At 38.6% G+C, this 102,519-nt stretch carries 106 protein-coding genes and 2 riboswitches (1 of these 108 cut by a window edge); of the genes, 82 read left to right on the top strand and 24 right to left on the bottom strand.

Annotation, left to right across the window (positions count from 1 at the left end; all coding sequences use genetic code 11):
* The 3 genes from IRY55_RS11380 to IRY55_RS11370 form a co-directional block, all read left to right on the top strand.
* The coding region (locus IRY55_RS11380; RefSeq protein ID WP_194563444.1) for a hypothetical protein at positions 1-373 on the top strand (373 nt) is incomplete at its 5' end.
* Positions 374-851: 478 nt separating this feature from the next.
* Positions 852-4,130, top strand: coding sequence for an NACHT domain-containing protein (locus tag IRY55_RS11375; RefSeq protein WP_194563443.1), 3,279 nt, complete (start codon positions 852-854; stop codon positions 4,128-4,130).
* A gap of 307 nt (positions 4,131-4,437) precedes the next feature.
* Positions 4,438-5,598 (top strand): AlbA family DNA-binding domain-containing protein, encoded by a 1,161-nt coding sequence (locus tag IRY55_RS11370; RefSeq protein WP_194563442.1) that lies wholly within the window; start codon positions 4,438-4,440, stop codon positions 5,596-5,598.
* Between the two features lie 712 nt (positions 5,599-6,310).
* Here the strand turns inward: IRY55_RS11370 and IRY55_RS11365 are convergent.
* From IRY55_RS11365 to IRY55_RS11350, 4 genes are all read right to left on the bottom strand, one after another.
* Positions 6,311-6,952: a hypothetical protein gene (locus IRY55_RS11365; RefSeq protein ID WP_194563441.1), complete on the bottom strand. Its 642-nt coding sequence runs from the start codon at positions 6,950-6,952 to the stop codon at positions 6,311-6,313.
* 61 nt (positions 6,953-7,013) lie between these two features.
* Positions 7,014-7,520, bottom strand: coding sequence for a PadR family transcriptional regulator (locus IRY55_RS11360; RefSeq protein WP_194563440.1), 507 nt, complete (start codon positions 7,518-7,520; stop codon positions 7,014-7,016).
* 6 nt (positions 7,521-7,526) lie between these two features.
* Positions 7,527-9,989: an ABC transporter permease gene (locus IRY55_RS11355; protein ID WP_194563439.1), complete on the bottom strand. Its 2,463-nt coding sequence runs from the start codon at positions 9,987-9,989 to the stop codon at positions 7,527-7,529.
* Positions 9,958-10,677: an ABC transporter ATP-binding protein gene (locus IRY55_RS11350; RefSeq protein WP_194563438.1), complete on the bottom strand. Its 720-nt coding sequence runs from the start codon at positions 10,675-10,677 to the stop codon at positions 9,958-9,960. Before IRY55_RS11350 ends, IRY55_RS11355 begins: the two co-directional genes overlap by 32 nt.
* Positions 10,678-10,999: 322 nt before the next feature.
* On the opposite strand from IRY55_RS11350, the gene IRY55_RS11345 reads away from it, so the two are divergent.
* The 8 genes from IRY55_RS11345 (at position 11,000) to IRY55_RS11310 (ending at position 16,801) form a co-directional block, all read left to right on the top strand.
* A complete protein-coding gene (locus IRY55_RS11345; protein WP_194563455.1) occupies positions 11,000-11,338 on the top strand; it encodes a PadR family transcriptional regulator in 339 nt (112 codons plus the stop codon).
* Positions 11,328-12,086, top strand: coding sequence for an HAAS domain-containing protein (locus IRY55_RS11340; protein WP_194563437.1), 759 nt, complete (start codon positions 11,328-11,330; stop codon positions 12,084-12,086). Before IRY55_RS11345 ends, IRY55_RS11340 begins: the two co-directional genes overlap by 11 nt.
* Positions 12,087-12,494: 408 nt before the next feature.
* Positions 12,495-12,599, top strand: a riboswitch (SAM riboswitch).
* Positions 12,600-12,694: 95 nt separating this feature from the next.
* A complete protein-coding gene (locus tag IRY55_RS11335) occupies positions 12,695-12,838 on the top strand; it encodes a YezD family protein (protein WP_194563436.1) in 144 nt (47 codons plus the stop codon).
* Between the two features lie 105 nt (positions 12,839-12,943).
* Complete coding sequence (locus tag IRY55_RS11330) at positions 12,944-13,774, top strand: MetQ/NlpA family ABC transporter substrate-binding protein (RefSeq protein WP_194563435.1); 831 nt, start codon at positions 12,944-12,946, stop codon at positions 13,772-13,774.
* Entirely contained in the window at positions 13,771-14,772 is a 1,002-nt protein-coding gene (locus IRY55_RS11325; protein WP_194563434.1) for a methionine ABC transporter ATP-binding protein, read from the top strand. Before IRY55_RS11330 ends, IRY55_RS11325 begins: the two co-directional genes overlap by 4 nt.
* On the top strand, positions 14,762-15,424 hold the full coding sequence (locus IRY55_RS11320; protein WP_213086707.1) for a methionine ABC transporter permease: 663 nt from the start codon (positions 14,762-14,764) through the stop codon (positions 15,422-15,424). Before IRY55_RS11325 ends, IRY55_RS11320 begins: the two co-directional genes overlap by 11 nt.
* A 147-nt stretch (positions 15,425-15,571) precedes the next feature.
* Positions 15,572-15,769, top strand: a complete 198-nt coding sequence (locus IRY55_RS11315) for a hypothetical protein (protein WP_194563433.1) — start codon at positions 15,572-15,574, stop codon at positions 15,767-15,769.
* 153 nt (positions 15,770-15,922) lie between these two features.
* Complete coding sequence (locus tag IRY55_RS11310; protein ID WP_194563432.1) at positions 15,923-16,801, top strand: SDR family oxidoreductase; 879 nt, start codon at positions 15,923-15,925, stop codon at positions 16,799-16,801.
* Between the two features lie 86 nt (positions 16,802-16,887).
* On the opposite strand, the gene IRY55_RS11305 is transcribed toward IRY55_RS11310, so the two are convergent.
* Positions 16,888-17,064: a hypothetical protein gene (locus tag IRY55_RS11305; protein WP_194563431.1), complete on the bottom strand. Its 177-nt coding sequence runs from the start codon at positions 17,062-17,064 to the stop codon at positions 16,888-16,890.
* Positions 17,065-17,219: 155 nt separating this feature from the next.
* Between IRY55_RS11305 and IRY55_RS11300 the strand changes: the two genes are divergently transcribed.
* Complete coding sequence (locus tag IRY55_RS11300; RefSeq protein ID WP_194563430.1) at positions 17,220-18,230, top strand: NADP-dependent oxidoreductase; 1,011 nt, start codon at positions 17,220-17,222, stop codon at positions 18,228-18,230.
* 84 nt (positions 18,231-18,314) lie between these two features.
* Here IRY55_RS11300 and IRY55_RS11295 read toward each other — a convergent pair whose 3' ends face one another.
* Positions 18,315-18,602: a GNAT family N-acetyltransferase gene (locus IRY55_RS11295; RefSeq protein ID WP_194563429.1), complete on the bottom strand. Its 288-nt coding sequence runs from the start codon at positions 18,600-18,602 to the stop codon at positions 18,315-18,317.
* A 226-nt stretch (positions 18,603-18,828) separates the two neighbouring features.
* Positions 18,829-18,984 (bottom strand): hypothetical protein, encoded by a 156-nt coding sequence (locus IRY55_RS11290; RefSeq protein WP_194563428.1) that lies wholly within the window; start codon positions 18,982-18,984, stop codon positions 18,829-18,831.
* Between the two features lie 371 nt (positions 18,985-19,355).
* On the opposite strand from IRY55_RS11290, the gene IRY55_RS11285 reads away from it, so the two are divergent.
* Genes IRY55_RS11285 through IRY55_RS11275 form a run of 3 tightly spaced genes read left to right on the top strand, consistent with a single transcriptional unit; the run spans position 19,356 to position 22,641 of the window.
* Positions 19,356-21,269 carry a DUF2075 domain-containing protein gene (locus IRY55_RS11285; protein WP_194563427.1) on the top strand — a complete coding sequence of 638 codons (1,914 nt, stop codon included), beginning with the start codon at positions 19,356-19,358 and terminating at the stop codon, positions 21,267-21,269.
* Positions 21,270-21,301: 32 nt separating this feature from the next.
* Positions 21,302-22,063, top strand: a complete 762-nt coding sequence (locus IRY55_RS11280; protein WP_235961131.1) for an HNH endonuclease — start codon at positions 21,302-21,304, stop codon at positions 22,061-22,063.
* Positions 22,064-22,107: 44 nt separating this feature from the next.
* Positions 22,108-22,641 (top strand): hypothetical protein, encoded by a 534-nt coding sequence (locus tag IRY55_RS11275; protein ID WP_194563426.1) that lies wholly within the window; start codon positions 22,108-22,110, stop codon positions 22,639-22,641.
* Positions 22,642-22,667: 26 nt separating this feature from the next.
* On the opposite strand, the gene IRY55_RS11270 is transcribed toward IRY55_RS11275, so the two are convergent.
* Positions 22,668-23,618 carry an Rpn family recombination-promoting nuclease/putative transposase gene (locus tag IRY55_RS11270; protein ID WP_194563425.1) on the bottom strand — a complete coding sequence of 317 codons (951 nt, stop codon included), beginning with the start codon at positions 23,616-23,618 and terminating at the stop codon, positions 22,668-22,670.
* Between the two features lie 274 nt (positions 23,619-23,892).
* Here IRY55_RS11270 and IRY55_RS11265 point away from each other — a divergent pair, with 274 nt between their 5' ends.
* Entirely contained in the window at positions 23,893-24,315 is a 423-nt protein-coding gene (locus IRY55_RS11265; RefSeq protein WP_194563424.1) for an NEAT domain-containing protein, read from the top strand.
* Positions 24,316-24,334: 19 nt separating this feature from the next.
* Here IRY55_RS11265 and IRY55_RS11260 read toward each other — a convergent pair whose 3' ends face one another.
* Together IRY55_RS11260 and IRY55_RS13560 are read right to left on the bottom strand one after the other, a co-directional pair.
* Positions 24,335-24,733, bottom strand: a complete 399-nt coding sequence (locus tag IRY55_RS11260) for a PH domain-containing protein (RefSeq protein WP_194563423.1) — start codon at positions 24,731-24,733, stop codon at positions 24,335-24,337.
* Between the two features lie 25 nt (positions 24,734-24,758).
* Positions 24,759-24,890, bottom strand: coding sequence for a hypothetical protein (locus IRY55_RS13560; RefSeq protein WP_268920788.1), 132 nt, complete (start codon positions 24,888-24,890; stop codon positions 24,759-24,761).
* A 159-nt stretch (positions 24,891-25,049) separates the two neighbouring features.
* Positions 25,050-25,150, top strand: a riboswitch (TPP riboswitch).
* Between the two features lie 150 nt (positions 25,151-25,300).
* Here IRY55_RS13560 and IRY55_RS11255 point away from each other — a divergent pair.
* From IRY55_RS11255 to IRY55_RS11225, 7 genes are all read left to right on the top strand, one after another.
* The gene (locus IRY55_RS11255) at positions 25,301-26,053 is read left to right on the top strand and encodes a 3-oxoacyl-ACP reductase (protein WP_194563422.1); all 753 of its coding nucleotides are present in this window, start codon (positions 25,301-25,303) and stop codon (positions 26,051-26,053) included.
* Positions 26,054-26,104: 51 nt separating this feature from the next.
* Positions 26,105-27,412 (top strand): LLM class flavin-dependent oxidoreductase, encoded by a 1,308-nt coding sequence (locus IRY55_RS11250; RefSeq protein ID WP_194563421.1) that lies wholly within the window; start codon positions 26,105-26,107, stop codon positions 27,410-27,412.
* Positions 27,413-27,628: 216 nt separating this feature from the next.
* Positions 27,629-28,669, top strand: a complete 1,041-nt coding sequence (locus IRY55_RS11245; protein ID WP_194563420.1) for an iron-siderophore ABC transporter substrate-binding protein — start codon at positions 27,629-27,631, stop codon at positions 28,667-28,669.
* A gap of 43 nt (positions 28,670-28,712) precedes the next feature.
* Complete coding sequence (locus tag IRY55_RS11240) at positions 28,713-29,705, top strand: FecCD family ABC transporter permease (RefSeq protein WP_235961130.1); 993 nt, start codon at positions 28,713-28,715, stop codon at positions 29,703-29,705.
* A gap of 35 nt (positions 29,706-29,740) precedes the next feature.
* Positions 29,741-30,733, top strand: coding sequence for a FecCD family ABC transporter permease (locus tag IRY55_RS11235; protein WP_408015172.1), 993 nt, complete (start codon positions 29,741-29,743; stop codon positions 30,731-30,733).
* Positions 30,733-31,545, top strand: coding sequence for an ABC transporter ATP-binding protein (locus IRY55_RS11230; protein WP_194563417.1), 813 nt, complete (start codon positions 30,733-30,735; stop codon positions 31,543-31,545). Before IRY55_RS11235 ends, IRY55_RS11230 begins: the two co-directional genes overlap by 1 nt.
* A 73-nt stretch (positions 31,546-31,618) precedes the next feature.
* Positions 31,619-32,644 carry an NAD(P)/FAD-dependent oxidoreductase gene (locus IRY55_RS11225; RefSeq protein WP_194563416.1) on the top strand — a complete coding sequence of 342 codons (1,026 nt, stop codon included), beginning with the start codon at positions 31,619-31,621 and terminating at the stop codon, positions 32,642-32,644.
* Between the two features lie 93 nt (positions 32,645-32,737).
* Here the strand turns inward: IRY55_RS11225 and IRY55_RS11220 are convergent, their stop codons facing one another.
* Together IRY55_RS11220 and IRY55_RS11215 are read right to left on the bottom strand one after the other, a co-directional pair.
* Entirely contained in the window at positions 32,738-33,625 is an 888-nt protein-coding gene (locus IRY55_RS11220) for an ABC transporter ATP-binding protein (RefSeq protein WP_194563415.1), read from the bottom strand.
* Complete coding sequence (locus IRY55_RS11215) at positions 33,625-34,302, bottom strand: ABC transporter permease (RefSeq protein ID WP_194563414.1); 678 nt, start codon at positions 34,300-34,302, stop codon at positions 33,625-33,627. Before IRY55_RS11215 ends, IRY55_RS11220 begins: the two co-directional genes overlap by 1 nt.
* Positions 34,303-34,654: 352 nt before the next feature.
* On the opposite strand from IRY55_RS11215, the gene IRY55_RS11210 reads away from it, so the two are divergent.
* The 9 genes from IRY55_RS11210 (at position 34,655) to IRY55_RS11170 (ending at position 41,536) form a co-directional block, all read left to right on the top strand.
* Positions 34,655-35,752, top strand: a complete 1,098-nt coding sequence (locus IRY55_RS11210) for an ABC transporter substrate-binding protein (RefSeq protein WP_194563413.1) — start codon at positions 34,655-34,657, stop codon at positions 35,750-35,752.
* Positions 35,742-36,590, top strand: a complete 849-nt coding sequence (locus tag IRY55_RS11205) for an alkaline phosphatase family protein (RefSeq protein WP_194563412.1) — start codon at positions 35,742-35,744, stop codon at positions 36,588-36,590. The genes IRY55_RS11210 and IRY55_RS11205 overlap by 11 nt, the downstream gene beginning before the upstream one ends.
* Entirely contained in the window at positions 36,574-37,404 is an 831-nt protein-coding gene (locus tag IRY55_RS11200; protein WP_194563411.1) for an ABC transporter permease, read from the top strand. The genes IRY55_RS11205 and IRY55_RS11200 overlap by 17 nt, the downstream gene beginning before the upstream one ends.
* Complete coding sequence (locus IRY55_RS11195) at positions 37,401-38,180, top strand: ABC transporter permease (RefSeq protein ID WP_194563410.1); 780 nt, start codon at positions 37,401-37,403, stop codon at positions 38,178-38,180. The genes IRY55_RS11200 and IRY55_RS11195 overlap by 4 nt, the downstream gene beginning before the upstream one ends.
* On the top strand, positions 38,181-39,191 hold the full coding sequence (locus IRY55_RS11190) for an ABC transporter ATP-binding protein (RefSeq protein ID WP_194563409.1): 1,011 nt from the start codon (positions 38,181-38,183) through the stop codon (positions 39,189-39,191).
* Complete coding sequence (locus tag IRY55_RS11185) at positions 39,188-39,961, top strand: DeoR/GlpR family DNA-binding transcription regulator (RefSeq protein WP_194563408.1); 774 nt, start codon at positions 39,188-39,190, stop codon at positions 39,959-39,961. The genes IRY55_RS11190 and IRY55_RS11185 overlap by 4 nt, the downstream gene beginning before the upstream one ends.
* A 1-nt stretch (position 39,962) precedes the next feature.
* Positions 39,963-40,940: a histidinol-phosphatase HisJ family protein gene (locus IRY55_RS11180; protein ID WP_194563407.1), complete on the top strand. Its 978-nt coding sequence runs from the start codon at positions 39,963-39,965 to the stop codon at positions 40,938-40,940.
* Between the two features lie 74 nt (positions 40,941-41,014).
* Entirely contained in the window at positions 41,015-41,233 is a 219-nt protein-coding gene (locus IRY55_RS11175; RefSeq protein ID WP_213086706.1) for a (4Fe-4S)-binding protein, read from the top strand.
* Between the two features lie 30 nt (positions 41,234-41,263).
* A complete protein-coding gene (locus IRY55_RS11170) occupies positions 41,264-41,536 on the top strand; it encodes a GNAT family N-acetyltransferase (RefSeq protein WP_194563405.1) in 273 nt (90 codons plus the stop codon).
* A gap of 122 nt (positions 41,537-41,658) precedes the next feature.
* On the opposite strand, the gene IRY55_RS11165 is transcribed toward IRY55_RS11170, so the two are convergent.
* The 5 genes from IRY55_RS11165 to IRY55_RS11145 form a co-directional block, all read right to left on the bottom strand.
* Entirely contained in the window at positions 41,659-42,060 is a 402-nt protein-coding gene (locus tag IRY55_RS11165; protein WP_194563404.1) for a DDE-type integrase/transposase/recombinase, read from the bottom strand.
* A 271-nt stretch (positions 42,061-42,331) separates the two neighbouring features.
* The gene (locus tag IRY55_RS11160; RefSeq protein WP_194563403.1) at positions 42,332-42,763 is read right to left on the bottom strand and encodes a GNAT family N-acetyltransferase; all 432 of its coding nucleotides are present in this window, start codon (positions 42,761-42,763) and stop codon (positions 42,332-42,334) included.
* A complete protein-coding gene (locus IRY55_RS11155) occupies positions 42,760-44,022 on the bottom strand; it encodes an MFS transporter (protein WP_194563402.1) in 1,263 nt (420 codons plus the stop codon). Before IRY55_RS11155 ends, IRY55_RS11160 begins: the two co-directional genes overlap by 4 nt.
* A 142-nt stretch (positions 44,023-44,164) precedes the next feature.
* Entirely contained in the window at positions 44,165-44,596 is a 432-nt protein-coding gene (locus tag IRY55_RS11150) for an ArsR/SmtB family transcription factor (protein ID WP_194563401.1), read from the bottom strand.
* 718 nt (positions 44,597-45,314) lie between these two features.
* Entirely contained in the window at positions 45,315-46,067 is a 753-nt protein-coding gene (locus IRY55_RS11145; RefSeq protein ID WP_194563400.1) for an epoxyqueuosine reductase QueH, read from the bottom strand.
* A gap of 105 nt (positions 46,068-46,172) precedes the next feature.
* Between IRY55_RS11145 and IRY55_RS11140 the strand changes: the two genes are divergently transcribed.
* From IRY55_RS11140 to IRY55_RS11115, 6 genes are all read left to right on the top strand, one after another.
* Complete coding sequence (locus tag IRY55_RS11140; RefSeq protein WP_194563399.1) at positions 46,173-46,433, top strand: hypothetical protein; 261 nt, start codon at positions 46,173-46,175, stop codon at positions 46,431-46,433.
* A 71-nt stretch (positions 46,434-46,504) separates the two neighbouring features.
* The gene (locus IRY55_RS11135; protein WP_194563398.1) at positions 46,505-47,389 is read left to right on the top strand and encodes a 5'-3' exonuclease; all 885 of its coding nucleotides are present in this window, start codon (positions 46,505-46,507) and stop codon (positions 47,387-47,389) included.
* A 275-nt stretch (positions 47,390-47,664) separates the two neighbouring features.
* Complete coding sequence (locus IRY55_RS11130) at positions 47,665-48,684, top strand: siderophore ABC transporter substrate-binding protein (RefSeq protein ID WP_194563397.1); 1,020 nt, start codon at positions 47,665-47,667, stop codon at positions 48,682-48,684.
* Between the two features lie 35 nt (positions 48,685-48,719).
* Positions 48,720-49,721, top strand: a complete 1,002-nt coding sequence (locus tag IRY55_RS11125; protein WP_408015171.1) for an ABC transporter permease — start codon at positions 48,720-48,722, stop codon at positions 49,719-49,721.
* Positions 49,722-49,726: 5 nt separating this feature from the next.
* Positions 49,727-50,785 carry an iron chelate uptake ABC transporter family permease subunit gene (locus IRY55_RS11120; protein WP_408015170.1) on the top strand — a complete coding sequence of 353 codons (1,059 nt, stop codon included), beginning with the start codon at positions 49,727-49,729 and terminating at the stop codon, positions 50,783-50,785.
* Complete coding sequence (locus tag IRY55_RS11115; RefSeq protein WP_194563394.1) at positions 50,782-51,534, top strand: iron ABC transporter ATP-binding protein; 753 nt, start codon at positions 50,782-50,784, stop codon at positions 51,532-51,534. Before IRY55_RS11120 ends, IRY55_RS11115 begins: the two co-directional genes overlap by 4 nt.
* 56 nt (positions 51,535-51,590) lie before the next feature.
* On the opposite strand, the gene IRY55_RS11110 is transcribed toward IRY55_RS11115, so the two are convergent.
* Both IRY55_RS11110 and IRY55_RS11105 read right to left on the bottom strand, forming a co-directional pair.
* Positions 51,591-51,950, bottom strand: a complete 360-nt coding sequence (locus IRY55_RS11110) for a hypothetical protein (RefSeq protein ID WP_194563393.1) — start codon at positions 51,948-51,950, stop codon at positions 51,591-51,593.
* Positions 51,947-52,264 carry a thioredoxin family protein gene (locus tag IRY55_RS11105; protein ID WP_194563392.1) on the bottom strand — a complete coding sequence of 106 codons (318 nt, stop codon included), beginning with the start codon at positions 52,262-52,264 and terminating at the stop codon, positions 51,947-51,949. Before IRY55_RS11105 ends, IRY55_RS11110 begins: the two co-directional genes overlap by 4 nt.
* Positions 52,265-52,464: 200 nt before the next feature.
* Between IRY55_RS11105 and IRY55_RS11100 the strand changes: the two genes are divergently transcribed.
* The 12 genes from IRY55_RS11100 to sufB all read left to right on the top strand — a co-directional run bounded on the left by IRY55_RS11100 (position 52,465) and on the right by sufB (position 64,847).
* Complete coding sequence (locus IRY55_RS11100) at positions 52,465-54,846, top strand: 3-hydroxyacyl-CoA dehydrogenase/enoyl-CoA hydratase family protein (protein ID WP_194563391.1); 2,382 nt, start codon at positions 52,465-52,467, stop codon at positions 54,844-54,846.
* 16 nt (positions 54,847-54,862) lie between these two features.
* Positions 54,863-56,038 (top strand): acetyl-CoA C-acetyltransferase, encoded by a 1,176-nt coding sequence (locus IRY55_RS11095; RefSeq protein WP_194563390.1) that lies wholly within the window; start codon positions 54,863-54,865, stop codon positions 56,036-56,038.
* A 16-nt stretch (positions 56,039-56,054) separates the two neighbouring features.
* Positions 56,055-57,827: an acyl-CoA dehydrogenase family protein gene (locus tag IRY55_RS11090; protein WP_194563389.1), complete on the top strand. Its 1,773-nt coding sequence runs from the start codon at positions 56,055-56,057 to the stop codon at positions 57,825-57,827.
* Between the two features lie 102 nt (positions 57,828-57,929).
* Entirely contained in the window at positions 57,930-58,289 is a 360-nt protein-coding gene (locus tag IRY55_RS11085) for an arsenate reductase family protein (RefSeq protein ID WP_194563388.1), read from the top strand.
* 74 nt (positions 58,290-58,363) lie between these two features.
* Entirely contained in the window at positions 58,364-58,747 is a 384-nt protein-coding gene (gene gcvH, locus IRY55_RS11080) for a glycine cleavage system protein GcvH (protein WP_194563387.1), read from the top strand.
* A 56-nt stretch (positions 58,748-58,803) separates the two neighbouring features.
* Positions 58,804-59,130, top strand: a complete 327-nt coding sequence (locus IRY55_RS11075; protein WP_194563386.1) for a toprim domain-containing protein — start codon at positions 58,804-58,806, stop codon at positions 59,128-59,130.
* Entirely contained in the window at positions 59,131-59,433 is a 303-nt protein-coding gene (locus IRY55_RS11070) for a thioredoxin family protein (protein WP_194563385.1), read from the top strand. It abuts the gene before it with no gap.
* A 243-nt stretch (positions 59,434-59,676) separates the two neighbouring features.
* A complete protein-coding gene (gene sufC, locus IRY55_RS11065; protein ID WP_194563384.1) occupies positions 59,677-60,456 on the top strand; it encodes a Fe-S cluster assembly ATPase SufC in 780 nt (259 codons plus the stop codon).
* Positions 60,457-60,474: 18 nt separating this feature from the next.
* The gene (gene sufD / locus IRY55_RS11060) at positions 60,475-61,782 is read left to right on the top strand and encodes a Fe-S cluster assembly protein SufD (protein WP_194563383.1); all 1,308 of its coding nucleotides are present in this window, start codon (positions 60,475-60,477) and stop codon (positions 61,780-61,782) included.
* Complete coding sequence (locus IRY55_RS11055; protein WP_194563382.1) at positions 61,782-63,002, top strand: cysteine desulfurase; 1,221 nt, start codon at positions 61,782-61,784, stop codon at positions 63,000-63,002. The genes sufD and IRY55_RS11055 overlap by 1 nt, the downstream gene beginning before the upstream one ends.
* Complete coding sequence (sufU, locus tag IRY55_RS11050) at positions 62,999-63,433, top strand: Fe-S cluster assembly sulfur transfer protein SufU (protein WP_194563381.1); 435 nt, start codon at positions 62,999-63,001, stop codon at positions 63,431-63,433. Before IRY55_RS11055 ends, sufU begins: the two co-directional genes overlap by 4 nt.
* Before the next feature lie 16 nt (positions 63,434-63,449).
* Positions 63,450-64,847, top strand: a complete 1,398-nt coding sequence (gene sufB / locus IRY55_RS11045) for a Fe-S cluster assembly protein SufB (protein WP_194563380.1) — start codon at positions 63,450-63,452, stop codon at positions 64,845-64,847.
* A gap of 100 nt (positions 64,848-64,947) precedes the next feature.
* On the opposite strand, the gene IRY55_RS11040 is transcribed toward sufB, so the two are convergent.
* Complete coding sequence (locus IRY55_RS11040) at positions 64,948-66,297, bottom strand: tyrosine-type recombinase/integrase (protein ID WP_194563379.1); 1,350 nt, start codon at positions 66,295-66,297, stop codon at positions 64,948-64,950.
* Positions 66,298-66,482: 185 nt separating this feature from the next.
* Here IRY55_RS11040 and IRY55_RS11035 point away from each other — a divergent pair, with 185 nt between their 5' ends.
* From IRY55_RS11035 to IRY55_RS11010, 6 genes are all read left to right on the top strand, one after another.
* Positions 66,483-66,911 carry a hypothetical protein gene (locus IRY55_RS11035; protein WP_194563378.1) on the top strand — a complete coding sequence of 143 codons (429 nt, stop codon included), beginning with the start codon at positions 66,483-66,485 and terminating at the stop codon, positions 66,909-66,911.
* Positions 66,908-67,687, top strand: coding sequence for a polymorphic toxin type 44 domain-containing protein (locus IRY55_RS11030; RefSeq protein WP_194563377.1), 780 nt, complete (start codon positions 66,908-66,910; stop codon positions 67,685-67,687). Before IRY55_RS11035 ends, IRY55_RS11030 begins: the two co-directional genes overlap by 4 nt.
* Before the next feature lie 681 nt (positions 67,688-68,368).
* A complete protein-coding gene (locus IRY55_RS11025; protein ID WP_194563376.1) occupies positions 68,369-68,872 on the top strand; it encodes a DUF3221 domain-containing protein in 504 nt (167 codons plus the stop codon).
* A gap of 224 nt (positions 68,873-69,096) precedes the next feature.
* Positions 69,097-69,801, top strand: a complete 705-nt coding sequence (locus IRY55_RS11020; protein ID WP_194563375.1) for an amino acid kinase family protein — start codon at positions 69,097-69,099, stop codon at positions 69,799-69,801.
* 496 nt (positions 69,802-70,297) lie between these two features.
* Positions 70,298-70,540, top strand: a complete 243-nt coding sequence (locus tag IRY55_RS11015; protein ID WP_194563374.1) for a hypothetical protein — start codon at positions 70,298-70,300, stop codon at positions 70,538-70,540.
* Between the two features lie 356 nt (positions 70,541-70,896).
* Entirely contained in the window at positions 70,897-72,444 is a 1,548-nt protein-coding gene (locus IRY55_RS11010; protein ID WP_194563373.1) for an L-lactate permease, read from the top strand.
* A 73-nt stretch (positions 72,445-72,517) separates the two neighbouring features.
* Here the strand turns inward: IRY55_RS11010 and IRY55_RS11005 are convergent, their stop codons facing one another.
* On the bottom strand, positions 72,518-73,165 hold the full coding sequence (locus tag IRY55_RS11005; RefSeq protein ID WP_194563372.1) for a LytTR family DNA-binding domain-containing protein: 648 nt from the start codon (positions 73,163-73,165) through the stop codon (positions 72,518-72,520).
* Positions 73,166-73,362: 197 nt separating this feature from the next.
* Between IRY55_RS11005 and aceA the strand changes: the two genes are divergently transcribed.
* The 26 genes from aceA (at position 73,363) to IRY55_RS10875 (ending at position 100,063) form a co-directional block, all read left to right on the top strand.
* Positions 73,363-74,643, top strand: a complete 1,281-nt coding sequence (gene aceA / locus IRY55_RS11000; RefSeq protein WP_194563371.1) for an isocitrate lyase — start codon at positions 73,363-73,365, stop codon at positions 74,641-74,643.
* Positions 74,644-74,713: 70 nt separating this feature from the next.
* The gene (locus IRY55_RS10995) at positions 74,714-74,836 is read left to right on the top strand and encodes a YhfH family protein (RefSeq protein ID WP_235961129.1); all 123 of its coding nucleotides are present in this window, start codon (positions 74,714-74,716) and stop codon (positions 74,834-74,836) included.
* A gap of 90 nt (positions 74,837-74,926) precedes the next feature.
* Entirely contained in the window at positions 74,927-77,104 is a 2,178-nt protein-coding gene (locus tag IRY55_RS10990) for a malate synthase G (protein WP_194563370.1), read from the top strand.
* A gap of 285 nt (positions 77,105-77,389) precedes the next feature.
* Positions 77,390-78,583 carry a multidrug effflux MFS transporter gene (locus IRY55_RS10985; RefSeq protein ID WP_194563369.1) on the top strand — a complete coding sequence of 398 codons (1,194 nt, stop codon included), beginning with the start codon at positions 77,390-77,392 and terminating at the stop codon, positions 78,581-78,583.
* Positions 78,584-78,761: 178 nt separating this feature from the next.
* The gene (locus tag IRY55_RS10980) at positions 78,762-79,346 is read left to right on the top strand and encodes a hypothetical protein (protein WP_194563368.1); all 585 of its coding nucleotides are present in this window, start codon (positions 78,762-78,764) and stop codon (positions 79,344-79,346) included.
* A gap of 43 nt (positions 79,347-79,389) precedes the next feature.
* Positions 79,390-79,935 carry an HD domain-containing protein gene (locus IRY55_RS10975; protein WP_194563367.1) on the top strand — a complete coding sequence of 182 codons (546 nt, stop codon included), beginning with the start codon at positions 79,390-79,392 and terminating at the stop codon, positions 79,933-79,935.
* 14 nt (positions 79,936-79,949) lie between these two features.
* Positions 79,950-80,393 carry a hypothetical protein gene (locus tag IRY55_RS10970; protein ID WP_194563366.1) on the top strand — a complete coding sequence of 148 codons (444 nt, stop codon included), beginning with the start codon at positions 79,950-79,952 and terminating at the stop codon, positions 80,391-80,393.
* 38 nt (positions 80,394-80,431) lie between these two features.
* Complete coding sequence (locus IRY55_RS10965) at positions 80,432-81,529, top strand: helix-turn-helix transcriptional regulator (protein WP_194563365.1); 1,098 nt, start codon at positions 80,432-80,434, stop codon at positions 81,527-81,529.
* 27 nt (positions 81,530-81,556) lie between these two features.
* On the top strand, positions 81,557-81,874 hold the full coding sequence (locus IRY55_RS10960) for a hypothetical protein (RefSeq protein ID WP_194563364.1): 318 nt from the start codon (positions 81,557-81,559) through the stop codon (positions 81,872-81,874).
* A gap of 166 nt (positions 81,875-82,040) precedes the next feature.
* The gene (locus IRY55_RS10955) at positions 82,041-84,194 is read left to right on the top strand and encodes a helix-turn-helix domain-containing protein (protein ID WP_194563363.1); all 2,154 of its coding nucleotides are present in this window, start codon (positions 82,041-82,043) and stop codon (positions 84,192-84,194) included.
* 179 nt (positions 84,195-84,373) lie between these two features.
* Positions 84,374-85,246 carry a branched-chain amino acid ABC transporter permease gene (locus IRY55_RS10950; RefSeq protein ID WP_194563362.1) on the top strand — a complete coding sequence of 291 codons (873 nt, stop codon included), beginning with the start codon at positions 84,374-84,376 and terminating at the stop codon, positions 85,244-85,246.
* A 21-nt stretch (positions 85,247-85,267) separates the two neighbouring features.
* Positions 85,268-86,305, top strand: a complete 1,038-nt coding sequence (locus tag IRY55_RS10945; protein ID WP_194563361.1) for a branched-chain amino acid ABC transporter permease — start codon at positions 85,268-85,270, stop codon at positions 86,303-86,305.
* Complete coding sequence (locus IRY55_RS10940; RefSeq protein WP_194563360.1) at positions 86,306-87,091, top strand: ABC transporter ATP-binding protein; 786 nt, start codon at positions 86,306-86,308, stop codon at positions 87,089-87,091.
* Positions 87,075-87,797 carry an ABC transporter ATP-binding protein gene (locus IRY55_RS10935; protein ID WP_194563359.1) on the top strand — a complete coding sequence of 241 codons (723 nt, stop codon included), beginning with the start codon at positions 87,075-87,077 and terminating at the stop codon, positions 87,795-87,797. The genes IRY55_RS10940 and IRY55_RS10935 overlap by 17 nt, the downstream gene beginning before the upstream one ends.
* Positions 87,798-87,809: 12 nt before the next feature.
* Positions 87,810-88,979 (top strand): ABC transporter substrate-binding protein, encoded by a 1,170-nt coding sequence (locus IRY55_RS10930; RefSeq protein WP_194563358.1) that lies wholly within the window; start codon positions 87,810-87,812, stop codon positions 88,977-88,979.
* A gap of 4 nt (positions 88,980-88,983) precedes the next feature.
* On the top strand, positions 88,984-89,397 hold the full coding sequence (locus IRY55_RS10925; RefSeq protein WP_194563357.1) for an acyl-CoA thioesterase: 414 nt from the start codon (positions 88,984-88,986) through the stop codon (positions 89,395-89,397).
* Positions 89,397-90,620, top strand: a complete 1,224-nt coding sequence (locus tag IRY55_RS10920; RefSeq protein WP_408015169.1) for an FAD-dependent oxidoreductase — start codon at positions 89,397-89,399, stop codon at positions 90,618-90,620. The genes IRY55_RS10925 and IRY55_RS10920 overlap by 1 nt, the downstream gene beginning before the upstream one ends.
* A gap of 14 nt (positions 90,621-90,634) precedes the next feature.
* The gene (locus IRY55_RS10915; protein ID WP_194563355.1) at positions 90,635-91,162 is read left to right on the top strand and encodes a hypothetical protein; all 528 of its coding nucleotides are present in this window, start codon (positions 90,635-90,637) and stop codon (positions 91,160-91,162) included.
* Between the two features lie 197 nt (positions 91,163-91,359).
* Positions 91,360-92,226, top strand: a complete 867-nt coding sequence (locus IRY55_RS10910) for a 3-hydroxyacyl-CoA dehydrogenase family protein (RefSeq protein WP_194563354.1) — start codon at positions 91,360-91,362, stop codon at positions 92,224-92,226.
* A 1-nt stretch (position 92,227) separates the two neighbouring features.
* Positions 92,228-93,004, top strand: coding sequence for an enoyl-CoA hydratase/isomerase family protein (locus tag IRY55_RS10905; protein WP_194563353.1), 777 nt, complete (start codon positions 92,228-92,230; stop codon positions 93,002-93,004).
* A gap of 55 nt (positions 93,005-93,059) precedes the next feature.
* Complete coding sequence (locus tag IRY55_RS10900) at positions 93,060-94,718, top strand: acyl-CoA dehydrogenase family protein (RefSeq protein WP_194563352.1); 1,659 nt, start codon at positions 93,060-93,062, stop codon at positions 94,716-94,718.
* A gap of 13 nt (positions 94,719-94,731) precedes the next feature.
* The gene (locus IRY55_RS10895; protein WP_194563351.1) at positions 94,732-95,910 is read left to right on the top strand and encodes an acetyl-CoA C-acetyltransferase; all 1,179 of its coding nucleotides are present in this window, start codon (positions 94,732-94,734) and stop codon (positions 95,908-95,910) included.
* 23 nt (positions 95,911-95,933) lie between these two features.
* Positions 95,934-97,475 (top strand): class I adenylate-forming enzyme family protein, encoded by a 1,542-nt coding sequence (locus IRY55_RS10890; RefSeq protein ID WP_194563350.1) that lies wholly within the window; start codon positions 95,934-95,936, stop codon positions 97,473-97,475.
* An 11-nt stretch (positions 97,476-97,486) separates the two neighbouring features.
* Positions 97,487-97,978: a DinB family protein gene (locus IRY55_RS10885; protein ID WP_194563349.1), complete on the top strand. Its 492-nt coding sequence runs from the start codon at positions 97,487-97,489 to the stop codon at positions 97,976-97,978.
* A gap of 20 nt (positions 97,979-97,998) precedes the next feature.
* The gene (locus tag IRY55_RS10880; RefSeq protein WP_194563348.1) at positions 97,999-98,928 is read left to right on the top strand and encodes a fumarylacetoacetate hydrolase family protein; all 930 of its coding nucleotides are present in this window, start codon (positions 97,999-98,001) and stop codon (positions 98,926-98,928) included.
* A gap of 13 nt (positions 98,929-98,941) precedes the next feature.
* The gene (locus tag IRY55_RS10875) at positions 98,942-100,063 is read left to right on the top strand and encodes a cupin domain-containing protein (RefSeq protein WP_194563347.1); all 1,122 of its coding nucleotides are present in this window, start codon (positions 98,942-98,944) and stop codon (positions 100,061-100,063) included.
* An 85-nt stretch (positions 100,064-100,148) separates the two neighbouring features.
* Here the strand turns inward: IRY55_RS10875 and IRY55_RS10870 are convergent, their stop codons facing one another.
* The 3 genes from IRY55_RS10870 to IRY55_RS10860 all read right to left on the bottom strand — a co-directional run.
* Positions 100,149-100,325, bottom strand: a complete 177-nt coding sequence (locus IRY55_RS10870; protein ID WP_194563346.1) for a hypothetical protein — start codon at positions 100,323-100,325, stop codon at positions 100,149-100,151.
* Positions 100,318-102,327 carry a catalase gene (locus IRY55_RS10865; RefSeq protein ID WP_194563345.1) on the bottom strand — a complete coding sequence of 670 codons (2,010 nt, stop codon included), beginning with the start codon at positions 102,325-102,327 and terminating at the stop codon, positions 100,318-100,320. Before IRY55_RS10865 ends, IRY55_RS10870 begins: the two co-directional genes overlap by 8 nt.
* Positions 102,328-102,443: 116 nt before the next feature.
* Positions 102,444-102,519, bottom strand: partial view of a pentapeptide repeat-containing protein gene (locus IRY55_RS10860; protein WP_194563344.1) — the 3' end only. 560 nt of this gene lie beyond the right edge of the window; the window shows 76 of its 636 coding nt (coding positions 561-636); the start codon falls outside the window, past its right edge; it ends in the stop codon at positions 102,444-102,446.

The raw sequence follows: 102,519 nt of genomic DNA, 5'->3' as shown, positions 1-102,519 counted from the left end.
AGAAGCTAGGACAAATTCCGATTTTTGGGAACAGTCGTTAGAAGACGTTGCTAAAATTGGGCAGCAATATATGAAACGAATTAATGTCATGCTAGAAGATAAAATAAACACTGTTTACAAAGAGTTTCAGAAATTCATGAAGAGTATCCGTCACAACATTAATGAATTGATATCTGAACAACAAGCAATTGAAATGCTGTTACAGCATTTAATAACACAGCCAGTGTTTGAGGCATTCTTTGAAACTTATAGTTTCGTAAATAAAACCCCTGTTTCTCAAGTGATGAAATCTATTTTAGATTTAAAGGAACAAGAGCAATTCGAAGATTTCTATTATAGCGTGAGAGTGCGTGCAAAAGTATTGACAAGCTAAAGGCGAAACAAGATATCATCATTCAACTATACGATAAATTCTTTAAAGTTGGCTTTAAAGAAACCACTGAACGATTAGGAATTGAATTTTAAACTAACAGATGTAGTAGACTTCATTATTCATTCAGTTGATGATATTCTTAAAAGGTAATTTGGTAAATCACTGGAAAGTGAAGGCGTCCATGTGCTAGATTCATTTACTAGGTCTCGTGTCGTAATTATGACAACAGCAGAAAGTAATGGTTGACATTGGGTTTTAAGTCATCTCTAGAGAAGCAAAATATGAATTGGCCTGAGTTTCTGGAAAAATCATTGAATTATTTAAAATGTAAATAACAAAGAGAAAGAAGAATTTAGATTAAATAAAAATAGTAAGAGTGACTTGTATTTAAAGTGATAATATTAAAGTGAAAAAATACAAAATATTACAATTTAAACATAACTATAAAAATTTATTTTCCATGTAAGGGGGTAGAAAAGTGATGGGAAAAGTTGCTCAGAACGCATTAAAAGGATATACATACCAACACTATATATTTACGTTATTTCTAGCGAAAATGGATTCTGAGAGGGTTATTAAGAGGATTGAAGCAGAAGCGATAACGGAAGGAAATTTTGATGATTTATATATAATAGCAAATGAGAATTATAGAGTTCAGGTAAAAAACTACGCTAATACTAAATTAGAAGATATTTTGATAACTAATGAAAGTGTACAAATCAAAGGAAATTCAAATAACTATAATAAAGAAGAGAATAATATTCTAATAATTAATACAGATCAAATTCAAACAAATTCAGAATTCATGGGGTTTCCATCAATAGTAATAAATGAAATTGTGATAATACCTCTTACTCCTAATACAGTACAGGATTTACTTGATGAGATGTTTAGCTCTGAAAGCAGAGAGGTTCAGATAATTCAATTCGCATTTTCGCTTATAACTTCCTCTTGTTTTGAAATTAATCAAGCGGAACTACCTAAGGTAATTAGAATGTCATTTGATTTAAACGAAAAAACAATTTTGATTAGAGAACCACTAGATATTATTGAAAAGGGGATTCTATGGATAATCGGTAAACCAGGAGTAGGAAAAAGTCACTATGTTGATGAGCTGATTCAAAAGTATAAAGATGCTATAGTGTATAGGTTTTGGACTGGCTCCCAGGACGAAATGCTAATCAAACGATTACAATTTAATGTGTTTTTAGACGATCTTGCCCTTGCAGTTTTTAAATCTCCAAAGAATTATACCCAAGAAGAGCTAATTCAAGAGATTCTATCTCAAGAAAAGATAATAATTATAGATGGATTAGATCATGTTGAGAATTATAATCAAAAAGAACTTCATATGTTCATTGACTTTATTGATTTATTGAAAAAAACTCATACGGTTGTTTTATCTAGACCACTTAAAGTTGAAATTGGATGGAAAAATATAGAATTGCCAAATTGGAATTTTGAAGAAACAGCATTGTATTTGTCTATGGGTCACAACATCTATGATTATAAAGTAATTGAGAAGATATTTGAGGTTACAGATGGTTATCCGATAATAACTTATTTCATTGTAGAACATTATCTTATATATAAAGAATTTGATAATACTCTAAAAGTTGAAAGCTTATTCCATTATTATGATACATTACTTAATAATACTAGCGTTAAATCATTATTAGCAATATTTGCAACAAATAATAGTTTCTTTTTAGAGTCCGAATTAACATCAATTCTTGGAGAATCGTTTATGATAGATGCCATAATGGATTTTATTAGAGATTATCCTTACTTATTTGAAATAAAATTAAATAGGGTTTCTTTAATTCATGATAGTTTCAATACATACCTCAGACATGAAATTGATAATTATCCAAAGTTGGAAGAGAAAGTTAATAGTTTTGTACAGGAAAGTTTATTAAATGGAAATGTAAATTTCATGTCTAGATTATCTTCATTTGAGTTAAGTGAAGATTTTTATAGAAAAGTATTAATAAGGTATAGTAAATTTGATAATTTTTCAGCTTTACTAAAAAAAACATTAGATTTTAATTCAATAACTTCCTTCTATAGTCAACTTCAAATGTTACTGGAACAACGAGAAGGAGTATTAGATATATATCAATATTATTCGTTTTCTTTGATTTATCAAATGGCTAATCGTAATGATTTGATTGGATATGACGGATTAGTTTATCAGATACTCGTATATATGAATAACCACTTTATTATTGAGGAAGAACTGTTTAGTTCTGGAGTTATGTGGAGAACTTATATTCTTTTGAAAGGGGAAGACAAGGCATCTTATCAGAAGTATTTAATGGATAATATGTATAGTTCTAACAATTTATATAATTTATATGAGACGGTATTTGAGGAAGAAAATTTCTTCAAAAAAAGAGAAGAGTTTCCAAATTTAGAGGGAAAGTTAGAAAAAATGGAAAACGAGTGTCAATTTGAGAAACAGGATATTCTAATTAATCATATGGTTAGAGTATGGGTAAATCATGATCAAGATGATAATTACTATGAAATCTTAGATAATTATTTCAAGAAAGACAAGGAACTAGCTGTATGTCAATTGAGAAAGATTGTTGAAAAATATAACATTGAAGGGAAATGGTCGAACAAAATATTATTATCAGTTAATTATCAACTCTTAGAATTAGGAAAACTAAAAGAGGAGAATATATTTTGCAAAAAGTCTCTAGAGGAATTAATAAAGGAAAGATCTTTTAATGGTTCTTTTGATGTAGTAGAGTATGCAAAATCATTTATAAGATTAGCAAATTATGAAAATAAGGAGATTGATATCTTTTCAGTTAATAGAGTTTGGACTATGTACTATAACCGAAAAGATTACAGCGTATACACACTAGACGTGGCATTGAAAGTCTTTGAGAAATTTGGTTATTTGGATGAATTCGAGTCAATTAATATCATTAGAAAAGTTATGAACCAAAGCGAGAAAGGAATCAGACATCTGCTCACAAATTATATTGATATTGCGGATGAATCCTTAATATATAAACTAGAGAAAAATCGGGCATTTCACGATGAGGATTTTCCAGTTAATATATTTAATTTGATGCCTGAAAAAATTGATTGCATAAATGTTGAACATATTGATAGAGAAATATACGAAACTCTATCATATCATAGCTATAGTAAGTCAATTGAATATAAAGATATTATAAAACCTTTAAGAAGTAAGTATTGTAGTAGGATTCTCGACGCTATAGCATATTATGATTATAGAATAATTGGGTGGATTTCAGATAGCGACATCGAAGAAATGATAACTGAAAAAGGAATTGAGTTGGTTAAAGATGAGCCAAAAGTAAATACCGAGTATGTTCCATTTGAGAATGGTTGCATTCATGAGCGGGATATGGATTATATCAAGGATAATAAAATTGGATACCTAGAAATTTCAATATATACAGATGGCTGGTATTCATGTCTTCCTTTTGTAGATATATATTCAATTTATGATATAAATGAAATTCAGAAAAACTACCTAAAAATTATTCATAGTTCAATTTTTGCAAGAGTATTAAAGAAGGAATATATTGGAGAATGGCACTTTTTAATTGGAAATATACCTGATTTTATAGACAAATATAATATAGAAATCAACTGGGATATGATGTATAAAATTCTAAAATGGTTCTTAAAAGAATCTCTGATTTGCGATTTAGATGATAAAAAAACAACTAACTATACTTGGAAGGAGGAAAATGCTCATGAAGTGTTTTAAATGCTTACTTGATCATAATTATTGTAATATTAAATGGGTGGCATGATGTAAAAAATCGCAGAAAAACCTTGTTATTACTCTTTATAGGTATAATTTTTTATAATCACTTTTTAAATTGTTGACGGACTTAGTGAACAGATTGGGATAAAATATATGTAGTGGAGGAAATTATTAATTATTTCCTCCTGTTTTATTAATTAGGAAGAGATATACTTTACATTGATTTTTCGACTTGCAAAATACTATTATTACTGGTTCAAGTTCACCCTTTCCAAACAGACTTATTCATTACATAGAGGTGAGAAATTTGGTATCGTTGAAAGAGAAAATTAATGAATTAATAAGCAAGAAATATGAAGGGGCTTATTGGGATTATAAGCAACAATATCATGAAAATAGGGCAGATTTGTTACACGATATTATCTGCTTGGCCAATAACACCGAGAACCGAGATGCGTATCTTATTTTTGGAATAACCGATGATGGAAGAATCGTGGGTGTAGAAAATGATCCAAATAGAAAAAACCAAGAAAATTTCATTTCTTTTTTAAGAGAGAAGGATTTTGAAGGTGGATATAGACCTGTTGTTGAATATAATAGTTTGGAGTTAGGCAACGACTGCATTGATGTTTTAATTATCAAGCAAAGTAATCGAACACCATATTTTTTAACAAAAGACTACAGTGACGGTAAGAAGAAAGTGAGAGCATACCATATTTATTCGAGGATTATGGATACAAATACACCTAAAGACAAATCTGCTGATGAAAAAGTTGTAGAGAACTTATGGAAAAGAAGATTCGGACTTCTTCCATTGCCAATAGACAGATTAAAGCATTCCTTATCGGAAAAGAAAAAATGGACCATAAACGATTCTATTAGTTATTATAACCCATCCCCTGAATTTACTATTGAACAAATATATGATTATGAAGATCGGTTTGATAATACAAATCGAGAGTTCTATTCTTATTATCAAACGAATTCTTCAACTTCATATGGAACACTTCAATGCAAATATTATATGACGGTTTTATTTGAGTGTCAGTCTGTTGTACTTGATAGTGGGAGGTATGTTGCACCAGTTCCTAGCTGGGGGTTTATTCCATCAGCTAAGAATCAAAAAGAGAAACTATCATATAAATATTATGTTAAAGGTTCGCTTAAATATCAATTAAATATTTTTTTATTTGATGAAAATAGTGAAGATGCAAGATATTCGAGGAATAATTTTATGGAGTTAGTCCTCTTATACAATTCAGAAGAGGAAAGAAAGTTATTTGAGTCGCATATTGAGAAAAAAATTACTGATATTGTAAGAGAGTTAAATGAAATAGAAAAGCATAATTTGGTTTTTGAAGGTGTCAATGAACGTGTTAGAGCTTTTGAGAATAAAAGAATTCATACGGGGATATTGCTTAATAAGGAATTACTGAAATTCAGAAGAGAGTATTCGTATCACTTATAATAATGGCTAAAAATTGGGAATGATCTAAGAAAGTAGAATTGAAATCTTCTAATTTTTTTAACTTTTAAATATCTACTGTGAATTTCATCAAAAGTAAAGTTGAAATATAAAGCGATTTAACAATTGAGGATTTGAATAAAAAAGAGCTTTGCTTTTTGTTTATCATACTAAACAATATCTAAAATTTTTATCGAAGTGTCAGACTACTTTCTAATAGGACTGTAAATATTTCTACTATTTTATATTGGAAATCAACTTATGTTTTAATTACTTGGACAGTCAAGATTTTTATCAAACGTAGTCATTAACGTAGTCAAATTTATGTCGAGGTACTGAAAAACAATGTAAGCATCATATGTATAATGATATTGCTAATGGTAGATTCGACTCCCGCCGTCTCCATATGTGAATTTCATATGGTTTTACCTAGTGTCAGAAACCTTGATAGATCAGGTTTCTGACACTTTTTCTTTTTCATGAAATATTATACTCGTTGCTAATTCCGTGGCTAGCAACGAGGTTTTTTTGAGTATATCGAATTCTGAATGAGAATAATCCATTTATGTGTCTTAGTTGGTTGTATAGGCTCACTCTCTGCATGATTGAATAGTTATTGCGGTTAACCCTCTTAAGTACGAAATTAAGCGCTTTAAAAGCATATGCTTTAACCATTCGATAGTACTTCAACTTATCAGCCCATTTGTATCTTGAGTTATGATTTTCTAGAAAACAATATGTAACACCAAGAATATACAAAATCAACTATAAACACAATTCCCCAGATCACTCCTATACCTAAAGTGAGATTATTTGGATAAGGAGATAATTTAGAATCTCCACTTTCAACCCATGAAAAGTCACTTAAATACATCTTCATCTCTGAAAAACTTGTTGTACCTAAAGTCCATAAAAAAATTTGAACAGTCAAAAAAACAATTAAATGTATAACAGAAGTTCTACGATATTTCCTCGAAATATATTTTGCATCGTTCTTTTTGTTGATAATTTCATAGTCCTTTTTAGTTAACAATTCAATACCACGTAATGTCCCGATTTTTTGGCGCATCCAGCGATCCAGATTAATAAAATCTAATATTCCAAATGTACAAGCATAAAGAATAAATATAGTGATGACAATTTGAATTGTAGATATTTCGCCTGTTTGGATATAAATATAAAAAGCAAGAGCTCCTTCAATGATTAACAAAAATAAGAAAAACGATATGAAGAAAAGACTTAATTTTGTTTTATCAAAGAAATATCTAGCGACTCCAAATAAAATTAGTGCTAATAGTGATAGTACCTCTATAAAAATAAATATTCCCCAGCTATATTGAATGATTATATTTAGCAAAGAGCATCCTTCTCTTTCTCCATATATTTCAACTACCTAAACAAACTGTTATCAAAACCTTTTACTTATATCTTCTATTCTCAATCTGATGTATCCAATTTAAATCAGCTTCTAGATGTAAAAGTGCACCACTAATTAATAAGTATTTATCTTCTTCGTTATTTAATAAACACTCTGTTTTTAATTTAGTCAATTCCATTACATCTTGCATGATAACGAGCTTTTGTTGATTGAGCATTTTTTCTTCGTGATCAAATTTTATTTTTCGAGCACAGCTCCACTTAAAATGAAAGCTATCTCTAGTAGATACATAGGGTACAGGTTCTAATAACCACTTCGTTAATTCGATTACTCCCTTAGGTTCTATCGTATAAATTTTCCTCTCTTGATCGTCTTCACCGACTAATCGGACAAGCTCATCTCGAATTAAGCGATCAAGAGTTGTGTATATCTGCCCAGCATTAATTTTTACGTTTGCTCCCAACAGGGACTCTAATTCTATCTTCAAATCATATCCGTGATTTTGATGAATAGATAATAGTGTTAGTATTCCATATTTAACTGACATTTAGACTCAACCTTCTTTAAGTGATGACATGATATTTATTCTACTTGTTAATATACTAGAAATCCAAGCTGCTATCACACTTAATACAATGGACGAGATTAAGGCTAATATCAAACTGAAAATCGGTACTTGAAATGAAATGAAATTTTCTAAAGCCGTTGATTTGCTCATCATATAGAGTAATGTAATAGTCGCAATAGCACCTCCAATAAACCCAGATAAACCTATTAATAGACCTTCACTTATAATCATTCTGTTCACTTGTTGTCGTGTAAATCCTATTGCTCTCATTGTTCCTATTTCAGCTCTACGTTCTAATGTATTCATTAAGAGAGTATTTGCAGTTCCTATGCTTGCTAAACCGATAATTAAAACTAGCATAACTAATATTAAATTTTTTGTACCAGAAAGAGCTGCTGTTTTAGAATTAATTTCATTATTTACAGTTCTAATTTTGGATAAATGAAGATTAAAATCTTCAAATAATTGATTTGCTATTTGTTTTTCCTGAGATTCATCATTTAAAGTTAGTAATAAATCAAAACTATTTTTCCAACCAAATTCAGTATTTAATGTTTCTTGATTCATAAAGCCCACATAACCTGAATAATGTGATGTATCAACAACATCGATAACTTTGAATTTTTGTTTTCCTAAGGGAGTATTTATATACATATCATTTCCAATCTTACCTCCCCATTCATCATATGCTCGTTGTCCAAGTATTATAGAGGGCTCACTATTTATGACTTTTTCAACATACTTTTCATTGAATTCAGTAAATAGAATAGGTTTCTCTTTATTTATTGCAAAAATAGAAAACTGTCGTAGCTCTCCCTTTATAGTATTCCATGTAATTGGTGTTGCTTCTGTTAAAGGTGTGACATTCAATATAGAATCATATTTTTGCAAAGTTGTAATGTCACTATTCGACCATGGTACTTCCGAAGTTATTCTAATGTCACCACCAAATGTATTTCTTATTTCTTCTGCATAACTTTCAGGAGCAGACTCAATTACTGAACTTAACATTAATATTATAGCTATCCCTATTCCGAGAACAGCAGACGTATTAGAGTTTCGATTTAGTTGGTTTAAAAGACTTTGGATTGCCATAACTCCAGCATAACCGAAAAACATTTTAAATAATGATTTAAATATTTTACTAATTCCAATTAGTAAGAATGGGAATAATAAAAACAGACTTAATAAAATCGCTATATAAGAAATAGAATGATCAATAAAAATAAATACAAGTAATCCCAAACCAGATATTCCTCTTAATAAAAGTTGCTTTTTTAAATCTGGTGTTTCATCATTTCTTTTTAAAGTTAAAAGAACTGAAGTTTTTCCGGCATTATATATAGGAAACAAAGAGGATATCACTGGGAATCCAATTCCTAATATAGCAGAAATAATTATAGGTAATTTCCAATTCAATGTATACACCATATCGAATTCAAAGACATTTAGAAGTGTTTTCATGAATAAATCACCTAAGAAAATACCTAATGGAAGACCTAAGATAGTACCGATTGTCGACATTAAAATAACTTCATATAAAACTAATTTTGAAATAGAGGATTTTAAATATCCAAGACTTTTCATAATTGCAAATTCTTTTTTTCTTTCCATGACACTTGTATAAATCATATTAAACACGATGAAACCACTAATAAGCATGGATAGTCCTGCAATTAGATAAAAGAAAGTATACAATCCATCAATATCATTACTCTGTCTGTCATCAGCTACAACAGGTTGCACATATATATTTGAATTTATGAGGTTTTGCTGCAGCTCTTGATATATTTTGTCCCCATTATTAACAGCTTTAACTCTGACATAGGATACTTCACCATCTAGACCGGTCCATTCCCTTAATAAACTTAGCGGAGCTATTATTCGAAAACTTGCCGATTCTGCCGATTCCCAGTTACTTGGACTCGCAAGAAGTTGATTATATTCAACGATAGCAGATATTTTAGACTCCCCTAAACCGCTGAATCTAATTGTATCTCCTACTTTTTTATTTAAGAGATTGGCGAGTACATGCGGTATAACCAAACCTTCGTTATCCAAATCTCCACTAATAACAGGTAGCTTCAATAAAAGACTATTTTGATCATCTACACCTGTTATTCTTACAGAGCGTTGAGACAATGTTTTATCACTAATTTCAATAAATGCTTGTTTATCTAGTACAAGTAACGATTCAGAAAACATGGAATCGTCTATTTTAGATAAAAGATCATCTTCTGAAAAACTATATTCATCACTTAAAAACCAATAATCTGCATCTGCCACATACATTTGCTCATAATATTCAAAAACATCTTTAGTTGTTTTATCAGCGATAAACATAGAAGTAATAAAAGAAACCCCAATGATTATTCCTAATAATGAAAGAAAGAATCTTTTCTTATTTCTAGTTATATTACGCCATGAAATTAGCCATGTATTTAGCATAGTTTTCTTCCTTTCTAGAAATCGATTGATCAACTTCACCGTCTTTAAATAATAGAATTCTATCAGCGAATCCTGCTGAGAAAATATCATGCGTAACCATAATGATTGTTTGATTGTATTGATGATTAAACTTTGTCATCAGATTCAGCGTATCTTCGGCTGTATTTCTGTCTAAATTACCTGTTGGTTCATCAGCTAATAAAACAGATGGATTATTTACTAATGCACGTGCTATTGCTACACGTTGTTGCTGTCCACCACTTAGTAAATTAGGCTTTGTATTTTCGAAATCTGATAATCCTACTGATTCAAGTAATTCAGTAATGACATACATTTTATCTTTCGATGATTTTCCATCTGCATGAAGTGGAAATGCAATATTTTCTTCTACAGTCAAATTAGGAAGTAACTGATAGTTTTGGAATACTAAACCTATATTTCTTCTGCGAAAAATGGTTCTTTCTCTTTCAGACATTTCATGCAAATAATTGTTGTTAATAATGATTTCACCCTCAGTAGGAACATCTAGACCTGCTAAAAGTTGAAGCAACGTACTTTTTCCAGCACCACTTGGTCCCATTATTGCTACAAACTCTCCTTCTTGAATCTCTAAATCCACATTCTTTAAAACTTGAATATTGCTTTTACCTTGTTTGAACTCTTTTTTTAAATTATTAATTTGAATCATTTCATCCCACCTCCTGAATATGATAGATTATATACTTAGTATGTATGAAATTACAAGTTTTTCGTTAAAATAAACCTAAATATAATTTTTTTACCTATTAAATCAATAATTATGGATACTTAGTATATAATTCGATCTCACTTTATTTACAGCTAGCGAATTGTAACTTGCATTACAAGAGTAATGATGCTATCTTTTATACATACCATGTAATGCAAGACACCTCATAGGCATAACTCTTGTATTACATGGTACCTTGTAAGTATAACACTTGTATTACAAGATAATAAGAAAAGGGGGGAGAAATTTGTCGACAACACAAATGCTAAAGGGCATTATTGATGGCTGCTTACTGGCAATCATTAAGGAGAAGGAAGTATATGGTTACGAAATGGCAGAAAAACTTGAAAGTTATGGTTTTCACTCTTTTAGCGAGGGAACAATTTATCCATTGCTAATGCGGATGCAAAGAGAGGGATTCGTTACATCTACTTTAAAAAAGTCTACAGCAGGACCGAGAAGAAAATACTACTCACTCACACCAAAAGGTGAATTAGAATTAAAAAATTTTATAGAACGTTGGCAAAATTTACAGAGCAATGTCAACGGGGTAATCCAACAACATACCATTACAAATGGAGGGAACCAAGATGAAACATAATTTACAGCTCTCTAAAAAGAGTCAAAACTTCATTGAAAACTTACGCGTCTATTTATTTTCAAGTGGAAAACAATCGGATGAAATTGAGCAAATTGTGAATGAATTAGAGATCCATTTGTCCGAAGCAGAAAAAAGTGGGAAATCGATTGAAAAAATTATTGGCGAATCTCCAAAGGAATACATGAAGATGATTTCTGATGAGATGACCACTGATTATCAAACATGGTTTAAATACATTTGTCTGATCATTTTCGGATCTTTTTCTTTTAAAATTTTCTCTGATTTATTAGCAGGAAACCTTTCATATTCTCTATTGGAATTGGGTGGGTATATAATCATTACTGCTATATTCATTGCGGCTGTTTCTAAAGGGATTAAATACATTTCAACAATCAATCAATCTAATGTTAAACAAAGTGTATTGATTGTTGGTATTGCATTACTCCCCCTGGTTTTATTTTTAGGGTTAACCTTTCTTGATAGAGTGATTTGGACTCCTACCGTGCATTTTGACAATATCGGGACTTTAATTATTGGTGGAATTACTTTACTAATTGTAATCGGTATTTCTATTTGGGCTAAAACGTGGATTTTAATCATTGTAACGACATTGTTAATATTACCTGATTATTTCCTTAACCTAACACCACTAAAACATGAAACACAACTGATCCTAAGTATGATTATAAGTTTTGGTGGAATAGCAATTTATCTTTGGATCTTGTCTAAATTAGAAAGAAGCAAGTGAAAATTGACGATTACAAAGATCGTACGAAAGAGACTTTACCTGCATGAAGTGCTCGCTCGTTATATTTGAATGGTTAGTGTAGTTGGAGCATTGCTCGTCGTGTTGTTTATTGGTTTAAGCATCCGGATGTTGTCTGTGAAGTGGGCGATGGATGAAGAGTTCCGCTAGTGATTTATTGTTAAAGGGAAAGCATCCGTTTCTGAAAACGAAATTGGTGTTTTTCTCGTTTAAGTTTAGCTTTTTCATTATTTTAGACATTTCGTGTCGATGGGATTAGGGAAGGAAGAACTATTTTTATTCTGCTCTAAACACTCTACTTTCTTTATTTTCTAAAAATTTAAATAAAATCTGTTGACATTGTTAAAAAGACAGGATATGATAACAACTAATTTAATAAATTAACGATAACTCTTATATCGAGAAGCGGAGGGACTGGCCCTGTGAAGCTTCGGCAACCATTGATTTTTATCAAACGGTGCCAATTCCAGCAAGGGAAACCTTGGAAGATGAGAGGAGCAGTGCATATTTCGTATGACGCGACCTCTTTTTATATAGGGGTCGCTTTTTATTTTTAATGCACGTTCTACACAAAAGAAGGAGGGGTGTTTATGGGAAAAGAAAAGGATGAAGTGCTTGCAATTATTGAACAAGCCTTGCAAGAATTGCAGTTTGGAGAAGTTCATATTACCATTCATGAAGGACAAGTTGTGCAAGTTCATCGCACAGAAAAATTTAGAATATCCACGTCGTAAGAAGCTGACTAGACAACTAGAGGCCTTTTCGATTGAAGAAGTGTGTTTGTAATCACATATTCTTCATCGAAGAGGCTTTTTCTATGAAGAAAAGGAGAATGCATAATGAAACAACTATTCACATGGTTTCTCATATTGAGTACTGCTTTGATACTTACCGGATGTGACGGAGAAGCAAAGGGTGAAACAAATCAAACCATTACGATTGGAGCTACAGCAGGTCCATATAGTGATCAATTAAAAGAAGGAATCGCACCGATTTTAAAAGAGAAAGGAATCAAATTAAACATTATTGAATTTCATGATTATATTCAGCCGAATAATGCATTAGAAGAAGGGGATATCGATGCGAATTTATTCCAAAACCGTTTATATTTATCGAATTTTAACGAGCATCAAGGGACGAAGCTTACTGCGCTTTTTGCTGTCCCGACTGCCCCCATTGCGATGTATTCAAAACGACATCAATCGCTCGACGATCTTGAGCCAGGAATGACGATTTCATTACCGAACGATACGGTGAACTTAGCTCGTTCGCTCAATATGTTAGAGAGCTACGGGTGGTTAACAGTTGATCCAAATGTTAACCCGATTACAGCCTCTGAAAAAGATGTTATCGATAATCCGTATCATCTAAAGTTGAATCCGTTAGAAGCGGCAGCGACCCCTCGTTCTCTTGAGGATGCTGATTTTGCTTTCGTCAATGGAAATTATGCGATTGCTTCTGGATTGAAGTTGACAGAAGCGGTGGATGTTGAACAAACATCGGAAGATTTTTTAATTTATTTAACGGTTCGTGAAGGAGAGGAAGATGAGCCGTTCGTTCAAGCATTAAAAGAAGCGTATGAATCGGAAGAATTTTATACTTATACACTAGAACATTCCCAAGGGTACGTCTTACCTCCATATCAACAAGAACAGGAGGCGAAAAAATGATTGAAGTACGCCAAGTAACGAAACGATACGGTAATGTGCTCGCATTGGATGATGTATCGGTAACGATTGAACGCGGTGATATTTTTGGCATGATTGGCTACAGTGGAGCAGGGAAAAGTACATTGCTTCGTTGTTTGAATGGATTAGAGCAACCGACTTCAGGTGAAGTTATTATTGATGGCATCGACATTACAAAAGTATCTAAACGTGCATTGCGTCAAATACGACAAAAAATTGGAATGATTTTTCAACATTTTCATCTCATTCAAACAAAAACCGTATACCAAAATGTAGCTTTTTCTATGAAGGTGGCTGGAAAATCAACGGCTGAAATTGCCGAACGTGTGCCAGAACTGTTGCATCTTGTCGGACTGTCAGATCGAGCGAATCATTACCCTGCTCAACTTTCAGGAGGACAGAAGCAACGAGTGGGAATCGCGCGAGCGTTAGCAAATAATCCCGATATTTTATTATGCGATGAAGCGACATCCGCTCTCGATCCGACAACTACAGCATCTATTTTGCAGCTTTTAAAGAAAATTAATGAAGAACTCGATATTACGATTATTCTCATTACACATGAAATGGAAGTCGTTCAAACGATTTGCCATCGCGTTGCGGTAATGGAAGACGGAAAAATTGTAGAGGAAGGGGATGTGTATCATATTTTTGCCTCTCCTGAACAACCATTGACGAAGCAGTTTGTTGATACCGTTCATTCATTAACATTGCCTCCTCGTTTGTTAGAGGAGCGGACAGGAGACATTTTACAATTAACGTTTCGAGGAGATGATGCCGAGCAAGCAATCATTTCAAAGGCGGCAACTCGTTTTGCAGTTGATCTCAATATTTTACACGGACAAATTACGTACATTCAAGATCGAGCGCTCGGAACGTTGATTGTCGAGTTGTTAGGTGAACCGAAAGAACGAAAACGGGCGTCGGCTTGGTTAACGGAACGAACGAATCGATTGGAGGTGCTCGGTTATGCTAGTTAATATGGCGGATGAATTTGTTCAAGCATTCATTGAAACAGGCTGGATGCTTGGAATCGCGACATTCTTTTCGATTGCGGTCGGTGTACCATTAGGTGTCTTTTTATTTGTAACGAGTGAAGGGATGTTTTGGCAAAACCGAATCGTTCAATCGATTGCTGGCACGACGATTAATATTATTCGGTCGCTCCCGTACATTATTTTACTTGTTTTGCTCATTCCATTAGCGAAAGCATTATTAGGGACATCGACAGGACCGACGGCGGCAAGTGTTTCACTCGTGTTCGCAGGTATTCCATTTTATGCGAGACTCGTTGAAAGCGCGCTTCGAGAAGTGGACCGCGGTGTCATTGAAGCAGCCGAATCATGCGGGGCTTCCCCATGGCGTATCATTTGGGATGTTTTATTACCCGAAGCGAAGTCTGGCATGATTGCGGGTCTTACGGTGACGGTTATTAGTTTGCTCGGTTACTCTGCAATGGCCGGCATGATAGGTGGCGGTGGTATCGGGGACTTAGCCATTCGGTACGGATATCACCGCTTCCAACAAGAAGTGATGATTGCGACAGTTATCATTTTAATTATCGTCGTTCAATTGATTCAATCGGTAGGGGATCGACTATCCAAAAAAGCGAATAAAATGAATGTAACGTGAAAAAGTGACCATTATCCTGGTATATATTTAGATATTCCACTTAAATAATTTCAGTTTTCCGGTGTGACAGCAGTAGCGCTAAGGTGTAAGATGAAGAGTAATATGCCTGATTGATGCATGTTGTTGATCATCGGAAGGAGAATTTTCATGAATGAAGTGCTCGCTCGTTATATTCGAATCGTTAGTGTCGTCGGGGCATTGCTCATCGTGCTCATTCCTTTTTTATTTCGCACACCGACACCTGTCGCGTTAAAAATTATATTCGGTTTGCTCGTCGTGTTGTTTATCGTTTTAAGCATTCGGATGTTGTCTGTGAAGCGTGCGATGGATGATGCGCCGCGTTAGTTTACTGCTTATAAGGAAAGCATCGATTTCTGAAAAGAGATCGGTGCTTTTTTTGTATGCATTTGCAGAACAGAAGGAGGTATTTTTGAAAAATGTTTAATGTTATGTGAGGAGGGCATCGGTAGAGTAATCATTCAAAAAGGAGAGATGGCAATGACGAAAGAACATTATGAGGAAGTCGATGAAGCTGTTGGTCGTCAACAGCAACAACAGCAACCTGGGATTGAACGCGACATGGAACCAGCTCCGATTTTTGACAATGGAACAAAAGGCGCTGGTCGCTTACGTGGCAAGAAAGCATTAATTACAGGAGGGGATAGCGGAATCGGGCGAGCTATCGCATTAGCGTTTGCGAAAGAAGGGGCGGACCTTGCAATCGTCTACTTAGATGAAAGAGAACGTAAAGATGCGGAAGAAACGTTGCGTGCGGTGGAACCGTACGGGGTTCAAACGTATATGGAACAGTTGGACGTGAGTCGCGAAGAAAATAGTGCACCGCTCATTCAGCGTGTGCGTCAACAGCTAGGCGGGTTAAATATTTTAGTTAATAATGCGGGAAAACAATTTCCACAATCGACAATCGCAGACATTTCAAGTGACCAACTGCATGAAACATTTGAAACGAACTTTTTTGGCTTGTTTTATGTAACGAAGGCAGCGGTTGCGGAGATGAAGGAAGGCGATGTCATATTGAATACGACATCGATTACTGCTTATAACGGTTCACCTGAACTGATGGATTATGCGGCGACGAAAGGAGCGATTACCGCTTTTACGCGTTCGCTCGCTTTAAATCTCGTCGATCGAGGCATTCGTGTAAATGCCGTGGCGCCAGGACCGATTTGGACACCTTTAATCCCTGCGACATTCGATTCGGAAAAAGTCGAACATCACGGGGAAGATACCCCGATGGAGCGACGAGGACAACCGGCGGAAGTTGCAGGAGCATATGTCTTTTTAGCATCCGATGAAGCAAGTTATATGACGGGGCAAACGATTCATGTGAATGGCGGAGATTATACGAGTTCTTAAATCGCGTGAATGATGTATTCCTGTTGGATCGATGAATAACAAATGAACCGTTTGAATCTCTAGTTTTGATTCAAACGGTTCATTCGTTATTCAAGCTCTTTCGGGATGTGAATAATCGTTTCGTTGGATAGTTTGTCCACTGCGTCCCATCGTTCCGCTGTCGTTTGTTTATCGAGTTCTGTTGAAAGGATAATCGAAGCGGAATAGGCGTTAAACGTTAAAGCGAAAGCGCCGACGAGAATTAATGGTTTTAAATGTGGCATCATGATATCTCCTTTCATTTCCTTTTTCTTCAATATACGTGGAATGGCTTGTGGAATCAAGAGAAGGGAGTCGTTCGCTTCATTATTTTTGACATCTCGTGTCAATGGCGTATCGTATAAAGGGAAAGCTTAATTTTGAGAACGGAGGAATGAAAATGAATGTAACAAATGAACAAATTCAACTCGCACGACGCCCTGTCGGCACACCGGTGATGGAAGATTTTGCGTTTGTCGAAGCGCCGGTTGCGTCACCTGAAGACGGCGAATTGCTTGTGCGTACGGTGTACGTGTCGGTCGATCCGTATTTGCGTGGCCGTATGCAAGATGCGAAGTCGTACATCCCGCCTTTCCAGTTAGGTGAAGTCATTTCAAGCGGTGTCATTGCGCAAGTTGTCGAGTCAAAATCGGACCAATTCGCAAAAGGAGACCTCGTCCTCGGCGCATTAGGGTGGCAACGTTATACGGTCACACGTGCGGAAGCAGTGCGCAAAATTGATGCGTCAATCGAGCCCGTCACGCTTCACTTAAGCATGCTCGGGATGACGGGATTAACGGCTTATTTCGGATTGCTCGATATCGGACAACCGAAAGAAGGCGAAACGGTCGTCGTCTCTGGAGCAGCTGGAGCGGTCGGTTCGACGGTCGGTCAAATCGCTAAAATTCACGGCGCGCGTGTTGTCGGCATCGCAGGAACAGCAGAAAAATGCGACTACTTAACCGAACAACTCGGTTTCGATGTGGCGATTAATTATAAAGAAGAAGTGAAAGCTGCATTACGTGAAGCATGTCCAGACGGCATCGACGTATACTTCGATAACGTCGGGGGTACTATTTCGGATGCGGTATTCCCACTCCTCAACAAATTCGCTCGCATCCCCGTATGTGGCGCGATTTCGTCATACAATAACACGGAAGTCGAAATGGGCCCACGTGTCCAAACGGCACTCATTAAAACGAGCGCACTGATGAAAGGCTTCACAGTCGGCGACTACAGCGATCGCTACGGCGAAGGCTTAACAGCATTGACGACATGGTATAAAGAAGGCAAATTAAAATACGAAGAAACAATCACAGAAGGATTCGACCACATCATCGACGCCTTCCTCGACCTCTTCAAAGGCGCCAACCTCGGCAAATCCATCGTCAAAGTCGCAGAAATCGAATAAATAAACAAAATCGGCACCCTCAAATATGAGATGCCGATTTTTTAATTAATATTTCTTTTTGACTATTTAATAACAGAGAGAACATTATTCATCAAAATAAAGATCCACTAATTTCTCATCATATAAATCTGCCATCATAAACACAAGTCCATGTTGATTTGATTGAATCGCTTCCTCTTCAATTAATGGAATAAAATTCCTTTTTGAATACCAATGATAGTGTTCAATCAGTGCTTCGAGAGTGATATATCTTTCATTTACAGTATGAGCGACTTCGAATATTTTCTCAATCATAGCCGTTCCATAACCTTTGCTTTGAACAGCTTCTGATGTCGCGATACGAGCAATATCTAAGCAAGGAAAATTAAGCAACTTACCTTTGCTTTCAACTTACCTTTGCTTTCAACTTGCAATGTGGATTTTCTTAAACTAAAAAACCCTACTAATTCAGTTTGATTGAACACAAGAGTTGTGCTGCATTTTTGGGTGATGGTTAAGTAGTAAGCTTCTTGTTTAAGGAAATTCTCAATACTGGTATTTCCACATTTGAAATGTTGGATTTTTGGAAAATCATTGATAGTAATTAATAGTAATTAATTTATTTTGCAGCTTCACGTTGCTGCTCACTCCATTTTTTTATTGCATTTTCTTTTCGTTTTTCAATATTTTTTTTATTTTGTTCTGCTCTTTTCAAAAAAACTTCTGCATCTTTGCCCTTAATCACAGGGCGTTTACGCATTTCTACAGTCATCATAAATACCCCCTTTTCCTTATTATATGCAGGAAAAGGATTGTTAGCAAATAGTAGAGTCACTAAAAAATTAGTAACTTTTGAATTTTATCATCGAATTTCTCTTAGATGTTGCTGGTCGAATGAAAGATGAATATTGAAACATCATTATATTTTTATGGATGAATACAAAAGGTTTAATATGATAATCATAATCAATCTTAAGAACTGCTATTTTTTATTTCTTCCTATTAATTGAAAATAAGTAATGCTAATAGTACGATAGTAATAATTTATACCTAAATAAGAAAGAACGATATTTTGATTCTTTGAAGATGATTGGTAGATAACTGTTCTATCGTAAAAAATTTCGCAATCATAGGAAGGTGGAAAAGATGATTATTTATCAAACGACTGCTGAGCAGTTTGTACATGATATTACAGAAGAAGTTTTGGTTGATCGCTTGTACGAAGCTTACCAAGAAAAGATTGGTAGGACGAGTAAAAGTGAAATTCGTTCTTGGGAAAACTCTTTATCACGTATGTCTAACGTATTGACGGATCCAGAAATCCCTTCAGATGTTGATGTCGCAATCGAATTTAATATTCCAAGTACTTCAAAGCGAGTCGATTTTATGATTGCAGGGAATGATGGTGCACAAGATCATGTCGTCATCGTCGAGTTAAAGCAATGGGAGTTCGCCAATAAAGTAGAAGGAAAAGAAGCGATTGTTGAAACGGCATTAGGCGGAGGGATTCGCGAGACCGTTCATCCTTCTTATCAAGCACATACATATGCTGCACTCATTGAAGATTTCAATGAAGATGTTCGAGAAGAAAATATTTCACTCGTTCCATGTGCATATTTACATAATTATTTCGTTTCAGAAGACGATGCATTACTGGATCCCATTTATGATGATTATACGAGTAAAGCTCCTATTTTTCGAAAGGGAGAAATGCGGAAATTACGTGATTTCATCAAGAAATATATTAAAGGGAAAGATACAAAAAATGCAATTGTGCGTATTGATCAAGGGAAAATTAGACCTTCCAAATCACTTCAAGATGCCCTAGCGAACATGTTAGAAGGCAATGAAGAGTTTAAAATGATTGATGAACAAAAAGTAGTGTATGAACAAGCTTTATCTTATTTTACAAAATGTATGGAAGACGGAAAAAAACGAGTACTTATTGTAGAAGGAGGCCCCGGTACAGGAAAGTCTGTATTAGCAATCAATTTACTCGTTGAAGTTTTAAATCGTGATCGTTTGGCGATGTACGTGACGAAAAATGCGGCTCCACGAGAAGTGTATGCAGCGAAACTTCAAAAGACGATGAAAAAAACACATATTAATAATTTATTTAAAGGGTCTGGAAGTTTTACAAAAGTTGAAGAAAATGAATTTGACGTATTAATCGTTGATGAAGCACATCGATTAAATCGAAAATCAGGTATGTTTCAAAATATGGGTGAAAACCAAACGATGGAAATTATTAAAGGGTCAAAATTAGCTATTTTCTTCATTGATGAAAATCAAAAAGTAACGTTTGCAGATGCAGGAAGCATTGATGAGATTAAAAAGTATGCTAAACAGTTTCAGGCGGAAGTGACACAACTTGAACTTGTTTCTCAATTTCGCTGTGATGGTTCAGATGGATATATCGCTTGGTTAGATGATGTATTACAAATACGTGAAACTGCGAATCGTAATGTTATCGGAATGGATTATGATTTTAGAGTATTCGATTCCCCACATGACGTGATGGAAATGTTGAAAGAACGTAATGAAAAGGCGAATAAATCGCGTATGATGGCTGGGTACTGTTGGGAATGGCCAAAAGAAGGACGTCGTGATGTGAATTATCCTGATATTGTAATCGATGATTTTGAAATGAGTTGGAATTTAAATACGACGTGGGCGATTGATGAAGCTTCTATCGCGGAAGCGGGATGTATTCATACCGCACAAGGACTTGAATTTGATTACGTCGGTGTCATTATCGGGGATGATTTGCGCATGGAGGAAGGAAACATTATGACAGATCCTTCGAAACGAGCGAAAACGGATCAATCTTTACGTGGGCTTAAAAAATATGCGAAAGAACATCCAGAAGAGGCTGCTCAAATCGCAGATCGCATTATAAAAAATACGTATCGCACATTAATGACACGAGGACAAAAAGGATGCTATGTATATTGCACCGACGCTACCCTCGCTTCTTATTTAAAAGAACGTCTACAATACGTAAAAAAAGAAGAACAATACTTACAACAAGTAGCTGAACGTCCAGCTTTATATGAGTGATTGTATTTTTTAATAAAGAAAGGATGTTTCTATTGAATATAGTATTTGTTAAAAACATTAGAGAAGTTAAACATAATATCGAAAGATTCAATGAAGAAATAGATCAATCATCTCCCTTAAATAAAAAGCTCAAAACATTTCAGCAATGGTACTACGTTAAAGAACTCAATTTATTTGCACCTAGTAAGTATATCGGGTATCAAAATATGAATGCGCATTTATATGAAAAAGTTTTACCTTTTTTAGATGGTCGAGAAACGGTTGAAATACTAAAAAAATATTTTCAACAGATTGATTGTCCAAATTTAGAGCAACAATTAAGAGAACATTTTGAAGGGCGAATTAGAAGGAAAATAAAGTTGAATGTTTTGAAGAGCGAACACGCATTAATAGAGGAAGAGTGTTTAAAAGTAAATGATAATGGAAATAATCAACAGAGTAATGTAGAAGATGATGGCAACACAGAAGGAATGCAAAGAGTTCGGGACACTACTTATTATGAAAGAGATAGTGCAAATCGGAGAAGAGCAATCGAAATTCATGGATTACAATGTAAAGCGTGTGGATTTGATTTTGAGAAAACATATGGAGAGAGAGGTAGAGGATTTATTGAAGTTCATCATATAGAACCTCTGAGTACATTAAATAAAACAATGAAGATAAATCCTAAGACAGATTTGATTCCTCTATGTGCAAATTGCCATCGTATGATACATCGCAAACACGATGAGGTACTGAGTATAGAACAGTTACGTAATTTAATAGAGTTACAAAAATCATTTAATGAAGAATAATTATTTAAACATGATTAAACGACCTGTTAAAAGGAGTGTTTTTTATGAGTGTATGTGCGCGTGATTTGCCGTTTACGATGGACCTTGAGCGTTTGTATTGGGTGGATGAGTGTGAGGACAATGTCGATGATCTTTGTTTGCATGGGGATGTGGTCATTCGGATTAGGGATGTTGTGGTGAAGGAGACGACGACGGTGAGTGCAGCGGGATTGCGGTTGTTGCGGTCGTTGTTTCACGATCATGTGGCGGGTGTGGGAGAGCAGTTGTTTCCGTGTTGTGGTCATACGATGTTGGCGGATCCGCAAGGGGAGACGGTTGAGATTCTCGGTTGTGAGGAAGGGCTCGATTGGTCGGTGCATCATGACGGAGAGAGTGTGACGATTACGACGGATGAAGGGGTTCGTGTGACGTGTGCATATGCGGATTATGAGGCGGAAGTGCTTCGTTTCGCAAATGCGGTCGAGGCCTTTTATGCGGAAGCGAAAGAGCGCGTTCTGCCCGACGATCCGGTTGAACGAGCGGGGTATGAGGCATTTTGGAAAGAGTGGCGGTCTTGCAAAAGAGAGTGTGTTAAGTAAGCACACTCTCTTTTTGTACGGTGAAGTTAGGACGGTTCTTTTTCTATTAGTTTTTGAATTGTTTCCACTGGTAAGTTTAATAGTTTAGATACTTCTTGCATTGAGTAGCCTTGGTCTAAGATGCTTTGAGCCGCTTGGCGTAATCCGTCTTCAAATCCTGTGTCTTTCCCTTGTTCAAACCCTTTCATTTCAGCGTATTCGATTCTCGCTTCTTCATCTAAGATTGCTTTTAGTCGTGCGTCGTATGCCAGGATGGATTCAGGGATTTGGCTCAATTCTTCCCATTTTTGAAAAGCTTGTTCTAAACGTGAATCTGTCATCGTTAACTCCTCCAATTCTTTATAAATGTCGTCATAAACTTTTGATTTTCGACCATCTACCATACTTAACAAGAGTAACCAACGGACGAGAAGATCATCGAAAGGATTTAATTGATGCTCATACCAAAGCTTAATAAATTTTTTCATCTCAATGAAGTGAATTTCAAAGATATGGTTATTTTGGAAAAGAGGATGTTTCGTATCGTGTTCGCATAGATAGTATGAGCTGTGATAATTAGGTGTAGGAAGCAAGTCAAAGTCGCAAATATTAATCGTAATGGTCGGGTGTAAAAGGTGATATCCTTTACTGCGTTTCAGTTGTGATGCATATAATCGAGACCAGTAGTACAAAGTTCGCTGAATCATGTCGTTTTGATTCGCTAATTGCATCTCGATATTAATCAATTCATTCGCTTCATTGCGAACGACAATGTCCAAACGTGACTGTTTGTCTTCTTTGTATTCGCCACCAACTTCTTGAGCGATAAAAATAACATCTTCAATAGGTGAGCGTCGCGTTTTTCTTAAAATAGCATTTAGAAATACAATCGTCAGTTGTTTATTTTTTTCTGTACCGAATAATTGTTTGAAGGCATAATCAATTTTCAAGTCCATTAACTCATGCAACTGAATATTTCGTAATATTTTTTTGCTCATTCATTACCCCTCGTTGTTTACATATTATAACATATTTTAAGGTGACTCACTATTTAGAAGCGAGTATGATATTCATCAAATGAGAATGTTTGTTCTCATTCTAAGAAAGGTAGACTGAAAATTCAATATAAAAATGTACATTTTAAAAGATTGTTTTTAAAATTGAAAATTAGTATTTAAAATGAGAGGATTTACTTAAAATATTGGATTGGCATTTGGAAGCAAAAAGCTGTTGTTTCGTTATTGTTCCCTTTACACTGGAGAAAATGATGAAATGAAAGTGGGAATTGAGATGAAAGATTCGTATATTACAAGTGATCTTCCGAAGTTTGCGATTGATGTTCAACCGTTGAAGGAGACGACGGATGAGCCGTCTATTATGTTGCAATATTTGTCGCAAGTCGCGATGGTCGAGCGTTATGAAGAGGGGATTGGCTTGTCGTTATTGTTGCAAAGCCAAGACGTCATTACAGGGTTTCAAGTGCAAAATGAAGCGGGAGAATGGATTGAGGCGATTGATCGTCACGTTAATGAAGAGATGAATCGCCGTGTGGAGTTGTTCCATTTAACAAGACTCCCTCACACGTTACACGTGCGTGTACAATATGAAGTGCCGCATGAAGGAAGTACGTTTAAAGGAGACGAACCGCTCCGCCTCGTGTTCGACGAAACGTCGATTCAAACGCTCGAAGTTTAAAAAGTAATACTCCCAATCGCTAGTTTGCGGTAGGGAGTGTTTTTACGTTGTGTAATGTTTCTAAAAAGCGCTCCATTTCTTTCGGCGTGAGGACGAGCGTATCGTACGTTCCACAGTGTATCGTTAGCTTCTCCTCATCTGCCGTCCAATCGGTCAGCGCATCGAGCGGAATTTTTTGTTTCATGAGTCCGCGGTGAATCGTGAGCGTCTCGTCTGTTAACGTATAGCCAGAACGTAGTAAAAGCGAGAGTAAAAAGATGACGCTCAATATGCTGAATAAAATGCCGAGTGGATGCGTAGCGGGAATGAATTGATTGCCCATCGGTTCTTTGCCGAATGTGTAGGCAGTGATGAGCAATGCGACATATCCCCATATGAAGAAGGTGAGAAGTTTTGATTGTTTCATTGAAAAGTACATCGGTTGCCCTCCTTTCTTTTGATCATTATTGTATCGGCCCTAGTTTGGATGGGGTGAAAAATGTGCTAGTTGAGATAATCCATAACATGACGAGGAGAATGAGGATGGAACAGATGAGAAGTGTCATTCGTCCTCGTTTTGGTGATTTATTATTCATTTTATAATAACTCCTTTAACGTATCATATTTCTAGTGTTTCATACAAAGGTTCGAGAGTGCGAGCAAATCGCTTTAAAATATAAGGTATGAAATGATTGGAATGATATGAATCGCTTGACAATAATTGTTTTAAACTATAAATTGAATGTAACTTAAATAGTATTCACTAGGGGTGTCGTTGCACTGAGATGAGTTTTTACTCGAACCCTTTGAACCTGAACTAGTTAACACTAGCGTAGGAAAGTGTCGAATTTTATACATCCGCATGCGTGCGATGAGGCGTCAAGACGTCTTGTTTCGTGATGCATCGTTTATGTGTACGCAACTTTCCATTCGGGAGGTTGCGTATTTTTTTCGTCCCCTACTCAATTATTTAAGGATCATCATAAAAATTTAGGAGGAATGGAAGATGGCAAGAACAGTATTAGTAACAGGAAGTAGTCAAGGTTTAGGAGCGACCATTGCGAAAACATTAGCGGCACAAGGAGCGAATGTGATCGTTAACTATTATAAAAGTAAAGATGCAGCAGAAGCACTCGTAGAAGAAATCGGCAAAGAGAAAGCGATTGCACTTTACGCAGACGTAACGAAACGTGATGAAGTAGAAGAGATGGTGAAACAAGGGACAGAACATTTCGGTCAAATCGACGTTGTCGTGAACAACGCATTAGTCGGTTTCAAATTTGACCCTGTTAAACAAAAGTCTTTCGCGGATTTAGATTGGGAAGATTACCAACAGCAAATTGACGGTACGTTAAAAGCAGCATTTAACGTTGCGCAAAGTGTTGTGCCACAGTTTATCGAGCGTAAAAAAGGAAGCATCATTAGCATCGGAACGAACTTATACCAAAACCCTGTCGTACCATATCACGAGTATACGACGGCGAAAGCTGGTTTGATCGGATTCACACGTAATATCGCTGCAGAATTAGGACAGCATGGCATTACGGCGAACGTCGTATCGGGCGGATTGTTGAAGACGACAAACGCAAGTGCTGTGACGACACCAGAAGTGTTCGACTTAATCGCACAGTCAACGCCAATTCGCAAAGTGACAACACCACAAGATGTGGCGAACATGGTCGCTTACTTAGCTTCAGAACAAGCGGACGGCGTAACAGGACAAAACATTACAGTCGACGGCGGACTGACGATGAACTAATTTGGCCAAACGGATTTTTTCCATAAATCAATGTACATTGAGGTGTCAAGTATGACAGAGAAGAAAGAGAAGCAACTCCATATCGGGATTTTATTGTACGGGTGCGGTCATCACCAAGCAGCTTGGATGATGCCGGATTCGAGCGTTGAACGTGTTGGAGATGTGACGTATTATCAAGAACTCGCTCAAACGTCGGAGCGTGGCTATTTCGATGCGGTCTTTTTCGCAGATAGTCAGGCATTTGCGGGGGAACAGCCGAGTGAGATGCCGGCATTTTGGTTAGACCCGATCGTCAATTTAACAGCGATTTCGCAAGTGACGAAGCGTGTCGGACTCGTTTCGACGATTTCGAGTACGTTTTCGAACCCATTCACCGCAGCGCGTCAGTTGTTAAGTTTGGACCATATGACGAACGGTCGCGTCGGGTGGAATCTCGTGACGTCGATGACGGATTGGGAAGCTCAAAACCATAGTATGGAAGGATTGCCGGAACATGCGAAGCGCTACGAGAAGGCGGATGAATTTGCGACGGTAATGAATCAATTATTCGATTCATGGGACGAGAAGGCGTTCATTCACGACCGTAAAACGGGAGAGATTATCGACCCTTCTCAAATCGAACCATTCCATCACGAAGGGAAGTACTTCCAAGTGAAAGGACCATCTACCGCACCGCGCAGTCCACAAGGACGTCCTGTCGCTATGCAGGCAGGCGCATCGGCACCAGGTGTCGCGCTCGCTGCGAAATATGCGGAGGCCGTATATTCGGTTTCTTGGAATATTGGCCAAGCGCGAAAGTTCCGCAACCGATTGGATGAAGCGATTGCGAAAAGTGAGCGTCCGAACCGTCACATTAAAGTGTTGCCAGGACTCGTCACATATGTAGGTAAGACGCGAGAAGAAGCGTACGAGAAAAAGCGCAAACTCGATGAAATGTTGCCGATCGATAACGCGTTAGCGCAATTGAGCTTTTTTGTTCAACAAGATTGTTCGGATTGGGCATTGGATGAGAAAGTACCTGAACTTCCTCCCGTCGAACAATTTACAGGACCGGTCGGACGCTATGAAACGGTGCTCGAAATCATTCGAGATAAAGACCCGACCGTCCGTGAGTTACTCGGTTATTTAAGCGCAGGTGGCGGTCATTTAACATTGATCGGCACAGCGGAAGAGATTGTAGATGAGATGGAGAAATGGATGAACGAAGGGGTAGCGGATGGCTTTAACTTAATGCCACCTGTTTTACCGAACAGTTTAGACGACTTTGTTGATCTAATCGTTCCTGAAATGCAAAAGCGTGGCATTTATCGTCAAGATTACGAAGGCCATACATTCCGTGAACATTTAGGTTTACAATAAAATAAGAATAATATTTTTCTTTGAAAAAGCTATGACAGGATGGATGTCATAGCTTTTTTGTCGTTCAATATGCTGGATTTAGAAAGGGCTTCGAAGTGTGAAGTTGATCAAAAAAGACATAAAAAACGATATTGACATTTGGAAAAACGATAGTATGATTAATGTTAGTAATTGAGAACGCTTATCATTATCAATAAGAGTAACGGAGGAAATCGAATGAAAACAATGAAAAAGTCCATGGCATCACTCATCTTTTTATTAGTGGCCATCTCAGTATTAACAGCTTGTTCTACTTCTACGAATAAAGAAATAAAGAAAGATTCTACAACTAGCTCTGCAGACGAAAAAGCACCGATTGTTATTCAACATGCACTTGGTGAAACAGTATTAAAACAAAAACCTGAAAGAATTGTAACGATTGCTTGGGGGAATCAAGATATTGCCTTGGCACTCGGCGTAGTACCTGTTGGATTTTCAGCAGCAAATTATGGTGTGCAAGACGATAGTGGCATGCTCCCGTGGACGGCTGAAAAATTAAAGGAACTCGGGGAACCTGAACCGATTATTTTTCAAGATACAGATGGGTTGGATTTCGAAGCAATTTCAGATGCGAATCCAGACGTCATTTTAGCGGCTTATTCAGGCATTACGCAAGAAGACTATGACATGTTAAATGAAATTGCACCTGTTGTTGCGTATCCAGAAGCGCCTTGGGTCATTACGTGGCAAGAGCAAATTATGTATAACGCTAAAGGGATGGCGATGGAAGAGGAAGGGATAAAACTCATTTCAGACATTGAGCAATTTATGCAAGACACGGTGAAGAAGTATCCTGAAGTGAAAGGAAAAAAAGCCGCATTTACGATGTTTAATGCGACAGACTTGTCGAAATTTTATGTGTATACGTTAGCGGATCCACGAGGCGAAATGTTAGAAGAGATAGGAATGATTTATCCCGAAAGCATTCAAAAAGCGGTAAAAGATCCGTCGAACTTTTATATGGAAATGAGTGCTGAAAATGCAGATGTTTTGGATGACGCGGACATTTTAATTACGTATGGCCATGACAAAACATTAGCGACGCTTCAAGCGGATCCTATTTTAGGAAAAGTACCCGCTATTCAAAATGGAGCGGTTGTCGTAATTGGTGACAATACACCGCTTGCGGCTGCTGGAACTCCGAGTCCTTTATCGATTCCTTATACGATGGATGAATATTTATCACTTATTTCAGAAGTAGCGAAAAAGTTGAAGTAATATGGAGCACTTATCTTTTAACGCAAAGAAGCAAAGAGGCAATATGTATCTTTTTTTTGGAGTGTTCGCTTTATTGCTCGTATTATTCGGACTGAGTATCGTTACGTCGATTTTTTTAGGAGCGCGAACGATGGAATGGACCGATGTGTGGAACAGTTTATGGCATGCGGATTCCACGTCTCTTGAAGCGAGCATCGTTCAACATCGTGTGACACGTACACTATTTAGTTTAATGTGTGGCGCAGCTTTAGGAATTTCCGGAGCTTTCATGCAATCGGTAACCCGCAATCCGATTGCTGACCCGAGCATATTAGGAGTAAATACAGGGGCAGCGCTTTTCGTTGTCGCAGGAATCGCTTTTTTCCATATTCAATCGGCCGAGCAATTTATTTGGTTGGCCATTGCAGGAGCTATACTTAGTGCTCTTTTCGTTTTTGGTATTGGCTCGATGGGAAGTGGCGGGGCGACACCGTTGAAACTCGTTTTGGCAGGGGCAGCGACGAGTGCGATTTTGTCTTCTTTAGTTGTCGCCATTATGATTCCGCGAACGAATGTGATGGATCAATTTAGATTTTGGCAAGTAGGCAGTGTTGGAGTGGGAAGTTGGGAGTCTATCCGTCTCTTTCTTCCATTTTTAATCGTAGGAATATTGATCGCATTTCTCGTAGCTCCCGCATTAAATGCTTTAGCCTTAGGAGATGATGTGGCGACTAGTTTAGGCGTTCGAGTAGGAACCGTTCGCTTCGTTGCAGCATTGGGTGGCGTTTTATTATGTGGTGTCACAACTGCCTTAGCAGGCCCGATTGGCTTTATCGGTTTACTTGCACCACATCTTATCCGATTGTTACTCGGATCTGACTTACGCTATGTCATTCCGTTATCGGCACTGTCTGGAGCGATCATATTGACATTATCTGATGTAATCGGAAGAATCATCGGGAGTCCGAGTGAGTTGGAAGTAGGAATTGTGACTGCTTTTGTAGGAGCGCCTATTTTAATTTTAATAACAATGAAAGTGAAAATGCGTGATGGATGATGAATAAAACGATGAATTTTATTGTAGATTTACGAATGCGTCACCGAAAGCAATTTTTAAGCATGACTTTTATTTTGTCACTCATAGTATGTATGCTTTCTGTCGCTATGTTAATGATAGGGAACACCATTTATCCTGTTTCAGACGTTGTACGTGTATTGATGGGAGAAGATATAAAAGGCGCTACATTTGCGATTGAAACAATCCGTCTACCTCGTTTATTCGCAGGTTTATTTGCAGGATTTGCTTTCGGAGCGGGTGGTTATGTGTTCCAGACGATGTTGCGCAATCCGTTAGCGAATCCTAACGTAATCGGTATTACGGCAGGTTCAAGTGCTGCTGCAGTATTTTGCATTATCGTTTGGCAAGCGAGCAATACAGTCGTTTCGATCGCATCAATTGTCGGGGGACTGGCTACGGTACTTCTCATTTTCGGGTTAGCAAAGGGCGCTTCCTTTTCTATCGGTCGTCTCATCTTAATTGGAATTGGTATCCAAGCGATGTTGAGTGCTGTCATTTCCTATTTAATGTTGATCGGCAATACCCATGATATTCCGACCGCGATGCGTTGGATTAGCGGGAGCTTAAACGGTGCGAAAATGAGTAATCTTTCACCTCTTCTTTTTACCGTTATTTTATTTGTTCCTATCATGATGTATTTTGGCAAAGGTCTTAAAATTTTAGAATTAGGTGAACAAGCGGCGCTCTCTCTCGGTGTTCATACGAATCGGACACGTCTTGTGTTAATTGTAAGTGCCGTCATGATGATTGCGGTTGCTACTGCGACAACAGGTCCTATCGCATTTGTCGCCTTTCTCTCCGGGCCGATTGCAAATCGTTTCGTAGGCACGAGTTATTCCAACATCATTCCTTCTGGTTTAGTCGGAGCTATTTTAGTATTGGGCGCTGATCTTATCGGACAGTATGCTTTCGCCGTTCGTTATCCTGTCGGCGTCATTACAGGTATTGTCGGGGCTCCTTATTTAATTTATTTATTGATTCGGATCAATAGAAAGGGAAAATTATAATGAAACGAACACATGTCTATGAAGCTACCCATCTTGCGGCAGGTTATGAAAATCAAATGATTATCGAAGACGTTAGTTTAACTATTCCGAGTCATCAAATTAGCATTATCATCGGAGCGAATGGATGTGGAAAGTCCACTTTATTAAAAACGATGGCACGTCTCATCAAACCGTTAGCTGGGCAGATTACGCTCAATGGGACGCCCATTCAAAAAATCCCACCAAAGCCATTTGCTAAAATATTAGGTCTCTTGCCACAATCTCCTATCGTCCCTGAAGGCATTACCGTCGTCGACTTAATCGGCAGAGGTCGCTTTCCTCATCATACGTTTTGGAAAGGTTGGACGACGGAAGATGATGAAGCGGTGGCAGAAGCGATGGAGATTATGGGCGTGACAGAATTTGCCCATCGTTCGATTGATGAGTTATCAGGGGGGCAGCGCCAACGTGTATGGATTGCGATGGCGCTCGCGCAACAAACGGATATTTTGTTTTTAGATGAACCGACAACGTATTTAGATATTACGTATCAAATCGAAATTTTAGATCGGTTGACAGATTTAAATAAAAAATACGGGACGACGATTGTGATGGTTCTTCATGACATTAATTTGTCAGCGCGCTATGCCGATCATTTATTCGCTTTACACAAAGGAAAATTGGTTGCAGAAGGAGCACCTTCTGAAGTCATTACGAGCTCCTTAATTCAACAAATTTTTGATTTACAATGCATTGTTGTAGAAGATCCAATTGCCAAATCTCCGGCGATTGTGCCGATCGGTAAATACCATCAAGTTGATTCGGCGAGATGATTTCTTTTAATGAAGAAGCTCGCCTTTTGAAACTTACAAAAAGGTTCAACGAATAAAAGAGAGGATGAACGAGATGAAAAATTATGATGATGTCATCATTATCGGCGGAGGGCCAACCGGGTTATTCGCTTCTTTTTACGCAGGACTACGTGATATGACGGTGAAAATTATTGAAGCAAAATCGACACTTGGAGGGAAAGTACATGTCTATCCTGAAAAGTTAATTTGGGATATTGGAGGCCAAACGCCCATACTCGGTGCGGACTTTATTCGTCAAACGATTAAACAAGGACTCACTTTTGATCCGACGGTGTGTTGTGAAGAAGAAGTATTATCGATTCGAAAAGAAGCACAACATTTCATCGTGACGACGAATCGAACAGCGCATTATAGTAAAGCCGTGATTATTACGGCAGGGTATGGCATTATTCAACCGAAGTCGATTGGGTTAGAAGGAGAAGAGCGTTTTAAAAAGACGAATTTGTTTTATACAGTACCTTCTATTCAACAATTCGCAGGACAACGCGTGCTCTTATCAGGAGGTGGTCAATCCGCAGTCGATTGGGCGAATACATTACTCCACGTAACAGACGACGTGACGGTTGTGTATCGTCGTCAAGAAATGTCTGGACATGAGCAGGAAATTCAACAATTGATGAATAGTAAAGCAACAGTATTGTTAAATACTTCTATTCAACAATTGCAAGGAGAAGAGTGTATCACTTCCGTTGTCGTAGAAGGTGAGCAGACGAAACAGCGACAAGTCATTGAAACAGATGCTGTCATTATTAATCACGGGTATGAGCGAAATTTAAAACTGTTAGAAGATAGTAATCTCCATTTGAAAATGCATGAAGACTATGGAATTTTAGGCAATGTTTTCGGAGAAACGTCTGAGCCGGGAATTTTTGCTGCAGGGGATGCTTTAAACTATGAAGGAAAATTGCATTTAATCGTCGGATGTTATCAAGATGCGGTGCATGCGGTCAATTCGGCAAAACAATATATCGATCCATTAAGTGAAAAGCATGAAATGGTTTCGTCACACAATAAAAAACTGAAAGAAAAAAACGAGAAAATTTATGCTACTTTACAATAATTCGATTACGTGGATAAGAGGTGATTCATTTTATACTGAATCACCTCTTATTTTTATAGTTGTGCATGCATTGTTGAAAACCCGATATACGTTTTAGTCGGTTTGTAAAAAGATTTCTTCTAAAGTTTGTTCTTTTTGCGTCACTTTATAAATGGCATAATTAGCGAAGACGAGCGCTCGTATACATTCGGCGACGTCTTCTTTTTGTTGGAGGAAGAGGGTCACGTTCGTATCGTTCACTTCATACCGCGTCGTCAATGTTTGCAGGAAGGCTTCTTCCGGTGTGCGGTCGAGCGTTATATGAATTTCAATCGCATAATTGGATACGTTGCGCAATTGTTCCATCGTCCCGATGTTGGAAATGCGGCCCTCTTTTAAAATGGCGATGCGATCGCTCATTTTTTCAAGTTCGTCTAAATTGTGAGACGTGACGAAAACGGTTTGACCGTTTGTTGCCATTTGATGAATGAGTTGACGCATATGAATGGCTGATTCTGGATCGAGACCCGATGTCGGTTCGTCTAAAATGATGAAGTCAGGTTGGCCGATTAATGCTTGAGCGACCCCTAATTTCTTTTTCATTCCGAACGAATATTGTTTCACTTTCTTTTTCGTTTCATTTTGTAATCCGACTTGGCACAGTAACGCTTCCAGTTCAGCTTTGGAACATTGCATGTTTTGTAATTTGGCGAAAAAGGTTAAATGTTGCATCGCCGTCCATTCATTATAAAATTGGTCGATGTCTGGAAAGACGCCGATATATTGTTTTGCTTCTTCAATCGGGAGACCGAGAATTTGAAAAGACCCGCTCGTCGGATATTTCACGCCGGTTAAAATATGAATGAGCGTACTTTTCCCCGCTCCATTTCGTCCGAGAAATCCGAAAATTTCTCCTTGTTCAATCGAGAACGATACACCTCGTAATACTTCTGTTTTTCCGAAAGACTTTTGAATATCACGTACTTCTAATACAGTTGTCATTAATAATCACCTCGTTTGAAAAGGAAAGTAGCCAATGTGAGAAAGCCTATGCCGAATAGTACAGGGACAAAGAGTGATACGTTTTCAGCGGTTTGGTAACGGTAAGGCAAAATGTATTTAAACGGTTGTAGCCATGCTTTATCTGAAAATGTACTCCAAATGCCGATGATCGGTGCGATAAAGCTTACAGCGAGCCCGATGAGTAAAGAGACATTTGGCGATTTCGCTAATGTCGAAAGGAGTAAGCAAAGCCCGATAATGAACAATAAAAAACTGTACAACTGTAAAAAGGCTAACCACGGTAATTCTTTTGCGAAAAAAGAAATAATCGCTAAAGAGACGCCGAGAGAAAAGAGCCAAAATGCTGCGATTCCTAAAAATTTCCCTCCGATAATTGCGATTCTTGATGTTTTCGTAATGAGTAATCGCATCGTACCCGAAGCGACTTCCCGGCTCATGACATCGTGAGAAAGCATGAGTACGAAGACGAAGCCAAACCCTAATAAAAAGAGTCGAATGACAGCTGTGTATGCATCGGTCCCCATCATAAATTCTGCAGGTGCAGATGCGATGAAGGAGCTGGCAAAGTAGGAAGAGAGTACAAGGAGTGCGATGACGAGTAACGCTTTAAAGCTTTTCATCATTTCAAGAAATTCTTTCGTTGCGATAACGAACATAATCGACCGCCTTCTTTCTAAAATAATTCATTTACTTTCTTCAGTATACGTGACGAAAAGTAAAGCTCACCTGTTGCCTACCTTAAATTTCGTTGAAAACTAGAGGAACTCTGTTTGGACGATTAAAAAATATGAAAATAATGAGGGACATGTTGTGCTTTTTGTCTGGTCCATTTGGATTGTGTGGGAATGTGTATAACCTTTTATAAATAAGGGGTGGAAGGGGTTTTTGAAAAATAAAGTAGTAACTCTTTTACAAATTGTTAACGTTTCTCCCCCTTTTTCTTTAATATTCATTTTCTATACTACAGGTGAATGACAAACAAACAAAAGCAAACAAGGAGTGTCAAAGATGAAAAAATGGAATTGGCGTTTAAGTCTGTTAAGTGTTGTGAGTTTATTAGTTCTTGCACTTGCCGCGTGTCAACAAGAAGAACAGGAAGGGCAGGAGGAAGTGGATGCTTCCATATCACTTGATGAATTAGTAGAACGAGCGAAGGAAGAAGGGGAAGTCCATTCTGTCGGAATGCCTGATACGTGGGCGAACTGGGTAGAAACTTGGGAAGATTTGAAAAACGATTACGGCATTCAACATACCGATACGGACATGTCGAGTGCGGAAGAGTTAGCGAAATTCGAAGCGGAAAAAAATGATGCGACAGCAGATATTGGAGATGTCGGAATTGCATTTGGTCCGATCGCTAAAGAGCGCGGATTAACATTCCCATACAAAACGTCTTATTGGGACGATATTCCAGATTGGGCGAAAGATGAAGAAGGACATTGGGTTGTAGGATATACGGGAACAATTTCATTTTTGACAGATTTACATAATGTGAAAGACGCACCGACTTCTTGGGAACAATTGAAGCAAGGAGATTATCGCGTAAGTATTGGGGATGCTTTAACAGCCAATCAAGCGCACTTCGCCATTTTAGCTGCAGCTTATGCATTCGGTGGAGATGAAACGAATATTGAGCCGGGCATTGAGTTTTTCGCAACGCTTGCGAAAGAAGGTCGCCTCGGAACGAGCGATCCGTCTGTCGCGAATTTAGAAAAAGGGGAAATTGAAGTCGCAATCGTTTGGGATTTCAATGGACTCGGTTACCGAAATCAAATCGATGAAGCTCGTTTTGAGGTTGTCATTCCGGAAGAAGCATCCGTTATGTCAGGGTATGCGACAATCATTAACCAATATTCAAAAAATAAATATGCAGCGATGTTAGCCCGTGAACATATTTTATCAGATAAAGGGCAAGAAAATTTAGCACGTGGCTACGCTCGTCCGATTCGTGACAATGTACCATTATCTGATGAAGTTCGTGCTTTATTACTTCCCGAACAGATGTATGCAAATGCCCGTCCCGTAAATGACCAAGCAGCATGGGAAGAAACGACGAAGCAATTGCCGAATGTATGGCAAGAGAAGGTGTTAATTCATGCGAATTAATCGTGTCATTTACATCGTGTTAGACGGTTTACGTTATGATGTCGCTTGTTCTCATATGGGGTATTTACATCATTTAGTAGAGTATGAAAAGATGAGTCGATTACGGGTAGAAAGTGAGCTTCCTTCACTTTCTCGCCCTTTGTATGAAACATTACTCACAGGAACACCACCGTATATTCACGGAATCACAACGAATGCAACGATACGACGTTCAACAGAAGTGAGCATGTTCGATCTCGTTGTCAAAGCGGGAGGGACAACAGCTGCTTTTGCCTATCACTGGGTGAGTGAATTGTATAGTCGAGCACCTTTTCAACCGATGACGGACCGTATTCAACATAATCCGGACGGTGCGATTCACTATGGGTCTTTTTATTTCGAAGACCACTATCCTGATACGCATTTATTTGCGGAGGCATCGTGTTGGATTGAAGCGGAACGACCAGATTTTGTTTACATTCATTCGATGAATATCGATGATGCGGGGCATCGTGAAGGGGCGCATTCTCGTCTATATCAAGATGCAGTATTACGAGCGGATCAATGCCTCGCTCATTGTTTGCCCCGTTGGATGGAGTTAGGGTATGACATCGTCGTGACGTCGGATCATGGTATGACGGAAGCTCACAATCACGGAGGAACAACACAAGCAGATCGAGAAGTACCATTATTTATCGCTTCGTCTCGTTACGTAACACAAGTGAGTGATACGTGTGTCAAGCAAGTGGACGTCGCGCCATTTGTCGCAACATTGTTAGGGGTACCTCATTCACCAGCAATGACAGCTCATCAATCGATACCATTGAAGGAGGAACAGCGGGATGGTTTGGTTACGTAAAAGACTTATTTTTATTCCTCTTTCATTATTCGTGCTGTTATTTTTTATCGTACCACTTGTTGATTTATTACGTTCGAGTGTATCGAGTAGTGGAGGATGGACGATTCAACATTACGTGTCCATTTTCCAAAACTCTTTCATTTTGCAAGCATTTCAAAATAGCATTCAGCTATCATTCGTCTCTGCCGTTATCGCTCTCGTCGTGACATTGTTTGCGGTCTATGCGATGTCTTTATTTGGTGAGACTTTTCGTACGCGAGCTCTATTAGTAACGAATGTGTTATCAAATGTTTCAGGTATCCCTCTTGCTTTCGCATTTATCGTGTTACTCGGAAATAGTGGCGTGTTTTTACTTCTCGCTGAACATTGGGGTATACCAATCGGTTCTTTTTCTCTATATAGTTGGACGGGTTTATTATTTATTTACGTTTATTTTCAATTGCCGTTAGCACTTTTGCTATTGTATCCCGTTATGGAAGGATTAAAAGATGATTGGAAAGAAGCGGCCAGTTTATTAGGTGCTTCTCCTTTTCAGTTTTGGCGCCGTATTGGCATTCCGATTATTTGGCCGAGTATCGTCGGAACTTTTAGTATTTTGTTTGCGAATGCGATGGGAGCTTATGCGTCAGCATACGCTTTAACAGGAAGTAATTACAATTTAGTCGCCATTCGAATTGGGGCATTACTCTCTGGTGATATTTTTGCGCAACCAGAATTAGCGAGTGCTATCGCTGTCTTACTAGGTGTTGTGATGGTGATTGCGCTCATATTAAGTGAGTGGACATTGCGTAAAACGAGGGGGCGTCTTGAATGAAATGGTTACCGAAAAGTATGTTTATCTTATTGTTTTGTTATTTAAGTTTACCGGTGATCGGTACGGTTTTATATTCATTTGCGACGACGTGGCACCAGTCAATCTTGCCTGAAGGTTGGACGTTGCAAACATATGAACGTTTATTTGTAGATGCGATGTTTTGGAAGGCGCTCGGTCGTACCGTATGGTTAGCTGGTGGTTCGGTTATTGTAGCGATGGTCGTCATCGTTCCTGCATTACTCTATATCGTCGTCTATTTTCCGAAGTATGAGCGTTGGATTCAATTGTTGATTCTTGGTGTATATGCTTTTCCAGGAATTATTTTGGCGGTCGGTTTATTGCGTTCATATAATGGTACGGGAATTCCCATGCTCCTCATCTTGAGTGGAGCATATGTCATTAGTGTTGTTCCATTCATTTATCAAAGTTTAAAAAATACGATGAATGGATTGAATGCCCGAGCTTTAATGGATGCTGCAGAATTGTTAGGAGCAACGAAGTGGCAAGCGTTTCGCAAAGTTATTTTACCTCTTGTAAAGACAGGTTTATTTGTCGGAGCGTTGCTTTCTTTTTCAGCTCTCGTTGGAGAGTTCGTCTTAATTAATTTAGTCGTCGGGTCGAAATTTGAAACGATTCAAATGTATTTAATGAAAAAAATGAGTGCAAGTGGACATTTAGCGAGTGCCATCGTCGTTGTATATTTAGTCGGAATTATCGGTTTGACTGGAGCAGCGGCAAGATTAATGCATTCACAGATGAAAAAGGGAGCGATGTAAATGGCACATGTTACGTTGGAAAATGTTGTGAAGCGTTACGGCGATCAAACGGTGCTTTCACCGATTCAATTAACGGTAAAAGATGGAGAGTTTTTAACATTGCTCGGTCCGAGTGGTTGTGGTAAAAGTACATTACTTCGCATGATTGCAGGATTGACGGAAGTGACGGAAGGAGCGGTATACATTGGGGATGAGAAGATGAACGATGTCGCTCCGAAAGACCGTGGTGTCGGTATGGTCTTTCAGTCGTATGCGCTTTTTCCGAATATGACAGTAGCGGAAAATGTCGCGTTCGGCCTTGATATGCAAAAAGTGAAAAAAGATGAGCGAGCCACACGAGTTCAAGAAATGTTAGCGCTCGTCGGTTTAGAAGATCGTGCATCACATTATCCGAATGAATTGTCGGGAGGACAACAACAGCGAGTTGCTCTCGCACGTGCGCTCGTCGTACGGCCACGTGTGCTGTTATTAGATGAGCCCCTGTCAGCATTGGATGCTAAAATTCGTAAGCATTTACAGCGGACATTACGCGACATTCAACGACAGTTGAAGATTACGATGATTCTCGTCACACATGATCAGGAAGAAGCGATGGCTTTAGCGGATCGAATTGTTTTGTTAGATAGTGGACAGATTGCACAAATTGGAACGCCGAAACAATTGTATCGTCAACCGGCTACGGAGTTTGTGGCGCGTTTCATCGGTCATTATAACGTATGGACAAAAGAACAAGTGCTTCATCATTTAGAAGGAGATGCTTCTACTTTAGCTCAGGCGACGATGTATGCAATGCGTCCAGAAGCATTTCGTCTACAAGAAATTCCGGACTCTTTCGTTTTGCGAGGGACTGTCGTTGAAGAAACGATGGCTGGTAACATTGTGCGGACGACATTAGCTTGTGAAGGAGAACAATTTGTCATTGAGCAACTCCATCAAGATGCACATTCCTATCAACGCGGAGAGATGCTTACTTGTTGGATTCCTTATCGCGAGGTGATCGCATTACAATGATGTATTCGAAAGTGGAGCGTTGGCATTATATTGAAAAACGACTAACGGCAGAAGGGCGTGTGCATGTCGCTTCGCTAGCAGAGGTTCTTGGCGTCGTACCAGAAACTGTGCGACGTGATTTAGTCGAACTAGAAGCAGAAGGAAAATTACATCGTGTTCATGGTGGAGCTGTACCGAAACATATCGTTCAAAAAGAACTCGCTTACGTCCGCAAATTAGAAATTGAATATGAAGCGAAACGTGCTATAGCAAAATATGCAGCAACTTTAATTCGAAGTGGAGATGTCATCGCGATTGATACCGGAACGACGACCGTACATATCGCTGATTTTATTTCAGAAATTGAACGTTTAACGGTTATTACTAATTCATTGCCTGCTGCACTACGTTGGAGTGATGCAATCGAAGAGGGAAGAATGACAGGGGAAGTTATTTTGCTCGGAGGGACATTACACACTGCTCAACGTGCAGTTTCTGGAATGGTTACTTTGGAACAGTTGCGCCCGATGGTTATTGATCATGCTTTTTTATCATGTGGAGGTGTGAAGGATAATCGTCTATATGACTATGAAATGAATGAATCGCTCGTTTCAGGACGTTTTATTCGACAAAGTCGTCACCGCTGGATATTAGCGGACGCGACAAAATGGAACCATGTTTCTTTTTATGAAGTTGGATTATTGCAAGATGCGGATGGGCTTCTCATAAATGCTCCCGAACCAAACGATTGGAATGGGTATACAAAATGGATAGAAATAGGAGGCGAATGAGATGGTTGATTTTCACTTTCATGTGGAGGAAGGTCCTTACACATTTCGTTGGTTAGAGCGAACAGCAAAAGCTCTGCAAGTAGAGAAAGGGACGACGAAGGAATCGTTTGAACGAGCGATGGAAGCATTGCGCCTACGTCTTGAACAAGGGTGCTATAGTGAACAGTGGCTCAATCGTTATTTAAAAGTAGCGAAAGAGAGAGGATTGACAGAAGTAGGAATCGTCGATCATCTATATCGCTTTCGAGAGATGCGTTCTTATTTTGAGAACGTTTTGGATCTCACATCACCCTTCCTCGGTTCGATGCAAAAAACGTGGCTTCATAGTGTGATGAGTGAGTCGATTGAACAATACATAGAAGGTGTTCGACGAGTTCAAGCAAAATGGGAAAAAGAAGGGGTCACTTTACGGTTAGGGATTGAAGCAGATTATTTTCCGGAACAAGAAGAAGAGTTGCGTCAGTTTTTAAAGCGATATCCTTTTGATTTTGTTATCGGTTCTATTCATTTTTGGCGTGGTTGGGGATTTGATAATCCAGAAACGCAAGGACGCTTTGAAACTCTTGATTTATCGGTCGTTTACGATGAAGTCGCAACGACGATTGAACAAGCAGCTAGAAGTGAATTATTTTCTTTTATTGCGCACGTCGATAATTTAAAAGTATTCGGTCATCGTCCACAATCTTCTATATTACACTCATTTTATGAGCGTGTTGCGCAAGTTTTGGCACAACATGATGTAGCGAGTGAATGGAATGCTGGGCTTTATTACCGCTATCCCGTCCGTGAAGCGTGCCCGAGTGATGCGTTGTTAGACTATTTTGCTCGTTATGAAGTGCCGTTAACTTTATCGTCTGATGCGCATTTTCCTGATGATCTCGGCCGTCATGTCGAAGATGGGAAGCGCGCTTTACAGCGAGCGGGATATTCGAGTGTTGCGACCTTTGCAGAAGGAAAACGTATTATGAAAAATATTTAAAGCGAAAGGTTTGAATTCAAGGTATGTGGGTATCATAATGAAAATATGATTTTCATTTGAGAGGGGTTATGTACATGACAAAAGAAAAATATAAAGCGTATGAAACGGATGAAATTGAAGTTCGTTTTTATGCAGGACGTTGTGAACATGCTGCGGAATGTGTGAAAGGATTACCCGCTGTTTTTAATGTAGACAATCGTCCTTGGATTCAGCCAGAACGAGCAAGTGCAGATGAAGTGGCAGAAGTGATTGAACGTTGTCCGAGCGGTGCTTTACAATACACGCGTAAATAATGGACAAAATTAAGAAGAAGGGGTGTTGGAATGGTAGAGATTAAAGAAGGGAAACAGCGCTTTTATGTGGGAGATTCTGAATCGGACAATATAGCGGAAATTCATTACGTTCCGACAGGAAAAGATCGCATCATTGTCGATCACACTTTCGTATCGGATGAGTTGAGAGGGCAAGGCGTTGGAGAATTGCTAGTCGAACGCATCGTGCACTATGCGCGTGAAACGAATAAAAAAATTATTCCGCTCTGTCCGTTCGCCAAACAACAAATTGATGCGAACCCAGATTATCACGATATTTTATAAAGAAACCTGTGCGAAAATTAAAGTGTACCCTTTGTAAAGGACATTTTTAAAAAGACTCTAGGGAATTAAGCAACTTGAAGAAGATGATGACTGTATTGTGCAGGCGTCATCTTTTTTAAGTTTCATTGACCACGATAAAGAGTGTAATAAATCAGATAGCTCTTCATCTCTCTTTTTACCTCTTCTAATGTTTTACACGACTTAAAGTCCGTTTCATCTTTAAAATACTCAAAGAATGATTCTTGAGGGGCATTGTCCCAACAGTTACCACGGCGGGACATTGACTGACCTAGCCACATTTCCTTCACCTTCTTTTGAAGAGGGGGGCTAGTATTGTCAAATCCTTGATTGAAGTGAATGAATGCATCCCCGGCTAATTTCATCTTACTGCTTTTTAATTTCTTTAATGTATTTAATGCAATATCTAGGGTGATTTTATCAGATGTTTCATAGGCTAAAATTTCATCGGTTTCAGCATCTTTTATAGTGGATAAGTAGGCGCGCTTTCCTTTTCCATAACTCAAGTAGGTAAGGTCTGTTAATCATCCTTTTCTAGCGATTTCTTGTTTAAATTCACGGTTTCATAGGTTCGGTAATGTTCGATGTTTTTTCGCTGCTTTCGCTCGTGCTTGTTTATTACGTCGTGCTTCTTCTGAAAAATACCGACAATAACCTAAACTAGAGACACTAATTAATTCACAAAGATACCTCACCATTCGATTAAAACTGTATTTTTCAATGACGAACTGAAATTTCTGTTCCGCCGTTAGTTTTTCTTTATCAACAACTTTTCTGCTAGATTGATCTATGGTTGTAATCGTAGACCTCACCAAAAACTTTATTTAACCCCAGTTCCTGAAAAGCATAATCAGACAGAAAATTTAAAACAACTGAACCAAATCCTTTATTTTGATACTTATTTAGGAAAGCCAATCCAATCTTGGAATGTTTATTTTTGAGCGATAGTTCATATAGCATACACATACCTATTGGAGTATTATCGTAGTTAACAACAAAGAACTTGTAGCCGCTATTCTGAAAACTCTCTATGGTAGCTAGAACGTGTTTATCTGTTATCTCCATAGTTTCCTCGTCCAAAGAAAATGACTGGATTTTCGGGTCGTTGTATAGTTCTTTCAAAAACACTGAATCTTCTTCTGTGGCAAAATGTAAATCTAAACTTGAATTTATAATTAAACTACCATTCTTTAGCGAAAGAGCATTCATGTGATCACCTCTTTTCTAGGTAAGTTCTCCATTTTAGGCAGGTTTCTGATTGAACTTTTAGATAGCCAATAAATACCGACTAATACAAACATCAATGAACTAAACAACATAGTTTCACTGGATCCTATTAATTGTCCTAGGAACCCTCCGATAAGCGCTCCTAAAGGGGCTAATAAGGTTGATACACCAACCATGGATCCCATCACAACTCCTAATTTTTCAGTGGGTACACTGAGTTGGACCATTGTCTGGGATAAAACGTTTAAAATTCCAATAGGAACCCACCCTAAAAAAAATGTAAAAACAGAGATTATCTGCATAGTTAAACTAGGGTGAACCATTTGTGAAGTAGCTAACCAAGAAAGACCAATCAAAAAGATGGACGAAATATATATCTTGTTTAAAGTAAAACGATTGAGTTTAAACTTGCTGACTATAATGGAACCTATAAGTACACCTAAACCTGCAGCCCCCATTAAAAAACTATATTGGACTTCGGTGCTGGCGTATGATGGTAAGTTGGCATAGATACTCGTTGTAGCAAAATTGATGATTATAATTCCAATTAAAATTGGTAGCAAAATATCATCTTTCCATATTTTCATGCCTTCTGAAAAATCATTAAAATACATCTTTACACATTCTCTTTTTGTTAAATTACTCCTTTCGTTATCACTTTCTTTTTTGTTCACGGTTGCCACTTTCTGTGATAGAAATAGAAATAGGATAGAATTAATTAGGAACGCTAAACTATCGATATAGTAAACAAAGTAAACACCTACAAAAGTGATTAGAAATCCAGCAATCGCAGTAAATAAAGCATCACTTCCTTGGTACGCTATCGTGAATAATGAATTTGCTTTAATCAGTTCCTCTTTCTTTAAAATTTTTGGTAATAAACTTATTTGTCCTGGGTAAATAATTTGATTTACCAAAGTAATAATCGGCATGATAATTAAAATTTGGTATACTGCTAATTGATCAAGATGATATAAAACTGGAATAGTTAAAAGTAGAATCGATTGAATTAGTTGAGCAAGCACTAAATACCTCTTCATATTTATCCTGTCTAATAAAGGACTTAAAATCACTTGTACTATAGCCATGGATGAAGTTAAGAATAGTGCTAACCCTACATAAAGGGTAGAACCAGTTAGTTTAAACACTAATAGCATTGTAGCTATAACATATAAACTGTCTCCAAAGTTAGCAATAAGTCTTCCGATAAACAAAATATTAAAATCACGATTTTTAATCATCTATTCCACACACCTTCCCCTTTTTTTGCAAAACGAAATAATAAATCAAACCGTAATGTAAATTAATTTCGTTTTGTTTTATTTGACCGTTATGCAATTTTAAATACCTTTCATTTTGGAAGGTATTTAAACATAACTACTATTAAAATTCTTTGATGTATATATTGACTTTTTTCGTATTTTTCTTCTCTTCTTTTTCACTGTATTTTTCAATCACATCATATATATCTTTTTTAAAAGATGATATTTTTTCTTTTTTTATTAAGATTTCTTTAAACTCATTAAAAAAAACATCACTAAATATATTAATGTCTGGCACAAAAACTTTTGCTACAGGTAAATAAAACTTTTGAACAATCCCATTCACAATATTTTGTTTGACTACTTCAATAAAGCCATGCTTCTCTAGTTCTTTTAAATGATAATGAACTTTTGATCGACTGACATTCATTTTCTCTGCTAACTCTTGACCGGACTGTGGAATCGTACCTAAACTTACTAAAATTTCAATTCTAAATGGGTCACTGATCACTTTTAGATCATCGATGTTTTCTATATAGAAAATATCTTTCATTAAATCCCTTCTTTCATAGTAATAATATATTTTAATTTTTCTTGTTGATTAATACTCTAGTACATTTTTTAAACTCCGTCAAATAATTTTTACCGATAAATAATAAAATTTCGTTTTATTTACTCAGACTGTGACTGCAAGCTATTGGGAGTTATAGATGTTCATTTGTTTACCTCCGAATGTGTCATTGTAAAAAACAGCACCTTGCTCTGTTGGCACTTCTACAGCTACTAAAAAAGAATTCGCGTTCTTTTCGGACAAGATATCTTCTACAACACAATCACTTAACATAAAAGCCTGATAACGAGGATGAGCCAAATCCTTCAATAAATTTTAGGTCCATTCCTTTTGATACTTGTAGCAAGTCTTGTGCGGACACCTGCTCTCCTCGTAAAACGGCTACATCATATGCTCGTTTCGCTCTTACATAATCGGGTATAGCTACTAATTGCTCTTTCTCATATTTCTTTGGTGGCTCACTTTTCAGTTGCGAAATACAGACCTAGAGACGCCAACTAATTCACAAACATACCTCACCATTCGATTTAAACTGTATTTTTCAATGACGAATTGGACAAGCTGAAATTTCTGTTCTTAGTCTGTAAATAATATTTTCGTCATTTTGATCAGCTCCGTTCGCAATTTCTTTCATTATAAATAAAAGTACCCCCTAAGAGAGACTTTTTAAAGTGTCTATCTTATAGGGTACTTTTATAAATTATCGCACAGGTTTTTTCATCGAAAGGTCATGTTCTTTTACATATTGCATCGCTTCTTTATTCACTTCACGTAAGTCGATGCCTTGTTTTTCAGCAGCGAATGCGCAGCCGCAATAACATTGACGGAAGACGTCGTACTCTTTACACATTTCAATCGAGCGTTGATAGCCGTTGCTTTTTTTGAAGTCGCTCGGTAAATAGCGCGGCGTATAATTTTGTTGAACACGAATGCCGAGCTCATTAATGAGCTGACTATTTTTGTTTTTCGATAAAGTAATCGCGCTACCGAAGTAATCGTAGCCCTCTCGTTCAGCAATTTCTGCTGAACGGTCGAGTCGCATATCGAAACAAGAAGCACAGCGTAAGCCACCTTCTGGCTCATCTGCCAATCCTTCTTCCTTCATTCTTTTAAAGAAGAGATCAGAGCGGTAGTCATCTTCTTTAAAGCCGACAGAATGGCCTGTTCGTTCATTGAATTGTTCGATGAACATCTTTTGTTCATTCGCTCGTCGCATGTATTCGCTTTTCGGGTGAATGTTAGAATTCGAGAAGAAAATCGTCACGTCTGCATGCTCAGCTAGAAATTCGAGCGAAGCTGTACTGCAAGGTGCACAACACGAATGGAGCAACACTTTCGGCTTGATTTGTTCTTTCTCCCAATCTTTTGTCATCCGACGCAACACTTTATCATAATTAATCTTTTGGTTTTTCATTTTACGAGTATACGTCTCTACATCGTGAACTTGCTTCATAATGATTCTCCTTTTTTCTTCATTATACACATAAAAAATGTCAGCGCGATGAAACTTTCCGTGAAATGGCTCGTACATAAGAAAAGAGCGATAGGAGTGATCGGAATGGAAAGAGAGCGTACAGAAGTGATGACGCGTGAAACGGAAGTTGTCGTCATTCATCAACAAGCCCAAATTGAAACGTTAGAACATGAAGTGCAATCATTGAGAAAAGAAGTTTCGGAACTTCAAAAAGATTTGGAGTTTCTTGATGGCTTTCAAGAGAAGTTCAATAAGAAGCGTGGGGAATTTGTCGTGGAACTCGTCGGAACAATCGGAGGACTTATCATTGCGGGAATTGTCATTGTCGGTATATTTTTCAATTAAATGGAAGCGTTCGATTGTCTCTCTACCTTCCTGTATACTAGACGAGATAATAGAAAGAGGTAGGGATTGGCATGAATGAACAGAAAGAGCGATTATTAATTGTAGACGGGATGGCGTTATTGTTCCGGTCGTACTTTGCGACGGCAGCGATGGGGAATTTTTTCCCGAATGAAGCGGGTGTGCCGACGAATGCGGTACAAGGATATTTACGTCACGTCATGACAGCGGAAAAATTATTTTCTCCTCAATATCTCGTCGTTTGTTGGGATATGGGAGCGAAGACGTTCCGTAATGATATTTATGAAGGCTATAAAGCGCATCGACCAGAGCCAGCGCCAGAACTCGTACCACAATTTGATATGACACGAGAAGCGTCGAAACAGATGGGTTACTACAATACAGGATTCGTCAATATCGAAGCGGACGATGTGATCGGCTCGATTGTCGAAAAATATAGCGAAACGTATGACATTACAATCGTCTCGGGAGATAAAGATTTATTCCAATTACTGCGCCCGAACGTGACGATCGCCATTGTAAAAAAAGGATATTCCGAATATGACTTATATACGGAAGAGCGATTTACCGAGGAATATGGATTTTCTCCCGAACAATATATCGATTATAAAGCATTTATCGGAGATAATGCGGACGGTTATCCAGGCGTGAAAGGAATCGGCCCGAAAACAGCGACGAAGCTCATTCAAACGTACGGTTCGATTGAAGGTGTACTAGCGAACCGAGAAGAGTTGACGAAAGGTGTTCAAACGAAGCTTTCAGCAGATGAAGAGATGTTGCACATATCGTATAAGCTCGCTGCAATCCATTGTGAAGTAGACATCGAGTTAAAAGAAGAAGAAATGCGTGTGCCAAAGTGGACGCCTCACATTGCGAAAGCCTTTCAAGAAGCAGGATATTCGCTCGTTTTACGCTACCGTGATTCTTTAATGAAATAGCATCAAACAACATCTTCGTAGCGTCTAACCTCTACAAAATGAAGATGTTGTTTTTTAAATTCGAAGAAGTAAAGTGATTTTGTCCATAGTGTATTTCTTTAATCTTTTCTACAATAAGGGTGTGAACAAAAGAAACCGACATTGCGTCGGTCTATTTTTTACATTCCATTGAGAATAATTATCATTGAGAATGTTGAGTAGACGAAGTGATGACGAGTGCAGACGTGCAATGTTCTTTGTTCTCATTAAAATGCAAACTAGGAGAGATTATGGATATGAAGAATTTTAAAGCTTTTCTTATGTTAACTGTTTTGGCCGTATTTTTAGTAGCGTGTTCCAATTCAGGTGATGACAAAAATAAAGAAACAGAAGAACCGAAAGATAAAGAAGATGCAACAGAAGAAGTGACAACAGTTGAAGTGAAAGATGCACACGGAACAGTGACAGTACCTGTTAATCCGAAGAAAGTGGTCGCATTAGATAACCGTACGTTTGAAACGTTAGCGGATTGGAATATTGAACTTGCAGCAGTACCAAAAGCAGTCATGCCAGCAGATTCACCATATGTAGCGGATGAAAAGGTAGTCGATATCGGAAATCACCGTGAACCGAAATTAGAAGAAATTGCAGCGGTTGATCCAGAACTCGTCATCGTTGGACAACGTTTCGGAAGTTATTACGAAGATATTAAAAAATTAGTACCGAATGCAGCAGTCATTGATTTAAGCTTCGACGTTTCAGAAGAAGCGGCAACACCAGGTGAAAACTTAGTGAACGGCTTAAAAGACGCAACGACAATGTTAGGAAAAATCTTCGACAAAAATGAAGAAGCAGAAAAATTAATCGCTGACTTCGACGAAACAATCGCATCGGCAAAAGAAGCGTATAACGGAGAAGATACAGTGATGGGCGTTATCGTTTCAGGTGGAGATATCGGTTTCTCAGCTCCGAGCCATGGCCGTGTATGGGGACCAATGTTTGACATTTTTGGTTGGGTACCCGCATTAGAAGTGAAAAATACATCAGCAGATCACCAAGGAGATGAAGTGTCTGTTGAAGCGATTGCGCAAAGTAATCCAGATTGGATCTTCGTTTTAGACCGCGATGCGGCAGTTCGCTCAATAGAAGACGCAGTACCTGCAAAAGATGTGATTGAAAATGCACCTGCTTTACAAAATACAAAAGCAATTAAAGAAAATCACGTATTATACGCACCAGCAGATACGTACACAAACGAATCACTACAAACATTTATGAAAATCTTCCAAAACATGGCGGATTCTTTAGGGAAGTAGTGTAAAGGAGTTAACGAATCGTGCGAAAACATGCGATCGCTGGAGCTGGGCAAGACGCCCAGCTCCATTATTCTAAACAGAGTAAAATATGGACGAAATCTTTTATACTAGCCATCTTTGTGGTTAGTATTTTGGCAGTCATTTCATTATTTACAGGCGTGTACGACATTCGGGGCCAAGAAGATGGTTGGGAGATGTTCTTTATTACACGAGTGCCACGTACGATCGCCTTAATTTTAACAGGTGCGGCGATGGCGATGGCAGGGCTCGTTATGCAACTCATTACCCAAAACCGCTTCGTTGAACCGACGACGACAGGAACGATTGAATGGGCGGGTCTTGGACTTTTACTCGTTTACTTACTTGTCCCTGCACCGAGTTTAGTACTTCGTATGTCTGGCGCTATTTTATTTTCCTTCATTGGAACAATGATTTTCTTTTTATTTTTACGACGCGTTCGTTTGCGCTCCTCTTTAATCGTTCCGATTATCGGTTTAATGTTAGGGGCAGTCATCTCGTCTGTGTCAACATTTTTAGGCTTGTTTTTCCAAATGTCGCAAGTTGTCGAGAACTGGTTCGTCGGTTCATTTACTTCTGTGCAAGTAGGACGTTATGAATATTTATGGATTATCGTCATCGTCACGATTTTAATTTTTATTTACGCGAACAAATTGACTTTAGCCGGTTTAGGAGAAGATATTTCAACAAGTTTAGGGGTAAATTACAACGGTTTGATTTTATTAGCGAATGCATTAATTGCGGTCGCTGTCGGAGTGGTTGCAGCAGTCATTGGGAATTTACCGTTTCTCGGGCTCATTGTGCCGAATATCGTGTCACTCTTTAGGGGCGATGATTTACGGACGAATTTACCGTGGGTGTGCGTCATCGGCATGGGAACGATCATGGTGTCTGACATTATTTCGCGAACGATTATTATGCCGTTTGAAGTGCCAGTTTCTTTAATTTTAGGAACGATGGGTGCTGTCGTCTTTATCGTCATTTTATTACGACAAAGAAAAACGAGGAGGGTATCATGAGTACAATGCCTTATTCAACGAAGCAAGAACATATCGCAATGCCTTCTGAAAAGCATGAGTCAAATCGTTCTGCGAAAGCGTTTCGCACGAAAAAAGATGCGAGACGCTATTGGATCATCTTAATTTCTTTGATTGCATTGGGTCTCACGGCGTCTTATGGTTTACTCGTTTATAATAATCCAGTCCCTGTCAGTTCACCCTCTTTTATCCCTGTCGTTATGAGAAGAGTGGATGCGTTAATCGCGATGTTAATTGCGGCAGTTTGTCATAGTTTAGCGACCGTATCGTTTCAATCGGTGACGAATAACCGCATCATTACACCGTCTTTACTTGGTTTCGAAGCGCTCTATTCGGTCATTCAAACGGGTACAATCTTTTTCTTCGGGGCAGGAGCGCTCATTAATTTCGTCGGAATCGGTTCTTATTTATTCCAAGTCGTGTTAATGGTATGTATGAGTTTAATTTTATACGGATGGCTTTTATCTGGAAAGTATGGCGATTTGCAATTAATGTTACTCGTCGGCATCATTATCGGAACGGGTTTAAGTTCAGTGTCGACATTCATGCGTAAATTGCTCGCACCGTCCGAGTTCGATTTATTGCAAGCGCGCTTACTCGGTTCAGTGAACAATGCCGATTCTTCGTATTTTCCCATCGTCATTCCGATCATTCTCGTCATTGCGATTTTGTTATTTTTCTTTGCGCGAAAATTAAATGTTTTATCGCTCGGACGTGATGTTGCGACGACGTTCGGGATGAATTATCAAGCGAGCATCATTTACATTCTCGTACTCGTTGCGGTACTCATGTCTATTTCAACATCGCTCATCGGACCTTTAACATTTTACGGATTTTTAGTGGCGACATTGAGTTATCAAGCCGCTCCGACATATGATCACCGTTACATATTCCCGATGGCTTTGGCACTTGCATTCGGTATTTTAACGAGCGCTTATTTTTTAATGTATCATGTCTTCGATTCACAAGCGGTCGTATCTGTCATCATTGAGTTATTCGGTGGGATTATCTTTTTAATTGTCGTATTAAGGAAGAGGTCACTATGATAAAACTTACAGAAGTTCAAAAACAATATACAGAAAAAGTGAAAATCGGTCCGTTAAATATCGAAATTCCGAAAGCGGGGTTCACTTCGTTAATCGGTCCGAACGGAGCGGGGAAGTCTACCACATTGATGATGATCGGTCGCTTATTGTCGATTGATGAAGGGCAAATTGCGGTCGCGCATATGGATATCGGCTCTTCAAAATCGAAAGACTTAGCGAAGATTATTACGATTTTGCGCCAAGAAAATCACTTCGTTACACGACTTAGTGTGCGTCAACTTGTCGGATTTGGTCGCTTCCCTTATTCGGATGGACGATTGACGCTAGAAGATGAAGCAATCATTTCGAAGTATATCGACTTTTTAGATTTAACGGAGTTAGAAAATCGTTATTTGGATGAGTTGTCAGGCGGACAAAGACAGCGTGCCTACGTTGCGATGGTCCTTTGCCAAGAGACGGAATATGTCTTATTAGATGAGCCGCTCAACAACTTAGATATTGCCCGTTCTGTACAAATGATGGAACATTTACGTGCGGCAGCAAAAGAATTCGGTCGCACGATTGTAACCGTTATGCATGATATTAATTTTGCAGCGAAATATTCAGATCGCATTTGTGCGATGAAAGACGGTCAAATTGCGGCTTATGGAACAGTAGAAGAAATTATGGACCCTGAAATTTTAACGTCCATTTTTGAAACAAAAATAGAAGTAATCGAAGGACCGTATGGACCGATTGCAATTTATTAATGAAACGTTAAAAATCCTCATCTGTTGGAAGTGTTGTTTTCCAAGATGAGGATTTTTTAAGGTTCATACACAATAGCTTCTTCAAGAATCGGTTCTATTGGATAGACGAGTTCGTTAATGAATAGTTCTTCTTTTTGACTGAAGATGATATACGGTTCTTCGATATAAAAAGGCGTAACATCTTTTTGCATATGAAGCTCATAATCCATATTTTTCACGACCGTATCTTGAAGAGGTGAGGCGTGCTGAAATTGTGTTTGAAATTGGTGAATCACCGCTTCGTCAACAATTTCATAAATCGTTTGATCATTTAAATCTTTAATGAAGTATTCAAGGTTGGAAGGCTTACTTTGACAGGCGGAAAGTAAAACAATGACCCCGAACGTCAGGAATAATCGAATGGAAATTTTAATCACTTCGTAACGTCGTCGAGAAATTGTGTTACTTGTTCAGGTGTTTTTGCTTTCGCGCTATGTAAGTGAGCGGTTTTTTCATTGTTGTTAAAAATGAGTAAGCTTGGAATGCCCATCACTTCATACTTTTGTGCGATTTCAGGGAGTACATCACGATTGACATCGTACCATGTATACATATTGTACTTTTCCATAATTGGATCGATGAAGTGATCCATACGCACACAATCTGGACACCAACCAGCTTGGAACTTAACAAGGACATTTTCACCTTGAATCACTTCATAAAATTGTTCTTCTGTTTCAATTGAAATCATAGTATTACCTCCTTCATTCTCTTCTATTCAGTATACAACGATAGTGAAGTGAGGAACAAGAAAATGGTTTTGAATAGTAGAAAATAGTTGCACAGTCGGAAGAAATCGTTTACACTGAATGCAGTAAAGGAACACCTTATATTTTTTTGGAATAAAAATGAATGATTGTTCATTCAAATTAAATAGAGGAGGTTGCAGTATTGACTTATCAAATGAAAAAAGTAGCAGTTATCGGTTCAGGGGTCATGGGAGCAAGTATCGCAGCACACTTAGCAAATGTCGGTCTACCCGTGCTTTTGCTTGATATTGTGCCATCGACATTAACAGACAAGGAAGAAGCGAAAGGACTTACACTACAGTCGCGCAAGGTGCGCAATCGACTTGCGTCGGAAGCAGTGCAACGCGCATTAAAACAAAAGCCAGCACCTTTCACAACGAAGCGTAATGCATCGTTAATTGAAGTAGGGAACATCGAGGATGATCTTGAAAAAATTAAAGATGTAGATTGGGTCATTGAAGTCGTCGTTGAGCGACTTGATATTAAAAAATCATTATATGAGAAAATTGAAAAGTATCGCCGTCCAGGAACGATTATTAGTTCGAATACTTCAGGTATTTCAATTGAAGCGATGGCAGAAGGTCGTTCGGACGACTTTAAAGAACATTTCTTAGGCACACACTTCTTTAACCCCCCTCGTTATTTGAAGTTGCTAGAAATTATTCCGACATCATCGACAGCACCAGAAGTCGTGAAATTTATGCACACATTTGGGGAAGACAGACTCGGAAAAGGTGTCGTCATTGCAAAAGATACGCCGAACTTTATCGGAAACCGTATCGGAACGTACGGCTTGCTCGTTACAGTAGATGAGATGGTAAAAGGTGGCTACTCGATTGGAGAGGTAGACTCGATTACAGGTCCTTTAATTGGACGTCCATCATCTGCAACATTCCGTACATTAGACGTTGTCGGTTTGGATGTATTTAACAATGTTGCGAAAAACGTTTACGACAAAACGACAGGAGACGAACAAAAAATGTTCGAAATTCCAGCGTTCATGACGAAAATGTTAGAAGAAGGACGACTCGGTGCGAAGACGAAAAAAGGATTTTACTTTAAAGATGGCAAAGAAATCAAACAATTAAATTTAGAAACATTTGAATATGAACCACGCGAAAAACTGAAAGCGCCTTCACTTGAACAGGCGAAGCAAGTGAGCCGCTCGAAACGTTTAGCTTTCTTACTGCAAGCGGATGATCGCGCAGGACAATTTTTGTGGAGAAGTTTAATGCCGACATTGCTTTACGCGGCGGAGTTACATGGTGAAATTGCAGACGATATCGTATCGATTGACCAAGCGATGAAATGGGGATTCGGATGGGACCTCGGACCGTTTGAAATGTGGGATGCAATCGGTGTAGAGCAATCAGTAGAACGTTTGCGCAATGAAGGATACGAAATCCCAACATTCGTTCAAAACTTACTCGATAAAAATGAGCCGAAATTTTATAAAGAAATCGACGGCGATACGTATTACTTCAACGGAGACGGATTTACGAAACAACAAGTGAATCCGAAAGAAATTAAAATCCAAAAATTGAAAAAGCAAAACGGTACAATTTTAAGTAATAGCGGAGCAAGTTTAATCGATATCGGTGACGGTGTCGCATTGCTTGAGTTCCATTCGAAATCAAATGCGATCGGCTTAGATATTTTGCAAATGATTCAAAAGTCGGTTGAAGAGGTAGAGAAAAATTATAAAGGACTCGTCATCGGAAACGAAGGGAAAAACTTCTGTGTCGGAGCGAACTTAGCCCTCATCTTAATGGAAGCGCAAGATGATAACTTATTCGAGCTCGACTACACAGTGAAAATGTTCCAAGAAACGATGATGAAAATTAAATATTCAAGCCGTCCAGTCGTCGCAGCACCACATGGCATGACACTCGGTGGAGGAACGGAAGTATGCTTACCGACAGCGCATATTCAAGCGTCGATGGAAACGTATATGGGCCTCGTTGAAGTCGGTGTCGGATTGCTCCCAGGTGGAGGCGGTAACTACGGTTTACTTTATCAACATATGCAAGGATTGCCGAACGGCGTGCCGGTCGACATCCAGTTTATCGCGAACAAAGTTTTCGAAACAATCGCGACAGCGAAAGTATCGACATCAGCAGAAGAAGCGCGTGAGTTGAACTTCTTACGTCCTTCAGACGGCATTAGCGTAAACGCAGATCACCGTTTCTACGACGCGAAAATGGCAGCTCTCGATTTATACGAGCGTGGCTACACAGCGCCAAAACGCGAAAAAATTGCGGTGACAGGTGCATCAGGTTATGCAGCGCTCGTGCTCGGAGCAGAAGCGATGAAATTATCAGGCTATATTAGCGAACATGATATGACGATTGCGAAACATATTGCGAAAGTACTTTCAGGTGGCGATTTACCATTCGGTACGAAAGTGGATCCACAATATTTACTCGATTTAGAACGTCAATCATTTTTACAGTTATTACAACAACCGAAAACATTACAACGCATGCAACATATGCTTTTAAAAGGAAAGCCATTACGCAACTAAGATAGGAGGAGACAATATGCGTGAAGCAGTAATTGTAGCAGGATCACGAACGCCAGTAGGAAAAGCAGGGCGCGGTTCATTAGCGACGGTTCGTCCAGATGACTTAGGCGCAATCACAGTGAAAGAAACATTAAAACGCGCGAACGGATACGATGGACCGATTGATGACTTAATTTTTGGGTGTGCGATGCCAGAAGCAGAACAAGGGTTAAATATGGCACGTCAAATCGGAGCGCTTGCTGGATTGCCAGATACAGTACCAGCAATTACGATCAACCGATTTTGTTCTTCAGGTCTTCAGTCGATCGCTTATGCGGCAGAGCGAATTATGCTCGGTCATGCGAAAGCGATCATCGCAGGTGGTGCGGAGTCGATGAGTATGATTCCGATGACGGGTCATACGATTCGTCCGAATAAGACGCTCGTCGAACATGCGCCAGAATATTATATGGGAATGGGTCATACAGCAGAACAAGTCGCTGTGAAATATGGCATTAGCCGTGAAGATCAAGACGCATTCGCTGTCGAGTCGCATAAACGTGCGTATGCTGCGATTCAAGCAGGAAAATATGATGACGAAATTGTACCAGTTGATGTGCATCACCGTTTTGTCAATGACAAAAATGAATGGGAAGAGCGTGTCGTGCCATTTAAAATGGACGAAGGCGTACGCCCAGGAACGACGACGGAAATTTTAGCGAAATTGCGTCCTGCATTCTCTATGACAGGTACGGTAACAGCAGGTAACGCCTCACAAACATCGGACGGAGCAGGGAGTGTGCTCGTCATGGACCGCGAATATGCAGAATCACTCGGTTTAACACCAATTGCGAAATTTAGAAGTTTCGCAGTAGGAGGCGTTCCACCAGAAGTGATGGGAATCGGTCCGATTGTAGCGGTTCCGAAAGCGTTAGAACTCGCAGGATTAACGAAAGATGATATCGACATTTGGGAATTGAACGAAGCATTCGCTTCCCAATCACTTGAAGTGATTCGTCATCTCGATTTAGATACAGATAAAGTGAACGTCAACGGTGGAGCGATCGCACTCGGTCACCCACTCGGTGCAACGGGAACTATTTTAACAGTGAAAATGATGAATGAATTGAAACGCAGAGGCGCGCAGTTTGGTGTCGTCACGATGTGTATCGGTGGCGGAATGGGTGCAGCTGGCGTCTTCGAAATGTTATAAAAGGGAGGAAACAACAATGACAAAACTCGTAAAAGGTGGACAATTTTTAGTAGAGGAAACAGATTACAAAAGCGTATTTACGCCAGAGGACTTCTCTGACGAACAGAAAATGGTCGCGAGCACAGCGGAACAGTTTGCGATGAATGATGTATTACCACTCGTTGAAAAATTAGAAAATCACGAATTCGAACATTCAGTAAAATTACTGCGTCAAGCAGGAGAGTTAGGTTTACTTGGAGCGGACGTACCAGAAGCTTATGGCGGTTTTGAAATGGACAAAATTTCTTCAGCGCTCATCGCGGAAAAGTTTGCAGTCGTTGGCGGATTTTCCATCACACACGGAGCACACGTCGGAATCGGAACATTGCCGATCGTCCTGTTCGGTAACGAAGAGCAAAAGCAAAAATATTTACCGAATTCAGTAACAGGTGAAAAGATTTCTGCTTATGCGTTAACAGAGCCGAGCTCAGGATCTGACGCACTCGGTGCGAAAACGACAGCGAAATTAAATGAAGCTGGTACACACTACATCTTGAACGGTGAAAAGCAATGGATTACGAACGCAGGTTTCGCAGACGTATTTATCGTTTATGCGAAAATCGACGGGGAGCAATTTACAGCTTTCATTGTAGAGAAAGATTTCCCAGGCGTTTCAGTCGGTCCAGAAGAGAAGAAGATGGGCATTAAATCATCATCGACACGTACGCTCATTTTAGAAGATGCGGAAGTTCCAGTAGAAAACTTACTCGGTGAGATCGGCCGTGGACATATTATCGCGTTCAACATTTTAAACATCGGTCGTTACAAATTAGGAGTAGGTACGCTCGGAAGCTCAAAACGCGCACTTCAATTATCAATCGAGTATGCGAACCAACGTAAACAATTCAATACACCACTTTCAAGCTTCAACTTAACGAAAGAAAAATTCGCGACATTAGCGAGCGAATTGTACGCAGCGGAAAGCTTGATTTATCGTACAGTCGGTTACTTCGACGAGCGTCAAGGTGCGCTTAGCCCAGAAGAACAAAAAGACGGAAAAGCAATCGCAGCAGCAATTGCAGAATATGCGATTGAATGTTCTATTAACAAAGTCGTCGGTTCAGAAGTGTTAGACCATATCGTAGACGAAGCGGTTCAAATTCACGGTGGATATGGATTCATGCAAGAGTACGAAGTGGAACGTATGTACCGCGACTCACGCATCAACCGTATTTTCGAAGGGACGAACGAAATTAACCGCATGATCGTGCCGGGCACATTCTTGAAAAAAGCGATGAAAGGTGAACTTCCATTGCTTCAAAAAGCGCAAAGCTTACAAGAAGAATTGCTCATGATGATGCCAGAAGCTCCAGGTAACGAGCCTTTAGCACAAGAAGCAGCAATTGCAGAAAATGCGAAAAAGCTCGGTATTTTAGCAGCAGGTCTCGCAGCGCAAACGTACGGTAAAAAATTAGACGCAGAACAAGAAATTCTCGTCAACATCGCAAACATTGCAAACGATGTATTCGCGATTGACTCAGCAGTTGCACGTACGTTAAAAGCAATCGACCGCGACGGAGAAGAAACAGCGAAACAAAAAGTGTTATACACAGAAATTTTCGCACAAGAAGCGTTAGCGCGCATTGAAGCGGAAGCGAAAGAAATCGTTGTCGCATCAACAGATGGTGATAACCGTCGTATGATGTTATCAGCATTACGCAAATTAACACGTTTCGAGCCACATAACCTCATCGCGAAAAAACGCGAAGCGGCAGCTCGTTTAATTGAAGCGGAAAAATATATCGTATAATTTAGACGGTCATTTGAAAAAGTGTTGCTCTCGGGCAGCACTTTTTTCATGCAATCATTTCACTTTCTGTTACAATAATCGTAAATGAAGGGAGAGGTTTATGTGAATATTACATTTTATACATATCCACGTTGTACGACATGTCGGAAAGCGAAGAAATGGTTAGAAGAGGCAGGGCATACGGTTGAAGAGGTGCACCTCGTCGATGCGACACCATCTGCTGAAACATTGAAAACATTGCTAGACCGTTCTCAATTAGATATTAAAAAGTTTTTCAATACGAGCGGAAAAGTGTATCGCGAACTCGGTTTGAAAGATCGTTTAGCAGACATGTCAGAAGAAGAAAAGTTAGCGCTTCTTTCATCGAATGGCATGCTCATTAAACGTCCGATTACAACAGATGGCGAGCATGTGACGGTAGGCTTTAAAGAAGCGGAGTTTGAAAACGTTTGGAAGGCGTAGTCGTCGCTTGTAATTTGAAATTTACTATGTCACACTTACGTAAAGTATAAAGATTATTTCATGGAGGGAATAAGATGACAACACCAACACAATACGTTTATTCAAAAGAGCACGTTTGGGTGAAAGAAGAGAACGGACAATCTCGCCTCGGGATTACACAGTTTGCACAATCTGAATTAGGCGACATCGTTTTCGTTGAATTACCAGAAGTCGGCGAAACGATTCAAACGGGCGATCCGTTCGGCAGCTTAGAATCTGTAAAAACCGTATCTGAGTTATATGCACCGATCAGCGGGAAAGTCGTCGAAGTGAATGAAGAGCTAGACGATAGCCCAGAATATGTGAATGAATCACCCTATGAGCAAGCGTGGATGATTATCGTCGAACCGACAGATCGAACAGAAATAGAGTCATTAATGTCCGCAACAGAATATGACAAAATGACGAGCGGAGAGTAAAATAGTGTCGCATGTAGAATTCTACATGCGATATTTTTTATAGGAGGGGTGAGAAGATGGAGGGTGCGATTTTATTCGTAGAAGGTCGCTCCGATCGTTTAGCGATTCACCACGTTTATCCACATGTTGAAATCATTTGTACGAATGGGACGATGAGTGAATATGATTTGGAACAACTCGTTGAACCTTATGAAGAGGAGACGTTATATACATTTTTTGATCGGGATGCGAGTGGAGACCGCTTGAGAGCACAATTTGATGCGTTATTTATCAATGCGACTCACTTACACGTGCCACCACCAATCATCGAAGTTGCAGAAATACCCCCGCTTGTACTAAGCTCAATCATGAAGACGACGTTTAAAAAGAAAGAAGGATTGTAAATGGAGTCATGGACATTGGAAGATTTTCAGCGTTCTTTAGAGCATGATGAAAAATCCGCATTTTATTTACACGCCAAAATGTGTGGGACGTGTCAAGTTGCATCGAAAATGCTTACCATTGCTGAGCAAGTTGTGCCAAATATTCCAATTGGAGAAGCGGATTTAAACTACGTAGAGCAAATCGCGTACGATTATGAAATTGAAAGCGTCCCTTGTTTGCTCATTCAAAAGAATGGTGAGATTACACATAAAATATATGCCTTTCAATCCGTTCCGCATCTAGTAGAAAAGTTGACGGAGTAATTTCGCATGCACATCATGCCTAATGATAAGTACTGATTATCATTTAAAGAAAATCAATTGATAATTCTAATGTAGCAAGAAACATGAAAACACTGAATTGTCAATGGTTTAAAGAGTTTTTGGTCATTGAGAAAAGGCGATTCTCAATGATTTGCAACTACTACTCAAATGGGTTAAGATTAGAATGATACTAAAATAAGAATGAACGAAGACGTTCATCGTGATCATTATGGAGGTAATGAAATGGCGACACTAGAAATAAAAGACCTTCACGTGGCTATTGAAGGGAAAGAAATTTTAAAGGGTGTTAACTTAAGCATTAACACGAACGAAATTCACGCAATCATGGGCCCAAACGGTACAGGTAAATCAACGCTTGCATCGGCAATTATGGGTCATCCAAAATATGAAGTAACATCAGGTACAATCAAATTAGACGGAGAAGACGTTCTCGAAATGGAAGTGGATGAGCGCGCGAAAGCAGGTCTCTTCCTCGCAATGCAATATCCTAGCGAAATCGCAGGGGTAACGAACGCGGACTTCTTACGTTCAGCAATTAATGCACGTCGTGACGAAGGGAACGAAATTTCACTTATGAAATTTATCCGCGAACTCGACGCAACGATGGAATTGTTAGAAATGGATGAGCAAATGGCGACACGCTATTTAAACGAAGGATTCTCAGGCGGAGAGAAAAAGCGTAACGAGATTCTTCAAATGATGATGATTAAACCAACATTCGCAATTTTAGATGAGATTGACTCAGGTCTTGACATCGACGCATTGAAAATTGTTTCAAAAGGCATTAACAAAATGCGCGGAGAAGGATTCGGTGCATTGATGATCACTCACTACCAACGTTTATTAAACTATATCGAGCCAGACCACGTACACGTGATGATGCAAGGTAAAGTAGTGAAATCAGGCGGAGCAGACCTCGCTCAAAAATTAGAAGCAGAAGGATACGATTGGATTAAAGAAGAACTCGGTATTGAAGACGAGACAGTCGGCGAAGAAGCTTAAGAAAGGGGACGAATAAGGATGACGGTTGAAACGAAAATCAACATGACCGAGCAAGACGTCCGCGCTTTCTCAAAAGCAATGAACGAAGCAGATTGGATGGCGGACTTCCGTGCAGACGCATTGAATAAAGTTGAGCATGTTGCAATGCCAACACCAGATAAAACGAAAATCGATAAATGGAATTTTACACAATTCCCTAAACATACAGTCGAGAGTGCAACGTTTTCTTCATTAGAAGAGCTCGTCGGTGAAGCGAAAGAATTAGTAGACGTAGAGAAGCAACAAAATCTCTACATCCAACATAACAACACACCTGCTTACATTTCATTATCAGATGAATTAAAAGAACAAGGTGTTATTTTGACGGATATTTTCACAGCGACACGTGAACATGCAGATCTCGTTCAAAAATATTATATGACAGAAGCAGTGAAAGTGAATGAACACCGTTTAACGACATTGCACGCTGCATTAATGAACGGTGGCGTATTCCTTTACGTACCACGTAACGTTGAGATTACAGAGCCGATTCAAGTATTGTATTTACATGACGATGCGGAAGCGAGCCTCTTTAACCATACATTGATTGTTGCAGAAGAAAGCAGTTCTGTCACATACGTGGAGAACTACTTATCAACGGTAGAAGAAGCGAAAGGTTTAGCAAATATCGTTTCTGAAGTAGTAGCAAAAGACAACGCAAAAGTTGTTTTCGGAGCGGTAGATGTTTTAGCTGAAGGATTCACAACATATGTGACACGTCGCGGGGTAACAGGCCGCGATGCACGTATCGAATGGGCACTTGGCTTAATGAACGATTCAGATACAATCGCAGAAAACATTACACACTTAGTAGGGGATAACTCTTCAAGTGACTTCAAAATGGTCACAATCGGTCGTGGAAGTCAAAAGCAAAACTTTACGACAGATATCGTACACATCGGTTTAGATACGGATGCATTCATTTTGAAACACGGTGTAATGAAAGACGCGACAACATCAATCTTTAACGGAATTGGACGTATTTTAAAAGGTGCAACACGCGCAAACGCTGTACAAGAATCACGCGTACTCATGTTGAGCGAAAAAGCACGAGGAGATGCGAACCCGATTTTATTAATCGATGAAGACGATGTTACAGCAGGTCACGCAGCATCTGTCGGTCGTGTAGACCCGATGCAACTTTACTATTTAATGAGCCGCGGGATTTCACAAGAAGAAGCAGAACGCCTCGTCATTCACGGTTTCTTAGAGCCGGTTGTAAGCAAACTTCCAATCGAAGGAGTTAAGAAACAGTTGACGGAGGTTATCGAAAGGAAAGTGCGCTAATGTTAACAAACAAAATTCGCGAACAATTTCCCATTTTAAAAGAAGAAGTGAACGGCAAACCAGTCGTTTATTTAGATAGTGCAGCGACAAGTCAAAAACCACAAGCTGTCATCGAAGCAGTGAGTCATTACTACGAAACATCGAATGCAAACGTTCACCGCGGTGTACACACACTCGGTAACTTAGCGACAGACGCATATGAAGGAGCGCGCGATAAAGTGCGCGCCTTCATCAATGCGAATGAAGCAGCGGAGATTATTTTCACACGTGGTACGACGACTTCTTTAAACCTCGTCGCTCAAAGTTACGGCATGATGAATGTAGAAGAAGGCGATGAAATTGTCATCAGCTACATGGAACACCATTCCAACATCATTCCGTGGCAACAAGTCGCAAAAGCGAAAAAAGCGACATTGAAATATATCGAGTTAACAGAAGATGGCGAGATTACGCTAGATGCAGTAAAAGCTCAAGTGACAGATAAAACGAAAATCGTTTCCGTCGCTTATGCATCGAACGTGCTCGGTACGATCAATCCAGTAAAAGAGATTGCTGAAATTGCACACGCACATGGCGCCGTGATGGTCGTCGATGCAGCGCAAGCAGCTCCTCACTTGAAAATTGACGTACAAAACATCAACTGTGATTTCCTCGCATTTTCTGGTCACAAAATGTGTGCACCGACAGGAATTGGGGTATTGTACGGGAAACGCGCATTGCTCGACGCGATGGAACCGGTTGAATTTGGTGGCGAGATGATTGATTTCGTCGGGCTACACGATTCAACGTGGAAAGAGCTTCCTTGGAAGTTTGAAGGAGGCACGCCGATCATTGCAGGAGCGGTCGGTTTAGGTGCAGCGATCGATTATTTAGAAGAAATCGGTCTCGACAATATCGCGCGTCATGAACAAGAGCTTGTCGCTTATGCGATTGAACGTATGCAACAGATTGAAGGAATCCAATTGTACGGTCCACTCGACCCAGCGCGTCGTGCGGGACTCATTACATTTAACCTTCAAGAAGTGCATCCACATGACTTAGCGACAGTACTCGATATGAATGGTATCGCGATTCGAGCGGGTCACCACTGTGCGCAGCCATTGATGAAATGGTTGGAGCAGTCGGCGACAGCACGTGCAAGTTTTTACTTGTACAATACGAAAGAAGATATTGATCAATTCGTTGAAGGACTCAAGATGGCAAAGGAGTATTTCGGATGAGTATGAATAATAAACTCGATCAACTATATCGCTCGGTTATTATGGATCATTATAAGAGCCCACGCAATAAAGGGATACTCGAGGATAACAATATTACAGTAGACATGAATAACCCGACGTGTGGAGATGTCATCCATTTAACACTTCAAGTAGAAGACGGTGTCGTAAAAGATGCTCGCTTCGAAGGAGAAGGATGTTCGATTTCGATGTCGTCAGCATCGATGATGACACAACTCGTCAAAGGCAAAACAGTCGAAGAAGCATTGCACTATGCAGACAATTTTTCGAAAATGATGCTCGGGGAAGATGTGGACGATGACGTAGATTTTGATGACGCTGAAGCTCTATCAGGAGTTGCGAAGTTCCCAGCTCGCATTAAATGCGCAACACTCGCATGGAAGGCGATGGAACAAGGCGTTCAACAAAAATAAGAACGGAGGAATAACAATGGTTAAAAAGATGCCAGATGTTGGCGATTATAAATATGGTTTCCATGACAAAGACGTTTCGGTGTTCCGTTCAGAACGTGGCTTAACGCGTGAAATTGTAGAAGAAATTTCAAGCATGAAAGAAGAGCCAGAATGGATGTTAGAATATCGTTTGAAATCACTCGATATTTTCTATTCAAAGCCGATGCCACAATGGGGCGGAGACTTAAATGAATTAAACTTCGACGAAATTACGTACTACGTAAAACCGTCAGAAGCGACAGAGCGTTCATGGGATGAAGTTCCTGAAGAAATTAAACGTACGTTTGATAAATTAGGAATTCCTGAAGCGGAACAGAAGTATCTTGCAGGGGTTTCGGCTCAGTATGAATCTGAAGTTGTTTACCACAACATGAAGGAAGATTTAGAAGATCTCGGAATCGTCTTCAAAGATACAGACTCTGCATTGAAAGAAAATGAAGAATTATTCCGTGAACATTGGGGGAAAGTCATCCCGAATACGGACAACAAGTTCGCTGCGTTAAACTCAGCAGTTTGGTCAGGTGGTTCATTCATTTACGTACCACCAGGTGTTAAAGTAGATACACCACTTCAAGCATATTTCCGTATTAACTCGGAAAATATGGGACAGTTCGAGCGTACGCTCATCATCGTAGACGAAGGCGCAAGCGTTCACTACGTAGAAGGATGTACAGCACCTGTTTACACGACGAACTCACTTCACTCAGCAGTCGTTGAGATCATCGTGAAAAAAGACGCATACTGCCGTTACACGACAATTCAAAACTGGGCGAACAACGTTTACAACTTAGTAACGAAACGTACAGTCGTTGAAGCGAACGGAACGATGGAATGGGTCGATGGAAACATCGGATCGAAATTAACGATGAAATACCCAGCATGTATTTTAAAAGGCGAAGGCGCACGTGGTATGACACTTTCTATCGCATTAGCGGGAGAAGGACAGCACCAAGACGCTGGAGCGAAAATGATTCACCTCGCACCGAATACGTCATCAACGATCGTATCGAAATCAATCTCTCACCACGGTGGTAAAGTAACATACCGCGGAATTGTTGAATTCGGACGTCGTGCAGACGGCGCTCGTGCGAACATTGAATGTGATACGTTAATTATGGACGACAAATCGACATCAGATACGATTCCGTATAACGAAATTAAAAACGATAACATTTCACTCGAACACGAAGCGAAAGTTTCAAAAGTTTCGGAAGAGCAGCTCTTCTACTTAATGAGCCGTGGAATTTCAGAACTTGAAGCGACAGAAATGATCGTCATGGGCTTCATCGAGCCATTCACAAAAGAACTTCCAATGGAATACGCAGTCGAAATGAACCGCCTCATCAACTACGAGATGGAAGGTTCAATCGGTTAATCACTTAATACCCTTGTCACAACAACGTTTGTGACAAGGGTATTTTTATGGAAAAGTCTTCCGTGCCAACTCTAGACAGACTTGTGCCAAATAAACCACACTAAAACCTGCTAGTATCATCTTCATTTTCTTCCTCGGAATTTAAATATTTTGTGATTTTTTCGAGTTCATGGGATTCGTAAATAGGAGTAATATCTAAGTGTGTGTCTGCAGTAGTTTGAATCGTTCCATGACCGAGCCTTTTGCTAACAAATAATAAATCAGCTCCTGCTTCAAGTGATAAAACAGCATGTGTATGTCGAAATGCATGAGTTCCTTTATACTCAACACCTGCTTGTAGGCAATATTTTTGTAGCATCTCTCGAACAGTAGAAGGTGTCATATAATTCCCATTGTATGTTTGAAAAATAATTACATCGGGGTGCCGAACGAATTTATCGTGCTTCTGAATACAACGATTTTGGACCTTTTTGAACCAATGAAGCATTTCTACTGTAACTTCATCAATTTCGATATTTCGATAACTTGCAGGTGTCTTTAGAGACGTTAAATTTGCATTATTATTGTTATCTCTACTGGTTTGTTTGTTTATGTTGACTCGATTTCCTTGAATATCACTCCAACGTAAAGCAAGTGCTTCACTGATTCTCAAACCTGTACTAGACAAAAAGAAAACGAGGGCATAGTATGGTTTATATTCACTAAACCTTTGTGGACGATGCTCTCGTAAAAAATCTAATAAAGTATTTAATTCTTCTAAGTTGTAGTATTTTACATCTCTCTTAATGTTTCGGTATTCATCTGGTCTAGAAAAGTTAACACGAGCAGCAGGATTTTTGTCGAGTACGTCCATATAATGAATTGCATGATAAAATATGTCTCTCAATACTGCCATGTGTTTTAATCGTGTACCATAGCTATAATCCTCATTTCCTTCGTATGTGTTAATCCATTCAATGACATCATTTCGATTGATATTAAAAATTTTCCGATGTGCGAAATGTGGTTCGATATGTAACCTTTTTACAACTTCTAATTGTTCTAACGTGGAATCTTTAACTGTTCTCCTTTTATGATCGAACCAATTATCGATTACTTCTTGAAACCTCATATTACGATCAGTGAGCGTACGATTATAATATGCTTTTCGTTCTGCTTCAGAGGCTTTTAATTGAGCTTCTTTTTTTGTTTTAAATGTACCGATACTTTTTAATTTACCATCTACAAAAATTCGTGCTTGCCACTTACCACTAGGTAGTTTTCTAAAATTAGCCATGAGGTGTATCTCCCTTACAATATTTTCTCTCTTTATCTTTAGAAGCTTCCAATTGTGTAATGTTTGTTCGGCAAGATCTAACTCACGTGCAACCTCCGCAACTCTTTTCCCACTTTGAACTAACTGTACAGCCTCTAATTTAAATTCTTTATCGTAACTTTTTCGCTTTGTCATTGTAGACACTCCTAGTAAATTATTGAGATTATTATACTTCATAAACTCCCAATTTACTGTGTCCATTATTTAGACTAACATCAAGTGTGTTAATTTAATGTAAATATTCACCATTTAAAATTAAATTATGGTTATATATAGTAAGCTAAAGAGGGAATGGACTTTTTAAAAAAGGAGGAGGTTCTTTGAGAGAGTTTTTAAAATTGAATTTATTTGCACTAGGTTATGCTTGGTTGATAGTCATTCCTATAGAGTTGATGTTGAATACTCATCGAATACAACGGATATTAGATAAAGATCTTGATTTTGTTTCAAATAACATTTCATTATTGTCTATTATTTGGATTTTATTTGGTTCTGTTGTTTTGTATCTAGCATTGAGAAAATATTCATCTAACAAACTAACAGATTACTTCACAGGAGTAATGTGGTTGCCTTATTTTATCGGTTTAACTTATTTAACTACGAGACTATTTCCAATGAGCTACGAGGGAGATATACCTAGTCCAGGTACAGGATTCTTAATTCTATTTGCTTTATTCATGTATCCGTTTTATATTTTGATTTTTGTATATATGAATAGAAAAATAAAAAAAAGAGGGGAAAAGATATGAAAAAGATGATTATGGGTTTTGTTTTGTTCCTGATTTTATTAATTCCGATCGAGGTAGGAGCATATTCGGAAAAAAAATCAGAAATTGATACTGTTGAGAGTTTGCATGATTATATGAAGAAAGCTGATTTAATCATGAAAAGTTCAGATGGAACTATTCAAGTGATTAACGAATCTTCTTTAGAAAATATGGATGAATCATTAATAAAAGAATATTATAAAAGACTAAATCTTTTAAATGAACATATAAAAGAAGGTATTTTGAGTATCGATCAAAACTTAAATGTTGAGCCATTCACTGTTGAAGATATTGCCGAAAGAGTTTTTGAAGCAGATCAAAAATCGGTACACATTCAGCCTTATTCAAGAGCTGCAACCTTACATGTCAAAAGTCTAGTCGAATTAAACAGAAAAGAACTTGAAAATGTGATGAGAACACATGTGACTTTCAATCCGAATGGAGCTTATGCTTACACAGTAGGTTGGTGGGTCGGAAAAGTGAAAGTCAACGGAGATTGGGACTATAAAGTTAAAAGTGGGTATTCTCCTTGGAATAAAAAATTCACTATGCACCTATACAATGGAAGAGTTGAAGTACATGATAGTAAATGGTTAGGCAACTATAATTATGGCTATACAGGGCAATATTTATTTTCTCTTCCTACACTCTATGCAGGTGGGGATGCAGTATCTTATTTGCTTAATTGGAGACCAGATTCAGAAGAAACTAAACGTGTTATCGCTCGTGGATTTAATGATGCTAAAAAATATTATTGACTTTAAGTTCAATATCAGATGATTTTAAAGTATGGTGAAAGAATGCGAAAAGTTATATTTGTAAATAGATAGAAATGGTTTTATAGATAGTTGTGCCAACTTTATGCCAAGTCATGCTGATTTCTATTGATTTTACATGACGAATAAAATTTGAAAAACCAATATTAATCAGCATTTTGAATGCTATTAATTGCATTTGATTAATTGAAATCATCAACTACGAGATGGAAGGTTCAATCGGTTAATCACTTAATCCCCTTGTCACAATACTATTTGTGGCAAGGGTTTTTTGTGGAAAATGAGTACGTACATATTTGTGCTATAATCAAAGTCTTTTCGAGCCGCTTAAATTTCTTTACCTTTTAATTCTGCTTAATTCTGCGGAATTTAAATAACTTATGATTTTTTCTAATTTATGTGATTCACAAATAGGTGTGATATCTAAATAGGTATTAGCAGTGGTTTGAATTGTATGTCCTAGTCTCTTACTTACAAACAAAACTCTGCTCCACCTTCAAGGAATAAGGCGGCATGTGTATGCCTAAAAGCGTGTGTACCTTTATTTTCAACTCCTGCGTCTATACAATATTTTCTTAACGTTTTTCTTACAGTTGAAGGAGTCATAAAAATCTGTTTACAACACACGCAATTTTAATAGATCAATTACATTATGAAAGAGGAATGTTTAAAACAGAAGTCAACTATATAAAATGTGCTGATTTCGATACAGTAGGCCCCAGAGAAGCCTGTATGGTCATGAAGCAGTGGCTAGATAATGTGAATGATCGACTGGATGTTAAGGAAAGGTCTATTTTATTTTGTTCAGCAATCAGATTTTTGGTATATAGACGGAGGGAATGTGGGATGAGAAAGATCTTATTAAAGGCAGTAGCAATCATTGCCTTACTAACCATTGTTGGGTGTTCCAATTCAATTAATGAAAATGATGAAAATACTACTGATAGTGAAACACCTAGCTTCTATTTCACAGGAACAATCAAAGAAATTTATGATGGTACGGCTCTTGTCGATGGTACAAGGGGAAAAGTATTTGTTACCCTCACGGTAAATAATAATGAAGTATTTCACGTAGGGGATAAGGTAAGGGTGGGATATAATGGTACCATAATGGAATCAAATCCTGCACAAATTGAAACGCTTTCTGTTGAGCGAGTTGATGATTAGCCAATTAGACATGATATTTAATTGATGGTATGAGGGAATTTCGAACCTTTGTATCTAGTTTATAATTACAGGTGTTATTGTTCATTTCACCATTTTTATTTGATTTATGAAGAGTATGCACAAAAGAAATATAGTTTGGGACCGTTTTTAACTGAATGGGAAATGCTTACTCTCCAAAGTGGCGTAACAAAACCAATAAACTTACTGTTCGGAGGAATTAATTCATGAAACTTAGAAAAACCAAGAATTTTGTGGACTTAGAAATTGATTACGTTATAAAGTTAGGAGGCAGCTTAATAAGTGATATAGACCTAGCGAAGAATTTAGCTCAGTCACTTTCTGAAGTGGCAAAAGAATTTAGATTGGTCATTTTTCCTGGTGGCGGTCCAATCGATAATTATATCGAAAGTGTAGATAAACAGTTTACATTAAATAAAATAACTCATCATCAAGCCTGTGCTAGAGCGCAAAATCAAACTGGATTATTATTTGCTAACTTTAATTTAGATGTATTTGAAACGACCGATAATTTTGCTGGTGTCAAAGAAATTTTGGACAGAGGTAAAATTCCAGTGTTACTACCTTCAACTTTAATCTTCTTATTAGATCCTTTTGAAAAGAGTTGGAGCATTTCCTCTGACTCGATGGGTGCATATTTCTCATCCCTTTTAGAAGCTAACAAATTTATTATTTTAACAGATGTCGATGGCATTTATGACTCTGACCCTAAAAAATCTTCAACAGCCAAATTAATTCCTAAAGTTAGTGTGAATAGCTTATCAAGTGAAACTTCAGTTGATGAAACACTAAGTGAATTTTTATATAACGCACAAATGAATTGTTGGGTATTAAATGGTTATAAAAACAAAAACTTAATAGATTTTTTGCGCGGTAAAGAAAGCATCCACTCAGAAATAAATTATGAATAGTAATATGACGTTCAAATAAAAGATAATTCTGAGTTTTTTTAGTCTGGCCGTGTAATAGAATCCCTTTTGACCTTAATATATTTAAGACTGTTCAGGTTTCTTTTTTTGTTGTAGCGAGTTGTTAGATGTAACTATTTTGTCTGCTTGGAGTATAGTTGATTTAATTTTTTTGAAATCTTTCATGTGCCTAATTTGTGCCTAAATGAAATGTCTTTCTATGATTCTCCATGATAAATAGGTTCTTAGAAGTTCATATTCTATATATTTTACCAGTGTCTAGGATGCTCTGTTATTATTTGAAGCAAGAGTTTTTTCATTTGCATCAAGAAAGTAGAAAAAACTGTAGAATGGGACAGAATTTTGCTTTTCCTATGCTAAAATGAAATTTACATACTTCCATTTTAAAACGATAAATCGTATCGTATGGGAGATTGTACATTTTTTAGGAGTCACACAATCAAACATTTTAGCAAATAAAAAAATAGGGAGATGCGATATGAAAAATATTTTGATCGCTATGGGGGGAATGGCTCTCTTTTTGATTGCAGGGGGAGGCTTCATCAGTATGATCTTTACCTCATTAGTGGGTGGAGGCATCGAGCAAAGTTATATTTACCCGATCTACGGCGGACTTATTTTATTAACAGGTGTAGTTGTCGGAGCGGCGCAATTAGTCCGAGAAGAAATAAAGGACTTAAAAAAGTGGTTACAAGAAGAACAATTGAAACATAAGGAATAAGCCTATGTGATTGTTCGTACTGTATGATTCCATCTGTTTATTATGCATTGAATAATAACCATTGCGAAAATAGTTTCGCGCAAGTTCAATCGATACGTTGCTATGGAAGGCATCCAAAGCAACGTATTTTTTTATGAAACTTCTTTTAATTTTTAATAAATCAAAAAAATTTTAGTCAAAAGATGTGCATCAAAAAAGAAGTATAACTGTTATATATCAACGGGTAGACTATTTTTTAGGAAAGGAAATTTGTTTGGAGTATGTCCTTAGTGGGGTTGACAAAGAAAAATAACGTTTTAAACTTGACAACATACCAATTTAGAAAAGAGGAACCATATCGGAAAAGGGATGATGTCATGTTTTGGATCGCTTCAACGGCAATTATCGTACCACTTATTTGTTTAGTTTTTTTAAGAATGAATGCATTAAAAGGGATGAGTATTAGTTTACTTTTTGTTTTAGGTGCAGCTTACTATTGGAAAATGTCGATTACTGTCATTGGGGCTTCGATGATTCAAGGGGTATTTAAAGCATTTGCTATCATTTTTATTTTATTTGGTGCAACTGTACTATTACAGACGCTAGAAAAAACAGGGGCGATTCGATGGATTGAAAAAAGCTTCACTGCTATTTCATCGGATTTGAATATTTTGCTCATTTTAATCGCATTTTTATTCGGCTCTCTCATAGAAGGAGTCGCGGGATTTGGAACACCCGCAATTATCGCAGCTCCGATACTTGTAGCTGTAGGGTTTTCGCCTTTTGCTGCTGTCGTGTTAACTTTAATGGCGAATAAAGCGGCCGTTCCATTCGGTGCCGTCGGTGTTCCGACTTTTATCGGATTTAGTAATATAAAACAAGCAAATTGGGGAGCATTTCAAGAAATTTCGCAAGTATTATCGATTCTCGATTTTCTGAATATTGCTATTACTCCGCTATTACTTATTATTTTTTACCACGTATTATTTACGAAACAGTATGCGATGATTAAACGCTATGTCGTATTCAGTTTAATGGTCGGCATCAGTTATGGGGTATTCGGTTACGTTTATATTCATTATGTCGGCTTTGAGTTCGTCTCGATTTTAGCACCGATTACTGTTTTTATTTTCGCCATCGTATTCATTAAAAAAGGAGTGTTCGTACCAAAAGAAGCTGTACCAACGACGACTCTTTCATACAGCATGGTGTGTCGCAGTTGGTCAACGTATGCAATTGTCGTCGTTCTTTTGTTATTAACACGCACAGTAGCACCGGTTCAACAATTTTTACAGGAGAAAAAATATGTATGGGAAAATATTTTAGGGCAAGCGAATATTCACGCGGAAGTTGATATTTTCTATTCGCCCAGTCTCGTTTTAATCATCGCAGCTTTACTCGGAATTGTCGTGATGGGGCAATCGGTTCGTCACTTTAAAACATCGGTTTCCACTGCCTTTAAAAAAGTGTCCAGGCCGAGTCTCGTTTTAATCATTACGTTAATGTTCGTGCAATTATTTTCTAACTCCTCTATGAACATGATCGGTCAACTGAGCATGCCGGAACAAATTGCCTATACGTTGATGGATCATTTCGGAAGCGTATGGCTCATCATGGCACCGCTTCTCGGTTTGCTTGGAACGTTTATTACAGGAAGCGCAACTGTGTCGACATTAACGTTTGCGCCGATTCAAGAAGTAGCAGCTGGGCAGTTACAGTTACCGAAAAATCTTATTTTTGCAACGCAAATGGGGGGAGCAAGCGCAGGGACGATGTTGTCGATTAACAACATTATTAGTGCAACCGCGATGCTTGGGATGATTGGAAAAGAAGGAAGAGTGTTAACGAAAAATATATTGATGGCTTCGGCTTATGTTGTACTTACGATTGTGATGAATTACGTATTACTGTCATTTATGCCATGATAAAAAATAGAGAGCAGATTGGAACATATTCATTCCATCGGCTCTCTATTTTCATTTGCATTTTTATTTTTATTTAAAACCCTAATTTTTTACGTAAATGCGGGACATACGTTTGACTGACAGGAATTATAAATTGGTCGTTCATTTCAATTTGAAGTTTTGACGCCATATCTCGTGAAATTTCTTTAATGAAATGAACGTTAATAATATAAGAACGGTGCACTCTTAAAAAGTAACTCGGTAATAGATAGTCGAGTTCTTTTAATTTATACATACTTTGATACGTTTCTCCATTGGCGATGAACCATGTTTTCTTTTCGAAGCTTTCGAAATAAGCAATGTCGTGAAAAGCGATCGGGTACCAACAATCGTCGAGTCGACCTGTAATGAAGGTAATCGGTTCATTCATTTTTGTCGCATAAGCTACTGGTAAAACAATCACGACCGTAAAGCGCTCTTCGTGGAAAGAAATCGGGTAGCCAATTCCAAAATACGTTTCGCCAGTCGTTGGTGATTCAACGACTGATTGAACAATTTCATTTTTCTTCAATACTTCGCTAGCGATACTTCCTTCGAAAATTGGCATTCCTCGTTTCAATTGTAAATCGATCCGTCCAGAATAAAACTGTAAAAACTGTTGTTCATCGGTAATGGCGATAGAAGCTTCACTCGGAATCCATTCACTGAGCATCATAAGCAATTGTTCAATTGATTCATTCATTCCTCTTTATCCCCTTTCGATTATCTGTCTTACAACAGATTGTTTGAGTTATCTGAAAATAGACTATTTCATCTCATTTTACAACGTTCTGTCGGAAAATGAAGACAGAAATGAAATTCTGTTATAGATTAGTATACAAGAAACATAGCTGTTGTAAAACAGTTAACTTATTGAAAAATGATTTGGAGGGAAATGACATGACAAGTCGCGAAGAACAAATTCAACAATTACAACAAGAGTGGTCAACGAATCCTCGATGGGAAGGAATTGAACGTCCATACTCAGCAGAAGATGTCGTTCGTTTAAGAGGAAGTGTTCAAATTGAACATACACTTGCTCGCCGTGGGGCAGAAAGATTATATGAATCTTTACAAGAAGAAGATTTCATTAATGCGCTCGGAGCATTAACTGGAAACCAAGCGGTTCAGCAAGTAAAAGCAGGACTGAAAGCGATTTACTTAAGTGGTTGGCAAGTTGCAGCAGATGCGAACTTAGCGGGTCAAATGTACCCAGACCAAAGCTTATATCCAGCAGATAGTGTACCAGCGGTCGTTAAACGAATTAACCAAGCGTTCCAACGAGCGGATCAAATCGATCAAGCAGAAGGGCGAGAAGACGGCTTTGACTGGTTCGCTCCTATTGTAGCAGATATGGAAGCAGGGTTCGGAGGTCCGTTAAACGTGTTTGAACTGACGAAGTGGATGATTGAAGCAGGAGCAGCAGGCGTTCACTTAGAAGATCAGTTAGCGAGTGAGAAAAAATGCGGTCACTTAGGTGGAAAAGTATTAATTCCGACTCAAAATGCGATTCGTAATCTCGTTGCCGCAAGATTTGCAACAGATGTGATGGGTGTTCCGACAGTCATTGTCGCAAGAACAGACGCAAATGCGGCGGACATGGTGACGAGTGATGTCGATGAAAATGACCACCCGTTTATTACAGGAGAACGAACGTCGGAAGGATTTTTCCGTACGACAGCTGGCATCGATCAAGCGATTTCACGAGGACTCGCTTACGCACCATATGCGGATCTCATCTGGTGTGAGACAGCAACGCCAGATATCGATGAAGCACGAAAATTTGCTGAAGCGATTCATGCAAAATATCCGAATAAAATGCTCGCTTACAACTGTTCACCGTCGTTTAACTGGAAAGCAGCTCTATCTGACGAAGAAATTGAGAGCTTCCAACAAGATATCGCGAAAATGGGATATAAATTCCAATTCGTTACATTAGCAGGATTCCATGCGTTAAACCATAGCATGTTCGAACTTGCATACGAATATAAAGATCACGGAATGGCAGCATATTCAAAATTACAACAAGCGGAATTCGCAAGTGAAGAAAAAGGATACACGGCAACTCGTCACCAACGTGAAGTAGGAACAGGATACTTCGATGAAGTAACTCAAGTAATCAGCGGCGGCATGTCTTCAACAGTAGCGATGGCAGGATCGACAGAAGCAGAGCAGTTTTAATGGTCAAACAATATAATCGCCTTCTTGAAAGTGGAGGTGATTCACTACTATAAAAAAAGGATGATGAACTATGATGAATACAACTTACAAACACTCAGAGAAAATTTGTCAACAATGTGGCCAACCGATTCGTGAAGAAATTGAATCACTTCATACAGAATGTGAGCGTTGTGTTGGAAAGCATGAAGGTTAATATACATTGAAAGGCTACCCATCCACGCCCACATGATTCATTGACGGTGAGGGTGGGGGGTCTTTTCATTGATGGAAAGGAGAGGAGAATATGGAATATGTAGATCACGGTTCCATTCAGATTGAAAAAACGTTGTATCATTGGGTGAATGAGCATGTTTTACGAGGGTTACAAATGGACGCGCCAACATTTTGGACGGATTTTGAGAAGCTCATTACGGCATTCACACCGCGAAATCGTGCATTGCTTGAAAAAAGAGATGAGTTACAGCGCCAAATTTCATCGTGGCATGAAAAAAATGATTGGCGTGCGCAAAAAGAAGAGTATCGCCAATTTCTAAAAGACATCGGATACTTAGAAGAGCCGAAAAGTGCGGAGCCTGTCGAACCGCAAAATGTCGACGATGAAATTGCGAAACAAGCAGGATCACAACTTGTCGTGCCACTCGACAATGCACGTTACGCATTGAATGCAGCGAATGCGCGATGGGGAAGTTTATACGATGCATTGTACGGCTCTGACATTATTCCAGAAGAACCTGGATACGAACAAGGCGACAGCTACAACCCGAAGCGTGGCGAGAAAGTAATTGAGTTCGGAAAGAAGTTTCTCGATCAAATTGCACCGCTTCAAAAAGGAAGCCATGCGGATGCGGTTCACTATGAGGTTCAGTCTGGGACGTTAATCATCACATTAGCGAATGAAGAAAAAACGACTTTACAACGTGATGAACAGTTCGTCGGTTATTTAGGCCAAGACTCTTTAACGTCCGTTTTGTTAGAACATCATCAATTGCATGTCGAAGTGCAAATCGATCCGTCGCACCCTGTTGGAAAGACAGATCAGGCACATGTGAAAGATATCGTGATCGAAGCGGCACTTTCAACATTGATGGACTGTGAAGACTCTGTAACAGCGGTCGATGCTGAAGATAAACTTCACATTTATCAAAACTGGCTCGGTTTAATGCGTGGAGATTTAACGTCAACTTTTAAACGTGGAGATCGAACAGTTACGCGTCGTTTGCAAGAAGACAAAGTGTTCCTCGATCGTCACGGCAATGAAATGACGTTACCAGGACGTTCATTAATGTTCATTCGAAATGTCGGGCACTTTATGCAAAATAATGCCATTCTTTTAGAAGATGGAGAAGAAGTGTATGAAGGAATATTAGACGGTGTCATGACGTCATTAATTGCGAAGTATAGCATCGAAGGTCATACGTCGCATCTTAACTCGCGAAAAGGATCCATTTATATCGTGAAACCAAAAATGCATGGCTCAGAAGAAGTTGCATTTGCGAATGACTTGTTCAATGCGATTGAAGATTTGCTCGGATTAGAGCGTTACACGATTAAAATGGGCTTAATGGATGAAGAACGTAGAACGAGTATCAATTTACAAAATTGTATTCGTGAAATTCGCCACCGCGTCGTCTTCATTAATACAGGATTTTTAGATCGGACAGGCGATGAAATTCATACGTCGATGGAGGCAGGTCCGATGGTGAGAAAAAACGATATGAAGTCAACCGCTTGGTTAAAAGCGTATGAACAGTCTAACGTAGCGACAGGATTGCGTAACGGTTTGAAAGGAAAAGCGCAAATCGGAAAAGGAATGTGGGCGATGCCGAACGAAATGCAAGCGATGCTTGAACAAAAAATCGCTCATCCTCAATCAGGAGCGACGACGGCTTGGGTCCCTTCACCGACTGCAGCAACGATTCATGCGTTACATTACCACAAAGTGAATGTTGAAGAAGTCCAACGAACGATTGATACAGAGCGAGACTACGTCGATGACATGTTGACGATTCCGTTAGCAGAAGAAGCGAACTGGACGGAAGAAGAAATTATAGAAGAGCTCGAAAACAATGCCCAAAGTATTTTAGGTTATGTCGTTCGCTGGATTGACCAAGGTATCGGATGTTCGACAGTTCCCGATATTAACGATATCGGGTTAATGGAAGACCGTGCGACATTGCGCATTTCCAGTCAGCATATTGCGAACTGGCTCGCGCATCAAGTTTGTACGGAAGAACAAGTGCGTGAAGTGCTTGAACGTATGGCGCAAAAAGTGGACGAACAAAATCGCCACGATCCCCTTTACCGTCCGATGGCGCCAAACTACGATGATTCGGTCGCATTTTTAGCGGCACAAGATTTAATTTTGAAAGGAAAAGAACAACCAAATGGTTATACGGAAGCGATTTTGAAAAAATATCGACTCGAAGCGAAAAAACGCGCTATGTCGATGCACGCTTCTTAACCTCCCTACCACTCCCTAATCAAAAACATAATAGTAATAACCCCAAACGAAAGCTGTCCTATTCAATTCAAAGAATAGGACAGCTTTTTTATGGAGATTAGCAGAAAATTTTATGTGAGTTTTCTTGCGTATTCCCTTTTTATAATGGTACACTTTCCTCGTCTTTCAAAATAAAAAAGGAAGTGAATTCATGAGTGATCTTGAAAAAATAAAACTCGTGAAACCACCATTTCCCAAGCTACGATGTTTTTCTTTCTAACTTAATGAAAATCTAGGAGGATTTCTTTGAAGAAAAACATCGAAAATAAAACACCAAGCCTTTTATTATTAATTGTTTTAGTAGGCTTTCCACAAATTAGTGAAACTATATTTAGTCCGTCTTTACCTTCTATTGCTGCAACGTTCAACCGTTCGATGAGCGATGCACAATTGACGATGAGTGTATATTTTATCGCATTTGCGTTAGGTGTACTCTTCTTTGGACGATTATCGGATAAAGTAGGCCGACGTCGTGCAATGCTATATGGCGTCAGCTTATATTTTGTAGGAAATGTATTATGTTTAGTAGCTCATGAAATGTCGGTTTTACTTATTGCTCGTTTCATTCAAGCATTTGGCGCAAGCGTCGGTTCTGTCGTGACACAAACGATATTAAGAGAAAGTTTTTCGGGAATGAAACGTCACCAATTATTTGCGCAAATTTCAGCAGTAATGGCGTTTACACCTGCAATTGGTCCTTTTATTGGGGGATTTGCGAATCATTATTTTGGCGTAAAAATGGTGTTTATTGTGTTGATTGCAATGAGTATCTTTATTTTTTGTTATACTTTTGCGGGCTTACCTGAAACTGCACCGAAGGATAACAAATTAAAACCATTATGGCCACTTGCTCGGCGTATGGCGACAAATCGTCGTCTTTGGAAGTACAGTTTGTTAATCGGAGGAATGAATGGGATTTTATTCAGTTATTACACAGAAGCACCATTTCTATTTATCGAGTATTTCTCATTGACGAGTGCTCAATATGGGGGGGTAGGAATGGTTGTCGCTTGTGCTTCGGTCGCTGGCGCGATGTGCTCAAAACGGTGGGTCCAACATACTCGTCCAGAGTTGATTATTGTACGAGGAAGTGCAGTCCTCCTGAGTGGAGCGTTGTTAGCGATATTCGTCTATCTTTTGCCAGATGCTGTACAGATGATAGGGTTGCTTATGAGTATTTTCCTTTTATTATTTGGGGTAGGGATTGCTTTACCGAATTGTTTAAGTTTAGCTTTAGTCGATTTTCAAGCAGAAATCGGTTCAGCAAGTGCATTGTTTAGTTTGCATTATTATCTACTTGTCAGCGCGATTGTATATGGGATGAGTGTCGTGCATAACGGCACATTGCTTGCGATGCCTTTGTATATGGCATGGATCGGTAGTGTGATACTCGTGACGAGTCTCACTTTACTTCAACGAGAAGTCGCCATAAAATCATAACTAAAAAACCTTCTTTTTGAGTCACATTTTCAAAAAGAAGGTTTTTTTATATTTTGGAAAAAATAAGTTTAGTAGAAAAATTATTTGATTTATTTGATATGGGTCATTTTTTACTCATACCTTATCATATACTAAAGTTAGAAACAAAGTAAGGATATACAAATGAGGAGAGATAAACATGAAAGAAACTTTATTCGAACATCAATTAGAAAATTTAGGTCCAGAAAGAAACTTGGCAGATGCACAATATATTTTCGATGTCTTCCAAGCACACATCCGTTATAAAAATGCAATGAATGAGACAGGAGAACGCTATTCATTAGCATCTGTCAATGTCGTTGATCGCAACGCATTACAAAAAATGTGGGAAGAAGCACGTATTCCGAAAGAGCGTTATAGTCACAACAAGCCGTACGATTTCCCTTGGTCTAAAAATGCGAGAGCTCTTTTTGTTCAAGGAGGAGATTTAGCTCGTAAATTCCACTTAGAACATACGTTGGAATTGAAAACAATTAAAGATGAGGCGCTTCGCCGTATACAACTACCTTCTGGAGACGAACAAGCGATTCGTAATGGAGAAGATATGTTAACATATTTAGAAAAAATCCATGAAGGTACAGCTTTTGTCGTGTTAACAGCGGAAGAACATAGTCGTCTGCCGAAGCGGGATGTTCTACAAAGTAAAGATGTTTGGGCATTTTATGAACAGCATGGCATTTTGAAAGAAGAGTGCATTTCATTGCGTGAAGCAGGACTCGTGTAAAACGAGTCTTTGCGATATAAAAAATAAAGAGGAGTGGGTACATATGATTCATAAAGCGATTCAATTTGCGACAGTTTGTCACCAAAATCAAACGAGAAAAGGGACGGATATTCCTTACATTTTGCACTGTTTAGAGGCGGGCGTCATCGCCTCTCACTTGACGAATGAAGCGGGTGTCGTCGATGAAGAAGTTGTCGCTGCAGCAATTTTGCACGATACGATGGAAGATGCGTTCGTCACGTACGAGACGCTCGTCGAACTATTTAACGAGAGAGTAGCGACACTCGTCCAGTCACAAAGTGAAGATAAATCCAAAACGTGGAAAGAGCGAAAAGAAGCGACGATTCAATTTTTAAAACAAAATGAATTACGAGCTGTTGAAATTGCGACACTGTCTGATAAATTATCGAATATGCGGGCGATCGCAAAAGAATATGCCGTGAGAGGAGAAGCGGTATGGGAAAAATTTAATGCGGGTAAACAAGAACAAAAATGGTATTACACTTCACTCGGACAAGCTTTTCAACATGTGACCGATACGCAAGAATACGTGGAATATATCACTTTAGTACAAGAGACATTTCGATAGGGAGGATGTTCATCATGAAAAGAGTGGAAGCGGAAGTAAACATTTATTTGACGAAACATATGACAATCGAGTTAGAAGATGGGGAAGACTTAGATGATAAAGTGTGGAGTATCGTTGTAAGTTGGGAAAGTCGAAATGATGAAAGGTACGAAAAATTGCTTTTAGGTGCGAGATTAGAAAGTGACGATACTGAAGAAATGAATTTAAAACAAAAAGTTCGGATGGCCATCAATCGATTTGACCCGTATGTTCTCATGCCAGGACATCCAGACGGTGCACCGCTTGATGAATATGATTGTTTATCAGATCGAATTTATCGAAAATTAACACCAGCCTATACGGTCGAACAAATTGGAGAACTGATCGGTCAAGAATTTAAAAGATCGTTTGAACAAGATTTTCCTTTATCGGAAACGATTCACGTAGCGCAATGGATTTATGAGTATATCCATGATTGATATACTGTCTGTATATGATCGTAAAGGCGGGAGATAACATGCATGAAGCAGGAAGAATATTAGTTTTAGACATTTTAGAAATTTTGCAAGAACATACGGATCAAAACAATCGTATAACACAAAAAGAGTTAATCAATCTACTAGTCGATCAATACGATTATAATGAGAATCTCTATAAGAAAAGAAAGACCGTGAGACGCCATCTTGAACATTTACTTCGTCACGAAGCAGAACATCCATTAAGGAAAGAACCGAAAGTGCTATACGGTCCGAAGAAAGAAAGTGGAGAAGATGAAGCGCAAGAAACAAATAAAAATAAAACGATGACAAACTTCGGATATGCGCATACTTTTCAACAGAAGGAACTTCGGTTACTCATCGACAGTTTATTGTTTTCTCCTCGTATCCCGAATGCGGAGCGCAAACAATTGATTGAAAAATTAGAAAGTCTTACGAGTAAACATTTTGAATCGAGCTTAGATTTAGTGAGAACAACAAATAAGCCTCAGCTTCTCGTTCAAGATTTGTTTAAGCATATTGAAAGTTTAGAAAAAGCGATGCAAGATAATAAAAAGGTATCGTTTCAATATGCGAACTATACAGTAGATCAGCACAATAAATTACAGTTGACGAACCGTCAAAACTCACGTGGAGAAGATCGAACGTATCTTATTAACCCATATGAACTAGTCGCAACTGACGGAAAGTATTATCTCATCTGCAATAACGACCCATTCGATAATGTCTCGCATTATCGTGTTGATCGTATGATGAATGTTGAGATTGTAAACGAGCGAAGGAAGCCGATGAGAAAAGTACGCGGGTTAGAAAATGGACTCGATTTATCCCGTCATATAGCAGAACATATTTACATGTTCGGTGGACAATCGACGACGGTTAGTTTACGCTTTAAAAAATACGTGTTAAATGAATTTATCGATTGGTTCGGAACGAATGACTTATATTTTTCGAATCAGACGGAAGATGAAGTGACGGTCACCGTGAAAGTGAACGAAACAGCGATGCGTAAATGGGCGCTGCAATATGCGCTTCATGTGACTGTCACTTCACCGAGATCATTAGTGGAAGATATTAAAGACGATTTGCGTCAAGCGATGGCTCGTTATGATTTATAAGAGCAATATGATGAGGAGGAGAGGGATATGTTATTTTTGAATGGGATACTCATTTTTTTAGCGATGATTGCGTTTAGTTTAGCCTACGCGCATCGATATAGAAAAGATGAATGGCTTTTCATCGGAATTAAAAAGGAGCATATTCGAGACATCTCTCAATATCATAAAGAACAAAGTCTTTTGAACGTATTACTTGGAATTGTGTTTTTACTCGTTCCCTTATCGATTGGTGCAGTCGAAAGGTGGTCTATTTCTCCTCAATGGTTATATGGTTGGTTCATCGTATTAGTGATTCTCATATTCTTGAATATCCGCAGTGTGCGGAATAATCGAAAAGAATATTGAAGTGGTTTAGTTTTTTAACCTTTTCCTATAGATTCTAAGGAAAGATTTTTATCATAGATTAAATTTAGGGTTTTCGAAAAATTGTACCATGCTGGTAAAATTTTGATATATTTAAAAATACGATAGGAGAAACATCAGGGGATATATGGGGAAATGAGGGGTGTACATGAAAGAGAACAATACTAAAATTGTCGAGCGACTTGAAAAACAATTGCGTACAAAGTCTAGAGAGCTTTTGCAATTAAATACGGAGGAAGAAACGTTACACTATTTAGTTGAATCATTTAAAGAAACGATTAATTGTGAATTTGTCGGTATCATATTAAAAAGTAATCAACATTATGAACCGCGTATTTGGGGTGGAGGCTACGAGGAAATCATTCATAGTTTTCCTTTACGAATGGAACAATGTTCAAAGTATCTAATGAAAACGAGCATGTACAAAAATGAATATGAGAGCGCTAAAACATGTGCGCTTCATGCAACGATGGAAAGAGCAAATATGAACACGTGGTTTACTGTACCACTCGTTCACCAAGATAAGAAATATGGATTTTGTTTAATTGGTTATGAACAAAAATTAGAACTTTTGCCTATGGAACATATTTTTAATGAGTTCGGAAAAGATGTTGCAATTGCGATCACTTTAATTCGTGCGAAAAAGAAAGAGATTGGATTCGCACATGGGCTAACTTGGATGGCAAACCAATTGTCACCCGAGAATTCGATGTCAACGATGGTAAGTGATTTAACGGCGCAGGCTGCAAACGTGACGCAATCGGACTTTGCCGCAATCTATTTATACCATGAAGAAACTCAAACATATGATTTACATCCATCCATGTATGGAGATATTCAAATTGCTACTAGTGTTCATAAAGATGAATTAGTACATAAACAAAAACCATTTCAAATGGTCGTCCCTATTCAGGTGAATCAACAAACTTTAGGAATTTTATTATTGGATCGTTCTAACAGAAAATTACCTTATGCAGAAGAAGAACATCGTTTGACTTATTTGTTAGGTAACTATTTCGCAATGCTCATTCAACATGCTTTTTATGTTCGCCAAGAGAGAGAGCAGAAAGAACGTTTGAAAAAAATATTGTATTATCAACAAAAACTTGTGAAAGAAACGATTGCGAATGATGACTTTGAAAGCATTACTCAAATGGTATTTGATATTTACCGAAGGCCTGTGCTTGTATTCGATCGTTTTTTTCGAATCCTTTCGTCTCATGGTTTGGAGGAGGAAGAAGAATTACATCGTATTATTGAACAATTGAAGACAACGCCCATGGCTCGAAATGTCTTTCAAGTTCATCTAAAAGGAGGACAAATTTTTTCGATTTGGCCGATACATGGTGTACGAGATCTGCTCGGTTATTTAGCAATTGGTGTCAATGAGCAGCTTTTTGATGAGTTTGATTTAGTAACTGTTGAGATTGCCACAAATATTAGTTCCATTCAATTTATAAAAAAGAAGCTTGCTTTCGATACGAATGAACAAATGAAAGATACATTTTTAGCAAAATTATTTACGAATCCTCTTGAAGAAAAAGAACATTTAATTCAATATGCGAGTTTATTTCAGTGGGATATTTTTTCGACGCACCGTGTGGTAGATGTCGCAATTACACTGTCTACGGAAACTCATTCGGATTTGAGAACGGTTCAAGCGGAAAAAATATATATTTGGGAACAATTGAATACGGAACTGTCAAGATACTATCCTAACATGTTAATGTCAGCGTACAATGATCAATATTTATTTATTATCCCGACGGAATATGAAGAACATTCCTCATTCTGGGAGATTTTGCATAAAAGATGTATGAAAATTGTTGAAAATTTAAAAAAAGACATTATTATTCATTTTGGCATTGGGAAAGTCGTTCAAGACATCTCAGAGTACATGCTTAGTTATCACCAAGCGACAGAAGCTTTAAATGTTTTAATGACCCGATTTGTGACGAAACCTTATATCTTTTTTGAAAAATTAGGTTCATATACAGTATTGCATCATTTAGATCAACGAATGAGTGAAATGTTTGTCAATGAGCAATTAAGAAATGTGTTTGAACCTCAAGATGAAAAAACGAATGAACTATGGAAAACTTTGAAAGCTTTCCTAATGAATAATGGTAATGTGAAAGGCACAGCAGAACAGCTCTATATTCATAGAAGTACGATTATTTACCGTTTGAATAAAATAGAAGAATTGCTCGATAAAGATTTAAATGATGCAGATGTCCGTTTTGATTTAATGATGGCGATCAAATTGTTAGAAATGTGTGGAGAAGAATGGCATAGAAAATGAACAAAAACAGTAACTGTTGAAATAGTTACTGTTTTTATTTTGGACAAAGTGTATGAAGAAAGAAATTGAACTTCCTACATTATGTAGATACAAACGGAGGAAAGAGCATCTTATAATGAGAACAATCAATCGTAGACCTTCGCGAAATTGGAAGCGTTTACAAAAGAGGGGGTTAGAGGATGGATTTGTTCATGCAATATTTAATTACAGGTTTAACGATAGGAAGTGTCTATGCGTTATTAGCTGTAGGTTTTGTCACCATTTATAATGTGACGGGAGTATTAAACTTAGCACAAGGTGAGTTTGCCATGTTAGGGGCATTGATTAGTGTCACATTTGTGCAAGCAGGTTTATCGATTTATATTTCGATTCCATTGGCCATTGTTTGTACAGCACTTATTGGATTTTTAGTAGAACGATTAGCTATTAACCCTGTAAAAGGTGCTAAACCAGGAATTTTAATTGTCATTACATTAGGAGTTTCTATTTTCTTAAAGGGAGTAGCGCTCTTAATATGGGGAACAGCGCCTAAATCATTACCGCCACTATTTGAAAATAAGCCTGTTCAAATATTAGGTGCTGTAGTGAACACTCAAAGTTTATGGATTTTCCTCATACTAGCTATTCATCTCGTAGCACTTTATTGGTTCTTTGATAAAACATTTTTAGGTTCTGCTTTGAGAGCGAGTGAGCGTAACGCCCATGCAGCAACTTTAATGGGGATTAATGTGAAAAACATGTCTGCGATTGCTTTTTCGATTGCTGCAGCATTAGGAGCTTTAGCTGGAGCGATGATTGCACCGTTGACAGATGCTACGTACGATATGGGATTCTTTATCGGTATTAAAGGATTTGTCGCAATGGTTTTTGGAGGTATGCATAGCATTCAAGGAGCTGTCGCAGGAGGTTTGTTACTCGGCATGATTGAAGCATTTTCTGGGGGATATGTTTCAACGTATTACACAGATGCGATTGCCTTCGGATTTTTACTTTTTGTTTTATTTATCCGACCGCAAGGACTGTTTACAAAAGCGGAAGGTACACATGTTTAACAGTTAAAGGGGGAAATGCTCTTGAAAAATGCATCAAAGGTTTTATATCCAGGACGTTGGAAAGGATTAGTCATTTTTATCGTATTGATTGCACTTTTGCCGATAGTTGTCACGACTCAATATGTTTTTACACTCCTCATATTGTTAGGGATTTATTCAATTATCACAATTGGTTTAAGTTTATTAATTGGTTATGCTGGTCAGATTTCGATCGGTCATGCTGCGTTTTACGGAATCGGAGCTTATATGAGTGCGGTTTTAACGACGAAGTTTAATATGTCAGCTTGGCTTGCGATTATTTTAGGAATGATGACAACATTTCTCATCGCTTATTTTGTCGGAGTACGCGTATTAAAGTTAAAAGGCCACATATTAGCATTGGCCACAATCGCTATTAATATTATCGTTTATACCATTTTAAATGGCTGGACAGAAATGACAGGAGGAGCTTTAGGTCTAGGGGGAATTCCAAAGTTAAATTTTTTAGGAATTGATTTAGGAAATCAAGTGAACTTTTATTATTTTGTCTGGATCATTGTGACACTCGTCATTATTTTCTCAGGAAATTTAATCCGCTCAAATGTTGGGCGTATATTGAGGAGTATTCATGATAGTGAAACAGGTATCGAAGCACTCGGTATCCAAGTATCCAAATATAAAGTATTAATTTTTGCGATTAGTGCAACGTATGCATCATTAGCGGGAAGTTTATATGCGCATTACATTCAATTTATTTCACCTTCTACATTTAACGTACCTTTTTCAATTTTACTTTTAGTCATGGTGATGGTAGGTGGTGTGCATTCTATTTGGGGAGCGATGATTGGAACGGTTGCAATCACTTTCTTAAATGAAGGAATCCGCTATATTAGTCACAATTATTTACACGTCAGTGGTGAGGTTGAAATTATTGTATATGGTTTCGTTATTGTCGTGATGATGATTTTCATGCCAAATGGAATTGTCTCTCTATTTGATCGATTTCAAAAAAGAAATAAAGAGCACGAATCGGATTCAGGACTCGATTTAAAACCAGTGGATGTGAAAGGAGGCGCTTAAATGACTGAACCTATATTGCAAGTTGAACATTTAACGAAACGTTTCGGTGGAGTGACAGCAGTGGAAGATGTCAGTTTCGAAGTCTTTCCAGGAGAAATTGTCGCTGTCATCGGCCCTAACGGTGCTGGTAAAACAACTTTATTCAATATGATTACATGTTTCACTCCACCGACGGAAGGAAGAGTAAAATTAAGTGGGGAAAATATTACGAACAAAAAAATATTTGAATTGGCACCTCTTGGAATGATGCGAACCTTCCAAAACTTAGAAGTGTTTGGAAGTATGACAGCGATTGAAAATTTAATGACAGGCATTAGTGTTCAATTAAAAAATCGGGTGTTCGCTGCTGGATTTCGTTTAAAGTCTGCACGAGAAGAAGAGCAATATGCCTATGAAAAAGCAATGGAATTGATTGAGCTTACAGGTTTACAAGGATTGGAACATACTTTAGTCGAACAGATGAGTTATGGGCAACAAAAGAAAGTAGAATTTGCACAAACAATTATATCAAATCCGCGATTAGTTTTATTGGACGAACCGATGGCAGGACTGAATGAAGTAGAAACAGAAGCGATGGCAGACACCATTTTACAAATGAGAGATCGCGGGATGACCTTTTTATTTGTAGAACATAAGATGGCTACGATTATGAGAATCGCTGATCGTATTGTCGTTTTAGATTTTGGGAAGAAAATTGCTGAAGGGACACCTGCTGAAATTCAAAAGAACGAAGATGTCATTCGAGCGTATATTGGAGGGGATTTAGACGATGTTAAAAGTTCATAATATTCAAACTAAAATAGGTCGGATTGAAATATTGGATAATCTCTCCATGGAAGTGAATGAGGGAGAACTCGTTTCAGTAATCGGAGCAAATGGTGCCGGTAAAAGTACTTTATTGAACACGATATCAGGAGTCTACACTCCGTATGCTGGTGAAGTAACATTGTTCGGAGAAAATATAACGAAGCTTCCTCCTCATAAAACGATTCGAAAAGGATTAGCGCTCGTGCCCGAAGGAAGGCAAGTATTTCCAGGACACACAGTCATCGAAAATTTAAAATTAGGATCATATACGAAGTATTATCGCAATATCAAACATGTTCAGGACAATGTAGAGAAGATGTTACAATTTTTCCCTAATTTACAAAAGCACCAACATAATTTAGGGGGCAATTTGAGTGGTGGAGAACAGCAAATGTTAGCGATTGCGAGGGCATTGATGAGCGATCCGAAAGTGATTTTATTAGATGAACCGTCCATGGGGTTAGCACCTAAAATCGTCAATGAAATTTTAAATAATTTACAACAAATTAAAAAAGAGTTTGGCACAATGATTGTCTTAGTTGAACAAAATATTAATGCCGCATTGAAAGTATCTGACCGAGTGTATGTTTTGGAAGAAGGACAGTTCGTGTTAGAAGGTACGAGTGAAGAAGTAGCGAATAACCCAGATGTGAAATCCGCATACTTAGGAATTGAGACAGCATAAAGGAGGAATGTCATGATGAAAAATATATTCAAATTAGGTGTTTTCATTCTATTATTACTCGTATTAGGTGCGTGTAATTTAGAGGAGAATCAAGGGAGTGGAAATGATTCCGAAAATGATGAAATTAAAATCGGTGTCATTTTAGCTGAAACGGGTCCAGCTTCTACATTAGGAGAAGCTCAAGTAAACACGGTGAAATTACTTCAAAAAGAAATTGATGCGCGTGGAGAAGTTGACGGAAAGAAAATCAAATTAGTGAAGCATGATTATGAAACAGATGATACGAAAGCTGTTATCGCAATGGACAAATTAATTTCAGATGGTGCTGTAGCAGTGATTGGAGCTACGCAATCAGGTGCATCGATGGCGATTTTGCCAAAAGCGATGGAGCAAAAAGTGCCATTATTCACACTCGCTCCCATTTCAACAGGTGGAGAGTATATTTACGGCATGGCACATACCCCAGAAGTGATTGCAATGCCAATTATTGAATATTTAAAGGAGAATGGAATGACAAAAGTAGGTTGGATTAATGCTTCAGATGGCTTTGGAGTGACAGGATTACCAGCCTTTGAAAAGTTAGCGAAAGACAAAGGGATTGAAGTAGTCGCTCATGAAGAGTTCGATGCATCAGCGACAGATATGACGATTCAATTGTCAAAAATCAAAACGAAAAATCCTGAAGTGGTCATCGTTTGGTCCCGTACCCCGGCAGCAGGAATTGTTGCGCGAAACTTCCAATCGTTAGGGTTCGATATTCCGATGATTCAAAGTACAGCAGCAGCGAATAAAGGATTTATCGAACAAGTGAAGGAAAACAGTAAAAATATTCATGTACTAGGCAGCAAAATGAATGTGGTTGAACAATTACCAGATTCTGATATGAAAACTCGGTTAAGTCATTTTAAAGAATCTTATGCAAAGATGTTTGAAGGAAAAGAGCCGGATTTATTTGCAGCACATGTTTATGATGGCGTGCAAGTTGTTTTACAAGCGATTGAAGAAGGACATCATTCGAGAGAAGAAATTCAAACCTATTTACAAGCAGGTATGGGCGATTTCTTAGGAGCAACCGGAACATTTAACTTCACCAATGATCAAATGACACCAGATTATGATGGAATTACGATTATGGCTATTGAAGATGGAGATTGGAAGTATATTTCGAATGGAATGGAGTGACGGAATGGAATGTAAAAGTCAAATGGTTGTACCGTTTGGGGATACTGATGCAGCTCAAATCGTATACTACCCGAACTATTATCGTTATATGGATCAAGCGACACATGACATGTTTAAAAAGAGTGGTTTATCTTTAAAAGCATTACAAAATGAGCGACAAATTATCGTTCCACTAGTGGAAGCGACATGTAAGTTTAAAACTTCTTTACAACATGAAGATATCGTAACGATTCATTCGACAATCGAACGTGCAGAAGGAAAAGTATTTCATATTCGACATGAATTCAAAAAAGAGGGAGATGTACTCGTAGCAATTGGACAAGAAGTGAGGGCTTGGGTTTCAATTGCACAAGAATCACCCAAAGCGATTGAAATTCCAGAAACAATAAAACGAAAAATGAAAGGGATGGATGAATGATGGAAAATGTAATGGATGTGGTAGTTGTAGGAGCAGGACCTGTTGGAATGACAGCAGCTTTAGCAGCAAGAAAAGAAGGATTGTCATGTACAATCGTCGAAGCGGAACCCCAAGATCGCGTTCGTGCAGGAAGCCGTGCGATTTATATTCATAAAGAAACATTGAAATTATTAGAAGAAGTGAGCGAAGGGCTCGGTTTTCGCTTAGCACGAAATGGTGTGATTTGGCCAATTAAGCGCACATTATACCGCGGTAAAGAAGTATATGTGAGAAACTATGGAATTACGAATAATAAAGATTCTAAACAGTTGCCTCATTTCACATCATTGCATCAACGTGAAATTGAAAAATATTTGTATGAAGCATGTGTTGAGGCAGGAGTATCTTTCGTTTGGGGAGAGCCTATTGAGAAATTAGATATTCGTGAAGAAGGTGTGACAATCACAAGTGTAAATGGCACGTCATGGGAAGCAAAGTATATTATTGGTGCAGATGGTGCACGTTCAAAAGTTCGAGAAGAAGCAGGTTTGAAACTCGAAGGACCACGTACGAACGACACATTCCTAGTCGTGGATGTAAAAGATGATGACGAAGATCCGATGCCACTTGAGCGTGTTTTCCATTACCATCATCCAGCGATGGGGAAACGGAATGTGATGCTCGTTCCATTTAAAGGTGGCGTACGAGTTGATTTGCAATTGCTTCCAGATGATCGTTTGGAAGACTATGTATCAGAAGAAGCAGTGAAAGAATGGATTCCGCTCGTTATGCCTGAAAAATATGCAGAACGCATTACTTGGGTATCGAGTTATCGATTCCACCAAGTTGTTGTCAATGAATTTACCGATTCTCATCGTCGCATTTTACTTGCGGGAGAGGCTGCTCACTTATTCGCACCATTTGGAGCGCGTGGCTTGAACTCAGGTGTACCTGATGCTGTTATCGCATTGCGTGGTATTCGTAAAGCTGAAGATAGTGAAACAAATGATGAGCGTCGTCGAGCGATTGAACAAGCAGCGACAGAACGAAGAATTGCTGCACTTTGGAATCGCGACGGTTCAACAACAGCATTGAATCATTTGCAAGGTGCATCAGATGAAATGGATATGAAACGTGAATTAGCTGCTTCTCTCGTATCGGTTGTACCGACACTAGGAAGGTGGTTAGATGAAGGTCCATACGGTCCGAAATTCGGTCCGCCAGAGTTGACGACGAAGTATTAAGAGGAGGGATTAGGATGACAGAAACGATATTAGTAGAAGAGAAAACATTGCAAAAAAAAGTTACTCAAATGTTTGGAGAATATAGTTGTATCAATATGGGGAAAACTGATGAAACGACAGAAGGAATGATTGAATGGATCAATCAATTTACCGATGTCGATGGGCAGGTAGAACAGGTTGCTCAAGAAGATGTTGAACAGCTCATGTCTACTTTATCCTTCGATCACAGTGACTTATGGCAAGCGATTTTTCCTTTGCCAGAACAGTGGGTTCAACAATTTAAGTTACCACTGGAACGAGTACATGCATTTATCGATCCATATTTGGAAGAAGTGTACCAAATTGCATTTGATTGTTATGTGAAGAAATTCGGAGCTACTCCCTTAACTAAATTTTTAACTGTACAAACGATGGCTGTCATGACATATGTGGCAGCGAGCTACTTTGCCGGGCAACGTACTTTTTATGAACCGATTGTACAATTATACGAAAAAGGACATGTCATTATTGGGATTAAAGAAAATACATTATACGTGAGTTAAAACATTGAGAGCATATGAAATGTTAAAGGATGTCGATTAAAAGACGTCCTTTCAACATTTCATATGTTTTTTATTCGTTGTAAGAAACAACAAAATGTAGTAAATGTCATTTTATTTTCCGACAAAGTGTAGATATAAAAACAAAAAGAAAACGTTTACAATAAAGGTAGTTTAATAAGGAAGAGGGAGTGAAGGAAATGGAAATTAAAAAAGTAGGTGTGTTAGGAGCAGGAGCAATGGGAACTGGAATCGCAAATTTAGCAGCGATGCATGGTCTCGAAGTTGTCCTCTGTGATATTCATGAGGAGGCTGTACAAAAATCAGTTTCTCGTATGGAACGATTCATGGATAAAAGTGTAGCACGTGGCAAAATGACAGAAGAAGAGAAAGCACAAACCTTAAAACGTATTCAACAAACGACAAATATGGAAGACTTTAAAGATGTTGATCTTGTTATCGAAGCCGTTTTGGAAGATTTGGATTTAAAGAAATCTGTATTCCAACAACTCGATGATATCGTTCCAGAATCAGCGTTGTTGACGACAAACACTTCATCAATGTCAATAACTGAAATTGCAACGGCTACTAAAAATCCGAGCCGTGTAGCGGGGTTGCATTTCTTCAATCCTGCTCAAATTATGAAGCTTGTTGAAGTCATTAGAGGGTTAGAAACATCAGACGAAACAATTGAAAGCTTAAAGCAATTTGCAGAACAAGTGAAAAAAGAACATGTTGAAGTGAAGAAAGATGTTCCAGGATTTATTGTTAACCGTGTCATGATTCCACACTTCATTGAATCCATTCGCTTGTTAGAAGAAGGCGTTGCAAGTGCAGAAGATATTGATAAAGCAGTGAAATTTGGATTGAATTATCCGATGGGACCTTTCGAATTACAAGACTTTGCTGGAGTAGATATCGGATATCACGTTATGGAATATTTCAAAGAAGAGTTCAATGATGCGCGCTTTGCTGCACCATTATTGTTAAAACAAATGATCCGTGCAGGTCATCACGGAAGAAAAACAGGCGTCGGTTTCTACGACTATCGCGAGGAGGACAAGTAAAATGAGTGAAGTAGTGAAAGTATCTATTGAAAATTATATCGCTGTGGTGACGATTGATCGTCCACCAGTGAATCCATTAAATAGCGAAGTGTTTTTAACACTTAGTCGTCAAATCGACGAGTTAGAAAGTAATGATGAAGTGCGTGTCATCATTTTAACAGGAGCGGGAGAGAAAGCTTTCGTTGCTGGAGCAGATATTCAAGAGATGGCACATTTAGATATCGTCGGAATTAACAAGATGAATAAAGTGTCACGCACACTATTTACGAAAGTAGAGCAATGTACGAAGCCTGTTATCGCTGCAATTAACGGACTTGCATTAGGTGGAGGATTTGAATTAGCGCTCGCTTGTGACTTCCGCGTCGCGAGCGAAAAAGCGAAATTTGCTTTCCCAGAGACAAGCTTAGGAATTATTCCTGGGGGTGGCGGAACACAACGTCTTCAAAAAATTGTCGGTCTAGGGGTAGCGAAAGAACTCGTTTTATTAGGAGATATGATTGATGCGCAAAAGGCGAGTAATTTAGGTTTATTACATCGTGTCGTTCCGCATGAGGAGACGATGGAAGAAACGCATAAAATTGCAACTAAAATTGCGAAAACGCCACCTGTTGCGATTCAAATGGCAAAGCTTGCACTTAACGCAGCGAGCGACGTTGACACACAGTCGGGCTTGCTGATGGAAGCAATGTGTTTCGGAAACGCATTTGCGACAGAAGATCGAGCAGAAGGGCTCAATGCATTTTTAGAAAAAAGAAAACCTCAGTTTAAAGGAAAATAAATAATAGAAGAAGGTCGTCCCTTCTTCTATGAAGTTTCAATAAAGGAGGAAATAGATGAGCATATTATTTAAAAGTCCGGTACAAAATAATTCGATTTTTACACCGGAAGACTTTGATGAAACGACAGAGATGATCGCTCGTACAGCTGAAATGTACGCAAAAGAAAAAGTATATCCTCGCTTAGCAGAACTCAATGACAAAAACTTCGATGCGGTACGTGAGCTTATGCAAGAAGCGGGCGACTTAGGATTAATCGGTGCCGACATACCTGAAGAGTATGGCGGTCTTGATTTAGGAAAAGTAAATGGTGCTATGATTAGCGAAAAGCTTGCTTATGCTCATTCTTTTTCTATTACATTTGGTGGACAGACAGGCATCGGCGCATTGCCGATTGCTTATTTCGGAAACGATGAACAAAAAGAGCGCTATTTACCAGGCATTTTATCTGGGGAGCAAATCGCAGCATATGCCTTAACAGAACCTTCTAGTGGAACGGATGCATTAAGTCTCCGTACGACAGCAACATTGAATGATGAAGGAACACATTATGTAGTAAATGGAGAAAAACAATGGATTACAAATGCAGGATTTGCGAATATTTTCATCGTATATGCTCGAGCACCTGAAGGAGTTACAACCTTTATCGTAGAAGCAGATAGTGAAGGACTGTCAACGAGTCAAGAAGAAGAAAAGATGGGTTTAGAGGGATCGTCGACTCGTTCTGTCATTTTAGATCAGGTGAAAGTTCCAAAAGAGAATGTCATTGGTCAATTAGGGAAAGGTCATTACATTGCTTTTAACGTATTAAATATTGGCCGCTTTAAAATTTCTGCAACTTCATTAGGGAGTGCGAAACGTTCATTAGAACTTGCTTTACAATATGGAAATGAACGAAAACAGTTCCAACAAACATTGAATGAATTTGAATTAACACAGCATAAAGTTGCAGCGATGGCAGCTCAAATTTTTGCAGTAGAAAGTGTCATTTACCGCATTGCAGGGGAAATGCAAGAGAGCTTTGAACAGATGAATTCGACTTCTAATTATGCGAAAGTAATCGCACCATACGCATCAAAATGTTCGTTGAGCAAAATTATCGCGACGGAGAGTTTAGATGCAATTGTTGATGAAGCTTTACAAATCCATGGTGGTTATGGATATATGAAAGAATATGAAATTGAAAATATTTACCGCGATGTTCGAATTAATCGTATTTTTGAAGGAACGAATGAAATAAACCGTATCATTTTAGCACAAGAGTGTATGAATGCACATTATGAGAGTCTTCCTACTTCAAAAGAAACGGATCAGCCGTTCTGGCGCGTAGTACGTCAAATAGAAAAAGTCATCATTCAAACGATTCAATATTTCCAAAAAGAGCAACTTGTCGATATGAATAAGAATCAAACGATTGCTCATTTCGTCGCTAACTGTGCGACACAGTTTTACGCGATAGAATCGGCAGTATTGCGTGCAGAGAAAATAAATGAGTCAGGAAAAGATAGCACATATGTGTATGCGCTTACAAACTTGTTTATCCAACAAGCAATTGCGAAGCTAGTAGGAGAATCAACTTATTTACTTAGCTCGTGCAATGTTGAGGAAATCGTCACAAATTGGATTCAGTTATTATCGCTTAACCGTAAGGATTACTTACATTTACAACAGTTGGTAGCAAAGAAACTTATTCAAACAGAAAATTATAGTATATAAGGGGGAAAGAAACGTGAATAAAGAAATTGTTATTGTAGAAGGAGCTCGAACTCCTTTTGCTAAAATATCTGGTTTATTTAAAGACATTAAGGCGACTGATTTAGGGGTTATTGCAGCAAAAGAAGCGATTCGTCGCTCAGGCATTGATGCATCTGAAATCGATGAAGTTATTTTTGGAAACGTACAACAGTCGAGTCAAGAAGCGCATATGTTAGCTCGCCACGTCGCACTAAAAGCTGGTGCGAAAGAGAATACACCCGGATTAACTGTGAACCGTGTCTGTGGAACAGGAATTGAAGTGTTAATTCAAGCAGCGAAGAGCATTCAGTTAGGGGATGCTGAAGTAGTTTTAGCTGGAGGTACGGAAAATATGAGTCAAGTACCTCATGTAATCCGTGGTATGCGCTGGGGAACACCTCTCGGCAGTCCGGAAATTCAAGACTGGCTATGGGATGGATTATTAGATACGAATGTCGGTTGTACGATGGCAGTAACAGCTGAAAACTTAGCGAAACAATATCAATTAACACGAGAAGAAATCGATGCGCATGCTTATTCAAGTCATGAACGTGCACGAGCGAATCGCGATAAATTACGAGAAGAAATTGTGCCTGTTGAAGTAAAAACGAAAAAAGGAACAATTCTTTTAGAGGAAGATCAACACGTTCGTGAAACGAGCATGGAACAATTAGCGAAGCTTCCAGCACGTTTTATCGAAGGGGGGGTTGTGACACCAGGGAATGCGAGCGGCATGGTAGATGGTGCAGCGGCAGTTATCGTTACAACATCAGACTATGCGAAAAAGCATCAACTTCGTCCGTTAGCGAAGCTCGTGTCATATGAAGTAGTAGGCGTAGATCCGACGATCATGGGAATCGGACCTGTCCCTGCTATTCAAGGGGCTTTAAAGAAAGCGAACTTAACAATAGACGATCTCGATTTAGTTGAGATTAACGAAGCATTTTCTGCACAATATTTAGCTTGTCAAAAAGAACTTGGTTTTGACTTGGATAAAGCGAATGTCAATGGTGGTGCAATTGCAATTGGGCATCCATTAGCAACGAGTGGAACACGTATTACGTATTCGATGATTTTAGAATTACATCGTAGGAAAGCTCGCTATGCAGTGTCATCTGCTTGTATCGGAGGAGGTCAAGGAATCGCCTCTATTTGGGAAGCGATTTACGATTAATAAATGTTCAAGGGGTGGTTTGTTTGCTTAACTACAATTCGATATCCAATATTAATGATTTACTACAAAGGCAAAGTGAGAAATATTATGCTTTAGAAGCGGTGGTTGATTCGAAAAGCAGACTAACTTATGCACAATTAAATGAGCAAGCTGCTCAACTTTCTTCATATTTTTATGAAGAAAAGAATGTGCGTAAAGGAGATCGAGTCGTAATTGCTGTTGAAAATAGCGTCCACTATGTTGTCGCATTTTACGCTGTGTTGAAATTAGGTGCGATAGTTGTTCCATTAAACCCACTTTATCAAGAAGTAGAAAGTGAATATGTACTAGTCAAAACAGAGCCTCAAGTTGTTATCACGTCTAATCCTACAATGATGGGAAAAATTAAAGATTATAAAAAATTAAATTTTTCAATAATGACTGTTGAAAAATCAAAATATTCATCCATTGAGGAAGCGTTGCGTCATGTCGTACAACATGAGATGGAAATCGAAGAAGTGAGCAAAGATGATCTAGGTGTGATCATGTTCACCTCTGGGACGACGGGACAACCAAAAGGAGCGATGTTGACACAAGGAAATATTTTATTTTCTGCTCATGCTGGGGCTACTGTTATGCAAGCGACAGAAGAAGATCGCTATTTAATTCCTAATCCTTTATTTCACATTATGGGCGTCACGTTCATGTTGCGCTCATTATGGACAGCTTCCAAAATTGTATTGATGGAAAGGTACTCTGTACGTGGTGCATTGCAACTGATAGAGAGAGAAAAAATTACAATTCATCCTGGAGTTCCAACTATGTTTATTTTGGAATTAAATTCTGAACATTTCGATAACTATGATTTAACTTCTCTTCGAACAGGTGAGATGGCTGCAGCTCCTTGTCCAGTTGAAATTGTCAAAAGAATTCGCGAAGAAATGAATTGCAATATTTTAGTAGCTTATGGAGCTACTGAAACGAGTGCCACTTTAACGATTACAAACTTTGAAGATAGTGATGAGATGCGAGCGGAAACAGTAGGAAGAGCGATTCCTGGAGTAGAGATTAAAGTAGTGAATGACTTTGGCAAACGATGTACAGTCGGGGAAGTTGGGGAATTACTTTGTCGGGGTCCCGGTGTGATGAAAGGTTACTATAAAATGCCAGTGGAAACGAAAGAAGCTTTTGACGATCATGGTTACTTTAAAACAGGCGATATGGCTATGATTGATGAAAATGGTTATGTTAAAATTGTCGGTCGTAAAAAAGAGATGATCATCCGCGGTGGTTTTAATATTTATCCGAGAGAGATTGAAGAAATACTTCATGAACATCCTGATGTGAAAGAAGCTGCTGTTATTGGGATGCCCCATGACATTTATGGCGAAATCCCAATTGCTTGTATTTCTCTCGTTGAAGGTAAACGTGTGGAAGAACAAATAATGCTTGATTATTTAAATGAACGTCTTGTGAAATATAAAGTGCCAGAACAAATAATTATGTTTGAAGATTTACCAGTTACCGCTTCTGGGAAAATTAGTAAATTAATGATTAAACAAAAAGTTGAAAAACAGATTCATTAAAGGAGACTACAATGACTCAATTGCAGAAAAGTTTCAAGCAGTATGAAGAGACAACTCATAAAATGATTAGTTTTTTAGAAGAAAATAATCATACATTTTATTGGACGAAGCCTTCTTCAGAAAAGTGGTCAGTTATGCAGATTGTATCGCATGTAACAGAAGCTATCCCATTTTGGCGTCAAGATGTAGAAGGTTTACTGATTGAACCGACAGGCAGATGGGGACGAAATCATGAACACGTTGGACGATTAGTCGCTGTTAATGAAGAGGTTGTTCGCCAAAAAACAGTAAAAGAAGTGATTGATCAATTAACAGATGAAAGTCAAAGTGTTGAAATGATGTTTAAAAAATTACAACCTGAACATTTAATAATTCAAGCTCCTAGTTATAATGTAAATTTTGAAGGAAAACCATTATCGTTCATCATTGATCATTTAATTGTGGGCCATATTCAAAGCCATTATGAACAAATGGTTCGTCATTACGAAGAAGTAAAACAATAAGAAAGGTTTGGTGAAGAAGAATGAAATTAGTCACTTTCCAATATGAAGATAAGCGATCCATTGGAGCTTATATAGATGGAGATCGTGTAATCGATTTACACGAGTCTTATAAACAAATGTTGCGCACGGAAGGAAAGACGAGAATCGAAGAAAAAGCTCAAGCGTATGTTCCGAGTACGATGGAGGATTTCTTACGTGGCGGCGAAGATTCGATGGAAGCAGCTCGTGGAGTAGTCGATTATGTCTTAAAGAATGCGGGAGGAACAGTTTATGAGCGTAAGCAAGTGAAGCTGTTAGCACCTCTCCATCAGCCAGAGAAAATTATTTGTGTCGGGCATAACTACCGAGAGCATATTTTAGAGATGGGCCGTGAAATTCCAGAATATCCTGTCGTCTTCGCGAAATTTGCGAATACGATCATCGGCCCGGAAGATGACATTCCATTTTATCCAATTTCAGAACAATTAGACTATGAGGCGGAATTTGTTTTTGTCGTCGGAAAAGAAGCGAAAAATGTAAAAGAAGAAGATGCACTCGATTATGTAGCAGGTTATTCAATTGCAAATGACGTGACTTATCGTGACATTCAACGCCGAACATTAGAATGGCTCCAAGGGAAGAGTGTTGATGGCAGTGCTCCGATCGGACCGTGGATTGTGACATCTGATGAATTACAAGATCCATCAGGATTAGCGGTAACATTAAAAGTGAATGGTGAAGTACGCCAACAAACGAATACAGAAAATTTAGTATTCACAGTTCCTAAGCTCGTAGCATTTTTATCAAATTTAATGACGTTGAAACCAGGTGACATCATTTTAACGGGTACCCCTGGAGGGGTAGGAGTAGCGATGGATCCACCGAGATTTTTAAAAGAAGGAGACGTCGTTACAATTGACATTGATCGAGTTGGAACACTTGAAAATAAGGTAAGTACTATAAAAGAGTAAAGGAGGATGCACAATGGGCAATAAAGGCGAAGACATTCAAAACTTTATGAAGAGTGATACAGTTAAAGATTTTACGCAAGATATTCAACAGTATAATTTAGGACCTCTTTGGGAAGCAATTCCAGAAATTATGAACAAAACACCGAAACCTCATGCGGAAGCTTATTTATGGTCAGGTGAATTGTTGAAAAAGAAATTGATGGAAGCGTCAGAAATTTTTACGCCCGAACGCGGTGGTGAACGACGAGCAATCTACTTCCAAAATCCAGGGTTAACGTATCGTAAACCTTGGGGGTGGGCATCAACAACGCAAACATTGTACGCAGCGGTACAGTTATTGTTACCAGGCGAGGAAGCACCTTCTCATCGCCATACACAAAGTGCATTGCGTTTCATTTCTGAAGGTAGTGGAGCGTATACGATCGTTCAAGGTGAGCGAGTATATATGGAGGAAGGAGATTTCCTCATCACACCTAAAAACTTATGGCACGGTCATGCGCACGATGGTGATGAGCCGATGATCTGGATGGATGCGTTAGATATCCCGACAATCTATTCAATCGGTGGCACATTCTTTGAACCGTATGAAGATGGACTACAGCAACCGAATGTACCAGATAATTTTTCGGAAAAGCGATATCAAGGAGGAATGGTTCGTCCAGTCGGTGACGCTCAGTACGATGTAGCACCTTTAGCAAATTATAAATGGTCTCGCACAGTAGATGCCATTGAAGGACTTATGAATTTTGAACCTGATCCGCATGAAGGTTTCGCTGTAGAGTACATTAATCCATCGACTGGAAAGTCAGCGAACCCGACGATGGGCACACGAATGCAATATTTACCGCAAAGCTTATCGACAAAAGCACAAAGGCACACACACTCCACAATTGTCCATGTGCATGAAGGCGAAGGATATTCTGTCATTAATGGTGTCCGATTTAATTGGAAGAAAGGCGATTACTTCGTCATTCCAAATTGGGCTTGGTATGAACATCATGCGCTTCAAAATACTTATTTATTCTCAGTGAACGATATTCCAATTATGGATCGTTTTGAATTGGAACGCCGAGAAGTATTTGAAAGTAATGATGGTCACCAAAAGATTGAAACTGAATTTAAAGAAGTACGCTAATTCCTCATTTAAACTAGTCATAACAAACCCCCTTATTTCAAATAAAAACATCTTCTCGTTTTCCCCAACGAGAAGATGTTTCTTTTTATTCATGTTTTTTCTTTTTCGGTTGGTCGTCACTATTTTTAGGGACGACACCGCGGGCATTGCCGTCTTTTGCGAATCCTTCTTTCGGTTCATACTTATCCGGATTCGTGCCATGTTGTTCTTTTCTGCGCTGTTTTTCTACGAGTTCTTGCTCAGGTTCTCTTTTTTTATTCATTTCCTTCACCCCTTTTCCAAAATCGTCCGATTGTTAATCCCTCGATGAAAGGTGTCTCATCCATCGTGTCCAGCATATAGACTCCTTCTGAATCGATTGGGAATAAAATCGGGAATGTGAGAAAGTCAACTGTACTTGCGATTGGTTTTGCATGGTCATACGCTTCATTTAAAAATTGACCAATAGTTTTTTGATCGGTTGGCGCATCAAAAGTATTGATTACGAGTAAACTATCGAATAATACAGGATGCGTCGTGTCGAACGTTTCATCAATCGGCATGTCGAAATGTTCAAATGTCCCTTGTCGATTTGAAATCGTCGAGAGGACGATTGGATATTTTGTTTCTAATGTACGAATCCATTTTAATTGTTCGGCCGAAGCTTGTGGAGACACGATAACGCCAACTGTTTTTGTATTTAATCCATTTGGCGTAGTCGCTTGACTGAGTGATGGATACGTTTTAACATTCGGTGTTTCTATTTTTGATGGAATCGGTAAACCTAATTTTTGAGCCCCATATTTCGCTAAATCATGATGGACGTGATTCATCTGATTGATGACATTTTTACGGATTTGTTCATTTTTACATTTTCCTAGTTCGAAAACGAGCGCATCTTTTAAATGTTGTTGTTCGTAATCTGCCAAACTTTCGTAAAACATCGTCGCTTGCGAGTAGAAATCTAAGAAAGAATCCGCACGCTCACGTACCTTTTTCCCTTCGAGCGATTGTTCGAAATGATGGAAGCCCCCTTGTTCTTCGGGAACCGGCGCCGGTTGATTATTCGCTAGTGCATTTGGATAGTAACTCGTCACACTTGGATTAATCGTTTGGCGGTGCATACCATCTCGTTGGTTGTTCGTAAATGGACAAACGGGACGGTTAATCGGAATTTCATGGAAATTCGGTCCGCCTAGTCTGCTCAATTGAGTATCGGTATAACTGAAAAGTCGTCCTTGTAATAAAGGATCATCGCTGAAATCAATGCCTGGAACGACATGTCCTGGGTGAAAAGCGACTTGTTCAGTTTCTGCAAAGACATTGTCGACATTTTCATTTAAGACGAGTTCTCCTAAATATTCGACGGGTATTTGTTCTTCAGGCCATAACTTCGTCGCATCGAGTACATCGAAGTCAAAGTCAAATTGAGCAGCTTCAGGAATGACTTGAACACCGAAATCCCATACTGGAAAATCACCGCGTTCAATTGCTTCGTATAAGTCACGGCGATGAAAGTCCGGGTCTTTCCCGTTTATTTTTTGCGCTTCATCCCACGTGACGGAATGGACACCGAGCTGGGGTTTTAAGTGAAATTTGACAAAGAAACTCTCATTTTGCGCATTGATCAAACGGAAAGTATGCACACCGAAGCCTTCCATCATTCGTAAATTTTTAGGAATTGCACGATCTGATAAATGCCACATGAGCATATGGGTCGATTCTTGATGTTGACTAACAAAATCCCAAAACGTATCATGTGCGGACTGTGCTTGTGGAATTTCATTATGCGGTTCTGGTTTTACGGCATGGATTAAGTCTGGAAACTTAATCGCATCTTGAATATAAAAAACGGGAATATTATTGCCAACGAGATCAAAATTCCCTTCTTCTGTATAAAATTTCGTAGCGAAGCCACGGACGTCTCGCACGACGTCACTGGACCCTTTGGAACCGGCTACATTAGAAAAGCGTACGAAAATAGGCGTTTCTCTGCCGACTTCATTTAAAAAGTGAGCTTTCGTCCATTTTGACGCCTCTTTCGTACATGTAAATGTTCCATGCGCCCCGTAGCCGCGAGCATGTACAACACGTTCAGGAATGCGTTCATGATCAAAGTGTGTAATTTTTTCTCGCAAATGAAAGTCTTCTAACAATGTCGACCCACGGCGCCCTGCTTTTAATGAAAAATTATCTTCGTCCATTTTCAAACCTTGGTTCGTCGTTAAAGGTCCATCTACATCTTGCGTCGTAAACGTTTTCAATTGTTGCTTTTTCTTATTCAAAAAAATCACTCCTTTATCTTACTAATCCACTCATTCCCGACAAAGAGAAAGCTAAACTAGGAAAAAGGAGGAGAATTGGATGAAAAATAGGCTCCATTATTTTGAAACAATGTTTATTATGCTTTGATGAAAATTCCTAATGTTTGGACCCATTCAAGTGCTTGATTAGGAGAGAGTGTCGCTTTTTTTAAA

This window comes from Savagea serpentis (assembly GCF_015351395.1).
Taxonomy (GTDB): Bacteria; Bacillota; Bacilli; order Bacillales_A; family Planococcaceae; genus Savagea; species Savagea serpentis.
The sequence above is the reverse complement of the archived record's forward strand: the minus strand, read 5'-3'. Positions and strand labels throughout refer to the sequence as shown.

What these genes read in the sequence shown, in the direction of transcription:
- IRY55_RS10955 (WP_194563363.1), top strand. Translation starts at nt 82,041, where the DNA reads ATGAAAGAGAACAATACTAAAATTGTCGAGCGACTTGAAAAACAATTG.
- IRY55_RS11120 (WP_408015170.1), top strand. Translation starts at nt 49,727, where the DNA reads ATGCCTTATTCAACGAAGCAAGAACATATCGCAATGCCTTCTGAAAAG.
- IRY55_RS11195 (WP_194563410.1), top strand. Translation starts at nt 37,401, where the DNA reads ATGAAATGGTTACCGAAAAGTATGTTTATCTTATTGTTTTGTTATTTA.
- IRY55_RS11360 (WP_194563440.1), bottom strand. Translation starts at nt 7,520, where the DNA reads ATGTCAGTTAAATATGGAATACTAACACTATTATCTATTCATCAAAAT.
- IRY55_RS11220 (WP_194563415.1), bottom strand. Translation starts at nt 33,625, where the DNA reads ATGACAACTGTATTAGAAGTACGTGATATTCAAAAGTCTTTCGGAAAA.
- IRY55_RS10930 (WP_194563358.1), top strand. Translation starts at nt 87,810, where the DNA reads ATGATGAAAAATATATTCAAATTAGGTGTTTTCATTCTATTATTACTC.
- IRY55_RS11130 (WP_194563397.1), top strand. Translation starts at nt 47,665, where the DNA reads ATGAAGAATTTTAAAGCTTTTCTTATGTTAACTGTTTTGGCCGTATTT.
- IRY55_RS11310 (WP_194563432.1), top strand. Translation starts at nt 15,923, where the DNA reads ATGACGAAAGAACATTATGAGGAAGTCGATGAAGCTGTTGGTCGTCAA.
- IRY55_RS11320 (WP_213086707.1), top strand. Translation starts at nt 14,762, where the DNA reads ATGCTAGTTAATATGGCGGATGAATTTGTTCAAGCATTCATTGAAACA.
- IRY55_RS10875 (WP_194563347.1), top strand. Translation starts at nt 98,942, where the DNA reads ATGGGCAATAAAGGCGAAGACATTCAAAACTTTATGAAGAGTGATACA.
- IRY55_RS11070 (WP_194563385.1), top strand. Translation starts at nt 59,131, where the DNA reads ATGGAGTCATGGACATTGGAAGATTTTCAGCGTTCTTTAGAGCATGAT.
- IRY55_RS11170 (WP_194563405.1), top strand. Translation starts at nt 41,264, where the DNA reads ATGGTAGAGATTAAAGAAGGGAAACAGCGCTTTTATGTGGGAGATTCT.
- IRY55_RS11010 (WP_194563373.1), top strand. Translation starts at nt 70,897, where the DNA reads ATGTTTTGGATCGCTTCAACGGCAATTATCGTACCACTTATTTGTTTA.
- IRY55_RS10925 (WP_194563357.1), top strand. Translation starts at nt 88,984, where the DNA reads ATGGAATGTAAAAGTCAAATGGTTGTACCGTTTGGGGATACTGATGCA.
- IRY55_RS11275 (WP_194563426.1), top strand. Translation starts at nt 22,108, where the DNA reads ATGAGTGTATGTGCGCGTGATTTGCCGTTTACGATGGACCTTGAGCGT.
- IRY55_RS11005 (WP_194563372.1), bottom strand. Translation starts at nt 73,165, where the DNA reads ATGAATGAATCAATTGAACAATTGCTTATGATGCTCAGTGAATGGATT.
- IRY55_RS11305 (WP_194563431.1), bottom strand. Translation starts at nt 17,064, where the DNA reads ATGCCACATTTAAAACCATTAATTCTCGTCGGCGCTTTCGCTTTAACG.
- IRY55_RS11175 (WP_213086706.1), top strand. Translation starts at nt 41,015, where the DNA reads ATGACAAAAGAAAAATATAAAGCGTATGAAACGGATGAAATTGAAGTT.
- IRY55_RS11200 (WP_194563411.1), top strand. Translation starts at nt 36,574, where the DNA reads ATGGTTTGGTTACGTAAAAGACTTATTTTTATTCCTCTTTCATTATTC.
- IRY55_RS11145 (WP_194563400.1), bottom strand. Translation starts at nt 46,067, where the DNA reads ATGAAGCAAGTTCACGATGTAGAGACGTATACTCGTAAAATGAAAAAC.
- sufB (WP_194563380.1), top strand. Translation starts at nt 63,450, where the DNA reads ATGGTTAAAAAGATGCCAGATGTTGGCGATTATAAATATGGTTTCCAT.
- IRY55_RS11315 (WP_194563433.1), top strand. Translation starts at nt 15,572, where the DNA reads ATGAATGAAGTGCTCGCTCGTTATATTCGAATCGTTAGTGTCGTCGGG.
- IRY55_RS11090 (WP_194563389.1), top strand. Translation starts at nt 56,055, where the DNA reads ATGACAAAACTCGTAAAAGGTGGACAATTTTTAGTAGAGGAAACAGAT.
- IRY55_RS11240 (WP_235961130.1), top strand. Translation starts at nt 28,713, where the DNA reads ATGTATCTTTTTTTTGGAGTGTTCGCTTTATTGCTCGTATTATTCGGA.
- IRY55_RS11225 (WP_194563416.1), top strand. Translation starts at nt 31,619, where the DNA reads ATGAAAAATTATGATGATGTCATCATTATCGGCGGAGGGCCAACCGGG.
- IRY55_RS10980 (WP_194563368.1), top strand. Translation starts at nt 78,762, where the DNA reads ATGAAAGAAACTTTATTCGAACATCAATTAGAAAATTTAGGTCCAGAA.
- IRY55_RS10880 (WP_194563348.1), top strand. Translation starts at nt 97,999, where the DNA reads ATGAAATTAGTCACTTTCCAATATGAAGATAAGCGATCCATTGGAGCT.
- IRY55_RS10915 (WP_194563355.1), top strand. Translation starts at nt 90,635, where the DNA reads ATGACAGAAACGATATTAGTAGAAGAGAAAACATTGCAAAAAAAAGTT.
- IRY55_RS11210 (WP_194563413.1), top strand. Translation starts at nt 34,655, where the DNA reads ATGAAAAAATGGAATTGGCGTTTAAGTCTGTTAAGTGTTGTGAGTTTA.
- IRY55_RS11245 (WP_194563420.1), top strand. Translation starts at nt 27,629, where the DNA reads ATGAAAACAATGAAAAAGTCCATGGCATCACTCATCTTTTTATTAGTG.
- IRY55_RS10940 (WP_194563360.1), top strand. Translation starts at nt 86,306, where the DNA reads ATGACTGAACCTATATTGCAAGTTGAACATTTAACGAAACGTTTCGGT.
- IRY55_RS10975 (WP_194563367.1), top strand. Translation starts at nt 79,390, where the DNA reads ATGATTCATAAAGCGATTCAATTTGCGACAGTTTGTCACCAAAATCAA.
- IRY55_RS11325 (WP_194563434.1), top strand. Translation starts at nt 13,771, where the DNA reads ATGATTGAAGTACGCCAAGTAACGAAACGATACGGTAATGTGCTCGCA.
- IRY55_RS11270 (WP_194563425.1), bottom strand. Translation starts at nt 23,618, where the DNA reads ATGAGCAAAAAAATATTACGAAATATTCAGTTGCATGAGTTAATGGAC.
- IRY55_RS10910 (WP_194563354.1), top strand. Translation starts at nt 91,360, where the DNA reads ATGGAAATTAAAAAAGTAGGTGTGTTAGGAGCAGGAGCAATGGGAACT.
- gcvH (WP_194563387.1), top strand. Translation starts at nt 58,364, where the DNA reads ATGACAACACCAACACAATACGTTTATTCAAAAGAGCACGTTTGGGTG.
- IRY55_RS10995 (WP_235961129.1), top strand. Translation starts at nt 74,714, where the DNA reads ATGATGAATACAACTTACAAACACTCAGAGAAAATTTGTCAACAATGT.
- IRY55_RS11115 (WP_194563394.1), top strand. Translation starts at nt 50,782, where the DNA reads ATGATAAAACTTACAGAAGTTCAAAAACAATATACAGAAAAAGTGAAA.
- IRY55_RS10905 (WP_194563353.1), top strand. Translation starts at nt 92,228, where the DNA reads ATGAGTGAAGTAGTGAAAGTATCTATTGAAAATTATATCGCTGTGGTG.
- IRY55_RS11330 (WP_194563435.1), top strand. Translation starts at nt 12,944, where the DNA reads ATGAAACAACTATTCACATGGTTTCTCATATTGAGTACTGCTTTGATA.
- IRY55_RS11345 (WP_194563455.1), top strand. Translation starts at nt 11,000, where the DNA reads ATGCTAAAGGGCATTATTGATGGCTGCTTACTGGCAATCATTAAGGAG.
- IRY55_RS11185 (WP_194563408.1), top strand. Translation starts at nt 39,188, where the DNA reads ATGATGTATTCGAAAGTGGAGCGTTGGCATTATATTGAAAAACGACTA.
- IRY55_RS10950 (WP_194563362.1), top strand. Translation starts at nt 84,374, where the DNA reads ATGGATTTGTTCATGCAATATTTAATTACAGGTTTAACGATAGGAAGT.
- IRY55_RS10960 (WP_194563364.1), top strand. Translation starts at nt 81,557, where the DNA reads ATGTTATTTTTGAATGGGATACTCATTTTTTTAGCGATGATTGCGTTT.
- IRY55_RS11025 (WP_194563376.1), top strand. Translation starts at nt 68,369, where the DNA reads ATGTTTAAAACAGAAGTCAACTATATAAAATGTGCTGATTTCGATACA.
- sufC (WP_194563384.1), top strand. Translation starts at nt 59,677, where the DNA reads ATGGCGACACTAGAAATAAAAGACCTTCACGTGGCTATTGAAGGGAAA.
- IRY55_RS10885 (WP_194563349.1), top strand. Translation starts at nt 97,487, where the DNA reads ATGACTCAATTGCAGAAAAGTTTCAAGCAGTATGAAGAGACAACTCAT.
- IRY55_RS10970 (WP_194563366.1), top strand. Translation starts at nt 79,950, where the DNA reads ATGAAAAGAGTGGAAGCGGAAGTAAACATTTATTTGACGAAACATATG.
- IRY55_RS11230 (WP_194563417.1), top strand. Translation starts at nt 30,733, where the DNA reads ATGAAACGAACACATGTCTATGAAGCTACCCATCTTGCGGCAGGTTAT.
- IRY55_RS11150 (WP_194563401.1), bottom strand. Translation starts at nt 44,596, where the DNA reads ATGAAAGATATTTTCTATATAGAAAACATCGATGATCTAAAAGTGATC.
- IRY55_RS11030 (WP_194563377.1), top strand. Translation starts at nt 66,908, where the DNA reads ATGAAAAAGATGATTATGGGTTTTGTTTTGTTCCTGATTTTATTAATT.
- IRY55_RS11205 (WP_194563412.1), top strand. Translation starts at nt 35,742, where the DNA reads ATGCGAATTAATCGTGTCATTTACATCGTGTTAGACGGTTTACGTTAT.
- IRY55_RS10935 (WP_194563359.1), top strand. Translation starts at nt 87,075, where the DNA reads ATGTTAAAAGTTCATAATATTCAAACTAAAATAGGTCGGATTGAAATA.
- IRY55_RS10990 (WP_194563370.1), top strand. Translation starts at nt 74,927, where the DNA reads ATGGAATATGTAGATCACGGTTCCATTCAGATTGAAAAAACGTTGTAT.
- IRY55_RS11075 (WP_194563386.1), top strand. Translation starts at nt 58,804, where the DNA reads ATGGAGGGTGCGATTTTATTCGTAGAAGGTCGCTCCGATCGTTTAGCG.
- IRY55_RS13560 (WP_268920788.1), bottom strand. Translation starts at nt 24,890, where the DNA reads ATGAATAATAAATCACCAAAACGAGGACGAATGACACTTCTCATCTGT.
- IRY55_RS11255 (WP_194563422.1), top strand. Translation starts at nt 25,301, where the DNA reads ATGGCAAGAACAGTATTAGTAACAGGAAGTAGTCAAGGTTTAGGAGCG.
- IRY55_RS11350 (WP_194563438.1), bottom strand. Translation starts at nt 10,677, where the DNA reads ATGATTCAAATTAATAATTTAAAAAAAGAGTTCAAACAAGGTAAAAGC.
- sufD (WP_194563383.1), top strand. Translation starts at nt 60,475, where the DNA reads ATGACGGTTGAAACGAAAATCAACATGACCGAGCAAGACGTCCGCGCT.
- IRY55_RS10870 (WP_194563346.1), bottom strand. Translation starts at nt 100,325, where the DNA reads ATGAATAAAAAAAGAGAACCTGAGCAAGAACTCGTAGAAAAACAGCGC.
- IRY55_RS11040 (WP_194563379.1), bottom strand. Translation starts at nt 66,297, where the DNA reads ATGACAAAGCGAAAAAGTTACGATAAAGAATTTAAATTAGAGGCTGTA.
- IRY55_RS11250 (WP_194563421.1), top strand. Translation starts at nt 26,105, where the DNA reads ATGACAGAGAAGAAAGAGAAGCAACTCCATATCGGGATTTTATTGTAC.
- IRY55_RS11190 (WP_194563409.1), top strand. Translation starts at nt 38,181, where the DNA reads ATGGCACATGTTACGTTGGAAAATGTTGTGAAGCGTTACGGCGATCAA.
- IRY55_RS11180 (WP_194563407.1), top strand. Translation starts at nt 39,963, where the DNA reads ATGGTTGATTTTCACTTTCATGTGGAGGAAGGTCCTTACACATTTCGT.
- IRY55_RS11055 (WP_194563382.1), top strand. Translation starts at nt 61,782, where the DNA reads ATGTTAACAAACAAAATTCGCGAACAATTTCCCATTTTAAAAGAAGAA.
- IRY55_RS11285 (WP_194563427.1), top strand. Translation starts at nt 19,356, where the DNA reads ATGATTATTTATCAAACGACTGCTGAGCAGTTTGTACATGATATTACA.
- IRY55_RS11215 (WP_194563414.1), bottom strand. Translation starts at nt 34,302, where the DNA reads ATGTTCGTTATCGCAACGAAAGAATTTCTTGAAATGATGAAAAGCTTT.
- IRY55_RS11260 (WP_194563423.1), bottom strand. Translation starts at nt 24,733, where the DNA reads ATGTACTTTTCAATGAAACAATCAAAACTTCTCACCTTCTTCATATGG.
- IRY55_RS11105 (WP_194563392.1), bottom strand. Translation starts at nt 52,264, where the DNA reads ATGATTTCAATTGAAACAGAAGAACAATTTTATGAAGTGATTCAAGGT.
- IRY55_RS11300 (WP_194563430.1), top strand. Translation starts at nt 17,220, where the DNA reads ATGAATGTAACAAATGAACAAATTCAACTCGCACGACGCCCTGTCGGC.
- IRY55_RS11095 (WP_194563390.1), top strand. Translation starts at nt 54,863, where the DNA reads ATGCGTGAAGCAGTAATTGTAGCAGGATCACGAACGCCAGTAGGAAAA.
- IRY55_RS11160 (WP_194563403.1), bottom strand. Translation starts at nt 42,763, where the DNA reads ATGAATGCTCTTTCGCTAAAGAATGGTAGTTTAATTATAAATTCAAGT.
- IRY55_RS10900 (WP_194563352.1), top strand. Translation starts at nt 93,060, where the DNA reads ATGAGCATATTATTTAAAAGTCCGGTACAAAATAATTCGATTTTTACA.
- sufU (WP_194563381.1), top strand. Translation starts at nt 62,999, where the DNA reads ATGAGTATGAATAATAAACTCGATCAACTATATCGCTCGGTTATTATG.
- IRY55_RS11235 (WP_408015172.1), top strand. Translation starts at nt 29,741, where the DNA reads ATGCGTCACCGAAAGCAATTTTTAAGCATGACTTTTATTTTGTCACTC.
- IRY55_RS11135 (WP_194563398.1), top strand. Translation starts at nt 46,505, where the DNA reads ATGAATGAACAGAAAGAGCGATTATTAATTGTAGACGGGATGGCGTTA.
- IRY55_RS11355 (WP_194563439.1), bottom strand. Translation starts at nt 9,989, where the DNA reads ATGCTAAATACATGGCTAATTTCATGGCGTAATATAACTAGAAATAAG.
- IRY55_RS11015 (WP_194563374.1), top strand. Translation starts at nt 70,298, where the DNA reads ATGAAAAATATTTTGATCGCTATGGGGGGAATGGCTCTCTTTTTGATT.
- IRY55_RS11340 (WP_194563437.1), top strand. Translation starts at nt 11,328, where the DNA reads ATGAAACATAATTTACAGCTCTCTAAAAAGAGTCAAAACTTCATTGAA.
- aceA (WP_194563371.1), top strand. Translation starts at nt 73,363, where the DNA reads ATGACAAGTCGCGAAGAACAAATTCAACAATTACAACAAGAGTGGTCA.
- IRY55_RS11155 (WP_194563402.1), bottom strand. Translation starts at nt 44,022, where the DNA reads ATGATTAAAAATCGTGATTTTAATATTTTGTTTATCGGAAGACTTATT.
- IRY55_RS10965 (WP_194563365.1), top strand. Translation starts at nt 80,432, where the DNA reads ATGCATGAAGCAGGAAGAATATTAGTTTTAGACATTTTAGAAATTTTG.
- IRY55_RS11140 (WP_194563399.1), top strand. Translation starts at nt 46,173, where the DNA reads ATGGAAAGAGAGCGTACAGAAGTGATGACGCGTGAAACGGAAGTTGTC.
- IRY55_RS11290 (WP_194563428.1), bottom strand. Translation starts at nt 18,984, where the DNA reads ATGATGACTGTAGAAATGCGTAAACGCCCTGTGATTAAGGGCAAAGAT.
- IRY55_RS11265 (WP_194563424.1), top strand. Translation starts at nt 23,893, where the DNA reads ATGAAAGTGGGAATTGAGATGAAAGATTCGTATATTACAAGTGATCTT.
- IRY55_RS10920 (WP_408015169.1), top strand. Translation starts at nt 89,397, where the DNA reads ATGGAAAATGTAATGGATGTGGTAGTTGTAGGAGCAGGACCTGTTGGA.
- IRY55_RS11335 (WP_194563436.1), top strand. Translation starts at nt 12,695, where the DNA reads ATGGGAAAAGAAAAGGATGAAGTGCTTGCAATTATTGAACAAGCCTTG.
- IRY55_RS11020 (WP_194563375.1), top strand. Translation starts at nt 69,097, where the DNA reads ATGAAACTTAGAAAAACCAAGAATTTTGTGGACTTAGAAATTGATTAC.